General features: G+C 43.8%; 98 protein-coding genes (1 of these 98 cut by a window edge). 64 read left to right on the forward strand and 34 right to left on the reverse strand.

Translation table 11 applies throughout. The features are described 5' to 3' along the window. Nucleotides 1-49 precede the first annotated feature (49 nt). Nucleotides 50-454 carry a DNA polymerase III subunit psi gene (locus HUO09_RS00495; RefSeq protein WP_167413832.1) on the forward strand — a complete coding sequence of 135 codons (405 nt, stop codon included), beginning with the start codon at nucleotides 50-52 and terminating at the stop codon, nucleotides 452-454. Nucleotides 455-458: 4 nt separating this feature from the next. Further along, nucleotides 459-908, forward strand: a complete 450-nt coding sequence (gene rimI, locus HUO09_RS00500) for a ribosomal protein S18-alanine N-acetyltransferase (RefSeq protein ID WP_188232688.1) — start codon at nucleotides 459-461, stop codon at nucleotides 906-908. A 23-nt stretch (nucleotides 909-931) separates the two neighbouring features. Here the strand turns inward: rimI and HUO09_RS00505 are convergent, their stop codons facing one another. Then, entirely contained in the window at nucleotides 932-2,989 is a 2,058-nt protein-coding gene (locus HUO09_RS00505; RefSeq protein WP_188232689.1) for a bifunctional diguanylate cyclase/phosphodiesterase, read from the reverse strand. A gap of 477 nt (nucleotides 2,990-3,466) precedes the next feature. On the opposite strand from HUO09_RS00505, the gene prfC reads away from it, so the two are divergent. Beyond that, complete coding sequence (prfC, locus tag HUO09_RS00510) at nucleotides 3,467-5,056, forward strand: peptide chain release factor 3 (RefSeq protein ID WP_188232690.1); 1,590 nt, start codon at nucleotides 3,467-3,469, stop codon at nucleotides 5,054-5,056. A 196-nt stretch (nucleotides 5,057-5,252) separates the two neighbouring features. Here the strand turns inward: prfC and srmB are convergent, their stop codons facing one another. Both srmB and HUO09_RS00520 read right to left on the reverse strand, forming a co-directional pair. Then, on the reverse strand, nucleotides 5,253-6,506 hold the full coding sequence (gene srmB, locus HUO09_RS00515; protein ID WP_188232691.1) for an ATP-dependent RNA helicase SrmB: 1,254 nt from the start codon (nucleotides 6,504-6,506) through the stop codon (nucleotides 5,253-5,255). A 117-nt stretch (nucleotides 6,507-6,623) separates the two neighbouring features. Further along, nucleotides 6,624-7,358: a tRNA1(Val) (adenine(37)-N6)-methyltransferase gene (locus HUO09_RS00520; protein ID WP_188232692.1), complete on the reverse strand. Its 735-nt coding sequence runs from the start codon at nucleotides 7,356-7,358 to the stop codon at nucleotides 6,624-6,626. A 305-nt stretch (nucleotides 7,359-7,663) separates the two neighbouring features. Here HUO09_RS00520 and brnQ point away from each other — a divergent pair, with 305 nt between their 5' ends. From brnQ to HUO09_RS00545, 6 genes are all read left to right on the forward strand, one after another. Beyond that, on the forward strand, nucleotides 7,664-8,968 hold the full coding sequence (gene brnQ, locus HUO09_RS00525) for a branched-chain amino acid transport system II carrier protein (protein WP_188232693.1): 1,305 nt from the start codon (nucleotides 7,664-7,666) through the stop codon (nucleotides 8,966-8,968). Nucleotides 8,969-9,169: 201 nt separating this feature from the next. Then, a protein-coding gene (prfB, locus tag HUO09_RS00530; RefSeq protein WP_167413280.1) for a peptide chain release factor 2 occupies nucleotides 9,170-10,268 on the forward strand; the annotation gives its coding sequence in 2 pieces (ribosomal slippage) (nucleotides 9,170-9,244 and nucleotides 9,246-10,268; 1,098 coding nt in all). 32 nt (nucleotides 10,269-10,300) lie between these two features. After that, complete coding sequence (gene lysS / locus HUO09_RS00535; RefSeq protein WP_188232694.1) at nucleotides 10,301-11,833, forward strand: lysine--tRNA ligase; 1,533 nt, start codon at nucleotides 10,301-10,303, stop codon at nucleotides 11,831-11,833. 295 nt (nucleotides 11,834-12,128) lie between these two features. After that, nucleotides 12,129-13,460: a cyclic-di-GMP-binding transcriptional regulator VpsR gene (vpsR, locus tag HUO09_RS00540; RefSeq protein ID WP_167413278.1), complete on the forward strand. Its 1,332-nt coding sequence runs from the start codon at nucleotides 12,129-12,131 to the stop codon at nucleotides 13,458-13,460. A gap of 324 nt (nucleotides 13,461-13,784) precedes the next feature. After that, nucleotides 13,785-13,910, forward strand: coding sequence for a hypothetical protein (locus HUO09_RS22460; RefSeq protein ID WP_262926937.1), 126 nt, complete (start codon nucleotides 13,785-13,787; stop codon nucleotides 13,908-13,910). Nucleotides 13,911-14,063: 153 nt separating this feature from the next. Then, entirely contained in the window at nucleotides 14,064-14,315 is a 252-nt protein-coding gene (locus HUO09_RS00545; RefSeq protein ID WP_167413277.1) for a DUF1127 domain-containing protein, read from the forward strand. Between the two features lie 40 nt (nucleotides 14,316-14,355). Here HUO09_RS00545 and HUO09_RS00550 read toward each other — a convergent pair whose 3' ends face one another. Together HUO09_RS00550 and mutH are read right to left on the reverse strand one after the other, a co-directional pair. Continuing rightward, nucleotides 14,356-15,390 (reverse strand): NADP(H)-dependent aldo-keto reductase, encoded by a 1,035-nt coding sequence (locus HUO09_RS00550; protein WP_188232695.1) that lies wholly within the window; start codon nucleotides 15,388-15,390, stop codon nucleotides 14,356-14,358. A 269-nt stretch (nucleotides 15,391-15,659) separates the two neighbouring features. After that, nucleotides 15,660-16,325 (reverse strand): DNA mismatch repair endonuclease MutH, encoded by a 666-nt coding sequence (gene mutH, locus HUO09_RS00555; RefSeq protein WP_167413275.1) that lies wholly within the window; start codon nucleotides 16,323-16,325, stop codon nucleotides 15,660-15,662. Between the two features lie 634 nt (nucleotides 16,326-16,959). Here mutH and rppH point away from each other — a divergent pair. The 5 genes from rppH to HUO09_RS00580 are packed head-to-tail and all read left to right on the forward strand — an operon-like array spanning nucleotide 16,960 to nucleotide 22,267. Continuing rightward, complete coding sequence (gene rppH, locus HUO09_RS00560; RefSeq protein WP_042480286.1) at nucleotides 16,960-17,478, forward strand: RNA pyrophosphohydrolase; 519 nt, start codon at nucleotides 16,960-16,962, stop codon at nucleotides 17,476-17,478. A gap of 2 nt (nucleotides 17,479-17,480) precedes the next feature. Further along, nucleotides 17,481-19,730 (forward strand): phosphoenolpyruvate--protein phosphotransferase, encoded by a 2,250-nt coding sequence (gene ptsP, locus HUO09_RS00565; protein ID WP_167413274.1) that lies wholly within the window; start codon nucleotides 17,481-17,483, stop codon nucleotides 19,728-19,730. A 9-nt stretch (nucleotides 19,731-19,739) separates the two neighbouring features. Beyond that, nucleotides 19,740-20,534 (forward strand): sulfite exporter TauE/SafE family protein, encoded by a 795-nt coding sequence (locus HUO09_RS00570; RefSeq protein WP_188232696.1) that lies wholly within the window; start codon nucleotides 19,740-19,742, stop codon nucleotides 20,532-20,534. 35 nt (nucleotides 20,535-20,569) lie between these two features. Then, entirely contained in the window at nucleotides 20,570-21,388 is an 819-nt protein-coding gene (gene lgt, locus HUO09_RS00575) for a prolipoprotein diacylglyceryl transferase (protein ID WP_167413785.1), read from the forward strand. A 27-nt stretch (nucleotides 21,389-21,415) separates the two neighbouring features. Next, a complete protein-coding gene (locus HUO09_RS00580; protein WP_167413784.1) occupies nucleotides 21,416-22,267 on the forward strand; it encodes a thymidylate synthase in 852 nt (283 codons plus the stop codon). Between the two features lie 177 nt (nucleotides 22,268-22,444). Here the strand turns inward: HUO09_RS00580 and dapD are convergent, their stop codons facing one another. The 3 genes from dapD to HUO09_RS00595 form a co-directional block, all read right to left on the reverse strand. Next, entirely contained in the window at nucleotides 22,445-23,476 is a 1,032-nt protein-coding gene (dapD, locus tag HUO09_RS00585) for a 2,3,4,5-tetrahydropyridine-2,6-dicarboxylate N-succinyltransferase (protein ID WP_188232697.1), read from the reverse strand. A 237-nt stretch (nucleotides 23,477-23,713) separates the two neighbouring features. Then, complete coding sequence (locus HUO09_RS00590; protein ID WP_167413782.1) at nucleotides 23,714-24,010, reverse strand: YebG family protein; 297 nt, start codon at nucleotides 24,008-24,010, stop codon at nucleotides 23,714-23,716. Nucleotides 24,011-24,118: 108 nt separating this feature from the next. Further along, complete coding sequence (locus HUO09_RS00595) at nucleotides 24,119-25,030, reverse strand: LysR family transcriptional regulator (RefSeq protein WP_188233169.1); 912 nt, start codon at nucleotides 25,028-25,030, stop codon at nucleotides 24,119-24,121. Nucleotides 25,031-25,221: 191 nt separating this feature from the next. On the opposite strand from HUO09_RS00595, the gene recC reads away from it, so the two are divergent. The 3 genes from recC (at nucleotide 25,222) to recD (ending at nucleotide 34,799) form a co-directional block, all read left to right on the forward strand. Further along, a complete protein-coding gene (gene recC, locus HUO09_RS00600) occupies nucleotides 25,222-28,698 on the forward strand; it encodes an exodeoxyribonuclease V subunit gamma (RefSeq protein WP_188232698.1) in 3,477 nt (1,158 codons plus the stop codon). A 327-nt stretch (nucleotides 28,699-29,025) separates the two neighbouring features. Continuing rightward, on the forward strand, nucleotides 29,026-32,646 hold the full coding sequence (gene recB / locus HUO09_RS00605; protein ID WP_188232699.1) for an exodeoxyribonuclease V subunit beta: 3,621 nt from the start codon (nucleotides 29,026-29,028) through the stop codon (nucleotides 32,644-32,646). Continuing rightward, on the forward strand, nucleotides 32,643-34,799 hold the full coding sequence (gene recD / locus HUO09_RS00610) for an exodeoxyribonuclease V subunit alpha (protein ID WP_188232700.1): 2,157 nt from the start codon (nucleotides 32,643-32,645) through the stop codon (nucleotides 34,797-34,799). The genes recB and recD overlap by 4 nt, the downstream gene beginning before the upstream one ends. Before the next feature lie 93 nt (nucleotides 34,800-34,892). Here recD and HUO09_RS00615 read toward each other — a convergent pair whose 3' ends face one another. Continuing rightward, nucleotides 34,893-35,072 (reverse strand): hypothetical protein, encoded by a 180-nt coding sequence (locus tag HUO09_RS00615; RefSeq protein ID WP_167412214.1) that lies wholly within the window; start codon nucleotides 35,070-35,072, stop codon nucleotides 34,893-34,895. A 256-nt stretch (nucleotides 35,073-35,328) separates the two neighbouring features. Beyond that, complete coding sequence (gene argA / locus HUO09_RS00620; RefSeq protein WP_167412213.1) at nucleotides 35,329-36,666, reverse strand: amino-acid N-acetyltransferase; 1,338 nt, start codon at nucleotides 36,664-36,666, stop codon at nucleotides 35,329-35,331. A gap of 155 nt (nucleotides 36,667-36,821) precedes the next feature. Between argA and HUO09_RS00625 the strand changes: the two genes are divergently transcribed. The 4 genes from HUO09_RS00625 to csdE all read left to right on the forward strand — a co-directional run bounded on the left by HUO09_RS00625 (nucleotide 36,822) and on the right by csdE (nucleotide 39,851). Next, entirely contained in the window at nucleotides 36,822-37,274 is a 453-nt protein-coding gene (locus HUO09_RS00625; protein ID WP_188232701.1) for a DUF2850 domain-containing protein, read from the forward strand. A 75-nt stretch (nucleotides 37,275-37,349) separates the two neighbouring features. After that, complete coding sequence (mltA, locus tag HUO09_RS00630; RefSeq protein WP_188232702.1) at nucleotides 37,350-38,453, forward strand: murein transglycosylase A; 1,104 nt, start codon at nucleotides 37,350-37,352, stop codon at nucleotides 38,451-38,453. A gap of 142 nt (nucleotides 38,454-38,595) precedes the next feature. Beyond that, the gene (gene tcdA / locus HUO09_RS00635; RefSeq protein WP_188232703.1) at nucleotides 38,596-39,405 is read left to right on the forward strand and encodes a tRNA cyclic N6-threonylcarbamoyladenosine(37) synthase TcdA; all 810 of its coding nucleotides are present in this window, start codon (nucleotides 38,596-38,598) and stop codon (nucleotides 39,403-39,405) included. A gap of 17 nt (nucleotides 39,406-39,422) precedes the next feature. Further along, entirely contained in the window at nucleotides 39,423-39,851 is a 429-nt protein-coding gene (csdE, locus tag HUO09_RS00640) for a cysteine desulfurase sulfur acceptor subunit CsdE (protein ID WP_167412209.1), read from the forward strand. A gap of 245 nt (nucleotides 39,852-40,096) precedes the next feature. On the opposite strand, the gene csdA is transcribed toward csdE, so the two are convergent. The 4 genes from csdA to HUO09_RS00660 all read right to left on the reverse strand — a co-directional run bounded on the left by csdA (nucleotide 40,097) and on the right by HUO09_RS00660 (nucleotide 43,710). Then, nucleotides 40,097-41,308, reverse strand: a complete 1,212-nt coding sequence (gene csdA, locus HUO09_RS00645; RefSeq protein ID WP_188232704.1) for a cysteine desulfurase CsdA — start codon at nucleotides 41,306-41,308, stop codon at nucleotides 40,097-40,099. Continuing rightward, nucleotides 41,309-41,908: a DJ-1 family glyoxalase III gene (locus HUO09_RS00650; RefSeq protein ID WP_167412207.1), complete on the reverse strand. Its 600-nt coding sequence runs from the start codon at nucleotides 41,906-41,908 to the stop codon at nucleotides 41,309-41,311. Next, a complete protein-coding gene (gene panE / locus HUO09_RS00655) occupies nucleotides 41,905-42,813 on the reverse strand; it encodes a 2-dehydropantoate 2-reductase (protein ID WP_188232705.1) in 909 nt (302 codons plus the stop codon). The genes HUO09_RS00650 and panE overlap by 4 nt, the downstream gene beginning before the upstream one ends. A gap of 114 nt (nucleotides 42,814-42,927) precedes the next feature. Further along, the gene (locus tag HUO09_RS00660) at nucleotides 42,928-43,710 is read right to left on the reverse strand and encodes an outer membrane protein OmpK (RefSeq protein ID WP_188232706.1); all 783 of its coding nucleotides are present in this window, start codon (nucleotides 43,708-43,710) and stop codon (nucleotides 42,928-42,930) included. 608 nt (nucleotides 43,711-44,318) lie between these two features. On the opposite strand from HUO09_RS00660, the gene HUO09_RS00665 reads away from it, so the two are divergent. Beyond that, a complete protein-coding gene (locus HUO09_RS00665) occupies nucleotides 44,319-45,740 on the forward strand; it encodes an MDR family MFS transporter (protein WP_167412204.1) in 1,422 nt (473 codons plus the stop codon). Nucleotides 45,741-45,849: 109 nt separating this feature from the next. On the opposite strand, the gene pyk is transcribed toward HUO09_RS00665, so the two are convergent. Together pyk and HUO09_RS00675 are read right to left on the reverse strand one after the other, a co-directional pair. Continuing rightward, nucleotides 45,850-47,313: a pyruvate kinase gene (pyk, locus tag HUO09_RS00670; RefSeq protein ID WP_188232707.1), complete on the reverse strand. Its 1,464-nt coding sequence runs from the start codon at nucleotides 47,311-47,313 to the stop codon at nucleotides 45,850-45,852. Nucleotides 47,314-47,395: 82 nt separating this feature from the next. Next, nucleotides 47,396-48,775, reverse strand: a complete 1,380-nt coding sequence (locus HUO09_RS00675; protein ID WP_188232708.1) for an MFS transporter — start codon at nucleotides 48,773-48,775, stop codon at nucleotides 47,396-47,398. Between the two features lie 303 nt (nucleotides 48,776-49,078). On the opposite strand from HUO09_RS00675, the gene HUO09_RS00680 reads away from it, so the two are divergent. The 3 genes from HUO09_RS00680 to HUO09_RS00690 are packed head-to-tail and all read left to right on the forward strand — an operon-like array spanning nucleotide 49,079 to nucleotide 53,956. Further along, the gene (locus tag HUO09_RS00680) at nucleotides 49,079-50,356 is read left to right on the forward strand and encodes an ABC transporter substrate-binding protein (RefSeq protein ID WP_188232709.1); all 1,278 of its coding nucleotides are present in this window, start codon (nucleotides 49,079-49,081) and stop codon (nucleotides 50,354-50,356) included. Further along, a complete protein-coding gene (locus tag HUO09_RS00685) occupies nucleotides 50,353-52,698 on the forward strand; it encodes an ATP-binding protein (protein WP_188232710.1) in 2,346 nt (781 codons plus the stop codon). The genes HUO09_RS00680 and HUO09_RS00685 overlap by 4 nt, the downstream gene beginning before the upstream one ends. Next, entirely contained in the window at nucleotides 52,691-53,956 is a 1,266-nt protein-coding gene (locus HUO09_RS00690) for a sigma-54 dependent transcriptional regulator (protein WP_188232711.1), read from the forward strand. Before HUO09_RS00685 ends, HUO09_RS00690 begins: the two co-directional genes overlap by 8 nt. Before the next feature lie 96 nt (nucleotides 53,957-54,052). Here HUO09_RS00690 and HUO09_RS00695 read toward each other — a convergent pair whose 3' ends face one another. The 4 genes from HUO09_RS00695 to HUO09_RS00710 are packed head-to-tail and all read right to left on the reverse strand — an operon-like array spanning nucleotide 54,053 to nucleotide 57,830. After that, complete coding sequence (locus HUO09_RS00695; protein WP_188232712.1) at nucleotides 54,053-55,438, reverse strand: MFS transporter; 1,386 nt, start codon at nucleotides 55,436-55,438, stop codon at nucleotides 54,053-54,055. 51 nt (nucleotides 55,439-55,489) lie between these two features. Next, nucleotides 55,490-56,038, reverse strand: a complete 549-nt coding sequence (locus HUO09_RS00700; protein ID WP_188233170.1) for a peptidylprolyl isomerase — start codon at nucleotides 56,036-56,038, stop codon at nucleotides 55,490-55,492. A gap of 28 nt (nucleotides 56,039-56,066) precedes the next feature. Then, complete coding sequence (locus tag HUO09_RS00705; protein WP_188232713.1) at nucleotides 56,067-56,642, reverse strand: YajG family lipoprotein; 576 nt, start codon at nucleotides 56,640-56,642, stop codon at nucleotides 56,067-56,069. A gap of 57 nt (nucleotides 56,643-56,699) precedes the next feature. Further along, nucleotides 56,700-57,830: a methyltransferase gene (locus tag HUO09_RS00710; RefSeq protein ID WP_188233171.1), complete on the reverse strand. Its 1,131-nt coding sequence runs from the start codon at nucleotides 57,828-57,830 to the stop codon at nucleotides 56,700-56,702. A 183-nt stretch (nucleotides 57,831-58,013) separates the two neighbouring features. Here HUO09_RS00710 and HUO09_RS00715 point away from each other — a divergent pair, with 183 nt between their 5' ends. The 9 genes from HUO09_RS00715 (at nucleotide 58,014) to nqrM (ending at nucleotide 66,044) form a co-directional block, all read left to right on the forward strand. Next, entirely contained in the window at nucleotides 58,014-58,316 is a 303-nt protein-coding gene (locus HUO09_RS00715; protein WP_188232714.1) for a BolA/IbaG family iron-sulfur metabolism protein, read from the forward strand. A 483-nt stretch (nucleotides 58,317-58,799) separates the two neighbouring features. Next, nucleotides 58,800-60,140, forward strand: coding sequence for a Na(+)-translocating NADH-quinone reductase subunit A (locus HUO09_RS00720; protein WP_167412200.1), 1,341 nt, complete (start codon nucleotides 58,800-58,802; stop codon nucleotides 60,138-60,140). Nucleotides 60,141-60,145: 5 nt separating this feature from the next. Next, complete coding sequence (locus tag HUO09_RS00725) at nucleotides 60,146-61,390, forward strand: NADH:ubiquinone reductase (Na(+)-transporting) subunit B (RefSeq protein WP_167412199.1); 1,245 nt, start codon at nucleotides 60,146-60,148, stop codon at nucleotides 61,388-61,390. Then, nucleotides 61,380-62,147, forward strand: coding sequence for a Na(+)-translocating NADH-quinone reductase subunit C (locus HUO09_RS00730; RefSeq protein ID WP_167412198.1), 768 nt, complete (start codon nucleotides 61,380-61,382; stop codon nucleotides 62,145-62,147). The genes HUO09_RS00725 and HUO09_RS00730 overlap by 11 nt, the downstream gene beginning before the upstream one ends. After that, nucleotides 62,147-62,779, forward strand: a complete 633-nt coding sequence (locus tag HUO09_RS00735; protein WP_167412197.1) for an NADH:ubiquinone reductase (Na(+)-transporting) subunit D — start codon at nucleotides 62,147-62,149, stop codon at nucleotides 62,777-62,779. The genes HUO09_RS00730 and HUO09_RS00735 overlap by 1 nt, the downstream gene beginning before the upstream one ends. Before the next feature lie 7 nt (nucleotides 62,780-62,786). Continuing rightward, nucleotides 62,787-63,383: an NADH:ubiquinone reductase (Na(+)-transporting) subunit E gene (gene nqrE / locus HUO09_RS00740; RefSeq protein WP_042480213.1), complete on the forward strand. Its 597-nt coding sequence runs from the start codon at nucleotides 62,787-62,789 to the stop codon at nucleotides 63,381-63,383. 33 nt (nucleotides 63,384-63,416) lie between these two features. Then, nucleotides 63,417-64,640, forward strand: coding sequence for an NADH:ubiquinone reductase (Na(+)-transporting) subunit F (nqrF, locus tag HUO09_RS00745; RefSeq protein WP_167412196.1), 1,224 nt, complete (start codon nucleotides 63,417-63,419; stop codon nucleotides 64,638-64,640). 143 nt (nucleotides 64,641-64,783) lie between these two features. Further along, on the forward strand, nucleotides 64,784-65,791 hold the full coding sequence (locus tag HUO09_RS00750; RefSeq protein WP_167412195.1) for an FAD:protein FMN transferase: 1,008 nt from the start codon (nucleotides 64,784-64,786) through the stop codon (nucleotides 65,789-65,791). A gap of 19 nt (nucleotides 65,792-65,810) precedes the next feature. Next, nucleotides 65,811-66,044 (forward strand): (Na+)-NQR maturation NqrM, encoded by a 234-nt coding sequence (gene nqrM, locus HUO09_RS00755; RefSeq protein ID WP_075652712.1) that lies wholly within the window; start codon nucleotides 65,811-65,813, stop codon nucleotides 66,042-66,044. An 82-nt stretch (nucleotides 66,045-66,126) separates the two neighbouring features. Here nqrM and HUO09_RS00760 read toward each other — a convergent pair whose 3' ends face one another. After that, nucleotides 66,127-67,416, reverse strand: coding sequence for a response regulator (locus tag HUO09_RS00760; RefSeq protein WP_223159268.1), 1,290 nt, complete (start codon nucleotides 67,414-67,416; stop codon nucleotides 66,127-66,129). A gap of 141 nt (nucleotides 67,417-67,557) precedes the next feature. Between HUO09_RS00760 and dinB the strand changes: the two genes are divergently transcribed. From dinB to HUO09_RS00780, 4 genes are all read left to right on the forward strand, one after another. Continuing rightward, nucleotides 67,558-68,625 (forward strand): DNA polymerase IV, encoded by a 1,068-nt coding sequence (dinB, locus tag HUO09_RS00765; protein WP_368484427.1) that lies wholly within the window; start codon nucleotides 67,558-67,560, stop codon nucleotides 68,623-68,625. 183 nt (nucleotides 68,626-68,808) lie between these two features. After that, complete coding sequence (locus tag HUO09_RS00770; protein WP_188232715.1) at nucleotides 68,809-69,552, forward strand: YggN family protein; 744 nt, start codon at nucleotides 68,809-68,811, stop codon at nucleotides 69,550-69,552. 53 nt (nucleotides 69,553-69,605) lie between these two features. Beyond that, complete coding sequence (locus HUO09_RS00775) at nucleotides 69,606-71,159, forward strand: diguanylate cyclase (RefSeq protein WP_167412191.1); 1,554 nt, start codon at nucleotides 69,606-69,608, stop codon at nucleotides 71,157-71,159. A 125-nt stretch (nucleotides 71,160-71,284) separates the two neighbouring features. Then, nucleotides 71,285-72,640: a sodium-dependent transporter gene (locus HUO09_RS00780; RefSeq protein ID WP_167412190.1), complete on the forward strand. Its 1,356-nt coding sequence runs from the start codon at nucleotides 71,285-71,287 to the stop codon at nucleotides 72,638-72,640. A 77-nt stretch (nucleotides 72,641-72,717) separates the two neighbouring features. Here HUO09_RS00780 and HUO09_RS00785 read toward each other — a convergent pair whose 3' ends face one another. The 10 genes from HUO09_RS00785 to HUO09_RS00830 all read right to left on the reverse strand — a co-directional run bounded on the left by HUO09_RS00785 (nucleotide 72,718) and on the right by HUO09_RS00830 (nucleotide 86,820). Beyond that, nucleotides 72,718-73,824 carry a succinylglutamate desuccinylase/aspartoacylase family protein gene (locus tag HUO09_RS00785; protein ID WP_188232716.1) on the reverse strand — a complete coding sequence of 369 codons (1,107 nt, stop codon included), beginning with the start codon at nucleotides 73,822-73,824 and terminating at the stop codon, nucleotides 72,718-72,720. Next, nucleotides 73,784-74,689, reverse strand: a complete 906-nt coding sequence (rimK, locus tag HUO09_RS00790) for a 30S ribosomal protein S6--L-glutamate ligase (protein ID WP_167412189.1) — start codon at nucleotides 74,687-74,689, stop codon at nucleotides 73,784-73,786. The genes HUO09_RS00785 and rimK overlap by 41 nt, the downstream gene beginning before the upstream one ends. Beyond that, complete coding sequence (locus HUO09_RS00795) at nucleotides 74,686-75,129, reverse strand: ATP-dependent zinc protease (RefSeq protein WP_167412188.1); 444 nt, start codon at nucleotides 75,127-75,129, stop codon at nucleotides 74,686-74,688. The genes rimK and HUO09_RS00795 overlap by 4 nt, the downstream gene beginning before the upstream one ends. A gap of 258 nt (nucleotides 75,130-75,387) precedes the next feature. After that, nucleotides 75,388-76,860, reverse strand: a complete 1,473-nt coding sequence (locus tag HUO09_RS00800) for an aminoacyl-histidine dipeptidase (RefSeq protein ID WP_188232717.1) — start codon at nucleotides 76,858-76,860, stop codon at nucleotides 75,388-75,390. Nucleotides 76,861-77,469: 609 nt separating this feature from the next. Continuing rightward, nucleotides 77,470-79,248 carry a PLP-dependent aminotransferase family protein gene (locus HUO09_RS00805; protein WP_188232718.1) on the reverse strand — a complete coding sequence of 593 codons (1,779 nt, stop codon included), beginning with the start codon at nucleotides 79,246-79,248 and terminating at the stop codon, nucleotides 77,470-77,472. Nucleotides 79,249-79,329: 81 nt separating this feature from the next. Further along, nucleotides 79,330-80,601 carry a 4-aminobutyrate--2-oxoglutarate transaminase gene (gabT, locus tag HUO09_RS00810; RefSeq protein ID WP_167413800.1) on the reverse strand — a complete coding sequence of 424 codons (1,272 nt, stop codon included), beginning with the start codon at nucleotides 80,599-80,601 and terminating at the stop codon, nucleotides 79,330-79,332. A gap of 47 nt (nucleotides 80,602-80,648) precedes the next feature. Further along, on the reverse strand, nucleotides 80,649-82,076 hold the full coding sequence (locus tag HUO09_RS00815; RefSeq protein ID WP_188232719.1) for an NAD-dependent succinate-semialdehyde dehydrogenase: 1,428 nt from the start codon (nucleotides 82,074-82,076) through the stop codon (nucleotides 80,649-80,651). A gap of 184 nt (nucleotides 82,077-82,260) precedes the next feature. Further along, the gene (locus HUO09_RS00820; protein WP_188232720.1) at nucleotides 82,261-83,694 is read right to left on the reverse strand and encodes an aminobutyraldehyde dehydrogenase; all 1,434 of its coding nucleotides are present in this window, start codon (nucleotides 83,692-83,694) and stop codon (nucleotides 82,261-82,263) included. 89 nt (nucleotides 83,695-83,783) lie between these two features. Continuing rightward, on the reverse strand, nucleotides 83,784-85,325 hold the full coding sequence (locus HUO09_RS00825) for a Na+/H+ antiporter NhaC family protein (protein WP_188232721.1): 1,542 nt from the start codon (nucleotides 85,323-85,325) through the stop codon (nucleotides 83,784-83,786). A 139-nt stretch (nucleotides 85,326-85,464) separates the two neighbouring features. Beyond that, the gene (locus HUO09_RS00830) at nucleotides 85,465-86,820 is read right to left on the reverse strand and encodes a putrescine aminotransferase (protein WP_223159269.1); all 1,356 of its coding nucleotides are present in this window, start codon (nucleotides 86,818-86,820) and stop codon (nucleotides 85,465-85,467) included. A 150-nt stretch (nucleotides 86,821-86,970) separates the two neighbouring features. Between HUO09_RS00830 and HUO09_RS00835 the strand changes: the two genes are divergently transcribed. From HUO09_RS00835 to pgpA, 18 genes are all read left to right on the forward strand, one after another. Further along, nucleotides 86,971-87,864 (forward strand): LysR family transcriptional regulator, encoded by an 894-nt coding sequence (locus tag HUO09_RS00835; protein WP_188232722.1) that lies wholly within the window; start codon nucleotides 86,971-86,973, stop codon nucleotides 87,862-87,864. 228 nt (nucleotides 87,865-88,092) lie between these two features. Then, nucleotides 88,093-89,109 carry a TRAP transporter substrate-binding protein gene (locus tag HUO09_RS00840; protein WP_188232723.1) on the forward strand — a complete coding sequence of 339 codons (1,017 nt, stop codon included), beginning with the start codon at nucleotides 88,093-88,095 and terminating at the stop codon, nucleotides 89,107-89,109. A gap of 58 nt (nucleotides 89,110-89,167) precedes the next feature. Beyond that, entirely contained in the window at nucleotides 89,168-89,785 is a 618-nt protein-coding gene (locus HUO09_RS00845; protein ID WP_188232724.1) for a TRAP transporter small permease subunit, read from the forward strand. After that, nucleotides 89,775-91,094, forward strand: a complete 1,320-nt coding sequence (locus tag HUO09_RS00850) for a TRAP transporter large permease subunit (protein ID WP_188232725.1) — start codon at nucleotides 89,775-89,777, stop codon at nucleotides 91,092-91,094. Before HUO09_RS00845 ends, HUO09_RS00850 begins: the two co-directional genes overlap by 11 nt. Before the next feature lie 266 nt (nucleotides 91,095-91,360). Then, nucleotides 91,361-92,650 carry an NCS2 family permease gene (locus HUO09_RS00855; protein ID WP_188232726.1) on the forward strand — a complete coding sequence of 430 codons (1,290 nt, stop codon included), beginning with the start codon at nucleotides 91,361-91,363 and terminating at the stop codon, nucleotides 92,648-92,650. Nucleotides 92,651-92,711: 61 nt separating this feature from the next. Then, on the forward strand, nucleotides 92,712-93,176 hold the full coding sequence (gene gpt, locus HUO09_RS00860; RefSeq protein WP_167413077.1) for a xanthine phosphoribosyltransferase: 465 nt from the start codon (nucleotides 92,712-92,714) through the stop codon (nucleotides 93,174-93,176). A 131-nt stretch (nucleotides 93,177-93,307) separates the two neighbouring features. Beyond that, the gene (frsA, locus tag HUO09_RS00865; RefSeq protein ID WP_167413076.1) at nucleotides 93,308-94,558 is read left to right on the forward strand and encodes an esterase FrsA; all 1,251 of its coding nucleotides are present in this window, start codon (nucleotides 93,308-93,310) and stop codon (nucleotides 94,556-94,558) included. A gap of 106 nt (nucleotides 94,559-94,664) precedes the next feature. After that, nucleotides 94,665-95,054, forward strand: coding sequence for a sigma factor-binding protein Crl (crl, locus tag HUO09_RS00870; protein WP_167413075.1), 390 nt, complete (start codon nucleotides 94,665-94,667; stop codon nucleotides 95,052-95,054). Between the two features lie 123 nt (nucleotides 95,055-95,177). Next, nucleotides 95,178-96,311, forward strand: coding sequence for a glutamate 5-kinase (gene proB, locus HUO09_RS00875; protein ID WP_188232727.1), 1,134 nt, complete (start codon nucleotides 95,178-95,180; stop codon nucleotides 96,309-96,311). A gap of 13 nt (nucleotides 96,312-96,324) precedes the next feature. Beyond that, nucleotides 96,325-97,575 carry a glutamate-5-semialdehyde dehydrogenase gene (locus HUO09_RS00880; RefSeq protein ID WP_188232728.1) on the forward strand — a complete coding sequence of 417 codons (1,251 nt, stop codon included), beginning with the start codon at nucleotides 96,325-96,327 and terminating at the stop codon, nucleotides 97,573-97,575. Between the two features lie 164 nt (nucleotides 97,576-97,739). Further along, nucleotides 97,740-98,189, forward strand: coding sequence for a transcriptional regulator NrdR (nrdR, locus tag HUO09_RS00885; RefSeq protein WP_167413072.1), 450 nt, complete (start codon nucleotides 97,740-97,742; stop codon nucleotides 98,187-98,189). Between the two features lie 37 nt (nucleotides 98,190-98,226). Then, nucleotides 98,227-99,348 (forward strand): bifunctional diaminohydroxyphosphoribosylaminopyrimidine deaminase/5-amino-6-(5-phosphoribosylamino)uracil reductase RibD, encoded by a 1,122-nt coding sequence (gene ribD, locus HUO09_RS00890; RefSeq protein WP_188232729.1) that lies wholly within the window; start codon nucleotides 98,227-98,229, stop codon nucleotides 99,346-99,348. Between the two features lie 4 nt (nucleotides 99,349-99,352). Further along, nucleotides 99,353-100,009, forward strand: a complete 657-nt coding sequence (locus HUO09_RS00895; protein WP_188232730.1) for a riboflavin synthase — start codon at nucleotides 99,353-99,355, stop codon at nucleotides 100,007-100,009. Nucleotides 100,010-100,077: 68 nt separating this feature from the next. Beyond that, entirely contained in the window at nucleotides 100,078-101,187 is a 1,110-nt protein-coding gene (ribBA, locus tag HUO09_RS00900; protein ID WP_167413069.1) for a bifunctional 3,4-dihydroxy-2-butanone-4-phosphate synthase/GTP cyclohydrolase II, read from the forward strand. 193 nt (nucleotides 101,188-101,380) lie between these two features. Then, nucleotides 101,381-101,851, forward strand: coding sequence for a 6,7-dimethyl-8-ribityllumazine synthase (ribE, locus tag HUO09_RS00905; protein ID WP_042480155.1), 471 nt, complete (start codon nucleotides 101,381-101,383; stop codon nucleotides 101,849-101,851). Beyond that, a complete protein-coding gene (gene nusB, locus HUO09_RS00910; RefSeq protein WP_042480152.1) occupies nucleotides 101,851-102,321 on the forward strand; it encodes a transcription antitermination factor NusB in 471 nt (156 codons plus the stop codon). The genes ribE and nusB overlap by 1 nt, the downstream gene beginning before the upstream one ends. 88 nt (nucleotides 102,322-102,409) lie before the next feature. Next, on the forward strand, nucleotides 102,410-103,384 hold the full coding sequence (gene thiL, locus HUO09_RS00915) for a thiamine-phosphate kinase (protein WP_188233174.1): 975 nt from the start codon (nucleotides 102,410-102,412) through the stop codon (nucleotides 103,382-103,384). Nucleotides 103,385-103,393: 9 nt separating this feature from the next. Continuing rightward, the gene (pgpA, locus tag HUO09_RS00920; RefSeq protein ID WP_188232731.1) at nucleotides 103,394-103,900 is read left to right on the forward strand and encodes a phosphatidylglycerophosphatase A; all 507 of its coding nucleotides are present in this window, start codon (nucleotides 103,394-103,396) and stop codon (nucleotides 103,898-103,900) included. 70 nt (nucleotides 103,901-103,970) lie between these two features. Here pgpA and HUO09_RS00925 read toward each other — a convergent pair whose 3' ends face one another. The 3 genes from HUO09_RS00925 to map all read right to left on the reverse strand — a co-directional run bounded on the left by HUO09_RS00925 (nucleotide 103,971) and on the right by map (nucleotide 108,118). Beyond that, nucleotides 103,971-104,351 carry a DUF3461 family protein gene (locus tag HUO09_RS00925; RefSeq protein WP_167413067.1) on the reverse strand — a complete coding sequence of 127 codons (381 nt, stop codon included), beginning with the start codon at nucleotides 104,349-104,351 and terminating at the stop codon, nucleotides 103,971-103,973. 161 nt (nucleotides 104,352-104,512) lie between these two features. Further along, the gene (gene glnD / locus HUO09_RS00930; RefSeq protein ID WP_373563679.1) at nucleotides 104,513-107,137 is read right to left on the reverse strand and encodes a bifunctional uridylyltransferase/uridylyl-removing protein GlnD; all 2,625 of its coding nucleotides are present in this window, start codon (nucleotides 107,135-107,137) and stop codon (nucleotides 104,513-104,515) included. 138 nt (nucleotides 107,138-107,275) lie between these two features. Further along, nucleotides 107,276-108,118: a type I methionyl aminopeptidase gene (gene map, locus HUO09_RS00935; protein WP_188232733.1), complete on the reverse strand. Its 843-nt coding sequence runs from the start codon at nucleotides 108,116-108,118 to the stop codon at nucleotides 107,276-107,278. A gap of 402 nt (nucleotides 108,119-108,520) precedes the next feature. Between map and rpsB the strand changes: the two genes are divergently transcribed. The 8 genes from rpsB to rseP form a co-directional block, all read left to right on the forward strand. After that, the gene (gene rpsB / locus HUO09_RS00940) at nucleotides 108,521-109,249 is read left to right on the forward strand and encodes a 30S ribosomal protein S2 (protein ID WP_188232734.1); all 729 of its coding nucleotides are present in this window, start codon (nucleotides 108,521-108,523) and stop codon (nucleotides 109,247-109,249) included. Between the two features lie 131 nt (nucleotides 109,250-109,380). Further along, nucleotides 109,381-110,223 carry a translation elongation factor Ts gene (gene tsf, locus HUO09_RS00945; protein WP_167413878.1) on the forward strand — a complete coding sequence of 281 codons (843 nt, stop codon included), beginning with the start codon at nucleotides 109,381-109,383 and terminating at the stop codon, nucleotides 110,221-110,223. A gap of 196 nt (nucleotides 110,224-110,419) precedes the next feature. Next, a complete protein-coding gene (gene pyrH / locus HUO09_RS00950; RefSeq protein WP_188232735.1) occupies nucleotides 110,420-111,145 on the forward strand; it encodes a UMP kinase in 726 nt (241 codons plus the stop codon). 42 nt (nucleotides 111,146-111,187) lie between these two features. After that, complete coding sequence (gene frr, locus HUO09_RS00955) at nucleotides 111,188-111,745, forward strand: ribosome recycling factor (protein WP_167411553.1); 558 nt, start codon at nucleotides 111,188-111,190, stop codon at nucleotides 111,743-111,745. A 94-nt stretch (nucleotides 111,746-111,839) separates the two neighbouring features. After that, the gene (uppS, locus tag HUO09_RS00960) at nucleotides 111,840-112,592 is read left to right on the forward strand and encodes a polyprenyl diphosphate synthase (protein ID WP_167411552.1); all 753 of its coding nucleotides are present in this window, start codon (nucleotides 111,840-111,842) and stop codon (nucleotides 112,590-112,592) included. 16 nt (nucleotides 112,593-112,608) lie between these two features. Then, the gene (locus HUO09_RS00965; protein WP_188232736.1) at nucleotides 112,609-113,451 is read left to right on the forward strand and encodes a phosphatidate cytidylyltransferase; all 843 of its coding nucleotides are present in this window, start codon (nucleotides 112,609-112,611) and stop codon (nucleotides 113,449-113,451) included. A 51-nt stretch (nucleotides 113,452-113,502) separates the two neighbouring features. Next, entirely contained in the window at nucleotides 113,503-114,711 is a 1,209-nt protein-coding gene (ispC, locus tag HUO09_RS00970) for a 1-deoxy-D-xylulose-5-phosphate reductoisomerase (RefSeq protein WP_188232737.1), read from the forward strand. Next, nucleotides 114,708-115,343: the 5' end (the start) of a sigma E protease regulator RseP gene (gene rseP, locus HUO09_RS00975; RefSeq protein ID WP_188232738.1), read on the forward strand. The gene runs 723 nt beyond the window's last position; 636 of the gene's 1,359 nt are visible here — the first part of the coding sequence; it begins with the start codon at nucleotides 114,708-114,710; its stop codon lies off the right edge, out of view. Before ispC ends, rseP begins: the two co-directional genes overlap by 4 nt.

Raw genomic sequence — 115,343 nt, forward strand, 5'->3', positions numbered from 1 at the left:
CTTTAATCATCTGCATTACTTCGCCAACTGGCCCTAACTGATTATTACTATGCCTAATCAAGAGCAACAATACTTACAAGCGATGGGAATTCAAAGCTGGGAATTGATTCATCCTGAGCGTTTGCAAGGGTATCAATCATCGAAAGTAGCCTTAGCTAAAGGCTGTAAATTGTTGTTGGTCAGTGAAACTTATCCGACCCCAAGCGAAGTTACGTTATTTGAAAGAGTGTTGAAGAGCTTCAATGTTGAATTGCAGCAAGCTCAGCATGTTCATTTGCATAATTTGGCGAGTGTAGACCTCTCAAATCTTGAGTGGATTTGGTTTGCTGGTTGTGATGATGCAACTGTTTCAGGCATTAAAAAACTCCAAACCCCGCTTTTATCTGACGTTGATGGTAATACCCAACATCGACGCGATTTATGGCAACAAATATGTTCTTACGAGGCGAATTAATCTTATGTCGATTCAGTTTTTACCTTTAGAAGAACAACATCTGAATGAAGTGTGGCAAATAGAGCAGCAGGCGCATACTCATCCTTGGAAAGAGTCGATTATTCGTCAGTTAGATAGCCGAGGTGCTTGTCACTTTTGTATGTTGCTAGACGATAAAGTGATTGGTTATTTCTACGCGCAAAACATTGTTGGTGAAGTCTCCTTGCTTAATATCGCGATTGATCCTGCGATGCAGGGGAAGGGCTATGGCAAGCAACTGGCGGAGTTTTTCTTAACTCATTGTGAAGTACTTAAATCGGAGAGTGCTTGGCTTGAGGTTCGAGAAAGTAATACTCGTGCATTTGAGTTATATCAGAATCTGGGATTCAATGAGATAGACCGCCGTGTGAACTATTATCCGACAGAAAAAGGCAAAGAAGACGCCATTATCATGAGCTACTACTTCTTCTTGTAACGATTAGTCGCTGCGGCTGGTGGCTATTTGTTACCAAGGCGAATGACGTGGCTGTGGTTGGCTATATCTTTATAGTGGTTGTTTTGAAAACGTTGCTCAATGTCATTCACTGGCAGTGGTTTATCAAATAGATACCCTTGAAATTGTTCACATCCGAGCTCTTTCAGTGCATTGAGCTCATTAATATCTTCAACGCCTTCTGCGATTACTTCCAAATTGAGCCTTCGAGCCATCATCAGAATTGTATCGACAATCGCTTGATCACTTTCATCTAAATGAAGTTGAGTCACAAAAGAACGATCAATTTTTAACATGTCGACCGAGAGATGTTTTAAGTAGCGTAGCGACGAATAACCTGTACCAAAATCATCAATAGAGATATTGATGTGATTCTCTTTGAGCTTTGCCATTTTCTCCATAGAGCTTTCGACATTCTCTAGCAGCAGACCTTCTGTTATCTCAAGTTCTATATGTTCACCTGATATTTCCACTTGTTGTAAAGTGTCATTGATAAACTCAACAAAGCTCTCCTGAGCAAACTGTAATGGGCTGATATTGATGGCTAACCGGCGGAAATGCGGCGGAAGCACTCCAGCTTTTTTCCACTGCGCATACTGGTAACACGCTTGTTCAATAATCCAGTTGCCAATTTGTAATATCTGACCAGTCTCTTCTGCGATAGGCATAAATAAGCCCGGAGGTAGCAATCCTTTTTGAGGATGATTCCAGCGAATTAATGCTTCCACACCGATTATATTATGGTGAATGTCCACTTGAGTTTGGTAATAGAGTTCAAGTTGATTGTTTGAAAGCGCCTCGTGTAACCCTTTTTCAATGGTTAAGAACGATTCGATTTGCGCCTGCATTTCAGGTTTATAAAACACATAATTATTTCGCCCACCCACTTTCGCTCGATATAACGCGGTATCAGCCTGACGCAGAAGATCAATGTTTGTGGTGATGTTTTCTGGGAAGGTGGTAATGCCAAGACTCACGGTACAGTAGAGCTGGTGGTCATCGATGGAGTAGGGATTTGAAATCAACGCAAGCAGTTGCTTGGCCGCGCTCTCTATGTCTCTATGCGCGACATCTGGATTGAGAATAGCAAACTCATCACCACCGATTCTTGCCGGAAGGTAACCCTGTTTAGCCCAAGCTTCCATCCGTAGAGCGACTGCTTTGAGCAGTTTGTCACCTATAGTGTGGCCTAAAGAATCATTGATGGTTTTAAAACGGTCAATGTCAATATAAAAAAGAACGCCAGTGGTTTTGAGAAGTTTTGCTTTATCAATGGCTTCTGACAGGTTTTGTAGTAGTAAGCTTCGGTTTGCTAATCCAGTTAAGGTATCGTAATAGGCCAGTTGATTAAGTTTGGCTTCAGCGTCTTCTCTTTCCTTCCACAGTGTATGAAAAGTAAAAGCCAGTTCGCTAATTTCATCTTTATGTTCTCGAACTGGAGGCTGTGAGATGTGCTGCTTATCTTTTAGTGAACGGACCCATTTATTTAAATTTATGATGGGCAAGGAGAGCTTGCGATAAAAGAACAGTAGCAAAATGCTGGTCAGCAGAACATTTCGCAATAGGTCAAACAGCAGTACTTGTGTGGTTTTGTTTATAAATTCTGTAGCAAGTGAAGTGCCGTCCACTGAGAAGCTTAAGTTACCAACCAATACGTTCGACTCAGGTTTATGAAGATCTGTTGTGAAGGTTGGAATCTCTGGTGTGAAGTAATGGGAAAGCAGTTTGACAAACTCATTCATATCCGGAATAGGACGTTGCATGATGATTAAGGTATCTCCGAAATCATCAATAATTTCCACACGATAAATCGCGGGATCAGCCATTAAACTATTGGCGACTTGCCCGGCAAGAAGGTTGTTTAAATGATAGGCGGCTAGGCTGGCATTGGCATAGCTTTGCATGAGCTTGAAATGGTAGTTTGCTTCTACTTTTTTCTGCTCTTGATGAAGATCGATGAGAATGTGATAAAAACTAAAACATATCCCTAGTATCACTGATACTAGAAAAACGGTTTTGGCTTGTTTAAATGCCAATGAATTTAGCTGTTTTGTTTTAGCCATCGCGCCCAAAAGTCCTTTTATTCTTCTATAGTTATAGCCCATATTGGCTGATAAATTAATGACCAATAATGAGTGTTGCTTTAACTATTGAATGATGACTTACCTGAAAGTGTTCATGACTCGTCATTGCTGTGCTATCCCTGCGTTGGCAAATAAGGCTAGAAATCACAGTAGTTTAAATAATTAATCTTCTCAATAGAAATGGTGTGATCAACTAACAAAAATGTTTTTAGTGATTTCCATTATTCAGTTTAGCTTTTAATTTTTGTTTTAATTATTTGAAATAAAAGTTTTTTTTACATTCCATTCAACTTTATATCTACCGCTGATGTCACTTTATATAAGCTTTGATTGTTTATAGAGGAAGAATCAGCGAAAATACCCGCCAATCACGATTAACCAACGGATTTGTGCGAGTAACACCTTGCAGGTGGCTTTTTGTACCCAATTCCGTGCTCAAACGAAAAGAATGATCAAATGGCAGACCCGATTTTTCTAAGCGAAGTCAATAAACGTAGGACTTTCGCGATTATCTCTCACCCGGATGCTGGTAAAACAACCATCACTGAAAAGGTGTTGTTATTCGGACGTGCAATCCAAACCGCAGGTTCTGTAAAAGGACGTGGCTCATCTCAGCACGCGAAATCTGACTGGATGGAGATGGAGAAAGAGCGTGGTATCTCGGTAACAACCTCTGTGATGCAGTTCCCTTACCGTGACGCGCTAGTGAACCTTCTCGATACTCCGGGGCATGAAGATTTCTCGGAAGATACTTACCGTACGCTGACGGCTGTTGACTCATGTTTGATGGTAATCGATGCGGCAAAAGGTGTTGAAGATCGTACACGTAAGCTGATGGAAGTTACTCGTCTGAGAGACACACCAATCGTTACCTTCATGAACAAATTGGACCGCGATATCCGTGATCCAATGGAGCTGTTGGATGAAGTCGAGAACGAATTGAGCATCGCTTGTGCGCCAGTGACTTGGCCGATCGGTTGTGGTAAAGAATTCAAAGGTGTTTACCATATTCACCGTGACGAAACGATCTTGTACTCCACTGGTCAGGGCTACACCATTCAAGAAGAGCGCATCATTAAAGGTATCGACAACTCTGAGTTGGATGCTGAAATTGGTGAAGATCTTGCGATGCAGCTGCGTGAAGAACTTGAACTTGTGCTTGGTGCTTCTCACGAGTTTGATTCTGAGCTGTTCCTTAAAGGTGAATTAACACCAGTATTCTTCGGTACAGCTCTAGGTAACTTTGGTGTTGACCATATGCTTGATGGTCTGACGCAGTGGGCTCCTGACCCACAACCTCGCCAATCAAACGAGCGTATCGTGGAAGCTACAGAGGATTCATTCACTGGTTTCGTATTTAAGATCCAAGCGAACATGGACCCTAAACACCGTGACCGTATCGCGTTTATGCGTATCGTATCTGGTACCTATAAACAAGGTATGAAGATGAACCATGTACGTATCGGTAAGCAGGTAAGTATCTCTGATGCCGTGACGTTCATGGCTGGTGACCGTTCTCGTGCTGAAGAAGCTTACGCTGGCGATATTATCGGTCTTCACAACCACGGTACGATCCAAATTGGTGATACTTTCACTCAAGGTGAACAGCTGAAGTTCTCTGGTATTCCAAACTTTGCTCCGGAATTGTTCCGCCGTATTCGTTTGAGAGATCCACTTAAGCAGAAACAGCTGCTTAAAGGTCTGGTTCAGCTGTCTGAAGAAGGTGCTGTTCAGGTATTCCGTCCATTACAGAACAACGATCTTATCGTTGGTGCGGTTGGTGTACTTCAGTTTGATGTGGTTGTTGCTCGTCTGAAATCTGAATATAACGTTGAAGCGATTTACGAAGGCGTGAACGTCGCAACGGCTCGTTGGGTTGATTGTTCAGATGTTAAGAAGTTTGAAGAATTCAAACGTAAGAACCAAAGTAACCTAGCGCTGGATGGTGGTGACAACTTAACTTACATCGCGCCTACTATGGTTAACCTGAACTTGGCTCAAGAGCGTTCACCAGAAGTTGAGTTCCGCGCAACACGCGAACATTAATGTTCAGCTAGTCGTGTCTAATTGGGTATGATTCCGCAAACCGCTCAAGACATCCTGTTTGCTTAGACAAGGGCATCCATGCCCTTGTATGTTTGCTCCATCACACCCAATGAGCATTGATTCTGCCAGACGTAAAAAAGCCGATGCATTGCATCGGCTTTCTACTATTTAATAGTTAAGAAATCATCGCACAGAATTATTTGCTTTTCTTAGCCGTAGTTTTCTTTTTAGCAGTGTCTTTCTTCTTAGTTGTGTCTTTTTTCTTTTTCACAGTAGAAGGTTTCTTCTTCTTAAACACTGGTTTTTTGTGTTTAGGACGCATGCCTTCAATGTAGCGTTCTTTAATCTCTTCTTTGATGTAACGTGCAACGCGTTCAATCATTGGTTGATCGTGTGCTTCAACCAGAGAAATTGCGTTACCTTTTTTACCCGCACGAGCAGTACGGCCGATACGGTGAAGGTAGACATCTGCCGTACGTGGCATATCAAAGTTGATTACGTGGCTCACATCTGGGATGTCGATACCACGAGCAGCCACGTCAGTGGCCAGAAGAATGTTGACTGAACCGTCACGGAAGCGTGCAATCGCATTGTTACGGCGATCTTGTGGCATTTCACCTTGGATCCAAACACATGGGATCTGCGCGCGCTCTAATTCCGTACGAAGCTCCGCTAAGCGTTCACGAGTTTTTAAGAATACGATCGCGCGTTCTGATTGCTCGGTTAGGATGTTTTTCAGCAGTTCAAGCTTGTGTTCCATGTCGTCTGCACGGTGATACCACTGAGTGATCTTCTTACGTTCACGGCGTGGTGGCTCGGCATTCACAATTGCAGGTTCATTTAGCAAGTCTGCGGTAAATCCATCAACACCTTTGCCTTCAAGTGTTGCAGAGAACAGAAGGGTCTGCTTACGCCAGCGACATTCTGCCGATAGACGGTCAACTACAGGACCGAAGCCCATATCGAGCATGCGGTCAGCTTCATCGAGAATCAGCCACTCAATTGCGCGACAGTCAAAACGTTCTGCGTCAATGTATTCCAATAAACGACCTGGTGTTGCAACCACGATATCTTGAGTGGTTGCTAAAACGTTAGCGTGTTCTTGGTACTGAACACCACCAGTGATACTGAAGATACTCATACGAGTGTATTTCGCCAGAGCTTTCGCTTGCTCAGTGATTTGTAGTGCCAGTTCACGAGTGGGCGTCAGAATCAGCACGCGAGCAGGCCCCGCTTTCTTACGAGGAAAATCTTGTAGGTATTGCAGCGCTGGAATAACAAACGCCGCTGTTTTGCCTGTCCCTGTTGGAGCCGATGCAAACACATCTTTTCCGTCGAGGGCTTGAGGAATTGCTTCAGCTTGAACTTGAGTAGGGCGTTCAAAACCCATCTCTTCAATGGCCTCAACGAGGTTTGGATCCAGTTCTAAGTCAGCAAAAGATTTGATCACTGTTATTACTCCGCAAGCGCTCGGACTGAGCAGTCAAAGCCGATCAGCAACCGCTGATCAGTAAAAATTAGGGGCGCACATTATAGATGGATCGTCACTCAGATCACATCTTTAATTCTACATCTTTAAATAAAAAGATCGTGTTAGCTCTGTGAAGGCTTGAGTGTAGCCTAATTCATCGCGAATGATCAGCTCAGAATGCTCTGTGCTCGTTTCTTGTTTCCGCACTTCAAATAGAAGGCGGTTGATCGGTTTATTTGTAGTCGGCTTAATTTTACATACTCGTGCGAGGTAAAATCCCGCGTCTTTCGCTAACGCTATAAACTGTTCACCTTCTGTTGTGGGAAGAATAAAGCTCGCTGTTCCCTGTTCAGTGAGTAACTGATAGCTGATGTGAATCAACTGGTTATGCTCCAAGGTTTTAGTGTGTCTTGCGGTTGCTCGCTGGACGTGCTGTGAGTGCTCTCCGTCGTTAAAATAAGGGGGATTGCAGATAATTGCATCGAAAGTCTTGCTTAGTGATGCGTCCAAAATATTTGCTTGTTCAACAACAATACGTTCTGCCCATGGAGAATGACTGACATTGATTTTCGCAGCATGGTAAGCATGCTGATCGATATCAATCGCATATATTTGGGCGTTTGGGAATCGTTGTGCACACATCAACGCCAGCAACCCAGTGCCGGTTCCGATATCAAGGATGCTTGTAGGGGGATTACCAGATAGAGATTCTTGGAAAGCCCATGCACCAAGAAGTACTCCGTCTGTGCTGACAGGCATTCCACTTTGTCCGCCTTCAATCGAAAATTGCTTAAATTTAAAGCCTTTAGTTTTTAATGTGCTACTTTTCATGAAAATATCGATATTTGTTGAAATTTGAGTGACTAACGCTGTTGTTGCACGAATGTATAGATTTTTGTTCTATTTTATGTTGAATTTATACTTGAAATTTATAGTTTATTGTTCCGGTTTTTATTTTTAATCCAGTGTTATTGACTGGTTTTTTGTGTTGAGTGTGGTTTTATGTGGTGTTTTTGGCTCGCAGCTTGATAAGTGATGATAGTTTCGTCATTATTCGCCACCTCTCTAGAGCTTTGGAAAGCCGTTTTTCAAGCGAAGGATGTATTACATTAACGAATAATTATTAAGGGGTATCTGTGAAACAGACTCTAAAATTAACAGATATTATAGCTTTAGGCTTTATGCTTTTTGCGTTCTTTTTGGGCGCTGGTAACATCATTTTCCCTCCTTTGGCAGGTCAACTAGCCGGTGACCACCTATTGCCTGCAATGACTGGTTTCCTATTAACTGCGGTAGGTCTACCGTTAGTGACAATTATTGCAATTGCAATTTCGGGTGGTAGCTGGGAACACTTAACCAAACATCTACCTGCGAAAGCATCTTTGGTGATGGCAGCTCTTATTTTTATTATTATTGGCCCTGCATTTGCGGCACCTCGTACAGGTCTCGTTGCTTATGAAATGGCGATAAAACCACTATTTGCTGATCTCAACCTGACGCTCTTTTCAATTTTGTTCTTTGCTGTGGCGATGTTCTTCTCATGGTCGCAAGGCAAATTGATTGACGTGATCGGCAAAGTGCTGACTCCTGCGTTATTCATCGGTCTGATTGTGCTGGCTTTGGGTGTATTCATCGATCCTCAGGGACAAATGCTTGCAGCGCAAGGCGAATACGCAACACAACCGCTAACAAAAGGTTTCCTCGAAGGCTATAACACAATGGACACTTTTGGTGCTCTGATGTTCGGAATCCTTATCGTCGATGCGCTACGCGCAAAAGGTATCACTGAAGACAAAGCGACAACTAAGTATCTAATCAGCGCTGCTGTTATTGCCGCTACAGGCTTGGCGTTCGTTTACATTTCACTGTTCTATCTGGGTGCAACCAGTGCATCTGTTGCTGTTGGTGCTGACAACGGTGGTGTGGTGTTAAGCCAGTACGTTATTGCACTGTTTGGCGACAAAGGTCAGCTAGTATTGTCAGTGATCGTACTGCTTGCATGTTTAACCACTGCTATCGGTCTTGTCTCTGCTTGTTCTGATTTCTTCAGCACACATACACCAATCTCATATAAAGCATGGGTTGTTATCAATGGTGTTGCGTGTGCAGTCGTGGCAAATGTAGGTCTGGCACAACTGATTGCTCTTTCAGTACCAGTACTGTTCGCGCTATACCCAGTAGCGATTGCGTTGGTTGCGTTGACTTTCATCCGTTCGAAATTGGCTAATCCTCAAGCGGCATACCGTTTGGTGATTCTAGTGTCACTGCTGTTTGCTCTGATTGACGCGGCAAAAGTGTCTGGTTTAGACGTTTCGTTCTTCAATTTCTTACCTCTGTTTGAAATCGGTATGGGTTGGTTGCTACCTACAGTTGCTGCGATGATCGTGATGACTTTTGTCGGTGGTTCAGCGAAAGCAGAGTTAGACCAAAAAACGGCATAACTTTAATTTCGATGTGGAGAGGCGCTTGAGGCTGTTTTTTAACAGACGTCAGCGCCTCTTTTTTATGAGCATTGAATGCTCGACGCAACTTAGATTTCTCGCTCATCCTCTAATCAAAATATCCCCAATTTTTCCTGTATCTTCATCACATTTTTAAGTAGAATTCTCCGGTTAAATTCTACTCATAAAGCTTAAGCAAAAATGTTTGAAATCAATCCAATTAAAAACCGTATTCAGGATGTGTCAGAGCGCACTAATATCCTGAGGGGGTACCTTTGACTACGACGCTAAGAAAGAGCGTCTAGAAGAAGTAAACGCAGAACTTGAACAACCAGATGTATGGAACGAACCTGAGCGCGCACAAGCATTAGGTAAAGAACGTTCAGGATTAGAACTGGTTGTTGAAACCATCAATCAGCTTGATCAAGGTGTCGACGATGTTGAAGGACTTCTTGAGCTTGCTGTAGAAGCTGAAGACCAAGAAACATTTGATGAAATTGAGCCAGAATTGGCTGAGTTGGAAGCAAAGTTAGAACAACTTGAGTTTCGTCGTATGTTCTCTGGTGACCACGATTCATCTGACTGTTACATCGACCTTCAATCAGGCTCAGGTGGTACAGAAGCACAAGACTGGACTTCAATGATGCTACGCATGTACTTGCGCTGGGCTGAAGCTAAAGGCTTCAAAACAGAAGTGATTGAAGTGTCTGAAGGTGAAGTCGCAGGGCTTAAGTCAGCAACGGTTCGTATCATCGGTGACTACGCCTACGGTTGGTTACGTACAGAAACGGGCGTTCACCGTTTAGTTCGTAAATCACCATTTGATTCAGGCGGTCGTCGTCATACTTCGTTTGCTTCTGCGTTTATCTATCCAGAAGTGGATGAAAACATTGCGATTGATATTAACCCAGCAGATCTACGTATTGACGTATATCGTGCATCGGGTGCTGGTGGTCAGCACGTTAACACCACTGAATCTGCGGTACGTATTACTCACATTCCAACCAACACAGTTGTGCAATGTCAGAATGACCGTTCTCAGCATAAGAACAAAGATCAGGCGATGAAACAGCTTCGTGCGAAACTGTTCGAGCTTGAACTGCAGAAGCAAAACGCTGAGAAGCAAGCGAATGAAGATGCGAAATCTGACATCGGCTGGGGTAGCCAAATTCGCTCATACGTACTAGATGATTCTAGAATTAAAGATTTACGCACCGGCGTAGAAAACCGCAATACTCAAGCGGTTCTAGACGGTGACTTAGACAAATTTATTGAAGCTAGCCTGAAATCTGGCCTTTAAGCTTTTTACCGACAATACAGGGTACATGCAAAATGACTGATGCTGTTCAAAATGAAATGAATCAAGAACAAATCGCGCAAGAAGAAAACAAGCTGATTGCAGAGCGTCGTAGCAAGTTAGAGCACATCCGTAAGAGCTGCAAAGCGAATGGTCATCCAAATGATTTCCGTCGTGACAGCCTAGCTGGTGATCTACAAGCTGAGTTCGGTGAAAAGACGAAAGAAGAACTAGAAGAGTTGAACCATATCGTTGCTATTGCTGGTCGTGTAATGGCTAAACGTGGTCCTTTCCTTGTGATTCAAGAAACTTCAGGTCGCATTCAAGCTTATGCATCTAAAGATGTACAAAAAGAGCTGAAAGAAAAATACCAAGGCTTAGATATCGGTGACATCATCGGTGTTAAAGGTGCACTACACAAATCAGGTAAAGGCGATCTTTACGTGAATATGGATGAGTACGAGTTGCTAACGAAAGCACTTCGTCCACTTCCAGAAAAATTCCACGGTCTGACTGACCAAGAGATGCGTTACCGTCAGCGTTACGTTGACCTTATCGTTAACGAAGATTCACGTAAGACGTTCATCATCCGTTCTAAGCTAGTAAGTGCAATTCGTGCTTTCATGACTTCTAAAGGTTACTTAGAAGTTGAAACGCCAATGATGCACGTGATCCCTGGTGGTGCGACTGCTCGTCCATTCATTACGCACCACAATGCGTTAGATATCGATATGTATCTGCGTATTGCTCCTGAGCTATACCTAAAACGCCTAGTGGTAGGTGGCTTTGATCGTGTGTTTGAGATCAACCGTAACTTCCGTAACGAAGGTCTTTCTCCTCGTCACAACCCAGAATTCACTATGATGGAATTCTACCAAGCGTACTCTGACTACAAAGATCTGATGGATCTAACTGAAGAGATGTTAAGCACTGTAGCAATCAATGTTCTTGGTGCGACAGCAATGCCTTATGGTGACGAAATGGTTGAGTTTGGTGGCAAATATGCGCGTATGAGCATGTTCGAAGCAATCAAACACTACAACCCAGATCACACTCAAATCCAAGCGTTGACAGAAGAAGATCTACAAAACCGTGATCTAATGATTTCTATCGCGAAATCTGTTCATGTTGAAGTTGAAGAGTTCTGGACTTGTGGTCAGCTACTTGAAGAGATCTTTGGTGAAACGGCTGAACCAAAACTTATCCAGCCTACATTCATCACTGGCTACCCAGCGGATATCTCTCCACTTGCACGTCGCAGCGATAGCAACCCATTCTTCACAGACCGCTTTGAATTCTTCATCGGTGGTCGTGAGGTCGCGAATGGCTTCTCAGAGCTTAACGATGCAGAAGATCAAGACGCTCGCTTTAAAGCTCAGGTTGATGCGAAAGAGTCTGGTGACGATGAAGCAATGTTCTACGATGCAGACTACATTACTGCTCTTGAGCATGGCTTGCCGCCAACAGCAGGTCAAGGTATCGGTATTGACCGCCTAGCAATGCTGTTTGCAAATGCGCATACAATTCGTGACGTAATTCTGTTCCCAGCAATGCGTCCACAACAGTAATCGAGCGTTTCGAAATTTGTTGAAGTGAAAAAACCGCCTACGGGCGGTTTTTTTTATGTCATGAATATTCAATAACGAAAAATAAGCTTCTTTTGAGAAAGCTAAATTGTTTAATGATCAAGTTCTTAATTGAGTTTTTGGATCCATATAAAGGTTTTTATTAGAAATATTTTCATTTCCTTACTAGTCTTACATATGAGACAGACTAATGTCTTAAGTCTAGTTACTGTATCGTCAGTTGCCTGAGCATAAATAGCAGTGGCACACCAAGAATTTAAATAATAAGGATAAGTTCATGGCTAATCAGTTCCGTATGGACTCGGTTCCGGGGTCGTTGATAGTTGTTGGTGGCACATACGAACCATGGCTTTCTGTTTTAGAACAAGTTGGCTGGAAGTGCACGCAGTGTGCAGATCTTCGTCAGGCTGATACTCTGTTTGCTGAAACTGGGCCTTGTATTGGTATTGTTGACTTGTGTCACGATGAGTTCAGTTTAAATGGCATCGCAAATTTAGTGAGTAATCATAAGCAAGTTCGTTGGTTGGCATTTATTCGAGAGTCTCAACTTAGCTCTGATACTATCTGCCAGTTTATTGTGAACTTCTGCATCGACTTTTTTACCGCTCCAATTCCTGATACACAGCTGTTAAGTACTATTGGTCACCAGCTTGGTATGTTGAAGTTGGAAAAAAAAGTATGGCCTTATTATGGCTCAAATAGTGATATGGGCTTAATTGGCGATTCTATTCCAGTTAAACGTCTACGAGATCAAATTAAGCGTATTGGTCCTACCGATGTCAGCATTCTGATTTATGGTGAAAGCGGAACGGGTAAAGAGACGGTGGCGAGAGCTGTGCATAAAACGTCGGCACGCGCGCAAAAACCATTTTTGTCAGTAAACTGCCGCGCTATGCCTGAAAGCCGAATTGAAAGCGAGCTGTTTGGTATTGGCAATGATGGTAGCGAACCACCCATATTGTTACAGGCTGACGGTGGAACCGTACTGCTTAATGACATTCTGACACTACCGAAAAGTCAGCAATTGAATCTATTGCGCTTTTTGCAAGAGGGTACAGTAGAAACGCCAGATGGAGTGAAAGAAGTGGATGTTCGTATTCTTTCTGCAAACTCTTCTGACATTGAGAAAGCACTGATAGATGGCAACTTTAATGAGGAGCTCTATCACTATATTAATGTTCTGCGTATCAACGTTCCTAGCTTGAAAGAGCGGGCAGGGGATATTGCCATCTTAGCTCGTCATTTCTTACAACAGTATTCGAAAGAGTATAACGCGCAAGCCAGAAGCTTCTCAGAAGACGCGACACGTGCTTTAACTCGCTATCATTGGCCGGGTAATGTTCGTGAACTGATGAACCAGATTAAACGCGTGGTATTGATGTCGGATACGGTAGTGCTCGAAGAGTCTCATCTTGAGCTTCCTAAGCGTAGTGACGGAAAACGTAGTCTGAAGAGTATTCGAGAGCGTTCAGAGCGCGATGCTCTGTTACTTGTGTTGGAATCGTATTCTGGACAAGTGTCTGTTGCCGCGAAGGAGCTGGGAGTGTCACGAGCCACTATGTATCGCCTGCTCAATAAACACAACTTAATCACGGACAGCACTTATTGATCGGCTTTTCCTGCTTATTGGCAAGAAATACCAGTATTCAGCATCTTAATCGCAGGATCATAGGGCTGTAATTGATGAATAAAGAAGAGGTCACCAGTCGGTGGTCTCTTTTTTTGGTTAATAATTCTTCACATTAGCCCAATGTTATTGAAATGTTTCATTCTTCTTGTCGCATTTGTATCGTGAATAGATGAATGGTTTTATTTTGTGTTTTTTTAATGTTTCGGGGTTGAATTATTATCTGAGTTGCATACTATTTAACCGTAAGCCTAGCTTACTGAAATTACTAACTTTTGGATTAACTACTTTGCTTGGAGGCGCATCATGAAACATTTCGTATCTGTTCATACTGTTTGCGCCCTTAATGCGTCCAATACCGCCATCATTGGTGCGGATATGGCTGCGTTCATCGCTGACCGAAAAATCAGCAAACAAGGCAAAGATATTTAGTTAATCCGTAACCTCTAAATCAGGCTGCGGAAATAGCAGCGAAGTTTAGAGGTAGTCCTGCCTTTATTGCGTCTCAACGATGCTTTCTAACTTAGTCGCTATTTCTCTCAGTCTACTTGTTAATCAAGTACTTTAACCAACTGGAGAAATACCATGAGTCACTCATTTTATATAAAACTAGCAACACTTTTAGTTCGCGCTGATTTACGTCGAGAAGAAAGAGAGTGGAAGCGAAAAATACGCCGTAGCCGCTATGACTTACCTTGGCATAATGTTCATCTTTTGAAAGATATTGGTTTGCAATCTGACGGTCGTCCGATTGGTGTGAGTGTCCCTATTGAAGCCAAAGCTGAGCGCCACGTACGTCATATTCGTCGTGTTTTAAGTTTGCGAATACCGACGTGATACAAGGGGGCTAGTTACTGCTCTAGCCCCCGATGACTTGTTAAGGACATGGATTGGAATAGGTAGTACCAATCTCTTGAATTTTAAGCAGCAGTTCTTCGCTTAGTTCAATATCCAAACTATCAATATTTGCTTTTAATTGTTCCAAGTTTGTCGCTCCGAGAATGGTCGAAGCGACAAATGGCCGCTGATTAACAAACGCCAGGGCCATTTGTGCCGGATCTAGGCCGAACTCTCTAGCCAAGTTCACGTAAGCTTCTGTCGCTTTGACACCTTGCGGTGTGAAGTAGCGTTGGAAACGCTCAAACAGGCTGCAACGAGCGCCTTTTGGTCGAGCATCATTCAAATATTTTCCACTTAGTGCGCCAAAAGCTAATGGTGAATAAGCCAGCAGCTTAACACCTTCAAAGTGGCTGATTTCAGAAAGACCCACTTCAAACGAACGGTTTAATAGGCTGTATGGGTTTTGGATGGTGACCATACGAGGCAAATCGTGTTTTTCTGCTAAGCGCAGGTAGGTCATCAGTCCCCATGGTGTTTCATTAGATACACCGATATAACGTACTTTCCCCATGCGAACTAAGTCATTCAAAGCTTCTAAGCTTTCAATTAAGGTCACTTCTTCCTGACTGTCTGGATAAGGGTAGTTGAGTTGTCCAAACATATTGGTTTGGCGTTGAGGCCAATGCAGTTGGTATAAATCGATGTAATCGGTTTTTAGGCGAGAAAGGCTGTCATTAATGGCTTGATGAATGTTGCGATGATCGAGCGCCATATTCTCACGAATCGGTGCATTTCTATTTGGACCAGACACTTTTGAGGCGAGTACTATTTTCTCTCGCTTGCCTGATTTTTCAATCCAGTTGCCAATGAACTCTTCGGTTTTCCCCTGAGTTTCCAGCGTTGCTGGTACAGGGTACATTTCAGCGGTATCGATAAAGTTAATACCACGTTCTAGAGCATAATCTAGTTGGCTAAACGCTTCTGATTGAGTGTTCTGTTCGCCAAATGTCATTGTACCTAAACAGAGTTTACTCACTTCTAAGGTTGAGTGTGGCAGTTTGGTATATTGCATAGCACTTCCTTGTCTAACTCGAAATTCGCTGTTTTTTCACTCTCGGTTAAGCCAATTTGTTGGCTAGAGAACTGAATTTAAAACAGCTTTTTATATGATGATTTTTACTATAAGCGAATAATGAGTCGAAACGGAAATGAATTTTATTTATCACTTACCTAAATAAGGAATAAATAGGCCGAAGAGATTATTTGTTCACGAAAGAGAATGGCAGCTGTAAGTGGGTATACCTGCAGACATTCGAAATATAGAGCCTGATTGATCTAACATCATGCGTAGTAGTTTTGTAGGATTTCAGCAGTAAATTGGGTTCGAAGATAAAACCCTCTTGGAAGAGTACGAATTGGCTTGCCATTCGCTCCGTAAGCTTCGGTTAATACTCGGCCGTTGGCAGCCTTTGGGCGAAGTTGCAGTACTTCTCCGTGCTTAGCTGTGATTTGCGAAACATTACCCAACACAATATATTCCATTAACTCTTCCCAATCGGCTTTAAGTTGGGCTTCTTCTTCCGCTGATGGACTCCAAATGAGCGGAGAACCTACTCGCCTTTGTGCCAATGGAATTTCACGCTCTCCTTCGACAGGAATCCAAAGCACGCGAGACAGTTTGTTTCTCACGTGACTGTTTTCCCAAGTGAGTCCGTGAACTCCGGTTAGGGGAGCAACGCAAACGAAGGTTGTTTCTAATGGTTTGCCGCTATAACTGATAGGGATACTTTTCAGTTCAATACCAAGATCTTCAAAGTCTTGTTGCGGCTTACTCCCTGCACTTGCGCCTAAATGCCACTCCAGCAATTGCCCAACCCAGCCTTTATCCTTTTTAAGATCAGGGGGAACAACCATGTTCGCTTCATCTGCTAACTGCTGAAAGTTCATTCCTGCTATTTGCCAAGCTCTTTCTAATAGCTCTTGTTCGCTTTTTGGTTCTGGTTTCATAGCCCGAGTTTGAATAATCTGATTTTGATGATGAAAACGGCGATTGTAGCAAAAATATGGTGATAAAGGATCTTGGTGGAAGAATGAACATAGTGAGTAAATTATGATCTTTTCTCAAGTTATCCACAAAAAATACATTTGAAACGGTGAAATAATACGTTCATGTATGAATAAACAGGGGTTTGTACAGTCATTTACCACTATTCTGGCGTTATTTTCAGCTATTTTTTTTTGGCTGTGTGGATAACAGTGAGATTGGTTGATCTTTAACCTGCTTAAGTGATCAAAAAATAGAATGATTACTATTTTTAGCTGGTTATCTGAATTTTTAATTTAACTTTATGTTTATTAAGAATTAATTTGGTTTTTATGCATTGTTTCTTTGCAAGGTATTTATCGTGTTTATGTTTTTTTTACACAGTTCCTTGTCTTCTTCACATGGTTATTCACAGAAATCGTGAATAAATGTGGTCTAGCTCCCATTCTTTTGTTGATAACTTGTTTTTTGACTAAAAACCATCCTATTGAGGGGTTGTCGGCGATAAATCTCGTGTGAATCACACTAGTAAGTTTGCTCATATTGGGGATATGTGGAAAAATCAGAACAATTACAGATTTTACTAGAGGTTTGCCAGTGATAGATGGCGATGGTTACCGACTCAATGTAGGTATTGTGATTTGTAACAACCATGGTCAGGTATTCTGGGCGAAACGATACGGACAGCATTCATGGCAGTTTCCTCAAGGGGGAATCGATGAAGGTGAGACTCCTGAACAAGCTTTGTTCAGAGAGCTTTACGAAGAGGTTGGGTTAACAAAGAAAGATGTGAAAATCATTGCGACAAGCCGTCATTGGTTAAGATACAAACTACCAAAGCGCCTAGTTCGTTGGGATTCTCAACCTGTCTGTATTGGACAAAAACAGAAATGGTTCTTGCTACGTTTGGAAAGTGATGAATCGAAGATTAACATGCAACGTGGCAGTTCCCCTGAATTTGATGGTTGGCGCTGGGTGAGTTACTGGTACCCAGTGAGACAAGTGGTGTCTTTTAAGCGTGATGTATATCGTCGTGCAATGAAGGAATTTGCTTCATTAGCGATGCCGTTTAGAGAACGGAAAGTTAAAGGTAAACGCAAAAATCGAAGAGGATAGACATGCTTTCTCAGCTAAGGGAGATAGTTGAACAAGTTTCAAAGGTAGAGAATGTCAATCAGGCGTTAGATATCTTTGTAAAGCAAACGTGCAGCGCTATGGCAACAGAGTGCTGCACTGTCTATCTTGCTAATGAGGAAATGCAACGTTTAGAACTGATGGCGACTCAAGGCTTGAAGTTCAAAGGCGATAAAATTCATATCGGCTTCGAAGAAGGTCTGGTGGGTTTAGTCAAACGTTCAGCGGAACCGATTAACTTAGCAGAAGCGTCTAAGCACCCAAATTTCAAATACTTCAAACAACTGGGGGAAGAGGTTTACCACTCTTTCCTTGGCACTCCAATTATTTACCGCAAACAAGTACTTGGTGTACTGGTTGTTCAGCAAAAGTCTCCTCGCTCTTTTAGCGAGATGGAAGTTTCTTTCCTTGTTACATTGGCTGCTCAGCTTGCGGTCATTATTGCTCATGCTCAAACTCAAGGGCAGTGGTTGCTGTCAAAGAAGAAGCAACATTCGATCTCTGGTGTTGCGGCCTCTTCAGGGGTTGCGATTGGCGAGTTTTGGTGGGATGACACACAACCTCAACTTTCCGAAGTGTATCCTGCATCGACACTAGATATCGATCGTGAACAAGAGTGGTTAGCGCTAGCGATAGAGAGTGCGTTAGGCGATTTTCGCAAAATGCGTAAAAAGCTCGATAGTGATATCAACAAAGAAGCGCTAGCGATCTTCGATCTGTTTACTCACCTTTTGAATGACCCTATGTTGCGCAAGGATCTGAAAACTCAGATTCAAAAGGGTGATCGTGCTGACTGGGCGTTACGGCAAGTGGTGGAAAGTTATTCCAACCGATTTGCTCGCATGTCAGATGTGTATCTTCGTGAACGAGCGCAAGACATTCGTGAGTTGGGGCAACGTCTATTATTCTTCTTGCACAACACTGAGCAGGAACAACATCAGTTAGAACAACCCATCATTTTGGTGGTGCGAGAGCTAACAGCAACCATTCTGGCTGCGCTACCTAAAGACAAATTATTAGCGGTTGTCTCTATTGAGGGCGCGGCTAACTCTCATGCTGCTATTTTGTCTCGGGCGTTAGGCATTCCTGCGGTTATGGGCGTGTCTGTAAACCTGAAAGACATCAACGGTAAAACGGGTATTGTTGATGGTTACAGTGGCAAAGTCTTTATTTCACCAGCGAAGTCGATTCTCTCTGAATATCGAGCGTTGGCGAATGAAGAGACTGAACTGTCGAAAATGGTCAATGACGTCATTGATCAACCTGCGATCACTCAAGATGGTTCCCACATCGAGTTGATGTTGAACTCAGGCCTCAGTGCCGATACTAATATTGCGATCAACAAAGGGGTTGATGGCGTCGGGTTATACCGAACTGAATTTTCATTCTTGCTGCAACATCGCTTCCCTTCAGAAGAGGAGCAAATCCAGCAGTACGGCAGTGTACTTAATGCTTATCCTGATAAACGGGTAGTGATGCGTACATTAGATGTCGGAGGTGATAAACCGCTTCCTTATTTACCTATTGAGGAAGACAACCCGTTTCTCGGCTGGCGAGGTATTCGCTTCACCTTAGATCACCCTGATATTTTCCTTATTCAATTGAGAGCAATGATGCGCGCCAGTAAAGCGCACAATAACCTCAGTATTTTGCTGCCGATGATTTCTAGCACCACTGAGTTAGATGATTCACTCGAGTTGATTCATCAAGCATATAGTGAAGCGGTGAAGTTAGATCCGGGCATAGTGATGCCTGAAATCGGCATCATGGTGGAAGTACCATCAATGCTGTATTTACTTCCTCTGATTGCGGATAAAATTGATTTTGTTTCAGTTGGTACCAACGATTTGACTCAATATTTATTGGCAGTCGACCGGAACAATTCGCGCGTTGCTGATGTCTATGAATCAATGCATCCGGCTGTTGTAATGGCGCTTAAGCAAATTCAGCAAATCTGTACCACATATAATATTCCTGTGTGTGTTTGTGGTGAATTAGCAGGTGACCCGATAGGTTCTATGCTGCTTATCGGTTTAGGCTACACCACACTGAGTATGAACACCTCTAACGTTGCCAAGGTCAAATACCTTGTACGAAATGCAAAAATGTCACAATTAGTCGAACTTGCTGACAAAGCGTTGATGCAGCCTTACGGCAAAGATATTTATAATATGATGCTAAGTTATATTGAAGAACAAGGGCTTGCAGGTTTTATCCGCGCTGGCAAGAAATAGGAATTAAATGTGAATTTCGAATTACTGGCTCTATTACTGGTGTTAGGGTCTGTTGTTGGCGTGCTTGCTGGTCTACTGGGAATTGGCGGCGGTTTAGTTGTTGTTCCTGCATTGGTTTTTCTCTTACCCAAGGCCGGTATTTCTTCCGATTTATTGATGCATATGGCATTAGCCACCTCATTGGCCACCATTATTCTAACCTCTTTCTCTTCGGCGCTGAGTCACCTTAAACTTGGCAACGTAGATATGTTCGCTGTCAAATGGTTAATGCCAGGTGTCCTGTTTGGTGGCTATTTTGGGGCGACCGTCGCTGATTGGATTCCAAATCAATATCTTCCTAAAGTATTCAGCATCATTGTGATGATGTTGGCTTGGCAAATGTTTCGGTCGATCAAAGTCCTTTCCCATCATCCTATGCCGAATGCGGTGATAACAGCGTTGTGTGGTGGTGGCATTGGTATTGTTTCTAGCCTCGTTGGTGTGGGTGGCGGTTCGCTTTCAGTACCATTCTTGAATCGTCACGGGGTGGAAATGCGAAAAGCGGTCGGTTCATCCGCCGTGTGCGGTTTTGGCATTGCGGTATCCGGTATGCTCGGTTTTGTTGTCAACGGATATCAAGTAGCTGACTTACCTGACTACAGCTGGGGTTATGTCTATTTACCTGCCTTGGTTGCCATAGCGGCAACTTCAATGATGACTACTCGAATTGGTGCGAAACTATCAACCCAACTCCCAACGGCGTCGTTGAAACGAATTTTTGCTGTATTTCTTATGTTTGTTGCTGTAACCATGCTGGTTCAGTAATTCCTTTTTTCATTAAGTAGAAGAGAACGTATTTTATGTCTCAGGGTTATCTTCAGTTCCCAAATATTGACCCCGTTCTGGTCGCCATCGGCCCTATTTCTATACGCTGGTATGGAATGATGTATCTGGTCGGTTTCTTGTTCGCAATGTGGCTTGCCAACCGTCGTGCAGATCGCTCTGACGGTGTTTGGAATCGTGAACAAGTATCCGATTTGTTGTTTGCAGGATTCTTAGGGGTCATTATCGGTGGCCGTGTGGGCTACGTTGTGTTCTACAACTTTGACATGTTCTTAGCTGACCCACTTTACCTATTTAAAGTCTGGACGGGCGGTATGTCTTTCCATGGCGGCTTGCTCGGTGTCATTTCTGCCATGGTTTGGTATGCGAGAAAAAATGGTCGTACTTTCTTTGGTGTAGCCGACTTTGTTGCTCCTCTTGTTCCTTTTGGATTGGGTATGGGACGCTTAGGTAACTTCATGAACAGCGAACTTTGGGGGCGTGTGACCGATGTGCCTTGGGCGTTTGTCTTCCCTAATGGTGGTCCGCTACCTCGACATCCTTCTCAGCTTTATGAGATGGCTCTTGAAGGTGTAGTACTGTTCTTTATTCTTAACTGGTTTATCAAGAAACCACGTCCGCTTGGTTCAGTTTCAGGGCTATTCTTAGCTGGATATGGTACATTCCGTTTCCTCGTTGAGTATGTGCGTGAGCCTGATGCTCAGCTTGGCCTTCTACTCGGTGGCGTAATATCAATGGGTCAGTTGCTATCACTTCCTATGGTGATTTTGGGCGTACTGATGATGGTGTGGGCGTACAAGCGTGGCCTATACAAAGACAGCGTTGTGAATAAGTAAGTTAAAAAATCAAAGTAAGGGTATTTTGTGAAACAGTATTTGGATCTCTGCCAGAGAATCGTTGATGAAGGCGTTTGGATTGAAAATGAACGCACTGGTAAACGTTGTCTTACCGTTATTAATGCTGATTTAACTTACGATGTTGCCAATAATCAGTTCCCACTGGTCACTACTCGTAAGAGTTTCTGGAAAGCCGCAGTTGCTGAACTGCTTGGCTATATCCGCGGTTATGATAACGCGGAAGATTTCCGCAAGTTAGGCACCAAAACTTGGGATGCTAATGCAAACCTGAATGAAGCTTGGCTCAACAATCCTTACCGTAAAGGTGAAGATGACATGGGACGAGTTTATGGCGTTCAAGGTCGTGCGTGGGCAAAACCTGAGGGCGGTCATATCGACCAACTTAAGAAAATCGTAGATGACTTAACTCGTGGTGTGGATGATCGCGGTGAGATTCTGAATTTCTACAACCCGGGTGAGTTCCATATGGGCTGCTTGCGCCCTTGTATGTACAGCCATCACTTCTCTTTGCTAGGTGACACTCTGTATCTGAATAGCACGCAACGTTCATGCGATGTCCCGCTTGGTTTGAACTTCAACATGGTTCAGGTTTATGTCTTCCTCGCTGTGATGGCGCAGATTACGGGTAAGAAACCGGGGCAGGCGTTCCATAAGATTGTGAATGCGCACATCTATGAAGACCAATTAGCCTTGATGAGAGATGTCCAGTTAAAGCGTGAGCCTCTGGCTGCACCTAAATTCCATATCAACCCAGAGATTAAGTCACTGGAAGATTTGGAAACGTGGGTAACTTTGGATGATTTTGAAGTGACGGGTTACGAGTTCCACGACCCAATCCAGTATCCGTTTTCGGTTTAAATAACGATCCCTTCCTACTTAAAGCTGCAGCGGTGTTGGCTACGTTCGTTCACCCCAATCACGCATGGTAATTTGTGGTCATGGGGATTCATTCACTTGCCGCCTACCTGCAACTTCAAGTAGTTTGGGTATTAAAAAAGGCGCTTAATGCGCCTTTTTCGATCTCAGAGCAACGGATTAGTTGTTGCTGTGAAGTTCGCTGTTCAGTTCAACTGCAGACTTGTTAGCCAGACACTCAACCTGCCCCGTTTGCGAGTTACGACGGAAGAGAAGGTCTGATACGCCAGCTAGATCACGTGCTTTCACGATTTCTACTTTGTTACCTTCTTTATCCAGCATCTGTACTTTTGTACCTGCTGTTACGTAAAGACCTGACTCAACAGTACAACGGTCACCTAGAGGGAAACCTAAACCTGAGTTTGCGCCTAGAAGTGAGTTTTCACCGATAGAAACTACTACTGTACCGCCACCAGAAAGCGTACCCATGATAGATGCGCCGCCGCCGATGTCAGAACCGTTACCGACTAGAACACCCGCAGAGATACGGCCTTCAACCATGCTTACGCCAGTAGTACCCGCGTTGAAGTTGATGAAGCCTTCGTGCATAACCGTTGTGCCTTCACCCACGTGTGCGCCAAGACGTACACGAGAAGTATCAGCAATACGGATGCCCGCAGGAACAACGTAGTCGACCATTTTAGGGAACTTATCGACGCAATCGACAGTAAGAGCGCGGCCTGCTAGACGAGCTTCGATTTGGCGCTCAGTCAGTTCTGGCAGATCAATCGGACCTTCGTTGGTCCATGCGATGTTGTGCAGCAGACCAAAAATACCGTCGAGAACTGTGCCGTGTGGCAGTACTAGGCGGTTTGAAATCAATTGCAGTTTAAGGAAGCCTTCAGATACAGATTGAGGTTTTTCATCTGCGGCTAGTACGACAAGTACTAGAGGTTGTGCTGAGTTAGCCGCTTTTTCTGCAAATGAAGCGTTAACTGCTTGGTCGTTGTCAGCAAATGTTTTCGCTAGCTGCGCGCTTTGTTCAGCAGAAATTTCAATTGCTTGGTTACCGTCTGTGTAACCCGCGATAGCTGCTACGCCAGCCACTAATGCATCGCTAGGGTTTAGAATCGGTGCAGGGAAGTATGCTTCGATAATTTTTCCATCACGGTTTTTTGTTGCCGTACCAAAGCCAAGTGCAAAATACGCCATGTTTGCTCTCCGTATTATTTTCAATGAGGTGTATACAGACAACCTGTTGAGCTAAGTCTCTGCATTAATAATCTGTTGATGGTCATCATAAAGAGAGTTTTTCAGTGATAAAAGAGTAAAAAAGCAATACGTCCGTAGAACGATACCTTTTGTCTTTTTGGAGATATATCTCTCTAAATGGAATAAAAAACCGCTGACTAGGCAGCGGTTCTCAAAACAAACTTAATCAAACGAAGCTTAGGCAGCGTCGTCAACGGCATCTTCCGTTTTCACCGCTTTTGGTTTTTTTGCTGCTGGTGTTGGTTTGCGTTTTGCGCCTAAAGCGATAAGAACGTCTTCTTTGTTCTGAGCTAAGAACATTGCCAGTTCTTCGGTTTTCGCTTCATCTTCAATCAGTTCACTTTTACCGATTAGTTCGAACAGCTCGTCCGCCATATCCAGCATTTTGTCATAAGCGTCAGCTTCGGCTTTCGAGGTAAAAGTCATTTTCTCTTCTCCGTTGCGTTCCACCACGTACTTAACGATGACAGCCATGGTCCTTCCTCTAAATTGGTGTTTGAATTACTGTCTGTTTATACAGTTTTAATAATGAAATGTCCAGACGAGGACAACAAAGCTGATACTTCAATCAAGCGGTTTCTCTTAGTTATTTTCTTTGCCTGAACTCGTGTGCCACTGATGACAGAACTCGATGAAGTGTTTGAGCAGTGGGCTTTGGTATTTCTCTTTGTGTACCAGTAGCCAGAAACGTCTTTTCATATCCAAAGGCACATTGAGTATCTTGATTCGACCATCATTTACCGCGGTTTGCGCCGCCAGTTTGGATAAACAGCCAAAGCCTAATCCCGCCGAAACACAGTTAATAATCGCTTCGGTGGTGTTTAGCTGAAAGGCTTCCTGCCAATGTTCAATACGAGGCGCAACGGCTCTTAAAAAGAACTCTCTTGAGCCCGAACCCGCCTCTCGTAACATCCATTCACTTTGTTCAAAATCTCGTAAGGTGACTTTTTCTTGCTCTGCTAAAGGGTGAGAAGGTGAGCAAACTATGCACATTTCATCTTGGCTAAATTGAGTGGAGATCAGTTGTGGATGCAGTGTTTTACCTTCGATCAGAGCAATATCCAATTCGTAGTCGACCAGTTTTTCGCAAATGAGTGCAGAGTTAGAAATAAAGAGACTCTGTTGCTGGTGTTGATATGTTTGACGAAATTGGCTGAGCAGATAGGGAGCGACTTGGTTGCCTATGGTGTCACTGGCGCCAATACGCAGTTGTCCTGATAAAGAATTATCACCATCGAAAAGCTGATCGATAGCGTTAGAACGGCTGAGCAACTCATCGGCAAGTGGTAAGAGCTTTTGCCCTTCTTGGTTAAGCACCAGCCGGTTATTCACTCGGTCAAACAGAGCATGACCAATATGTTTCTCCAGTTCTGACAGCGCCATACTAACCGCTGCCTTGGACAAAAACAGTGCTTCAGCCGCCGTGGTCAAGGTTTTGTGCTGAGTGATAGTGGTAAACACTTTGAGTTGCTTAAGAGAAATATTGCTCATGATTTTGTTTAACTAAACTGAACGCTACTGAATAAACTTAACTTACTGCTAAACACTGATTAAGTAAAAACCTTATTGATGAAGTAAAAAGCGAGAGTGAGGAATAGTTAACCTTTTGAATATTGGCTTAGATAAATGTTCAGGTAGTTATGCTAATCTCAACGGCTATTAGGTGAGAACTGCATGAGTGAATTGTGTTTACTGTTTACCATTCCAATAAAGTCGATACGTTAAAAATCTTGTTGGTGCATTTAATCAAAGCTGCACCTCTGGAAAACCCATTTGAGAAAGAACAAATCTTGGTTCAAAGTCCGGGGATGTCGCAGTGGCTGAAAATGGCTTTGGCACAGGAACTCGGAGTTGCGGCAAACATTGATTTTCCGCTGCCAGCGACCTTTATTTGGGAGATGTTCACCCATGTTTTACCTGATGTTCCCAAGCGCAGTGCTTTTAACAAAGAGGCAATGACCTGGAAACTGATGGAGTTGTTACCAACGCAGTTGGAGTTGGACGCTTTCTCACCACTGAAAAGTTATCTCAAAGACGATGCTGACCAGTCTAAGCTCTATCAACTGGCTGAAAAAATTGCTGATATTTTTGATGGTTATCTGGTGTACCGACCAGATTGGATTGAAGCTTGGGAGAAGGGCGAAACGGTTGATGAAATTGGTGAAGAGCACCCGTGGCAACCGATATTGTGGAAACAGCTTTACGACTACACTGTCATTCATCAGCAGCAATCGCACTATCACCGCGCAAACTTATATCAACGCTTTATTGAAGCTCTCGCGAGCGGTCATGTCCCTGTAGAGAAATTGCCCAAACGGCTGTTTATCTTTGGTATCTCCTCTTTGCCTCCACGTTATATGGATGCATTAAAAGCGTTAGGCGAGCACATCGATGTGCACCTTATGTTTACCAACCCTTGCCAGCATTACTGGGGAGATATTCGAGATCGCAAGTATCTGGCTCGAATCGAAAACCAGCGCCGAAAACAGTTAGCGCTGAATGAACATACACTCTCAGTGACGGGCGAAATATCGCCGCTTAAAGGGGATATTGAAAGCAATGTTGCTGAAGATGAGCTGCATATCAACAGCGCGGTAGGCAATAGCTTGTTGGCTTCAATGGGAAAATTGGGGCGTGATAACCTTTACTTGCTGGCTCAAGATGATAATGAAGAGCATGAGCTGTTTATCGATATTCCACGCGAGACGTTACTGCAACAGCTGCAAGCCGACATTTTGCATCTGGAAGAGCATCAAGATGATCACATTCTTGACAGCAGCACTCACAAACCGACCATCAACAGCCAAGATCGTTCTCTAACCATTCATGCTTGCCATAGCCCTATGCGTGAAGTGGAAGTATTGCATGATGAGCTGCTAGCCATGTTTGACCGCGATCCAACGCTTAAACCGCGTGATGTCATTGTGATGGTGGCGGACATCAACGCTTACAGTCCCTATATTCAAGCGGTGTTTGGTAATGCGCCCGGTGAACGTTTTATTCCGTATTCGATTTCTGACCGAACTGCCAATCAAGAGAGCCCAATCTTAAATGCATTTATCCAGTTGGTGAATTTGCCGCACTCACGTTGTTTGGCGTCTGAGCTGCTAGAACTACTGGAAACGCCAGCCATGATGAGCCGATTTGAGCTGGATAACAGCGAATTTGAACTGGCGAAACGCTGGGTGGAAGAGTCTGGTATTCGCTGGGGCCTGAATGGCACTACCGCTCAAGAGTTTGAACTGCCAGAGACAGAGCAGAACACTTGGCAATTTGGTCTTTCTCGCATGCTATTGGGTTATGCGATGCCTGCTTCGACTGCATTGTTTGAACATGGCGAACAGGCTTACGCACCTTATAACGAGGTGCAAGGGATGAACGCTGAGTTGGCCGGTAAACTGGCGCACTTTATTGAAACGGTCAGCCGTTACCGAACGTTGCTGGCTCAAACCCAAGCGATTGATGAGTGGCGAGAAGTACTCAGCAACCTGCTTGATGATTTCTTCGCTGTCGATCTGGATGGTGAAATGGCGCTGAAATCCATTCGCGACACTTTGGTTTCCCTTAAAGAGCAACTGGCCGATGCGGGTTATCATGAAGCCATCGCGCCAGCGATCATCAGTGAATACCTCACTAACAAGCTATCGGGTACACGCGTGAGTCAGCGTTTCCTCGCCGGACAAGTGAACTTTTGTACCTTGATGCCAATGCGTTCGATTCCTTTCAAAGCAGTGTGCTTGTTGGGAATGAACGACGGCGTATATCCGCGTTCTATGCCGCCTGAAGGTTTCGATTTGATGAATGGTCGGACTCGACGAGGCGACCGTTCACGCCGTGATGACGACAGATACCTGTTTCTGGAAGCTATGCTTTCTGCGCAGCAAAGTCTGTATATCAGCTATGTTGGCCGCTCAATTCAAGACAACACTGAGCGCGTACCGTCAGTGCTGGTGAGTGAGTTATTGGAATACTGCCAGCAAAACTATTGTTTAGCGGGTGATGAAGCGCTGCCAAGTGATGATTCCGGCAAAAAGCTGGTGGATAAGATATCCACTGTTCACACTATGGTGCCTTTTAGTCCACAAACTTTCTTAAGTGAAGCGGGCAGCTACGCCAAAGAATGGCTGCCAGCAGCGTTGCGTCAGGGTACGCCAAGTGGTGAATTTAATTTACCGCTGGATGATTATTTGCTGGATGTGAGTTATCCGTTAGAACTTGATTTGGTTGAGTTACAACGCTTTTGGCGGCTTCCGGTGCAGTATTTTTTCAATCGTCGCTTAAAAGTTGTTTTTGAACCGCCATTAGCGGTGATGGAAGATGATGAACCTTTTGCGCTGGATGGTTTGAACAGCTACCAGCTGCGCGATAGTTTGCTTGATGTGCTGCTCAGTGTTGATGTTCAAGCGGATAAGGAAGCAAGGTTACAGCAGTTTATTCAACAGCAACGTGCTCAGGGCAAATTGCCTGTTGGCGCTTTTGGTGAACTGGAGTTTGAAGTAAACCGTGTTCAAACCGAAGAGGTGTTAGAGAAAATTCACTTCTTATGTCAGTCACCGCTGGATGATTTTGAAATCAATATCACCAGCCTAGTACTGGGAGAGTCTAAGCCAGTTCAGTTGACAGGATGGTTAACCAAGCGCTTCCAATCCGGTTTAGTTCGTTATCGCAGCGGTTCCATTCGGTCACAAGATTTGTTGGCAGCTTGGATAGATCACCTGTGTCATGCAGCTATGGGCGTGGTCAGCAAAACTCACCTAGTTGGTTATGATCGCAAAGAAGGTGTTGTGCATCAGATTCTGCCTCCGGTTGAAAGCAGCGAGCTGGCCAAACAGTTGCTGGATGAGCTTATCCGTCTGTTTTATCAGGGAATGACATCACCCATCGCCTATTTCCCGAAAACGGCATTAGCCTGTGTTGAAGCCGGATTCAGCCGTGGCAAATGGGTAGAAGATGAAGAGAAATCTTTGAAAAAAATGTCCGAATGTTTTAACGACGGATACGCCACAATTGGCGAAGGTAATAACGCGTATATCGCACGAATTTGGCCAAGTTGGAATGACGAACTCGCGCAGCAGGCACGGCTGCTTTCCTGCTTAGTGCTACAAGCACCTAGGTTGCAGTTAGTGGATAGTGCTGATGCGGTGGGCAGTGCAAATGAGTAACAGAAGTACAGGAATAAGTGGCCGCCAGAAAATCATTATTGGTGTAGGGCGTTCGCTGTACGGCCACAGGTCAGAGGGACCATAATTCGGTGTTAATGCAGGCAGCGTTTTAAAACGGATAGTTTGTATAACCTATAAGTGGTTCTTTTATAAACTAAGTTTGCATTAAGTGGGTGCAGTGTAATGTTCCAAGTTGGTGCGTTCTGTGAAGCTACTCGCATAACTATCTGAGCGTTGACGCTTGCATTCACCAACATATAAATTCTTAAACAAGATCACATAAATTTTGCGACACAATTATTGGTTTAACGAAAGGCATAATAACGAATGAATCTTCCTTCCAGTATCGTAGCAACGCCACTAGAGACCATGACTTTTCCACTACATGGCGCGCGTTTGATAGAAGCTTCTGCGGGTACCGGTAAAACCTTTACCATTGCGGGGCTCTATTTGCGCCTGCTGCTGGGACATGGAAGTGAAGAAAGCCGCCATCAAGTGCCTTTAACCGTTGAGCAAATCTTAGTGGTGACCTTTACTGAAGCGGCGACCGCTGAACTACGCGATCGTATCCGAGCGCGCATTCATGATGCCCGCTTAGCCTTCTCTCGAGGGCACAGCGATGACCCCGTGATTGAACCTTTACTCAACGACTATGCGGATCACGCTTACGCAGCCAAGCTTCTGCTGGATGCTGAACGTCAGATGGATGAAGCGACGGTTTATACCATTCATGGTTTCTGTCAAAGAATGCTGACGCAAAATGCTTTTGAATCAGGCAGCCGCTTTAACAACGAATTTGTCACCGATGAAAGTCATTTGAAAGCGCAAGTCGTCGCCGACTACTGGCGTCGTCAGTTCTATCCTTTGCCATTAAATTTGGCGGCCGAAGTTCGACGCTTGTGGTCGTCTCCCGCTGTACTGTTAGAAAAAATTGGTGGTTATTTATCGGGTATTCCTTTGTCACTGACCACACCTATGATGGACGGCGATCTGGCTGAATTGCATAAAAACAATCTGCTGAAAATTGATGTTATCAAGACGCAATGGCTTGCTGCTCTGGAGGATATTGAGCCAAGTATTGCCGGCTCCGATCTGCATAAGAACTCTCAAAATGCACTATTAAGACGGATCGAAAGTCTGACTCAGTGGGCGAGTTCTGCTACACACGATTTGCTGGTGCCTGAAGCGTTATCGGAGTTTGCTCAAAGCAAACTGACGGAGAAATCTAAGAAAGGTAATCCGCCTCAACTTGAGATTTTTAATGTTATTGAACAGTTCTTAGCTGAGCCAATAACAATTGAAGCGCCTTTAGTTGCTCACGCTATTCATCATTGCCGCGCTATGTTGGCGAAAGCCAAAGCGAGCAAACAGTGGTTGTCGTTTGATGATCTATTGAGTCAACTGTCTGCGTCTATCGACGGCGATGAACAGGGGTTATTAGCTGAGCGCATACGCCATCTTTATCCGGTGGCAATGATCGATGAATTCCAAGATACCGACCCGCTGCAATACAGTATTTTCAGCCGCATTTATCTGAACAATCCTGAGTGTGGTTTGTTTATGATCGGTGACCCTAAGCAGGCGATTTACGCTTTCCGCGGTGCGGATATTTTTACCTACATTAAAGCGCGTAATCAGGTTGCGGCCCATTACACCTTGGGAACCAACTGGCGTTCAAGCGCCGATATGGTCGAGGCGGTTAACCAAGTATTTAAGCTGGCTGACAGCCCGTTTATTTATGATGCCGATATTCCTTTCTTACCCGTCAATCCAAACCCGTACGCCGCTAAAAAAGAGTGGTTGTTAAATGGTGAGAAGCAACCCGCATTGACTTATTGGCTGCAAGAAACGGAAAGTGCGCCAGTAACCAAAGGCAGTTATTTGGATGTTATGGCTCAGGCTACCGCTAGTCAGATTCAAACTATTTTAACGGCGGCGCAGCAAGGTCTGGCACACTTTAGTTGTGGGAAAGACAAAGCGATTCAAGCGGGTGACATTGCCGTATTGGTTCGAACAGGTAATGAAGGTCGAATGATTAAAGAAGCACTGGCGAAACAAGGTATTGCCAGTGTGTATCTGTCTAACCGTGATAGCGTGTTTACCAGTGCAATTGCTCAAGATATTCAACGTTTACTGCAAGCCGTGCTTACTCCCGAAAATGACAGAGCGCTACGCGCGGCTTTAGCCTCGCCACTGTTTGCGCTGAATTCGAAGCAGCTTGATGCACTCAATAACGATGAAAACGAGTGGGAAAAAGCCGTTAACGAGTTTAAGCAGTACCGACAGCTTTGGCTTGAGCGTGGCGTGCTGCCAATGCTTCGATCTGTTTTAAGTCTTCGTCATATTGCAGAACGCTGGTTAGAAGAGACGGATGGAGAGCGAAACCTTACCGATTTCATGCACATTAGCGAGCTGTTACAACAAGCCACTCAAGATATTGATAGTGACCACGGCTTATTGCGTTGGTTGGCTCAAACGATCACCGATGCCGAGCAAGGGATGGGTGGCAATGATGAAGCGATTCAACGTTTAGAGTCAGAAAGAAATCTGGTGCAGATCGTTACCATCCACAAATCCAAAGGTTTGGAATATGATTTGGTGTTTTTGCCGTTTGTGGTCAGCTATCGAGAAGCGAGCGAAGGTAAGTTTTACGACACTGCCAGCGGTGAAACCCTGCTGGATATCACTGGTGATAAACAGGCTCTGCAACAGGCGGACAAAGAACGTTTAGCGGAAGATTTGCGTTTGATTTATGTGGCATTAACCCGTTCGGTTTATGGCTGTTTTATCGGTGTTGCCCCTCTGCGTAATGGTCGCTCAACCAAAGAGCCAACAGGTGTTCATCACAGCGCTATCGGCTATCTGTTGCAAAACGGGCAGGAGGGGGGGATCGATCTCCTGACTCAGTCCGTTCAATCCCATGCAAAACACTTATCTTCTGTCTGTGTTACTTCGCCTCCAGAAGCACATGACACAGTGTTTACTCCGTCAGAACAAACACTGCCAGCTCTTATAGCCAAGGAGCTGCAAAGCGAGATTGACCGTTTTTGGCGTATTACCAGTTATTCGGGTTTGGTGAAACAGGGCAGTCATCAAAAAGAACATGACGCGACAATAGAAATTGCAGGTTTCGATGTAGATTCTGCAGACGAACATGATGACCTGACCGAGACGGAAATAGAACGAACCATTTTCACTTTTCCGCGAGGTGCGCGCCCCGGTACTTTCTTGCACACAGTGTTTGAAGAGGTTGAGTTCACTGAATCTGCAAACAGCGAACACAACACGCAAATCATCAGTCATCTGCTGGAACTAGAACAGTTAGAGATGGAATGGTTACCTGTGATCCAAAAGCTGGTGAACGATGTGTTGGCGACTCCGCTAGATGGTAAAAAGTTACTGCTTAACCAAAAACAACCTCATCAGAGATTGGTTGAGATGGAATTTTTGTTGCCAATTGAAGTTCTTACCGCACCAGCGTTAAACCGTGTAGTTCAACGCCATGATCCTCTTTCTGCCAAGGCGGGTGATCTGGGGTTCTACACCGTTCAGGGGATGCTGAAAGGCTTTATCGACTTAGTGTTTGAGCATGAAGGCAAATACTATGTTCTGGATTGGAAATCGAATCATTTAGGCAATGAAGTCGAGGCTTACCACGGTGAACGCTTGGCTTCAGCAATGGCAGAACACAGATACGATCTGCAATATCAGTTGTATGCATTAGCGCTGCACCGCTTTTTACAAAGTCGTTTAGCGGATTATGACTACAACAAACACTTCGGTGGTGTTTACTATCTGTTCCTGCGCGGTATGGATGGCAAAGCGCAGCACGGTATTTTCAATGCAAAACCAAGCCAAACAATGTTAGAAGAACTGGATTTACTGATACAAGGTAAAGAGCTAGATGAACGCACAACGTCAACAGGGCAAATGGAGCTAGGATTATGAGCACACAAGCTTTGGATGTGTTAGCGCGTTTGGCTAAGCAGGGCAGTATTCGCCAGCTTGATTATCAATTTGCTCGTTTTGTCGCTTCTCTTTTGTCTGGAGACGAACTGAGTACGCAGGAAAAAAATGCCTTTCTCTTATTGGTCGCAGCCGTCAGCGCGGAACTGGGTAAAGGCAATATTTGTCTAGCACTGTGGGATAGTCACGGCAGCAGCGTTGATCTGTCCGCCAAACTGGGTCTGTATGGTGAAGCGGCTTTAGCGGTGAATCCGCTTTGGGTGAATGCGGATTGGAATCGAATTTTACCAAGCTCAAAGTTGGTTGGCTTGCAAGGGGAGGCGGTTCCGCTGATGTTTGATGGGCAGAGGCTCTATTTGCATCGGTACTGGCATTATGAAGTCACTCTAGCACACAGATTACAGAGCTTTGGGTCACCGATGATCTTAAAGCCTACAGATGTACAAAAACTAAAAGAGCTGCTCGATGTGTTATTTGAACGCGACTACCGATTTCTTTTTAAAGCCTTGAAAAGCAGTGAGACTTCTCAGGTCAGTCGTCAGCGAATGGTGTGTGATTACCTTGATGTGATCGACGATGGCCAACTGAACTGGACTGCAATCGATGCCGTGCTCACTAGTGTTCAGCGAATGGAAGATCTTCAACCGCTTGATGCCCTTGTTCCTGCTAACTGCTGTTTAAACTGGCAGAAAGTGGCAGCAGCAGTGGCTTTGACTCGTCGCTTTGCGGTCATTTCCGGAGGACCGGGAACCGGTAAAACTACGACGGTCACCAAATTACTCGCAGCTTTAATTCGCCAATCGCAGCAGCAAGGTCATACACCGAATATTAAGTTGGTCGCGCCAACCGGTAAGGCGGCGGCTCGTTTGACTGAATCTATCGGTAAAGCGGTAGAAAGTTTAGCTGTAGAACCGGAGTTAAAATCTGCTATTCCAACCACATCCAGTACCATTCATCGCCTGCTTGGCGCCATTCCGGGCAGTGCTGAGTTTCGTCATCACAACAAAAACCTGCTGCACTTAGATGTGCTGGTGGTGGATGAAGCTTCCATGGTGGATCTGTCCATGATGGTAAAACTGGTCGATGCACTGCCTAGCCATGCACGTTTGATTTTACTTGGTGATAAAGACCAGCTTGCTTCCGTTGAAGCGGGGGCGGTGTTGGGTGATATCTGCTCATTTATTGATAACGGATACAGCGCCGCGCAAGGCAAGTTGCTCTCTGAACTGACTGGTTTCAACTCCTTGGGCAATCCAGTTTCATCTACCAATCTCAAGATTTCACACAGCAGCGTTGCAGATAGCTTGTGTATGCTGCAAAAGAGTTATCGCTTTGATGCCCGATCCGGTATTGGACAATTGGCTAAAGCGATAAACAGCGGCAGAGCAGCGAAGGTAGATGAAGTCTGGAATCAAGATTTCTCGGATATCCATCATTACCCGTTAAGCAGTGACAACTATAACCAGATGATTAAATCTCTGGTGGACGCGTATTCTGTTTATCTTCAACGAGCAGGCGAGCGCAACAAAGCTGATATAACAACAGAGTCTCTTGAAAGCTTGCAACTTGAAACGATGGCAAGTAAAGCCAAAGCGGTGTTAAAAGCTTTCAGTCAAAGCCGTTTGTTGTGTGCTGTGCGTGAAGGTGACTTTGGTGTGGTAGGACTTAATCATCGAATTGAGCGTGCTTTGGCGGCTCGCAATTTGATTAAAACTCAGCAGGAGCTTTGGTATCACGGTCGCCCTGTGATGGTAACGCTAAACGATCATGCTCTTGGTTTGTATAACGGCGATATCGGTATTTGCATGAGAGATGAAGAGGACGCAGAACAAAGACTCAAAGTCTATTTTGAGCTTCCTGATGGCAGCGTAAAAGCCGTATTGCCAAGCCGAGTTCCTCAGCATGAAACCGCGTTTGCCATGACGATTCATAAATCACAGGGTAGTGAGTTTGAGTTTACTGCGATGATTTTGCCGCCGGAGTACAGCCCGATAGTGACACGAGAACTCATCTACACAGGTATTACCCGAGCGAAAGAGCGTCTGGCTTTGTATTGTGATATCGGTGTGCTGAAACGAGGTATTCAGTTTAAGACAGAACGAGCGAGTGGACTGGTTGAACGCTTAAAAGGGTAACTCCACTGTTTTCGTTGAGAAAATGTGTAGTTTTAGTAACAGGCTGAGATTCTAGCAACCTTCCTTGGCTGCCTAGCAAATTCACAAAAGGTGTTAGCAAACAGCTTTTGAAAAAGTGATGTTACGAATCTTATAGCGCGTTTGTGAGCCTAAGATAAAGCTTTTTAGGTAGTCACTGACGGGAAACACGCAATGTACGTCTAGGCCTTCAAGGAAGTCATGATCTGCCATATCCCAGAAGCTTTGTAGCGAATTACAAATTACGGTTTTCATATAAATTAGTTTGCTCTTCAATAAGTTATTTATCGTTGAAGCAATCCGTGCTCTCCCTAAGTTAAGCGATTAGGTAGAATTCCAACTCAATGCAATAAGGTGATCTATGTCACGAGTGGCGAGATTTTACACAGCTCTGTGTTGTATGAAAAGTGATTAATTAATGAACATCTAAAATACAAATTAATATACTGATTATTCAATTAACAGTAGATATAAATATTACATCTGCTATTAATTGAATATATTTATGTGACTAAAGTTTAAGAATGAGTATTTTTGAGCGACGTTGATAGTTGTAAAGCTGACGTTTTGACATTGGCAGTGCATCGACACCATATTCGATGAAGCCCTGTTCTCTAAACCAGTGCAAGCTATGCGTAGTTAATACAAATAATTTATTTATATTCATTAGCTTAGATTGTTGTTTCATGTGACGTAGCAGTAATGCGCCACGATCTCCATCTCGGTATTCGGTGTGAATTGCCACACACGCCATCTCCGCCATATCTTCTTCTGGATAAGGGTAAAGAGCCGCACAACCAATGATCAGCCCATCTTTTTCAATGATGGTGAATTTGTGAACCTCTTGCTCTAATTGCTCACGTGAACGACGTACCAATATGCCTTGTTCTTCCAATGGACGAATCAGATCAAAAATACCGCCGATATCATCGATCTGTGCTTGGCGAATTTGCTCTGTACTCGCTTTTACTATTTGCGTACCGATACCATCAAAAGAAAACAGCTCTTGAATTAACGCTCCGTCTTCTTTGTAACTGACCAAATGGCTGCGAGGAACGCCAGCTCGGCAAGCGGCCACCGCTGCTTTCAAGAAACGCAGTGTGCCCGATCTTTCCTCTCCGTTGGAATCGTCTCCAGCTTCCATTTTCTCAATTAGGTTATTCACTTCAGCAGGGTAAAGTTCTGCAATCGAATTGCCTTCGCTATCCATGATGCCTTGTTCGGAACAGAAGCCGATCAGCTTTTCAGCTTTTAATCTTATCGCAACTTGTGTCGCCACTTCTTCTGAGAGCAAGTTAAAACATTCGCCAGTGACTGAACTCGCAATTGGGCCTAGCAGGACAATAGAACCTTGGTCGAGCATACGATTAATGCCATCGATATCGATACGGCGAATTTTTCCGCTGTGGCAATAGTCGACGCCATCATCTATACCTAGTGGTTGAGAGATCACAAAATTTCCGCTGACCACATTGAGCTGAGTACCGGCCATTGGCGTGTTGTTTAAGCTCATTGAAAGGCGCGCGGTAATCGCGTGTTGAAGTTGACCAGCGGCTTGCATAACCAAGCCTAAGGCTTCTTCATCAGTGATTCGAATGCCTTTGTGATACGGAGTGGTGCGGTTATTTGTCTCTAAAATCTGATTTATCTGTGGGCGCGCGCCGTGAACAAGCACTACTTTGACACCAAGACTATGTAGCAGAGCCAAATCACTAATAATATTCGCGAAATTTTTATCGGCAATTGCTTCACCGCCCACCATCACAACCATGGTTTTTCCACGGTGAGCGTTAACATAGGGAGCTGACTGTCTAAAGCCTTTAACAAGAGCGGTACTACGAATTTTCACTGATGACACTCTTTATGGTTATGGTTGTTTAAATATGTCTGAATAATGACTTTTTATTCAATTGTGAGCAAGCGGTTTTTAGTAGGTTAACGCGACTATTTTTTCAATTCTGTACTGGCAGTGTTGAATTAATTTAGTTCTAAGTAAGAGATACGATGCCTAAAGCAGAAAAATTAAATCGAGACCAAATGTTTAATAATTCACAAACAGACTCTGCGACGAATGGCAGTAGTGTGAAAAACAGAAAACGGTTGGAACTCTTCCTAATCTTGCTCTTTATTTTGGGAAGTATTGTAGCGGCAATTCTTTACGGAAATGTGATTGAGAGAATAAAAAGCACCCTATCGCCAAAACAAGAGATATACGGTGTCTGGGTGGAGCAAGACGTAGCTTACTACTCAACGCGAAGGCTGGAAATTGGCTCTGACGGCATCATGATGGAAGGGCGTGTTTATACCACTCGGTATGATTTCGATGGACACTATTTAACTTTCAAGGTGGCGGGGCAGGAATACAAGTTTCAAATGACGAATCCTGAAAATACGGAAATGAAGCAGCTAACCAGCGCTCATTACAAACCTATTTTCCGAATGTCAGGAAAAAACTAATTTAACAATTTCGCAATTGCGCTTCGGTAGTTAGTTTGTCATCCTTTCGGTCGAATTCAATATGGGATGCCTTCAGTGAACAAACGCCTTCTTTCTCTTGCCAGCTTAGCGCTTCTGTTTGGTTGTGCTCAACCGACCGACAGAGCGCAACAATACTTAGACGAACCTTTTGCCAGAACACTGAATAAAGTGGATGTGGTGGAATCCAATAAACCGCGCGACTTTACCGAATTTGCGAAGCAAAGTGAGCAAGTGGTTGTCAATTCTCCTTCTATGGCCAAAACCTTTGGTCCTCTCTATGAGAAGCTCAACGAGTGGGTAATAGAAAGTGGTGATACTACTCAGCTCTCTCAGTTTGGTATCCAGTCTGCTCAGTTAGGCGGCGGTGATAGTAAAGGCAATGTCTTGTTCACAGGGTATTTTTCTCCGGTGATAGAGCTGCGTCATACTCCTGACGAAACCTTTAAGTATCCCGTTCACAGCATGCCTAAGTGTGAGATTGAGTGTCCGACACGAGCGCAAATCTATGATGGCGCACTTGATGGACAAGGGCTTGAACTAGGGTATGCGGCAAACCGAATTGATCCTTTTATTATGGAAGTGCAGGGCAGTGGCTTTGTGCACTTTGGTGACGATGACACTTTAGAATACTTTGCTTATGCAGGTAAAAATAACAAGGCTTACATCAGCATTGGCAAAGTGCTGATTGAGCGAGGATTGGTTGAACGTGAAAAGATGTCGCTCAAAGCCATCAATGAGTGGGCGCATTCGAATGATGAAGCAGCAGTGAAAGAGCTTCTGGAACAGAATCCTTCTTATGTCTTTTTCCAACCAAGAGCGGCTGCACCAGTAACGGGGACGGCAGGTATTCCTTTATTACCAATGGCATCGGTAGCGGGCGATCGCACTCTGTTTCCGATGGGAACGCCAATTTTGGCGGAAGTGCCTTTGTTGAATGCGGATGGCACTTGGTCTGGCGCTCACCAATTACGTTTGTTGATAGTGTTAGATACAGGTGGCGCGGTAAAACAGAACCATCTCGATCTTTATCATGGTATGGGACCAAGAGCGGGTACTGAAGCTGGGCACTACAAACACTTTGGTCGTGTTTGGAAGTTAGGGCTTGAGAACTCGCCATTGCAGGCACCTTGGGCATTACCACCCGAGAAGTTGGAATAACTTTTCAGTCTGCTACTTATTGTCTACCTACAACGCCAATAAGTTTGGCGGAGTTTGGATGTGATGGTCTGGACATTTATATTAAGAGTGCGTATAAATCGCACTCTTTCTTTTTCAACCCTTTTAAATTTGGATTGTTGTCATGCGTGAACTCGATACTCCAGCCTCAGATTGCTATAACCAACGATTCGGCGGTACTCGTCGACTGTATGGTAATAGCGAAGTCGATATCCTACGTGCAGCGCATGTATGTGTCATTGGCATTGGCGGTGTCGGTTCATGGGCTGTTGAAGCGCTGGCAAGAACAGGTATTGGTGAGTTGACGCTGATTGATATGGATGATGTTTGTGTGACCAACATTAACCGTCAAATTCATGCTATGTCTGGTACTGTTGGTCAGAGCAAAATTGAAGTGATGGCAGAACGCGTTAAGCTAATTAACCCTGAGTGCAAAGTTAATTTGATTGATGATTTCATCACACCCGACAATCAGCATGAGTATCTGACCAAAGATTATGACTATGTGTTGGATGCGATTGACAGTGTGAAAGCAAAAGCCTCTTTGCTTGCTTATTGCCGTAGCAACAAGATCAAAGTGATTACGATTGGCGGCGCTGGTGGTCAAACCGATCCTACGCAAATCAAAGTGGCTGATCTGACCAAAACTATTCAAGATCCTCTGGCGAAGAAGATCAAAGATCGTCTGCGTCAGCACCATAATTTCCCGACCAATCCGGCACGCAAGTTTGGTATCGACTGTGTTTTCTCAACAGAACATCTCAAGTACCCACAAGCGGATGGTTCAGTATGTGCGACTAAATCGACTGCAGAAGGTCCTAAACGAATGGATTGTGCGTCTGGTTTTGGTGCTGCTACCGTCGTTACCGCAACATTCGGTTTTGTTGCCGTTGCGCGTATCGTTGAAAAAATCATTCAGAAACACAGTAAGTAATCTCTGGAGTATTGTTCATGACTGCTTTTCCAGCCTCACCTTTTGGCATCGAAATCACCAGCGAAGACATAGTGCAGACCATGCAACAGTTTAACGGCTGGGAAGACCGCTACCGTCAGGTGATTCAGTGGGGCAAAAAGCTACCTGTGATGCCAGAAGAACTGAAAAGTGAACAAGTTACTGTTTCGGGATGTGAAAGCTTAGTCTGGTTGGTTAGCCAGCAAGAAGAGGGGATCTGGCATTTCTGCGCTGATTCTGATGCACGTATCGTACGTGGATTGATTGCCCTAGTGATGGCTGCTTTTGAAGGCAAAACGTCTCAACAGATCCAAGATTTTGATGTCGATGGATACTTCGAACAGCTCGGACTTATTACGCACTTGAGCCCTTCTCGTGGAAATGGCTTGAAGGCTATCATCGATAAAGTAAAAGAGATCGCTGTTTAATTTTCATTTATTGATAGCCACTGTCGTGGCTATGTAACTTTTTTCTGCAGGCAAAAAAGTCACCAAAAAGCCCGTTTGCCGATATTCCTCTCTTTCATCCAATTTCCACTCTGTTTCGAGCTACCGTGTTGTAGGCCACATCCTGTGTCCGTCAACACTTTGCCAGACGTCCTGTCTGGCAATAGCTGAACATAGTTCCAATTGAATGGAGGAATAAGGCAAAGAAAAAGCTAAAAGCGGTGGAATTACAGCATGTCGACAGCTTTTTCGATGGCTGCAATTAAGCGTTCGACATCTTCATCCGTATTGTAGATACCAAACGAAATTCTCACAGTTCCTTTGACACCAAACGCTTCCATCAGAGGATGGGCGCAATGATGTCCTGCGCGAACCGCGATTCCTTGTTGATCAAGCAAAGTCGCTAAATCTTGATGATGAACACCATCCATAACAATACTTAAGATGCTGGCGTTACTTTGGTAGCCCAATACACGAATGTCATCAATCGCACTTAACGCCTGATAAGTTTTGTGTTGGAGCTGATGAATATGATCTTCGATGGCATTTCTATCAAAGCTCTCATACCAGTCAATCGCACAGCTTAAAGCAATCGCACCGGCTACGTTTGGAGTACCCGCTTCGAATTTGCCTGGTAAGCCAGAGAAGGTGGTGCCAGAGAACGACACTTTCTCGACCATTTTTCCGCCGCCGTGCCAAGGTGGCATCGCCTCTAGCAGATCTAACTTTCCGTAAAGAACCCCAATACCCGCAGGAGCATAGAGTTTGTGGCCAGAGAATACATAGAAATCAGCGTCTAATGCAGAGACATCCACTTTTTCATGCACTATGCCCTGAGCACCATCGACAACGACAATAGCCCCTTTATTATGAGCGGCTTGAATCACGTCCTCAATTGGTTGACGGCAGCCCGTCACGTTAGTGATGTGAGCTAATGCGACGATTTTGGTGTTAGTGGTCAGCAATTGATGGAATGCCGCTAAATCGAACTCGCCATTTTTCGTCATCGGGACTTTTACGATCGTCGCATCCGTTTGCTGTGCAACGATTTGCCAAGGCACAATATTCGCGTGATGTTCCATCTCACTAATCAGTATTTCATCACCGACCTTAAGCGTGTTTCTCGCATAGGTTTGAGCTATGAGATTCAGCGCTTCCGTCGCACCGCGAGTCCAGATAATACTCTTACTGCTCTTGGCACCAATAAATTGAGCGACCTTGTCTCTTGCTGCTTCAAATTGGCTGGTAGCGTGCGCGGTTAAACTGTGACTGCCACGGTGCACATTGGCATTTTGTGCGCTGTAGTAGTGAGTAATCGCATCAATAACGACTTGAGGCTTCTGAGTGGTTGCTGCGCTATCGAGATACACCAAGGGTTCATTATTGATGTTCTGAGACAGGGCTGGAAATTGTGCACGAATACCGTTGATATCCAGCATTTATGCCTCACCGTATTTTTCATAGTTCAGTTGTGGCACAGGCACCATAGGTAGTGCAATTTCACGAGCCAACTTTTTACCAGAGAGTAAGGCTATGATCTCAATAGAAAACTCTAAGGCTGATCCTGGACCTTGGCTGGTGAGAAGGTTGTTGTTCACATCGTAAGTGACGCGACGGTTACGCCATAAATCTTCAGGAATATGGTCTTTAAAGTTCGGGTGACCTGTCATCAAGGCACCTGGGAACAGGTCATGATGAACCAGAACGACGGCAGGCGCTGCGCAGATAGCGGCAACTAGGCGTCCGTCGTACTTTTGTTGTTTGATGATTTCAACCAAAACGGTGCTGTCACGGAAATTCTCTGAGCCTTGTACACCCCCTGGTAGAACAACAGCGTCGAACTCTTCATCTGCGATATCAACCAACTTGCAATCAGCTGTTAAGGTTACGCCACGAGACGCCTTCATGGTGAGTTTGCCTTCAAAATCGGCACTCGCAACCACAACTTGATAGTCAGCACGTACCAGAATATCAATGATGGTTACCGCTTCCATTTCCTCCGTACCCGGAGCGATAGGAACGAGTATGCGTTTAGTCATGATGTTTTCCGTTGTTGTTCTAATAATTTGATTTGCTTGTACAACTCAGTATTGGCAGGCACTTCTATGCCATGTTGTTGAGCTTTACGTACAAGGTAGCCTGTAATGAAGTCTATCTCGGTTTGACGACGATAGAAAATATCTTGATGCATTGAAGATTTATTAGCTGCTGTGGCGCGAATGACATTGTCGATGGTGGTTGTCAGTTGGTTCCTGTCGACGGGAATCTTTTCTGCTTGCATCACCGACACTAACTCATCAATCACAGCGTTTAGTGTTGGACGAAATTTCCCTTCTGCTAATTCACCATTCAGGCATTGATGAATGGCTGTCAGGGGATTGATTGCGCAGTTGATGGCTAATTTATTCCACAGAGCAAGCTGTATATTTGAGTTCCACGATACAGCCGGTAAAGCGTGGTTCAACACGTCAACCAAAAAGGTACATTGCTCGCCTTTTTTATTTGGTTTATCAGAGAAATTGAATGCGCCAAGCTGAGTTTGGCCAACTCCCGTGTGTTTTACATGATGAGCATCGGTTTTAAGTGCGCCGTGGGTTGTGGTGGCGATGACGACCGGATAGTCGGATATCAGCTCTGCGATGTCATCTACAGCACCCATACCATTATGCATAAAAAACAGAATGGTATCTTTATTCACATGGGGTAGGAGTGGCGTTATGGCGGCTTCAACCTGCCATGCTTTTACTGTGATCAGTAAAAGATCCGCATCGATAAGAGTCTGTGGTTGGTTATAGTTAAATAGAATTTCAGGGGAATCATCCGCTGCCAACATCCATTGCTGGGTTTGCTTGGTGCCCCACAAGGAAACCTTGTGTCCAGCCTGATGCAGTTTGTACGCCCATAGGCTGCCAATTGCACCCGGGCCAACAATGACGATATTCATATTTCCCAAAAATCACCGTTAAATAATCTCTGCGGCTAAGGATAATGAGCAAGACTGGGAAAGCAATAAAAAAGGCGCCAATCGGCGCCTTTCGAGCAATTTAGACTTCAAATATTAGAATTTGTAAGTTGCTGAGATGTAGTGACCAAAGCCAGTTGACTTGAAGCCATCAGTATCTTTAATACCGTAGATATCTTTGTAACCTTTAAGACCGTAACCTAGAGCGAAGCGGTCTGAGTGCCAGTAGATACCGTTGAACATTGCACCACCGTTGCTAGCTGAAGAGTATTTGTCTTCCATTGCAAATTGGTAATCAATGTAACCTTGGTAAGAAATGAATGAACCGTTCTCGAAGAAGTAGAAAGGTTTGAACCAGTTCATAGAGAATTGGTAACCGTTCCAGTCCTTCTTGTTAGAGTCGTAAGTACCGTACAGGTTCATACCTACTTTACCTAACCAAGGAACCATAACATCAGAGCCTAGACCAACTTTTTGAGAGTTAACGCCAGAGTTACCACCCCATTCCATAAGAGTTGATAGGTATAGCTCTTGTACTGGACCAAAAGATAGATCTTTGCCAGTCAGCGCGTCTAGAGACATACGAGGCGCGAACTTCATAAAGATTTTTTCTTTGCCGTTTTTGTCGCTACCTGGATCGCTTGTTAGGTTGAAAACGTCAACGTAGCCGTAAAGATCAAAGATTCCTGAGCGGCCGCCAAATTCCATCTCTAGGTAATCATGGCTAGATTTACCAGGAAGCTCATCAAAAGCACCCATCAGGTTGAATTGCATCCACTTGTAATCGTTTTTGTGGATGTCGCCATCTGAGTAATCAGCAGCCATAACTGGAGCAGAAGTTGCTGCTAACAGGCCAAGAGTAAGAAGTGATTTACGCATAAGGGTAACTCTCTATGTTTTGTATCAATTCAGGATCGGCTTGATTACCGCCTGTCCAATTTGGGAGCATGATAGCGATTTAAATCTCAATTAAAAGTGAGAAAAGTTGCAAAAGTGGATAAACATTGTGATGTAGATCTAATTAATTTAAATAAAAAATGAACTATTTTGTTATTTCATTTTATTGCACTTTAATTGTGATTTTAATCACTTAAGTTTGAGTGGCTTTTGTTTTTGAAGCATATCGATTAACCAACATGTTTTGTTAATAAAGCTTGGGAAATACTGGGTTATTAAATATTCATTGGAAATATCATTGGTATTCAATCTGTTTTGTAAGCCTTGTTTTGTATGGGGTGGTGTTAGGTTTGTTTGACTTTTCTGCTGATTGGATTACGTATCTCTATAGCAAATTTAAGTATTGAATGAGTTAATTTTCTTTGCTCATTTAATTGATATATTGGCAATGCTTTTTTGTTGAAAATGATGTTTTAATCTTTTTATACAATAACTTGTACCAAATGAAAGTGAAGCTCTTGTAGCCGTAAGATTAATAAAACGCTATTTCAGTGTATGATATTGGCACTTGTCATCAATGAAGGAATACCATGTCGGAGCCGATAGATAAGAAAACCTTTCTTACCATCTTTACCACAGTCTTTTTACCCATGTTTCTGGCGGCTATCGATCAAACACTGTTAGCAACTGCAACACCTGTCATGGTCAGAGATTTGGGTAATATTCAGCTTTCATCGTGGATTGCTATTGGTTACATGCTTGCAGGTGCAGCTTCTGTACCAGTATATGGTTGGCTTGGCGATCAGTATGGTCGTAAAAAAATGCTGATGATTGCGCTTTGCATTTTTGCGTTGGGGTCAGTGCTTTGTGCGTTAGCCGTGAGTATGCACGGTTTAGTATTTGGACGGATTGTTCAGGGGCTAGGCAGTGGCGGTTTAATGAGCCTGTCTCAAGCGTTAATTAGTGAATATGTTCCGCCCAGACAAAGAGCTAAGTTCCAAGGTTATTTTGCCTCATTGTTTGCTTTATCCAGTATCTGTGGCCCTGTGCTCGGCGGCGTTGTGGTGACCTATTTAACTTGGCATTGGTTGTTTTGGTTCAATTTGCCATTAATTGTGTTTGCACTGTATCGTTTAACAAAGCTTGAACAAGTCAGCCGTATACCTGAGAAAAAATCGATAGATTTCTTTGGATTACTTCTGTTTCCAAGCATGATGACCACGATTATTTATTGGTTGTCTGCTGGTGGTCATTACTTCCCGTGGAATTCGTCTACCAGCTTGGCTTTATTGGTGACTTTCGCTGTTCTTTTGTTTGCGTTTGTTTTGCAACAAAAAAGAGTTACTCATTCATTTCTACCTTTAAGTTTGTTGGTTCAAAAAGAAATTTATATTCCACTGACTTCCACATTTCTGTTTGCAGCATGCTTGTTTTCATTAGTGTTTTTCTTGCCCATTTTTCTTCAGGTTGGCTTAAATACGTCTGCAGCTAGTGCTGGACTATTGTTGATGCCATTGTCGGCAGGGATGATTAGTGGCTCTTATATTACAGGGAAGGTGATCGCTAAAACTGGTGTGCCGAAATGGTTGCCTGTAATCGGTATGTCGCTAAGCAGTTTGGCGTTTTTCTCGTTGGCGATGTTTGATTTTGGACCTTATATGGTCAGTGCATTTGGGTGCTTATGCGGTCTGGGATTCGGAACGGTTATGCCATCAACTCAATTACAAATTCAGACCATTGCAGGTAAAGAAAACTTAGGTCGAATCACATCAATGGGCTCGTTAAGCCGATCTGTTGGTGCCTCTGCTGGTACTGCGGTGTTTGGCACTTTGATTTATTCATTAATCCCCAACTTCAGTGCAGAAGGGTCATTGAGTGAATTACTTAATACGCCCCAACCTGTAATTTTTAACGCTTTTCAAACCGGATTTTTACTCGCAGGCTCGCTTGCTCTTATGTGTGCGTTAAATGCCGCAAGAGCGCCTCGCATTCATTTGGACGATTATACGTAAGACGGATCAATAAAAAGGGCCTGCTTATAGAGGCAGGCCAAGAAACCCTGTGGAGCAGGGGAGGGGTCGGTCTCGGGGGGGACGGACCTAAAGCAACTAAGCCCTACACTTAAGCTGCCAAATCTTCATGTGCGGTAAGGTGTAATAGACGACAAACATTCACGCTGCCGACACCTTCAACGGATTCTAATTGAGTCACTAAAAGAGAGGTAATTTCCTTTTCACTCGCCTGTGTTGAGAGATGCCCAACCAGTTGTTTAGATAATGCTTCCGCGTTCGTATCAATGTTCGTCATGTATATAGGTGTCACACCGCGCAAAATAGTTAATTTGCTCAACAACTCTGGCTTATCAGAGACTGCCCAAATGGTAGCTTTACTCTGGCATCTTGACATAAGAAGTGGTGTTTCACCATGTTGAGTAATAATGGCAACGCCAAGATCTTTATGTACTTTAGAAGCTGAAATCATCGATGAGAGCGCAAAGCTTTTGCCTGCATCATTGCAAAGGTGTTGCAGTTTATCCCAGCAACCTTGAGCACATGTACTTTGTTCTTCTGCGCCTGTTGCAATTCTTACCATCGCCTCAACCGCCTCAACCGGATATAAACCAGCTGCAGATTCCGCTGATAACATAATTGCATCCGTACCATCAATTACGGCATTGGCTACATCTAGCACTTCAGCACGCGTTGGTAGTGGGTTTTCAATCATGGATTCCATCATTTGCGTGGCGGTAATTACTGGTTTACCCAAGTATTTGGCACGAGTAATCAGAGCTTTTTGCACATTTGGTAGACGGGCATCACCAATCTCTACACCAAGGTCTCCGCGAGCGACCATGATCACATCTGATGCATGGATGATGTCGTCCATTGATTCAATACTACTTACCACTTCAGCACGTTCCACTTTGGCAACGATTTGAGCATGACAACCGGCTTTTAGTGCCAGTTCACGAGCATAATCAATGTCTGCACCGTTTCTCGGGAATGAAATCGCAAGGAAATCGGCTCGAAGTTGAGCGGCAGTAAGTATGTCTTGTTTGTCTTTATCAGTCAGAGCCGGCGCTGAAAGTCCGCCCCCCAATAGGTTGATACCTTTACGATTAGATAGCTTGCCATTGTTTATTACTTGAGTCGTAACTTGCTCACTCTCTTTGTTTACGTCAGTCACTTTAAGTTGAATGCGTCCGTCGTCCAGCAGGAGAATATCACCACAATTAAGGTCTTGAATGAGTTGTGGGTAATCTAAACCAACGCGCTCTTGGTTTCCGGCGTTTGGTTGTAACTGGCCGTCCAGAATGAATGTATCACCAGCGGTCAGTTGAATGCTGCCTTGTTCAAAACAAGCAATGCGAATTTTGGGACCTTGTAAATCAACCAATACACCAACCGTAGTATTGAGTTCTTCAGCGATAGTGCGAACAAGCTTGGCGCGTTCAATATGTTCTTCAGCACTGCCATGGGAAAAGTTGAGTCGGACAACGTTCACTCCAGCGCGGATAAGTTGAGTCAGTTTTTCTCTCGTTTGGCTAGCAGGGCCAAGAGTGGCGACAATTTTGGTCTTACACATAAAAAATTCCTATAAAAGGCTACTAAAGATAGGGAATAAAGAAGGGAAGAAGGAGCTGAAAACAGCTCCTTCTTAGTCGCGTTTAAACGCTTGGTGACGCTTGATATTTTTTGTTTTCTACTTCGTCAATATCGACGATTTTCTTCGCATTCCAGACTGTCAGGGCAAGCAGTACAGAGACGACGCCTGAAGCTAACCAGAAGTACTGAGCGTTGCCGAAATCGTAGCTCTTCACACCATCAATTTCAGTGATAGTGATGAGTGAGGCTGAAATCAGTTCCTGTGCTGAAACGGCGATGTAAGAACATAGACCGATCAAACCTTTAACAGCACCAACAGCGTTCTTAGGCATTAAGTCACAAGCGATCAGACCCGCTAGGAATACCACTAGACCACCGATAGAGAAGCCAATCATACTTAGTGCAACAGCATCGATAATGCGGTTATCTGGGCCAAAGAACATCAGGCACATACCAGCGATGTTTAACAATCCGTACATTAGGTTTGGAATGTTACGGTTCCCTTTGAACACTTTGTCAGAAACAACCCCTGATAGAATTGCACCAGCCAGACCCGCAGTTGGGTACATAGACATTGCAAAACCAGCATCGATCAGTGAGTAACCTTTTGACTCTTGTAGGAACAGTACTGCCCAAGAAGACATTGCGTAACGTGCAATGTACATAGATGCACATGCTGCTGCGATTAGCCATAGAACAGGTTGTTTCAAAACAAACATCTGTGCACGACGTGTTTCTTTTGGATCAGAAGCTTTCTTAATTTCAGTACCTTCGCCAAAAGCAGTACCTGGATCAGGCAGACCATAAGTTTGTGGACGGTCTTTCAGTAGTTTCATCATGATTAAACAAGCAACGATTGCTGCAATACCTGCACCAATGAAACCTGCACGCCAACCAAAGTAGCTCACTAGAGAGGCTGTTAGAATCCAAGTAATACCTTCACCGATGTTACGTGAACCACCCCAAATAGAGTAGCGACTACCACGTTGTTTTGGTGAGAACCATTGGTAAATAGATACACAAGATGGTGCTGAACCAACAGACTGGAACCAACCGTTTAAACCCCAAAGCAGGACGAAGAAAAACGCTGTGCTGTTCATCCCCATGAAGATTGCGGCAATACCCGAAAGTAATAGTGAGACCGACATGAATCGGCCAATGTTGGCGTAGTCCGATAAGAATCCATTGAGGAATTTACCGAAGGCATAAGTGAAGAAGAAGGCTGAACCCATGATGCCGAGTTCTGCCAAAGACAATATGCCAGCATCAAGCAGAGGCTTTTTAACAACGCCAAGGCTCATGCGAACTACGTAAAATACTGCGTAACCAAAAATTAGGCCTGAAAAGACCTGCCACTGATAACTCTTGTAGAGTTTTTGCATTTTCTCTTTGGGTAAATCCAAGAGTTGTGCGTCAGGGCGAGATTTAAAAAAATTGAACATAAAAGTGCTCTCCGTTATTCACGACAACCAAACAGGGGTGTTCGTTGGAGTCATCATTCATCAAGTGAGTAAAAGCCTCAAAAGCGGCGATTTGAGGCAAAACTGACACAAATGAGTGGTTAAGGTGGGTCAAAAATGGGAAATTGAAGCGGGGAAAACAGACAATTATTGATAAAATTCAAATCAAGTTGCGTCATAGTTGACCCAACCCTCAATGTAACTATTTTTTACCAATTAGCAGAGATTTGAGTGAACGCACATTTTTTAAGGTTTTTCACATCCACAAGCTATTTGCTTTCAGCAATGAGTCGAATAGTACTGCTTGGAGTTGCACTTCTTCCAGCTGCAATGACACATGCGGAAGATAAAGAATTGGTGATTCTCACTACGTTTTCTCGAGAGCCTTTGCTGCCTTTAATTGATGAGTTTTCAAAACAATATCAAGACGTAAATGTACAAGTGGTTCACCGTCGTGCTCAATCGAGTGTTCAGATGCTCAGTAAAAGCTACATCCAAAATATTGATATCGTATTGAGCTCTTCGCCTTATCTGATGCAGCATTTAGCGGAAAACGGGCGGTTAACCAAATTGCCAGAACGATTTCAGGTACCCGAGTGGTTGAGGCCATATATGTTGCCTCCTGCCGGTCAGGTTGTAACGATTGGTTATTCTGGCGCAGGGATTGTTTGGAATCGAGATTACTTGCAAACCCATCAGCTACCTAAACCGCAACAGTTTTCGGATCTGACATCCCCAGTTTATTTCGGACACTTGACCATGAGTACCCCTGCTCGTTCCGGTACTACGCAACTCATGGTAGAAAGCATCTTAGCCAAGTATGGCTGGCAAGAGGGCTGGCGTTTGCTGACTAATATTGGCGCTAATATGGCAACCATTTCTTCGCGTAGTTTTGGTGTGAGCGACTATGTTGCCAAAGGTCAGTTTGGCATTGGTCCAACGATTGACAGCTATGCTTTTATTCTTGAGCGTAAATTCGACCATGTAGAGTTTGCCTATGATGAGAGTTTTACGCTTATGCCGACCTACGTAGCGTTGGTTCAGCAACAACATAATGATGTATATGCGCAAGCGTTTATTGATTTGCTTATGTCAAAAGCCGTTCAGACCAATATGGAGATGAATGACTTTGCAAAACATGGTCTTAGCGATAAATCATTGTTTAACGAACGATTCACAAGGTTGTCAGCCGCCACTTTGATTCAGCGTGAAGACTGTATGAATATACTGTTTGATTTGATGATTTCAAAACGCCTTCCAGCACTAAAAGATACTTGGTTAGCCATCATAAATGTACGCAAGCAGTACCGCGACAATAAGCAAGTTTTGGCTCAAATTGAGTTGATTGAACAATTGGTTTTTTCTGTGCCAATCAGTGAGAAAGAGTTGGGTGCTGTGGTGAATCAAATATCGCCTTTAGCGGATGCAAATGATGAATCACAGCAGGCTTCGAAAACAATGTTGTTAACTGAACTAAGCCATTCTTGGAAGAAACAAATCGACGCTAATCTCGAACAGGCAAATGCTCAGCTCAAGTCGCTTATACGAGTTGTTACACCATGAGTTTGTCGAAATATCACACCATAGGATCCAAATTGCTGCTGGCATTTGGTTGCAGCACGTTATTAGTAACACTCGTCAGTTTGGTCAGTTGGTTTACTTGGAGCCGACTTGATGATCAGGTGACCGAAGTCTTGGATCAGAGTGTGCCAAAATATAATGCCAGCTATGTGTTAGAAACTCGCAGTTCTGAAATTCGTCGCAGAATCCAGCAAATAGGCAATGCGAGCAATAAAGTCATGCTTGGAGAACAGATAGAAAAGCTCAATCAAGATCTGATGATTATGGACAACGTGTTGAATGCGTTAGAGACGAATTCAGTACAAGTGAATCTTCATACAGGTTACTTGAAACTGAAGAATATGAGCGGCCAATATGGCTCTCTTGTTTCTCAACGGATAGATGTTACACGCCAAATTGACTTGCTTGGGGAGCAACTACAATGGCTCTACCAAGATATGGAGATGGAGCTGGTACCACTTCGTCAGGAAATGCAGTGGCAGTTAGAACGAAAAAATAATGTCGAACGCTCGGAAGCCTTATTTAAGAAGATCAATCAGATCCAATCGTTAATTGATAGCGGCAGTCAGATGTACAACTTTGCCCGTGAGTTGGTGAATGCCACTCACCAGATTCAGGTTGATAACGGCATGAAGGTGCTGCAATACCGACTGGAGGAGCTACAAAGTTCCAGCAAGCCCATTTTCCAGCTTCCAGCCTCTATTGCGTATCAGCAGTTATTGGGAGAGTGGAATGAGCTTTTGTCACTCAACGGGCCTTATCACCAGAACTTAAGCTTAGGTGTGGAGTTGCATCAAGGATTAGAGGAGTTAGGCCGCCAGATTCAAGAACAGCTAAATAAACAACATTCGGATATCGCTATCTTGGTATCTAACGCAAGCGAACTGTTTGTCTCGACACAGAAAGAGACGACTCAGCTAATTCAGCATGGGCACCGAGTCTTGCTAGCATTGTTTGGCATATCGATCTCAATGAGTTTGTTGCTCACTTATTATTTTGTGAATCGACGGATTGTCGCGCGCCTAACCAATTTAAGTAACAGCTTAGATGCCATCATCAACAACGATCTGAGTCATCCAATTGAAGTGGATGGAAAAGACGAGATTGGTAATCTTAGTGCGCAGTTGATTCAGTACGGGCAAAAAGTGGAAGAAATGGAGCGAACAAATGCTCTGAGTCTTATCAATAACACTCAAGCCAGCTTAATCACTTGCAACCTACAGGGGCAAATTGAGTCTGCTAACCCAAGTGCTCAAGCCAGCCTACAATTGGAATCAGGCAAGGTGAAAAAAACATTGTGGCGTTGTTTTCCTGAACATCTGCAACCAAGGTTAGAGGCGCTGTTTAATCCCGAGAATCAACTTATTAAAAAAGGCGCTGATAGCGTAACGCTTTCATTGGGAAATGAGAACAAACCTTATTACTTAAGGCTTTATCTGAGAAAGTTTAACCAAGGGCTTCACGACAAAGTGATCGTCACCATTACCGATGTGACCGATCAGGAACATGCTAATCGTCTGCTTGAAGAGCGAGTTAGAGAAAAAACACAGTCATTATTGGAAAACAATGAGCAGTTACAGGCGGAGATTGAAGAGCGGCAGCGAGCGGAAGCCTATTTGAAGCAAACTCAGAATGATCTGATTCAGGCTGCAAAAATGGCTGTTGTTGGGCAAACGATGACAAGTCTTGCCCATGAATTGAATCAACCCTTGAGTGCTATGTCGACCTACCTGTATACCGCAAGGCTGGCGTTGGAACAGGCTGAAACGGGACAAATTACACAGTCGCTCAGTCAGATTGAAAATTTGACTGAGCGTATGGGGAAAATCGTCAACAGTTTGCGGCATTTTGCGCGTAAAACCAGTAGTGATGAACCGATGAAATCCCTGAGTCTCAATTCGGTGGTCGAGCAAGCAATATTGTTGGTTCAAACCAAAGCTAAGCGTCAACAAGTTGAATTGCACAATGAGCTTCCGGAAACTCTTTTTGTAATCGGAGAGACTCTGAGCCTCGAACAAATTTTGATTAATCTGTTGGTCAATGCCTGTGAAGCGGCAAGTAGCCATCCACATAAATCAGTCTCGTTAGTGCTACTTTCTAGCGACGATAAGGTTCACCGCATTGCTATTATTGATAGTGGTTCTGGGTTTGAGCATGGAGTGGTTGGAAAACTGTTTACCCCATTTACAACCACAAAAGAGGTTGGTCTAGGGTTAGGTCTGAACATCTGCCAATCATTGATCGAACGAATGAATGGTCAAATTTATCTCGCCTCCAATTTAGATAAAGGGGCGATGGTTGTCTTGGAGTTACTTCATGAGTAAAAGTACGGTTTTACTGATCGATGACGATCAAGATGTGCTGGATTCCTACACTCATCTTATGTCCATTGCTGGAATTGCATCAAAAGCATTGTTAAATCCTGAACTGGCACTGAGTTTGATTACACCCGATTGGAATGGTGTGGTGGTGTTAGACATGTACATGCCACAAATGCACGGTATGGACGTGTTAAGAGCCATAAAATCAGTAGATGATCGCATACCTGTTATTGTCATCACTGGGCATGGTGATATCCCAATGGCGGTGGAAGCGGTGAAACTCGGAGCCTGTGACTTTTTGGAAAAACCGATTAATCCTCCGCAGCTACTGGGGTTAATTAAGCAACATATCGACCAGCGCCGTTATTTTATTGAACAGAAGTTGTCGTTAACTCGCAGCGTGAAAAAGGAGCTGGTCGGTAAATCTGCCCAAATTGAGCGTATTCGTTCGCATATCGCCCAATATGCGATGTTGAGCAACCATGTGGTGATCTGTGGTGAATCGGGAGTGGGGCGTCACACTATCGCTTATTTAATTCATCAATTGTCTAGCTCTGCCAATACAAAACCTATTGCCGAGCTGGCGATCAGCAACAACACCGATATTGAAACGCTTGATAACAAACTCAAACAGAGTACCGGAGGGTGCTTGTTGCTGGACAATATTGAACTGATGAGTGATGAAGTACAGCGTCACTTAATTCAGGTTTTGCTCAATCAAGAGCGATTAAACATTCCGCGCTCACGTATCATTGCTATTTTGGGTGCTGAATCAGAACAACTGATCGCTAATACTCATTTGCTTCCAGAGCTTTACTACCTCTTAAATCAAGGTGTGATTGAGGTGCCTTTGCTTAGGCAGCGACCAGATGACATTGCTTCCTTATTTCATTACTTCCTTAAGCAAAGCTGCAACAAGTTGGGCAAGCCGTTACCTGTGGTGGAGTCGAGCTATTTATCATTACTCAGAGCCCATGACTGGCCGGGCAATGTTCGTGAACTTCGTAATGTGGCCGAGTTGTATGCGATTGGCATAGTCAAGCTAACCGGGAAAGATCGGGTTTATAATCAGGCCGAGATGACGTCACCTCTAGATGAGCTTGTGGATGATTTTGAAAAACAGATCATTGAAGATGCGCTTTTCCTTTACTCAGGACGAGTCGCCGAAGCGGCAAACTATCTGCAAATTCCGCGAAAGAAGCTTTATCTGAGAATGAAGAAGCATGGCATTGAGAAAGATGAGTACAAATCTCGTGGCTAGTAGTCTTGTTCCTGTAGAAAGTGACGAGCAATTGGTAGACTGAGAAAATATAAGCCATAGGATGCAAAAGAGGGAACCTTAGGTTCCCTCTTGTTTTTATTTCACGATTTTTTCTTCTACCAGCTCTTCTTTGTGATCTCTTGCTTTGTTTAGCATGTCTGTGAAGTAATGGCGCAACGTATACAACATGATCAAACTTGGAATGACCATCAAAGCGGTCAGAACAAAGAACAGCGACCAATCATTTAAGTAGTCAGCCAGCTCACCACTGAAGGAGGCCAGCGTGGTGCGGCCGAAGTTGCCTAATGAGGCTAGTAAGGCGTACTGAGTTGCCGAGAAAGCCTGTCCTGTCATCACCGTTAAGAAAGAGACGAAAGCGACAGTAGAAAATGCCGTCGTAAAATTATCGACAATGATGGTGGCAAGGAACAGATGTTCATTTGGACCAACCTGAGCAATCCAAGAGAACATTAAGTTACTTGCTGACATGGCGATACCACCAATCATCAAACCACGAACAATGCCGAAACGCACGTTGACCATACTGCCAAGCAGGGTAAACAGCATCGTAATACCCCAGCCAATCAGTTTGGAGTAGTAACCAATTTGTTCATTACTGAAGCCGATTTCTTTGTAGAACGCGATAGACATTCTGCCAAGAAACGCTTCCCCAATTTTAAATAGAAACACGAACAACAACAGTGTGATAGCCACTGAAGTACCGTTGCGGCGGAAGAAATCAATAAATGGTTCAAGTACGGTTACACTCAACCAAGCCATAGTTTTAGAGTGAACAACTTTGTTGTGTCGTTGCTCTGCTTGTTGCTGCAGTGCCTCACGGTTGGTGTTAGGTTCACCAACCAGCAGAGTGAACAGAATCAACACACCGACAATTGCGGCCATGCCGTAATACACACCATTCCAGCCCATAGCGTCAGCATTAATAAATGCCAGATAACCGGGAACAGAATAGCCGGTCCACCAACCAATCACCGCCATAGCAGAAGCTTGTGGCAGTTTGCTGGATTCCGATTTGGGAAAGGTATCGATACGAAACGCATCAACCGCAATGTCCTGAGTTGCAGAAGCAATCGCAATACCTAAGGCGAGCATAGATGTCAGCATCAAGTTTGTCGCTGGATTGACGCCAGCAATAAACAGAGTACAGATTAAAATCAGAACCTGACAAAGGAGTATCCAGCTACGACGCTGCCCAAGCAGTGAGTGCAGAACGGGTAAGCGAACTCGGTCAACCGCAGGTGCCCACAAAAAGTTAATCGCATAGACCGCAAACACACTGCCAAAATAACCAATGGCACTACGAGTCAGCCCGGCATCTTTTAACCAGCCAGACATGTTTGAGCCAATCAATACCCAAGGGAAACCGCTGGAGCATCCGAGCATCAATACCCAAAGCAGACGTTTATCGAAGTAGCTGCGGATAGTTTCAACCCAAGTAAGAGATTGATTTTCTTGTTGCATGGACATTTCCTTGTCGGAAAAAGAGCTCCGAACAAATCGGAGCTTTAGGTGTTATTTAATCAGAGTGGCGTTGGTGATGATGATAGGTGTTACGGGAACATCCTTCATGTAGCCAATTGATCGAGTAGGTTGTTGAGCCATTTTTTGAATGATCTCAAAACCTTTAGTCACTTGACCAAACACGGCATAGCCCGGTGGGCGCTGACCGTAATTCAGAAAATCATTATCAACGAGGTTAATGTAGAACTGACGAGTGGCTGAGTTTGGATCATTGGTACGAGCCATTGCAATCGTCGCCGTGTCATTGCGTAAACCGTTGCTTGCTTCGTTTTGAATTGGCGCATAGGTACTGACTTGCTTCATATCGGTATCAAAACCACCACCTTGTGCCATAAAGCCTGGAATGATGCGGTGGAAGATAGTACCGACATAACTGCCGTCTTCAACGTAGCGAAGAAAGTTAGCAACACTGATTGGCGCTTGTTCTTCGTTCAGTTCAATGGTGAACGTTCCTAGAGTGGTTTCTACTTCAACTTGAGGCCCTGCCCAAACGCTGCTGCTCGCCGCAATAGCGAGCGCTGCCAAAGAGCCTTTCACCATGGACATTCTTTTCACCATGGATAGTTTTTTAACCATGGAAACGCTCCTTCATATAGTTTTGCAGTTCTGTGTCTGAGGCAATTTCTTTAAGAACAAGATTCACCACATCATTGAGAACTTGTTCAATATCTTCATTTGAAGCACTTAGAGCACCTGTACGTTTTGCCGTACCGGTATAGCTTTTCACTAATTTTCCTTTTGGTGTTTCTGCTGTCAGTTGTAGCAGAACCTTACCGTTCATCTCATTTTCCATGATGGTATGAGTCACAGTCACCAAGGCTTCTTGGATTTCAAGCGTCAACATGTTTTCGCTGTTTACTGTGATAGTGAAACCTTGAGAATCAAACTGGCTTGAAAGAGCATTTTCTAAAGCGATACGAACGTTTTGTCGTGCATGAACAGGTTCTATGTTGTTGCGGCCGCTATCGACTAAAGCCACATATTGCGCAGAGCGAACGTCTTTACTAACAAAAGTGAACTTGCTGTTTGTCACGATATCACTGTTACTTAAAACAGCGGTAGGATTAAAGCTTACCTGCTGTTGCTGAGGTGCAGAGCAAGCGGCCAATAAAGCAATAGAAGCTGCGAGAACCAGTTTTTTCATGGTCAATTCCTTTCGTTTGTTTTGGCATGTCAGGAACATGCTTAAGGTCACCAGACCCTAATACTTAGTAGCTTGTAAGATAACAAATTTATTGTTGCTAGCGACAGTCTTTACTTGTGTGTGACCGAAAAGGCGAGCAAGTTTTATATCGTATCCGAGGTGGCGATTGCCGATAACCAATAATTTGCCCCCATTTTTAAGAACTTGCTTTGAATCACAGAACATCTGCCATGCGATATGGTCTGTGATTGCCTGCTGTTGATGGAATGGGGGATTACATACGATAAACGAAGCGCTCTCAGTTTCAAACTCATCTAAGCAATTGTTAGCAACACAGGTTATCTCACGTTGCGTGTGTAAATTGTTATTCAAGTTGCGTCTGGCGGCTTCAACCGCCATAAAGCTCTCGTCAACACAGGTAATTGAGGCATTAGGATTTAACCGCGCCAGTTTTATCGACAACACACCATTGCCGCAGCCTAGGTCGATGAAGTCTGTTAAATCTTCACTCGGTAAATGTTCAAGCAGCAAGCGCGCGCCTTGGTCCAGACTCTCACCAGAATACACGTTGGGAAGATTCACCAAACTCATCTGTTCGTTTTCAACTTCCCATTGAACTTCTTCATCTACATTTGCTATTGGTGCGCAATTGGCAGAAGAAAACACTAAACGGTGTTTTTTCCACGCTAGAGATGTCTTTGTCTCTCCCAAATACTTCTCAAATAATTGTAGAGTCGAAGAGTGAATTTCTTTCGCTTTGTTGACTGAAATAATGGGGCACTTTTCGTCTATTGATTGGCGAAGTTGGTTCAAAATCCACACCAGATGACGGTTATTTCTAGGGATTTGCATCAACACCAGATCGATATCGCTAGGTATCTCATCCATGGTGTTGAGAAATATCACGTCAGTGCAAGAGTTACGTTTTAAGTTTTCTTGTGTTGCTTTCTGAGCAATGAAGGAATCACTCATCATGAACACTTGATGCTGTGCTGAAAACCAACAACTGAGTGCGCCGAATGAATCATTTAAAATCAAAATGCGTTTTGATGAGGTTAGCGCTAGCTCTTCAATATGCGAGATCAGATACTCATCACCCGCATCCCAAGCCTGTAGAAGCTCATTATTACGAATCGGGAAGCGATGAAGGGTTAGCGTACGTTCAAATAGCGAAAGCTCAGTTTTCATATTCGGTTTAATTGATAGTTTTAAAGACACTATTATTGTCTCAGATGCTCGACGATCAAGAAACATAAACCTTTGACTACTGTTTGTCGGTCAAACGTAAGGTTTGTGTTTGTCAAAACAAAGCTTGCCAAAGTAAACTGTTTGTTGGTTTTGTTATATCAGTGTGTGAAAGAAGGGAGCATTATGATTCAACAAGTCATTGAGACTAAGCTACAAGATACATTTCAACCTCATCATTTACAGGTTGTTAATGAAAGCTATATGCATAATGTGGCACCGGGATCAGAGAGTCACTTTAAAGTGGTGATTGTTACTTCGAGCTTTGAAGGGCAACGTTTGATTATGCGTCACCGTCAAGTCAATCAGACTTTGTCGGATGAGTTAGACAACCATATTCATGCTCTGGCTATACATACTTACACCCCACAAGAGTGGGATGAGTTGCAGAAAAAAGCACCAGATAGCCCGATGTGTTTGGGTGGATAGTGATGAGCTAAGTGCTCATAAATTGCTCTTGATTTGGATGATTGTTTAACAATTTTAATACAGTTACCATTCTGTAAAGCGGCGGATAAACATTTTTTTCAAAAAAAATCGCAAAAAATAACCCTGATATTCAGGTGGTGAAAATAATTGTGCGACATATCAAAATAATGATTATTAATGCGCCTTTTAAACGAATTTGTGCCCAAATAAAATCACGAATCTAGAGATCTTGAATGGCATCGTATTCGTAAAAGGTGCTAAACTACCGCCCTTGATAAATCTCATCTCAAATCTGTAATGTGATTTTTAAAAGTATGTTGCGCTTTTGGTGATTAAATAACCAAGGCGGACAGATATAATAATGTCGTGTCTAGAGACGGTTTAGTTTTGTCATTACACACTTCCAGTCGAAGTACGGATGACCACCGCCTCGAATTTGCGCAATGAATGAATCTTTTTCCCGATAAAGTAGTGCAAGTGCGTATGATTACAATAAAAAAGGGTTTGGACCTTCCTATCGCAGGAACTCCTTCCCAGGTGATTAATGATGGCAAAGCCATCAACAAAGTCGCCTTGCTTGGCGAAGAGTACGTCGGCATGCGTCCTACTATGCATGTTCGCGTAGGTGATGAAGTAAAGAAAGCTCAAGTTCTTTTTGAAGATAAGAAGAATCCGGGTGTGAAATTTACTTCACCAGTCAGCGGTAAAGTTGTTGAAATTAATCGTGGTGCAAAACGTGTACTTCAGTCTGTAGTGATTGAAGTTGCAGGTGATGACCAAGTGACGTTCGACAAGTTTGAAGCGAATCAATTAGCAAGTCTTGACCGCGAAGCGGTGAAAACTCAACTTGTTGATTCTGGTCTTTGGACATCGCTGCGTACTCGTCCGTTCAGCAAGGTTCCTGCAGTTGATTCGACGACTAAGGCTATTTTTGTTACTGCCATGGATACTAATCCATTAGCAGCAGAGCCGACGGTTATCATCAACGACAATTCGGAAGCCTTCGTTGCTGGTCTTGATGTACTTTCAGCTTTGACTGACGGTAAAGTGTACGTTTGTAAAAAAGGTACTAGCTTACCACGCTCAACTCAGTCTAATGTTGAAGAACATGTCTTTGACGGCCCTCACCCAGCAGGTTTAGCTGGTACACACATGCATTTCCTGCACCCTGTTAATGCAGAAAATGTGGCATGGTACATTAACTACCAGGACGTTATCGCTGTCGGTAAATTGTTCCTAACTGGTGAGTTATACAGCGAGCGTGTTATTTCTCTTGCTGGCCCTGTCGTAAATAATCCTCGATTAATCCGTACGTTAGTAGGCGCAAGCCTAGAGCAATTGACGGATAGCGAAATGATGCCTGGCGAAGTTCGCGTGATCTCTGGCTCAGTACTGACTGGTACTAAAGCTTCAGGTCCACACGCTTACTTAGGTCGTTACCACTTACAGGTTTCTGTTCTTCGCGAAGGTCGTGAGAAAGAGCTGTTTGGTTGGGCAATGCCTGGTAAGAACAAGTTCTCTGTTACTCGCTCATTCTTGGGTCACCTGTTTAAAGGTCAGTTGTTCAACATGACAACAACGACTAACGGTAGTGACCGCGCAATGGTGCCAATTGGTAACTATGAAAAAGTTATGCCGCTAGATATGGAGCCAACTCTGTTGCTTCGTGATCTGTGTGCTGGTGACACTGATAGTGCAGTACGCCTCGGCGCATTGGAACTTGATGAAGAAGATCTAGCACTGTGTACCTTTGTATGTCCTGGTAAATACGAGTACGGTCCGTTACTTCGTGAATGCCTCGATAAGATTGAGAAAGAAGGGTAATTTTCATGGGCCTTAAAAAGTTTCTTGAAGACATCGAGCATCACTTTGAACCAGGTGGTAAACACGAGAAATGGTTTGCTTTATATGAAGCAGCTGCAACTCTGTTTTACACGCCGGGTCTTGTGACAAAGAAAGGCGCTCATGTCCGTGATAGCGTTGACTTAAAACGTATCATGATCATGGTTTGGTTAGCTGTGTTCCCAGCAATGTTCTGGGGTATGTATAACGCAGGTGGTCAGGCTATCTCTGCACTTCATCACTTGTACGCAAGTGACCAACTTGCAACCATCATTGATGGTAACTGGCATTACTGGCTGACTGAAATGCTGGGCGGTACTATGTCGTCTGATGCAGGTTGGGGCAGTAAAATGCTGTTGGGTGCAACTTATTTCCTTCCAATCTACGCAACAGTATTTATTGTTGGTGGTTTCTGGGAAGTATTGTTCTGTATGGTGCGTAAGCACGAAGTTAACGAAGGTTTCTTTGTAACTTCGATTCTTTTCGCATTGATCGTTCCACCAACGCTACCTCTATGGCAAGCAGCGCTAGGTATTACCTTCGGTGTTGTTGTTGCGAAAGAAGTATTTGGTGGTACTGGTCGTAACTTCCTAAACCCAGCGCTAGCGGGTCGTGCATTCCTATTCTTTGCATACCCAGCTCAAATCTCTGGTGATTTAGTTTGGACTGCTGCGGACGGTTTCTCAGGCGCAACTGCTCTTAGTCAATGGACTCAAGGTGGTAGCGGTGCTCTGATGAATGCTGCAACAGGTCAAGCAATCACTTGGATGGATGCATTCATTGGTAATATCCCAGGTTCAATTGGTGAAGTGTCTACGCTTGCTCTAGCAATCGGTGCGGCATTCATCGTTTACATGGGTATTGCTTCATGGCGCATTATCGCTGGTGTGATGATCGGTATGATCGCTCTTTCTACGTTGTTCAACGTGATTGGTTCTGACACCAATATGATGTTCAACATGCCTTGGCATTGGCACCTAGTTCTAGGTGGCTTCGCATTCGGTATGTTCTTCATGGCAACGGACCCAGTATCAGCGTCGTTTACAGATAAAGGTAAGTGGGCATACGGTATTTTGATTGGTGCTATGTGTGTACTAATCCGTGTGGTTAACCCTGCATACCCAGAAGGCATGATGCTAGCGATTCTATTCGCTAACCTGTTTGCGCCTCTGTTCGACCATATTGTGGTAGAGAAAAACATCAAGCGGAGATTATCGCGCTATGGCAAGTAATAACGATAGCATTAAGAAAACGCTGTTTGTTGTTATCGCATTGAGCCTAGTGTGCTCAATCATCGTATCGACAGCGGCTGTTGGCCTGCGAGACAAGCAAAAAGCGAATGCTGTGCTTGATAAGCAAAGCAAGATCGTTCAAGTAGCAGGTATCACTGAACAAGGTAAGGTTCCAGAGCTGTACTCTAAGTACATCGAACCTCGTCTTGTTGACCTAAATACTGGTGACTTTGTTGAAGGTAACGCAGCGACTTTTGATCAGCGTAAAGCGGCAAAAAATCCTGCTGAATCAGTGAAGCTTTCACCAGAACAAGACTTAGCGAAGATTATTCGTCGCTCAAACACAGGTATCGTTTATCTTGTTAAAGATGGCGACCAAGTGTCAAAAGTAATCTTACCAATTCACGGTAATGGCCTATGGTCTATGATGTACGCATTCGTTGCGGTTGAAACTGATGGTAATACAGTTTCTGGCATCACTTACTATGAGCAAGGCGAAACTCCTGGATTGGGTGGTGAAGTTGAAAACCCTAACTGGCGTGCTCAATTTGTAGGTAAGAAACTGTTCGATGAGAACCACAAACCTGCAATTAAAGTTGTAAAAGGTGGCGCACCACAAGGCTCTGAGCACGGTGTTGACGCCCTTTCAGGTGCAACGCTAACCAGTAATGGTGTTCAACATACCTTTGACTTCTGGTTAGGTGATATGGGCTTTGGTCCTTTCCTAGCAAAAGTTCGTGACGGAGGTCTTAACTAATGTCTAGCGCAAAAGATCTTAAAAAGAGCATTCTGGCGCCGGTATTGGATAACAACCCAATCGCGCTACAAGTTCTTGGTGTATGTTCTGCTCTAGCAGTGACTACTAAACTAGAGACGGCGTTTGTAATGACTCTGGCAGTAACGTTTGTAACTGCATTGTCGAACTTCTTCGTTTCATTAATCCGTAACCACATTCCTAGCAGCGTACGTATCATCGTTCAGATGGCGGTAATCGCTTCTTTGGTAATCGTGGTAGACCAAATTCTGAAAGCCTATCTTTACGATATTTCTAAACAGCTTTCAGTATTCGTTGGCCTTATCATTACCAACTGTATCGTAATGGGTCGTGCAGAAGCATTTGCAATGAAGTCTGCACCAATTCCATCATTTATCGATGGTATTGGTAATGGTCTAGGTTACGGTTTTGTACTTATCACTGTTGGTTTCTTCCGTGAGCTTCTAGGTTCTGGCAAGCTATTCGGTATGGAAGTTCTACCTCTGTTGAAAGACGGCGGTTGGTACCAGCCAAACGGTTTGATGCTATTAGCACCTTCTGCATTCTTCCTGATCGGATTTATGATTTGGGCGATTCGTACCTTCAAGCCTGAACAAGTAGAAGCGAAGGAGTAAGGTTGTCATGGAACATTATATTAGTTTGATGGTGAAATCGATTTTCATCGAGAACATGGCACTGTCTTTCTTCTTAGGTATGTGTACCTTCTTGGCTGTATCGAAGAAAGTTAAGACATCATTTGGTCTAGGTATTGCGGTAACAGTGGTATTAACCATCTCTGTTCCTGTGAACAACCTAGTTTACAACCTAGTTCTTAAACCAGATGCGCTTGCTGAAGGTGTGGATTTAAGTTTCCTTAACTTCATTACCTTCATCGGTGTAATCGCTGCATTAGTACAGATTCTAGAAATGATCTTAGACCGTTTCTTCCCACCTCTGTACAACGCGTTAGGTATCTTCCTTCCATTGATTACAGTTAACTGTGCAATCTTTGGTGGTGTATCTTTCATGGTTCAGCGTGATTACAACTTCGCAGAGTCTGTAGTTTACGGTTTCGGTTCAGGTTTGGGCTGGATGCTAGCTATCGTCGCTCTTGCAGGTATCCGTGAGAAAATGAAGTATTCAGACGTGCCTCCAGGTCTACGTGGTCTTGGTATTACCTTTATCACTGCTGGTCTAATGGCGCTTGGCTTTATGTCATTCTCTGGTGTTCAACTGTAAGACGGGTAAACCGCAACAATTAAGGAATAGTCAATGGACATTATTCTTGGTGTAGTGATGTTTACTCTGATTGTTCTAGCGCTAGTTCTAGTGATTTTATTCGCTAAATCTAAGCTAGTACCAACAGGTGACATTACAATCTCAATCAATGGCGATGCAGACAAATCGATCATTACTTCTCCAGGCAGCAAGCTTCTTGGCGCACTGGCGAATTCTGGTATTTTCGTGTCATCGGCATGTGGTGGCGGTGGCTCTTGTGGTCAGTGTCGCGTAAAAATTAAATCTGGCGGTGGTGATATTCTACCGACTGAGCTTGACCACATTACTAAAGGTGAAGCTCGTGAAGGTGAACGTCTAGCGTGTCAGGTTGCAGTGAAAACTGACATGGAGATCGAGCTTCCAGAAGAGATCTTCGGTGTTAAGAAGTGGGAATGTACGGTTATCTCTAATGATAACAAAGCGACATTCATCAAAGAGCTTAAGCTACAAATTCCAGATGGCGAATCAGTACCTTTCCGTGCTGGTGGTTACATCCAGATTGAAGCGCCAGCTCACCATGTTAAATACGCGGATTACGATGTACCTGAAGAGTACCGTGGCGACTGGGACAAGTTTAACCTGTTCCGCTACGAGTCTAAGGTAGATGAAGATATCATTCGTGCATACTCTATGGCGAACTACCCTGAAGAGTTCGGCATTATTATGCTAAACGTACGTATCGCGACTCCGCCACCAAATAATCCAAACGTACCACCGGGTCAAATGTCTTCGTACATTTGGTCTCTGAAACCAGGTGATAAATGTACGATTTCTGGTCCATTTGGTGAGTTCTTCGCGAAAGATACAGATGCTGAAATGGTGTTTGTGGGTGGTGGTGCTGGTATGGCTCCAATGCGTTCACACATCTTCGATCAGCTGAAACGTCTGAAATCTAAGCGTAAGATGTCTTACTGGTACGGTGCTCGTTCTAAGCGTGAAATGTTCTACGTGGAAGACTTTGACGGCCTAGCGGCTGAAAATGACAACTTCGTATGGCACTGTGCGCTATCTGACCCGCAACCAGAAGATAACTGGGATGGTTACACAGGCTTCATCCACAACGTATTGTATGAAAACTATCTGAAGGATCACGAAGCTCCTGAAGACTGTGAATACTACATGTGTGGTCCACCAATGATGAACGCTGCTGTTATCGGCATGCTGAAAGATCTTGGTGTAGAAGATGAAAACATCTTGTTGGATGACTTTGGTGGTTAATCTCCGCTAAGTGTCTGATCGAATGGCTGACTCAATTGAGTCAGCCATAATTTTTTGAAGTTTGTATAGAGAATCTCGTAAGGTTTATGTGCTAAATAACACATGGATTCTCTATATCTACTTATCTCAATAGGAGTAAACAAGTGAAAACTTGGCTTGTTGCATTAGCTTCTTTATTGCTTTTAGCTGGTTGTGAAAAATCGGTAGAGCAAGTTCATTTAAGCGGCCCAACAATGGGTACCACATACAACATTAAGTATCTTCAACAAGATGGTATTCCGTCTTCTGAAGATCTTCATAAAGAGATCGATCGCTTACTTGAAGAAGTAAACGACCAGATGTCAACGTACCGTAAAACGTCAGAGCTTAGCCGTTTTAACCAGTTTCAAGGCACAACTCCGTTTGAAGTTTCACCTCAGACGGCAACTGTGGTACGTGAAGCGATTCGTCTTAACTCAGTGACTTTAGGCGCTCTTGATGTCACTGTTGGCCCGTTGGTTAACTTGTGGGGGTTTGGCCCAGAAGCGCGTCCAGAAGTGGTACCTACCGATGAAGAGCTGGCTGAACGTAAAGCGAATATTGGTATCGAACATTTGAGTGTTGAAGGCAATAAGCTGAGCAAAGATCTCCCTCATCTATACGTTGATTTGTCGACCATTGCTAAAGGTTGGGGAGTGGATGTGGTTGCTGACTACATCGAGTCTCAAGGCATTACTAACTACATGGTAGAAGTCGGCGGAGAAATCCGTTTGAAAGGCTTGAATCACGAAGGTGTCGGCTGGCGTATAGCGGTTGAAAAACCAACAGTAGATGAGCGCACGATTCAAGAAGTCATCGAACCCGGTGACTACGCCATTGCGACTTCTGGGGACTATAGAAACTACTTTGAGCGTGATGGTGTGCGTTACTCGCATATTATTAATCCTCAAACAGGACGCCCAATTAACAACCGTGTTGTATCGGTAACAGTGTTAGATAAATCGTGTATGACAGCGGATGGTCTGGCAACGGGGATAATGGTGTTAGGTGAAGTCAAAGGTATTGAAATTGCCGAGAAAAATAACATCCCTGTGTTTATGATTGTGAAAACGGATGACGGTTTTGAAGAAGTCTTCTCTAGCGCATTCAAACCATTCTTAAACCGCAAATAACAGAAGTGAGTTTGTCATTATGAGTACGTTTCTGATTACTTTCGGCGTCTTTATGGCGGTTATCGCAGCAATGGCTGTCGGCTATATCTTCCAGAAAAAAGTGGTGAAAGGCAGTTGTGGTGGATTAGGCGCTGTTGGCATTGAGAAAGTGTGTAACTGCCCTGAGCCTTGTGACGCACGTAAAAAGCGAGAAGCACGAGAAGCGGCAAGAGCTGAAAAATTGGCTGCTTGGGAAAAAGACCGCATCGCGTAAACTCGCCAGCAGTTTCAAGTAAAAAGGGTTCTATCGTTAGATAGAACCCTTTTTGTTTGAGTATGGCTTTAAGGTACTAGATTTAGGCGTTAACCAGTTGGTTTCGTCCACTTTCTTTAGCATAGTACAGGCGCATATCGGCGACTTTTATTTGCTCATCAAGGGTACCTTTCATCGATGTGGCACCGATACTGATGGTGTATTTGATCACTTGTCCTTGATGCTCTACCTGATCAGCCTCAATACATCGACGCATGCGTTCAAGTTGCTTACAGAATTTTTTAAACTCACCATCGTAATGGATACAAAATTCCTCACCACCAAATCGAGCAACCGTTTGATCACCAAAAAAGGCTTTGAGAATAGCAGAGATGTGAGTCAAAGCGGCGTCGCCACCATCATGGCCATAGTTATCATTGACCTTCTTAAAGAAGTCGATATCTAGCATCGCAATGCAGCGTTCAGCTTCATTTTTGCCTACAGTGTCGAACAAATAACGGCGGTTCCACAGGCCTGTCAGGGCATCTTGGTTGGCAAGCTTGAACAGTTCTTTCGTCGCTTCTTGCATATTGAGTAGTTGGTTTACACGACAAAACAGCTCTTCCTGATTAAATGGCTTATGCAAAAAATCGTTGGCGCCAGCTTTTAAATACTGAGCAGTGATGGTTTTGTCATTCGAACCAGATAAACCAAGAATTGAAACATCATCGTGGGCAGAGTGACGTCGAATTTCCCTAATCATCTCAAGCCCTGTCATTTCTGGCATATAGTTGTCGCTGATAATCAGCGTAATATTTGGGTTTTGAGCCAACTCTTGCAGCGCTTCTTCACCATTACTAGCTTGAGTTGTACGAATGTACTGCGATTCTAGGAGCTGACAAATAGTACGACGAATCATGACGCTGTCATCCACGACTAACGCATGGTGGAACTGGTTGTTCTTGATTCGTTTAGCAAACGGAATGACATATTGCACTGAGCTGAGGCTGTCTTTGAGAATGTAATCTAGGACCCCTTTTTTCAGAAATTTCTGCCGAGTTTCCTGCTCAAATTTTGCTGTAAGCACGACAACTTTGAGTTGTTGGTTTAATAAGAGATCGATCACCTCTCCATCTTCGGCATCGATAAGGTGGTAACACGATACGACAAAGGCAAAGTCAGTTCGCGATTCAAGTACTTGCTTGGTTTGTCCTAGATCCTTGCACACAGTAACCTCAAACCCTAGCTCTGAAAGTTGAGTGCTAAGGTAGTTACGAAAGGTACGACTTCCATCTATAACGAGTACAGAGTTGCTTGAACGATTCACGATAGCTTTGCCTTGATTGAAATCGATGTCGATTGAGGGTTTTATAACAGGGTGCATTTTATACATGAGAACTGAGTTATCAGATGTAGGAATAAGATGATTAATTGACGGACTATGTCGATATTTTGTCATGTTAAGAAAGTTGTTTTCGTTTTGCTTAATTTGGTTCTACAATAGCTGTGTTTATGTACAGTTATTCGGTGGCGTGTGGAACAAGAATCGACGAGAAAAATTATCCATATCGATATGGATTGTTTTTATGCAGCAGTTGAGATGCGCGATAACCCACAGTATCGAGGTAGACCTTTAGCTGTCGGTGGGCATGAGAAGCAAAGAGGGGTACTGAGTACCTGCAATTATGAGGCGCGAAAATTTGGTGTCCGCTCTGCTATGCCTACTGCTCAAGCGTTGAAGTTGTGTCCTCAACTCTTGGTGGTACCCGGAAGAATGTCTGTATATAAAGATGTATCACGTAAAATTCATGCGATTTTCCAGCGCTATACCTCAATCATTGAGCCGTTATCCTTAGATGAAGCTTTTCTGGATGTTACCGATGTCGAACTCTGTCATGGAAGCGCCACTCTTATTGCACAAGCAATTCGCCGAGATATTTGGAATGAGCTTGAATTGACGGCCTCAGCGGGTGTTGCCCCGATAAAGTTCTTGGCAAAAGTGGCTTCAGATATTAACAAACCTAACGGCCAGTTTGTGGTTACGCCGGAAGAGGTGCAAATTACGGTTGATAAGTTGCCGTTGGAAAAAATTCCTGGAGTAGGGAAGGTGAGTTTAGAAAAGCTACACCAAGCCGGTTTTTATCTTTGTGAAGACATCAAAAACAGTGATTACCGCGAGCTACTAAGAACGTTTGGCCGTTTAGGTGCATCGTTATGGAAAAAGAGCCACGGTATTGATAATCGCGAAGTGGTAGTAGAAAGAGAGCGAAAGTCTGTTGGCGTTGAAAGAACCTTTAGTCAGAATATTTCTACTTATGACGAGTGTTGGCAAATCATCGAGGGTAAACTGTTTCCTGAACTGGATATTCGGTTAGCAAAAGCAAGTCCGGATAAAGCGATCATCAAGCAGGGTATTAAGGTGAAATTTGCAGATTTTCAGCTGACGACCATTGAACATATCCATCCACAGTTGGAACTGGATGATTTTAGACAACTGCTCAGTGATGTACTCAAACGTCAAAAAGGGAGAGAGATTCGTCTGCTGGGGTTGTCGGTGATGTTAAAACCTGAAGAACAATCCAAGCAGCTCAGCTTCTTTTGAGTCGTTTTCTACCGTTTGCTTTGGTTTGAGAGGCATTGCATAAAGCGCTTTATTTGCTCGATATCTGCATCTCTTAGTGCTTTGAGTATAATAACTGACATTCCATTAACGAATCTCAAATCAACATTCGATATCGTTATTCAAATTTTAATTTCTAAAGGGCGACTGACCCGAGAGATAGATATGAAAAAGACAATTTTTTTCGCTTCGTTGTTGTGTAGCTCTTCTGTTTGGGCTTCTCAATGTAACGTTGATGTGCAAAATGAAGTACATCTCAGTGGTTCCAATGTTGAAATTCATACAACCAGTGGCGATACCGCTGTAATGGATGAGAGTAATCATCTCTATCTGCATGGTGAACAAATTGAGTTGGACAATTCTCAACAGCAAGCGATTCAATCCTACCGAGAGAGCGTCACTTCGGCCGTTCCGCGAGTTAAAGAGTTCGCACAGAAGGGAATGGATGTCGCCAGTGACTTACTTGATGATGTTGCAACAAGCCTTGATTCACCCAATGCATTTGAAGATGTTAAGCAATCGATGAAAACGTTTTTTGCGGATATCGAAAGCCGTTATTATCAAGGTGATGATTTCGTTTTACCTGCCAATACTTTTGAGTCTATGACCCAGCAATGGCAACAGGATTTTGAAAAAGCAAAAGCGATGTTTAGTCAGGAGTTCTTTTCTAGTGCGTTTGATGCTGTATCTGAAAAGATGAAGCAGGACGGTGGTATTAATCTGACCGAGCTGGGGAACACCATGAGTGAACTGACCGCTAAGTTTGAAGCCCGATTGCGAGAGCATGAGGCCTCGGTGGAGAAAGAAGGTAAAGAACTGTGTGAATCCCTTGATGATATTGTTGAACAGGAGCAAGAATTGCACAAAAAGATACCTGAACTAAAGAATTACCAGGTATTTACGATCTAAACTAAAGGAGCGCATCAAGCGCTCTTTTTTACTTTGGTACATTTGAAGGTGAGATGATATTTAATAATGTTAGTGTTCGTTGGATAACGGTTATAACTGCTGTATCTGTGGTGATTTGTTTTGTTACCTGCTACTTAGCATTTAAGTATTTATGGGCCTATGATCGCCAAGTCGCACAAGCTGAGGAATTACAGAGAGAAGAGATTGAACGGGTTGAAACCGTTATTGATATTGCCAAGCTTAAACTGGGTGATTCGATCGTGGATTATGCTGCTTGGGACGATATGGTTGAGTTTATCCGTTCTCCAAATGAAGAATTTATCGAAAGCGGTATTGGTGCACACTCATATACATCACAACTCATTAATGGTTTTTTTGTCTTTGCAGCAGATAAAACCTTAGTATGGGGAAAGGCTCTTGATGCCGAGAATAACCATCTCGTTGATGACCAACGTTATACTCAATATTTCTCAACAATTCTTGACCAAGCAGAGCAACGGGATACTAGCTTTGTACAAGCAATCGTTCACTTCATTGTCATTGATAATGAGCCCTATTTTGCTGCAGCCTCTCGTGTATGTAATAGCGACGCGTCAGGCTGTGATAAAGGTTACATTATCTTTTTCAAGAAACTCTCTGAACAGTTCTCTAAGCAGGTAAATAAAGCCACTGGGATTCAAATCGATATCCTTGTCAACGGAAGCAACATTCAAACGTTAGAGCCTTCTGAGAATATTTCCTACATTACCAAGCTAGATTACAACGCTGGTTCCAGTGTGATTATCAAGATTTATCACCATGTGAAAATTCCAAGCTTTATTGTTTGGCAGGAAGTGTTTGCGTTGATGGCATTCTCTATCATGTTCTATTTCATTAATCTTCTGCTAGCTAAGTCTTTAGTCAAGCCAATTACTAACGCCAATCTGGTATTGGATAAGTTTCAAGCACAAGGCGGGGTCATTCCCGATGAGTCTTATTTCATTTCAAAAGAGATGAAAGGATTTGCTCGAACGATCAATAAGATCATGAATGATTTAGAGGCAAGCCGACGAGAGCTACGTTGGCAGTCTGAGCATGACCCGCTGACAGAGCTTTCCAACCGCCGTCATTTAAAAAGTCGTTTGACAGCTTTGATTAATGACAACCACTTTAGCCATATTGCACTCTATTTGGTGGATGTCGATTTCTTCAAATTGTACAACGATAACCTGAGCCATATGGATGGTGACAATGCCTTAAAGGCCGTTGCTAAGGTACTAGAAGCTGTTGAGTACAAGGGGGAGAAGATCGTTGCTCGCTTTGGCGGTGAAGAGTTCTGTGTGGTATTTGCCAGTGATGTGCCGATCAACCTAAATGAATATGCACAGATACTGAAAGATGCGGTTTCCAGTTTAAAGATATCTCACCCATTTATCCCTGTAGAAGGGCGTGAATACCTATCGATTAGTATTGGTGGCATTCAAATAGATAAACCGAGCATTGCTTATTATCAGGAAATGTTTCATCAAGCTGATCAAGCGCTGTATTCAGCAAAGAGAAAAGGTAGAGATCAGTACGTTGTACAACAATTCAACAAACATTCTGATCGATTAGTCGGTGTAAATTAATTATTACGTAATAAATACTAAATATTTGTCTACTAAGGCAGCAAACTGTACTGGTGTTTATTGTGTCACTAGTCAATTTCATTTAATGTACTAGCCAACTAGTTTGGTGATATGTGTGAGTAGTAATGGCATCGAGTAATACCCGCGAAACTTTTGGTTCGCGCCTTGGATTTGTTTTGGCCGCAGCAGGTGCTGCAGTTGGTCTTGGAAATATTTGGGGTTTCCCCACTCAAGCAGCCAGTAATGGTGGTGGCGCATTCCTGTTAGTCTATTTAGTTCTCATTTTAGTGGTTGCGTTCCCTATGCTGGTGGTTGAAATGGCGATTGGCCGTTCAGGACAAGCAAACCCTGTTGATAGTATGCGTTCACTGACTCCTAACCCTACAGCTAAGAAAGCAGGAGCATTGGTCGGTTGGTTAGGTCTAAGTGTTCCAAGCGCAGTATTGGCGTTTTATAGCATTGTAGGTGGGTGGATAATCTGCTTTATGCTTGGCGCTATGACTGATTTGTTAGGAATGGAAAGTGCCACCGCTTGGTTTAAAGGCTTTAGCGTTGAACGTAACCTTTTCGGTACTTTGGTGTTTTATGTTCTCACTATCTTGATTGTTCAAGGTGGTGTTAAACAAGGTATTGAAAAGTGGTCCACCCGATTGATGCCAGCATTGTTCGTTTTATTTGGTGTATTGTTTATCTACATCATGATGCAACCGGGTGCTATGGAGGGTTTACAGCATTACCTAGTACCGGATTTCACAAAGATTTTTGATCGCAAAATGATCTTGGCTGCTATGGGGCAAGGATTCTTCTCTTTGACCATTGGTGGCTGTTCCATGTTGATTTACGGGTCTTACCTAAGTAAGAAAGAGAATCTGCCGAAAATGGCAATGAATGTGACGTTAGTGGATACCGGTGTAGCTTTTATTGCGGGTCTCGTTGTTCTTCCTGCTATGTTTGTAGCAATGAATAAAGGCGTTCAGATATACGCAGAAGACGGTTCGTTACTGAGTTCTGATACCTTGGTCTTTACGGTTTTACCTTTAATGTTTGATAGCCTAGGTGTATTAGGTCAGCTATTTGCAATTGTATTCTTCTTGCTATTGACGATTGCAGCACTGACTTCATCAATTTCTATGTTGGAATGTCCTGTCTCTCTGGTTTCAGAACGTTTTAACACTAAACGTACGCCAACCAGTTGGGTTTTAGGTGGACTGATTGCTCTGTTCAGTGTGGTGATTGTTTATAACTTTGGCGAGTTGTTTGGCTTAGTGGCAACGACAGCAACACAATATTTGCAACCGACCGCTGCATTAATGTTCTGCTTGTTCGGTGGCTGGGTATGGAATCGTAATGCGAAACTAAAAGAACTGGAGCACGGTTTCCCTGAATTCCGTCAAAGCACTTTTGGAAAGATCTGGCCTTGGTATGTGAAATTTGTTTGCCCAATTTTAGTGGCAACGGTTATCTGGGCTTCGTTTGGTTAATTCAGATAGATACTAAAAAACCTTGGGAGTGATACCAAGGTTTTTTTATGTTTGAAAACCAGAGACGACTTTTCTTGTTATTCCGAAGGAGATGGTGGCATGATTTGACCAGTGGTCAGTGGTTCTAAATCCACTTCGATAAACTCTTCAATGAAATCCCCCACCAGTTGTTCAACCATGTCGTCATTTTGCGTGAAGTAAGCAAGGTGGAATACCGCATCACCTTCATTCACTAGAGGTAGTGTCTGTTGACCGATAACAATACCGCCTTTGTTGGCTTTGACTTCGACCTCGACGTTACCTAAAGGTGAGTTGATGTAAGCCAATATTTGGCCTTTCTCTACACGATCGCCAAGTGACACTACCGTACGTAAGATTCCGTCTGCTTCTGCCCGTAGCCAACTGGTTGATTTTGCGATGACTGAAATTGGCAGTTTTTTGCGGCTGGCGCGTAGCATACCAATCGCTTGCATCACTCGTTTTACACCAACGACACCCGCACTGATCGCAATAGGCTCAAAACGAAGCGCTTCACCAGCTTCATAAGTCAGTACTGTGATACCGGATTTTTCTGCTTCGCTACGTAGAGAACCCATTCTAAGAGGGGAATCCAGAATTACTGGTGTTGCGAAAGCCTGAGCAATACGCAGTGTTTCGGGATTGCTTAAGTCTGCTCGAATCTGAGGGAGGTTTGTTCTATGAATCGCACCAGTATGCAGGTCTATGATGTAATCACATTTCAACGCGACTTGAGAAAAGAAGATGTGTGCCATTCTTGACGCTAGTGATCCGCTCTCACTACCGGGGAAGCATCGGTTTAAGTCTCGTCTGTCTGGTAAGTAACGTGATTTATGAATAAAGCCGAAAACGTTCACTATGGGTACGGTAATAAGCGTACCTTTGAGCTTAGTAGGATCGATGGAGTTGATAAGCTGTCTTACGATCTCAACACCATTAAGTTCGTCACCATGAATGGCGGCGTTAACCATAAGTACCGGACCCGGTGAAGCGCCATGAATGATTTCAATAGGAATCGAAAGGGGCGAATGGGTATAGAGTTTCGCACCTTCCAGTTCGATGACTTGTTTGGTTGCTGGGGGAATTTTATCCCCCAGAAATTCGTATGCTGTATTCTTATATTTTCTAGCCTTTACCACGAGTTCTTGTCCTTTTACTTGCCGCATTTTTTTCTAGAAATTCGACAATCATACCGGCGATATCTTTGCCAGTTGCAGATTCAATGCCTTCTAAACCTGGTGACGAGTTTACTTCCATGACCAAAGGGCCTCTTGCAGAGCGAAGTAAATCAACACCAGCAACGTTAAGCCCCATGATTTTAGCGGCATCAATAGCTGTTTTACGTTCTTGTGGCGTGATCTTAATCAGTGATGCAGAACCACCACGGTGAAGGTTTGAACGGAACTCGCCCTCAGCCCCTTGGCGCTTCATTGCTGCGATCACTTTATCACCAATGACGAAACAGCGAATATCCGCACCGCCAGCTTCTTTTATGTACTCTTGAACCATGATGTTCGCTTTCAGACCCATAAAGGCTTCGATAACACTTTCTGCTGCTTTGCGAGTTTCGGCAAGAACAACGCCGATACCCTGAGTACCTTCAAGCAGCTTAATGACTACAGGTGCTCCACCAACCATGTCTAATAAATCTTTAACATCGTCTGGCTTACTAGCAAAACCTGTAATTGGCATACCAATTCCTTTGCGAGAAAGCAGCTGCATTGAGCGTAATTTATCTCTTGAGCGACTGATAGCGACAGATTCGTTGGCTGGGTATACGCCCATCATTTCAAATTGACGTAATACCGCCGTACCATAAAAGGTGACTGACGCGCCAATTCGCGGAATTACCGCATCAAATCCAGACAGCTCTTCACCCTTAAAATGGATTTCAGGTTTGTCTGAATTGATATTCATGTAACAACGCAAAGCATCAATCACTTTGACTTCGTGTCCACGCTGCTTACAAGCTTCGATTAGTCGCTTGGTTGAATATAGCGAAGAGTTGCGTGACAGAATACCAATTTTCATAACTTGGGTGCCTCAAAAGGAATTAAAAACGATGCGGTTGGATCAACAACAATCTTATGGTGCATCGCGGTGCGACCTAAAAGCATGCGGAATGCCATATTTTCTCTATTGGTTAATGTAATTTCCGCAGGCCATGTTTGTCCGCCTAAACTGATGTCGGACTTAATAACGTAACGAGTTTCTTCATGACCACCTGAGTCTCGTACTGTTCTCTCTTCTACTACTTCTGCCTCACAAACTACCACTGTTTCCACATCGTGTTGATTTGGGTGGATCCAGAAGCGAACCCAAAGTTTATCTTCTTTAGTAAAGCACTCTAATTTAAATGCGTGTAAGCAAGATGTGCGGGCTCCGGTATCAATCTTCGCTTTAATTTTCTCAATACCTAACCCAGGAAGGCTGAGTCTTTCGCGCCATCCGACAGTCATTTTTTCTTTCATCGCAGTATCTTTGTGTTTTGTTTGGAATTTATTTAAGGCTGAAATGGAGAACAGCCCGCATGTGCGTCGCGAAGACGTAATGCCCTGAATAGAGTGTGGTGAACTTCTCTGGGAACTTCAAGGACGCGAACTCTAACAGCAGAGATTATTCTCTCGCTAATGAAAAAAAATAGTCGTATCGACAAAAATATTTGTTCATAAAATAAAAAAGCCGAAGCAGTCTGCTTCGGCTTAGTGTCAGGGGCTTCTGTTAAATAATTAAGATTTAGCTGGGATATTTTCCAGTAGTGCAATCATTTGTTCCCAGAATAACCCGACAGTATCGATTTTCACTTTTTCATCTGGAGAGTGCGGGAACTTAATGGTTGGACCAAAAGAAACCATGTCCATATTTGGATAAGGTTTCTTAAATAGGCCACATTCTAGACCTGCGTGAATCACCATGATGTTTGGTTTATTGCCGTAAATGCCTTCATACATGTCACGGAAGATGTGCATGATTTCTGAATCCGCATCCGGTTTCCAGCCAGGGTACGCCCCCGAGAATTGAATGGATGCTCCTGCAAGTTCAGCGACTGATGCTAGCATTCCTTCAACTTGACTACGACCTGAGTCGATCAATGAACGAATTAGGCAAAGCACCGTTACTTGGTTTTCTTCTGTGGTAATCACACCAACGTTAAGAGATGTTTCTACCACGCCTTCAATTTCGTCACTCATACGAATTACGCCGTTAGGGCAAGCGTTTAATGCGGCAATAAAACGTTGTTGAGTTTCTGCGGTAAACATGTCTACAGCAGTGTGCTGAGCTTCGTTAAACGTTACGATATTTGTTTCAACTTTACCTAGCTCTGTTTTCAGCAAGTCAGTGTAGAAGTCATACAGTTCAATCAACTTAGCTTCGTTTTCAGAAGGTAATGCAACAGTAACAAATGCTTCACGAGGAATTGCGTTACGTAAACTACCACCACGGAATTCAACGAGGTGTAAATCAAGCTCTTGAGCGTGACCCGCTAAAAAACGAGCCAATAGTTTGTTTGCATTACCACGGCCAGTGTGAATATCACAACCAGAGTGACCGCCTTTTAGACCTTTAAGTACAAGTTGACGAGTTACAAAATGGTCTGGGATCGTTTCACGTTTGATGTCGAACTTCATTGAAGCATCCACACCACCAGCACAGCCCATGTACACTTCGCCTTCTTGCTCTGAATCTGTGTTTAGAAGAATTTCACCTTCTAACCAACCCGCTTCAAGACCGAATGCGCCAGTCATTCCTGCTTCTTCATCAATAGTCAGTAGTACTTCTAGTGGACCATGTTTGATGTCAGTAGAAGCCAGCACAGCTAAACATGCCGCCATGCCCATACCGTTATCTGCACCTAAAGTAGTGCCTTTTGCTGTTACCCATTCACCATCAATATAAGGCTGGATTGGATCTTTGGTGAAGTCATGGTCTGTATCTTCGTTCTTCTGTGGAACCATATCGATATGTGCTTGAAGCACGACAGCTTTTTTATTTTCCATTCCCGGAGTCGCTGGCTTTTTGATAAACAGGTTACCCGTTGTATCGCGGCGAACGTCCAAGCCAAGCTCAGTTACCCAGCCAATAATGGCTTGTGCCAGAGCTTCTTCATGTTTTGAAGGGTGTGGAATTGAGCAGATTTTATCGAAAAATTGCCAAACTGGAGCTGGTGATAGGGTGCTAATTTCAGAATGGAACTCAGGCATAGATGACTCCTTTATTTAACTAGACCCCGATTAAATAATGAAGAAAGGTTGAAAGTGTAGAGAAATAACCTGTCTGACGGGGCAATATTTGTGTGACAGCATACCATTGAGTCGTTGAATCGAGTAGTAGCATGGAAGGGGATTTTTCGATGAAGGCATATTCATAAATGAGGAGTAACTCGTAAGCTATCATTGACTTACTCAATAAGTTGCATCTGTTTTGCTATGCACATCAAAAATAAAACGCAATTTATGTAATTTTATTACCAATAATTCTGAGTCTTTTGTAGGTTTTATAAGATTTATGTGATTTCACTCACTATAAATTTGTAATATTTTTTCTATGTGGTATATTAATAACCAATTCGGAAGCGATGCTTTTGAAGTCAGTTTACCCGTGTAATATTAATGAAAGATGTTATTTCTATCGGCAATGTTACCCCCACACGCTTTGGTGAGTGAGACCAAATGCATGTGATTTGAACAGTAATGTTCACCCCTATATATTGGAATTTGTTTTTAGCCACTACTCGGTCAACCAAGTGTGGTTTATATGATTCACCGCCACCTGTATCTCAGGTGGCGTTTTTTTTTGCCTGCCGTTTTGTATTACTCATCAATAATACTGACTTCGCCAATAAAGTAGCCTTCTTCATCAAAACGTTTAAGTTCATTGTTTTCATAAACGATCGTAAGGTGTCGGATATCTGAAAACTGCCAGTTTCGCCATTGATAAACAAATTTGTCATTTTCAACCCACCAGTAGCCTTCATCAATATCATTAGGGCGATCGGATATCCCGATCATTTTACCATCCGCTTGAAGCGTGATCCGGTAGGGGATATTGAAGCAATCTTTAGATAGCAGCGTTTTGTTAGTAACCATCGCTCTTATCTGTTGCCCAGTTAATGGCGACTCGGAGCATTCGTCCAAGCTAATATTGGGTAATACTTCTTTCGCTATGCGCGCCAGTTGAGCAATACCTTCACGTATATTCTCGGTACGAATCGATTGGAAACTTAGTCTAAAGCTGTTGTTTTTGTGGTTGCAGCAGTAATACTTCTGTCCGTTATTAATCAAAATGCCATTCTCTTCGGCGAGCCGCTCAAAACGAGTGGCATCAAAACCTTCCTTATAATCAACCCAAAAAGCCGTTCCAGCGAGTGAGGGAGTAACACCGGATTGGGGAAAGTAATAGTTCATTGCCTTCTCCATCGTTAACCATTTCTCTCTATATCGTTTAAGTAACTTCTGAGTGAGCATGTCGTAGTATCCGAGACTGAGAAATAAAGCTAAGGTTTGGCAGTTACTTTTGGGTGGCAGACTGTGAGTTCGGACTTGCAGAGCTTTGATTTGATCGATTAGTGGCGATGCTGCAACGATAAATCCAATACGTAGCCCAGGAGCAATGGTCGAGGTGAAACTGGATATATAGATGATTCGTTCTGTTGGATGTTCACACCTTAGAGGAGGGCAGCTATCTTCAATGAAGTTAACATCGTGTTCGAAATCATCTTCAATAATCAAAAAATCATGTTCATTCGCGGATTCAATCAGTGCCTTGCGCCTTTCTGGTGACATACGAACGGTGGTTGGGAACTGATTACTGGGCGTTGTATAAACCAAATTGCAATTGTTGAGGCGAGAATCGATGACTAACCCTTTTGAATCGACATCGATGGGAACCACATTTGCTCGACGAGCTTGAAACTGAAGAAGGGCTTCTGGATAGCCAGGGTTTTCCATTCCTACTGACGTTTGTTTCGAAACCAGTAACCGAGTGAGGTAGTAAAGGCTATTTTGGCAACCCAGGGTAATGGCGATATTTTCTTTGTTAACGAATATTCCACGTTTAGTCAGAACACGAGTTCGTATCTGCTCAATTAATTCTTCATAGTCATTGTGGTTTGATGTCCAACTACGATGATTACTTTTATTTAAAGATTGAATACTGCACTTACGCCACTCACTCACAGGAAAGAGATCTTCATCGACCATGCCATTAACGAACAAATAAGGGTAGTTGGAAAGATCTTTTACTGAGGCATCAGAGAGAGATTGTTCACTGTTTAAGTAATCATCCCAATTGAGTGTTGAGACTGGTTGTGCGCTCTGCTGATCGGGTGATGTATTCAGTTCAAGCTGAGGATTAACGTAGTAGCCTTTTCTTTCTATGGGTATAAGTACCCCTTCCTCGGCTAACTGTTCGTAAACGCGTAAAATCGTATTGCGGGAAACTTTGAGTTTTTCGGCTAATTGGCGTGAGGAAGTGATGCTGGTTTGTTTTGGAACAAAACCTGCGAATATGGCTTTAGCGATGTCGCTTTTGATTTGATCTTGCAGTGTTCTCGAATCTTGCGAGTCGATATGAATAAATTGATACAGCATAGCTTCCCCGCTTATGTGACCGCCGCATCTAAAGTCCAAAAAGGAGAGAAAGTGAATTTAGGCTCACTTTCTCTATACATTTTATATAAGCGACTGTAGTTGCGTTTTTACTATTTCCAGCCCTTTTGACACTAATTCTGGCTCAATTGTTAACGGTGGAAGGAAGCGAATAACGTTACCTTTTACGCCACAAGAAAGAAGAATGAGACCTTGCTGGTTACTCTTTAATACCAGTTGTTTAGTCAGATCTGCAAGCGGTTGTCCGGTGGTTGGATCATTAAGCTCAATCGCGATCATAGCGCCAACCTGACGAATATCACCGATATGAGGGATTTCTTTTTGCAGTACAGTCAGTATTTCTTTGAATTGCTGACCAACATGTTGAGCACGTTCGCATAAGTTATCTTCTTTAATGATGCTGATAACTTCTAATGCAGCGCGACATGCCAGCGGCGAGCCTGCGTAAGTACCGCCGATACCGCCAGGGTTTGCTGAATCCATAATTTCAGCTTTACCCACAACCCCTGATAGAGGGAAACCGCCAGCAATGCCTTTTGCCATAGTGATTAAATCTGGTTTTGCATCGAAATATTCACACGCAAAAAGTTTACCTGTGCGTGCAAAGCCAGTTTGAATTTCATCACAGATAAGTACTATTCCGTGTTGGTCACAGATATTACGCAATTCACTGACCCATGCGTTTGGCGCTTGATAGAAACCACCTTCGCCCTGAATTGGCTCAAAAATGATCGCAGCAACACGAGATGGTTCAATATCACAGGCAAATAAATCCGCTAACGCAGACAAGCTTTGTTGTTCGCTAACACCGTGGTATTGGTTTGGATAAGGCAGGTGGTAAATTTCATTTGGAAAAGGCCCGAAGCCCGCTTTGTATGGCGCTACTTTACCTGTTAGTCCCATACATAAGTTGGTACGACCGTGAAATCCACCTTTAAAAGCAATGACGCCACTGCGTCCCGTGTGTGCACGAGCAAATTTTATGGCATTTTCAACTGCTTCAGCTCCCGTTGTAAGAAATGCCGCTTTTTTATCAAAGTCGCCCGGTGCGATTTCTACCACTTTCTCGGCCAGTTCGACAAAGCTGGTGTATGGGGTAACCATTGAACAGGTATGACTGAACAACTCTAGTTGCTCTTTTACTGCTGCCACTATTCGTGGGTTTGAGTGACCTGTGTTGTTAACTGCAATACCAGCCGCGAAGTCAATATACTCTTTACCTTCAATATCAGTAATTAGAGCGTTTTCAGCTTTTGCCGCATAAATCGGTGCAAGGTTTGCCATTCCCTTTGCGACAACTTTTTCCTTGCGGCTTTGCCATTCCATATTGGTCATATTTGATTGTCCTTATTCAGTGGTTATCGGTCAGTTGCTAACGAGGATTAAAAGCCGCCGAAACAGAGATACTTAACGTTTAAATATTCATCGATGCCTTGTTTGGCACCTTCACGGCCAAAGCCCGATTGTTTTACGCCGCCAAAAGGAGCTACTTCATTTGAAATTAGCCCTTCATTGATGCCAACCATGCCATATTCAAGTTTTTCCGCGATGTTGAAGGCACGTTTGATATTTTCGGTATAGAAGTAACTTGCCAGACCGTAGATAGTGTCATTGGCTTTTTCGACCAGTTCCTGGTCATGAGAGAAGCGAATGATCGGAGCGACAGGGCCAAAAAGTTCGGTTTGGGTAATATCCATGTCTTGAGTTACTTCAGTCAGAACGGTTGGCTGAACAAACAGCCCTTGCTCTGATTTACCACCCAGAACGATTTTTGCACCTTGTTTAACGGCATTATCGATATAGCCAAGAACACTCTTCTTCGCTTTGATATCCACTAGCGGTCCAATGTTAACGCCCGGTTCAAGGCCGTTGCCCATTTTTAACTCAGCAACCGCAGCGGTGAATTTTTCGACGAACTGCTCGTAAATACCATCTTGTACATAGAAGCGGTTAGCACACACACAGGTTTGTCCTGCGTTGCGGAATTTAGAAGCAATTGCTCCTTTTACTGCCTGCTCAACATTGGCATCGTCAAAGACGATGAATGGTGCATTACCACCCAATTCCATTGATGTACGTTTAATGGTATCCGCACATTGATTGATCAGATTTCGACCCACTTCGGTTGAGCCTGTAAATGACAGCTTTTTGATATCTTCATGAGTACAAAGAATTTCACCCACAGCCACAGAAGAGTGGTTGTTCACTATGATCAGCAAGTCTTTTGGCAAACCAGCCTGATAGGCGAGTTCTGCTGCTGCGTAGGCAGAAAGTGGCGTCTGATTTGCTGGTTTCACAATGAAACTACAACCTGCAGCTAAAGCAGGGGCGGCTTTACGGGTAATCATTGCAATTGGGAAATTCCAAGGTGTAATGGCTGCCGCGATACCAATAGGTTGTTTTATCGTCATCAGGCGTTTATCGCCGGTAGGTGAAGGAATGGTCTCGCCGTAAACGCGTTTACCTTCTTCTGCAAACCACTGAATAAATGATGCGCCGTACATCACTTCCCCTTTTGCCTCTGCTAAAGGTTTGCCTTGTTCAAGAGTCATGATACGAGCCAAATCATCAGCATTCTGTACCATCAAATCGTACCAACGCTTCAGAATCACTGAACGCTCAGCAGCCGTTTTTTGCTGCCAGAGGATTTGAGCTTGTTTCGAATCTTGTATTAACGAGTGAATGGTTTGTGTATCTACTGACGGGATATAAGCAAGAACTTCATCAGTCGCTGGGTTAATGACAGCAATCGCTTCGTCACTCTCAGGACAAGTCGCATTAAGGAGTGATTTGTTAATGATTTGGTCCATGTTTGTGTCTCTTTTGTAGTCTGTTGTATGCATAGTAGTCTCAAAACTCAGCGTCATCTAAGTACCAGTTGTGTCAAAACTGTGGTACCAGACGTTGAGTTTGCTTGTGCTTTGATACTAGTGATGCTTAAAAAAGTTCGCAGCCCTCTGGAAGAGATAGGAAAGGGCTGCGAACAATTGGAAGTTAGAGTGCGATCATGACGTGTTTGGTAACCAGATAGTCAGAGATAGCTTCTGCTGACAGGTCCTTACCAAAACCAGATTGTTTAAAGCCGCCATGTGGGGTTTCAGAGGTTAAAGGTAGATGATCATTAACCCATACGGTGCCAAAAGTTAAATCACGGGTGAAACGCATCGCTCTGTGAACGTCTTTTGTAAAGACTGAAGAGGCGAGACCATATTTCACATCGTTTGCCATCTTCAGCGCTTCGTCATCGGTTGAGAATTTTTGAATCGTTAGTACGGGACCAAAGATTTCTTCCTGAACAATTTCGGAATCCTGATCAACATCGGCAATCAGTGTCGGGCAGAAATAATGTCCCGGTTGTTTCAGTGAAATGCCACCGACTAGGATGGTTGCACCGGCTTGTTTAGCTCGCTCAACAAACCCTTCAACAGTTTGTTTGTGCGCTTCAGAGATCATTGAACCAATCATGGTGTCACTGGCAAATGGGTCGCCAATTTTGAAATTTTTGGTTGCTTTAACCAAAGCTTCTACCGTTTGGTTATAGATAGATTCGTGGATTAGAACTCGTGTTGCTGCCGTGCAATCCTGACCAGAATTCAGAAACCCACCCACAGTGGCTTTTTCCGCAACCAAATCGATATCGGCATCTTCAAATACGATTAAAGGTGCTTTGCCACCTAGTTCCAGATGAACACGTTTTAAGGTATCTGCGGCAGATTTCATTACCGCTTTACCAGTTCGGCTTGAACCTGTCAGGCTGACCATTTGTACATCAGGGTGTGATGTCAGAGCTTCGCCCGGAAGGCTGCCGCCACTTAGGATATTAAGCACGCCATCCGGAAGACCTGCTTGTTTTGATATTTCCCCCAGAAGAAGTGAAGTTCTTGGCGTGATTGGAGCTGGTTTTAAAATGGAAGTACAACCTGCCGCTAAAGCTGGGCCGATTTTCCAGATGGCCATTAGTAACGGGTAGTTCCATGGTGCAATTCCTACCGTGACTCCGCAAGGTTCTCTTCTTAATATAGAAGTATAACCTTCAGCATATTCGCCAGCGGCTGCGCCATGTAAATCACGAGCCGCGGCTGCAAAGAAGCGTAAGTTGTCGATCGCAAAAGGTACATCACCGCCCGCGCTGACAAACTCATAAGGTTTGCCGGTATCTTCTGATTCAATACGAGCAAACTCTTCACTACGAGCTTCAATTAAATCTGCCATCTTAGCCAGTACCGCTGAGCGTTGTGCTGGCGTTTTCTTAGACCAGCGACCATCTTCGAATGCCGTTTTCGCCGCTGCTACCGCTAGATTGACATCTTCTAGGCCTGCATTGGGGACAGTATCAATAATTTCCCCTGTTGCGGGGTTCTCAACATCTAACACTGCTCCACTAATTGCGTCGCAAGCTTGTCCGTTAATCCATAGTTTGTAAGTCATCTTAAAATCCTTTTTGGCTGGTTTGTTGCGGTGAGCTCTTCTTTAACAGCTTGTGCAACAGCCCCGGATATCATCCGGGGCGCTAGTAATTAAGCGTAAGCAAAGCCCAAAGCTAGGAAGGCGCATACCGCTAATACGGCACCTAGTAAGGCGTATGGGAACTGCGTGAAGGCATGAGACATTGGTGAGCAACCTGAACCTTGAGCTGCCAATATTGACGAGTCACTGAAGAAACATGAGTGGCTACCAAATGATGACGCGGATAATAGTGCTCCAATAACGAGCGGCATATGAACATCAAGGTGCTGTGCGATTGGCACTACGATTGGAATAGCGATAACAAACACGCCCCAACTTGAAGCTGTACCGAATACAATCAGTGCCAGAAGAACAAATACGATAGCAGGGTAAGTTGCCTGATTAAGATAAGGTGTCACCGATTCTATGATGTATTGAGTCATCCCCAGAGAATCATTGATCTCTTTAAGTAAGAAGCCACCGATTACTGTAGAAAGAGGGTAGAGCATGGTGTTGAAGCCTTCGAAAAGGGCGTCAACTTGCTGCTCAAGAGATAAAAGACCTTGCATGTAGTAAAGAAGAATAGTGATAGCACTAGTAATGATTATGCCTTTTAAAAGGTCTATATCGTAGTAAACCGTAGACGCTACCAGCAAAGCCACAGGGAAAAAGAAATTAAATAGCTGAACATTCATGCTTAAGTTCTTTTTCGCTTTTGATTTGCTCTTTAGCTCTTCACCCTGGAAATCAGGTGGTACAGGCTGGCCGTTTTTAGCGCGTTGTTCTGCTTTTTTCATTGGACCGAAATCACCAATGATGCCAGCAGCAACAAGTAATGCGATGATAAGTGCAATCCAAGCGTATGCCATAAAAGGAATTGACGATACGTACAGGCTCATACCTTGAGATTCTTCTGCAACATTACTTTCTTCCAGTAAGCCAGCGAAGAATACTGCCCAAGTTGAAATTGGCACGATAACGCACATCGGAGCCGCTGCTGAGTCAATCAGGTATGCCACTTTTTCTCGTGAAACTTGGTAGAAATCGGTGAGTTTTTTCACTGACGATGAAACTGCAAGACAGCTTAAGTAATCATCAATAAATATCACCCCACCAAGTACAACAGTGGCGATAGTTGATTGACGGCGGGATTTGATTTTGGTTTTTAACCACTCAGTAAACCCATCTAAACAGTTGCTGATTTCAAGTATTCGAATGAACCCACCCATCAATCCACAGACCAGAACGATCCATACAATGGTTTCGTCGCCCATGACGTTAGAAATATTTTCAGCAAGCGGAGAAATAAGATTGTCTGGGCTAAGCATGATGAGGCCAGCAACAGCGCCAGCGAGCATAGATTCAAATGGTCGGCGAGACCAAATAGCGATAGCCAGAACAGAAAGTGTTGGGAGGATGGATTTCCAGCCCCAAGGCGTTCCTTCTTCATGGGTGTTGGATAGTAACCAGAATACGGCAAATAGAGCGACAGTCATTACCACCGTCATAAATGGTTTACTGGAGTACATGTCTTTGATCGACGTATTGAGGTCGGTTTCGCTACTTATTTTGTCGACGGGGACGTCTTTTATTGTATCGCTGATATCTGTCATAAATATTTCCCTATATTTAGAAACGCTCATTTTTATTGGATTACTCGGACAAAAGAAGGGCTTCCAATACCAAACTTTTGCTGGCCGTTATTCATGTGAATTTGCAAAAGCGGGCATGTATATATGCCCGCTAGCTTGATTAGAATGATTTCATTACGTCTTCGAGTTCGACTAAGAATTTGTCGATGAGGTCGTAAGAGATGTTTAGAGCTGGTTCTATACGAACGACTTCTGAATTGTTCAGGGTACCTGCAATCAGAATTCCGCGTTTAAATAATCCGGAAACGACTTTAAAACCCACTTTGTCATCGGCGAACACCATACCCAGCAGAAGCCCTTTACCCGTTACGTCTTTAAGCACTTCCGGATATTGCTTTTGCAGTTCACCAAGTTTACGTTTTATGTATTCGCCTTTATCTGCAGCTTGACCTGCGAGGTCTTCTTCAAGCAGTACAGATATTTGTGCCAGAGCCGCTGCACAAGCAATAGGGTTTCCACCTGTAGTGGTTGTGTGCATGAATGGGTTTGGCTCAAGTACTTTCCACACTTTTGCACTGGCAAAGAAGCCAGACATTGCAATCACACCGCCACCTAGGGCTTTACCAAAGCACATGATGTCAGGAGTTACGTTCCAGTGGTCAACACCGAATAGTTTACCGGTACGGCCAAAGCCAGTCTGAACTTCGTCAGCGATAAGCAGAACTTCATATTTATCACAGATTTCACGTAGACGTGGCCAGTAATCATCAGGTGGAACAATGGCGCCAGCTTCACCTTGAATCGGTTCTGCAATCACAGCAGCAATGCCATCACCCACTTCAAGCGCGGCTTGTAATTGTGCCTCTACTGCATCTGCGTCTCCGTAAGGAACGTGTCTCACTCCGTCTAAAAGACGACCAACAGGTTCGCGATACACTGATTTACCAAGCAGTGACAGAGCACCAAGAGATTTACCGTGGAATGCTTTCAATGTTGAAATAAAGCCTTTTTTGCCGGTATACATTTTGGCAAGCTTCATTGCACCATCGACTGCTTCTGTACCTGAGTTGGCAAAGAATCCATATTGAATATCGCCCGGTGTTAATTTCGCGATAACTTTCGCCAGATGCGCACGCAATGGATCGAGCATTTCCTGGCTGTACTGAGGGCTACGATCTAACTGTGCTTTTGCTGCAGCAACAATTTTCGGGTGACGGATACCTGGTGAGTACAAACCAAATCCACCTAACATGTCGATGAATTCGCGTCCCAGTACATCTTTAAGAATGGAACCTTGTCCTGACCAGTCTGTTAACGCAATGCCTTCGGTTTCAGTTACTGACTTGCGATATTCTAAAAATCCTTTATTGATATGGTTTTTGAAGTTGTCATACGTGCTTTCAGCAATCCACGTTCGTTCTTCATTATTGATGTCTTGTTCGTTTTTAGAAAGCAGATTAATCATTTTGCTTGCTTCTAAAAACGCATCATCGATGTTGCGTTTTGACATGTCCATTTTGTCTACCTTTTACTTTCTATTGAGTTAACTTTTGCATTCTTATGCAGTAATTCCGTGTCTTTTTTTAACTTAGCCAGTAAATTAGATGATGAAAAATGGGTTATTATCATATTTCTATGAATAATATTCATAACATGGAAGGTTGCTGTGAATCTGGACTTAAATCAGCTAAGGATACTCATCGCGTTAGATGATGAACGGAATATGACTAAAGCTGCCAAACGCCTTTATGTCAGTCAGTCGGCTGCAAGTCATAACTTGGCAAAGCTGCGGGATAGATTTAATGATCCGCTTTTCGTACGAACCAGTCGAGGTATGGAGCCAACACCATTCACAGTAAATATGTTGCCGTTACTGAGAATGGGGGTTACAAACATAGAACGTGCAGCAGATATGCAGTCAACGTTTGATCCTCTGGCTGATGCACATACTTTTTACATCGGTGCTTGTGACTATTTTGAATTTGTTGCCATGCCTTTGCTTGCTGAGGCGTTTGTAGAAAAAGCACCGAATATTCGATTGTCCATCGATATTAATTCTGAGCACGTAAAAATGGACAGGGTGGAAAGCGGGCGCTTAGACATGCACGTTGGAGTGGATGATTTACCCGTTGCTGTGTCCCACAATTTTAATCGTTGGGACTGGATTTCAGACCGTTATGTCGCTGTGGTACCGAAGTGGCGTAATATTCCAGATAAACTCTCAACAATAGAGTTTGCTAGTGAGAGTCAACTTCACTTGCCTATTACTTCTAATGCGTCAGATGTGATTGATAATTGGCTTCATGATCAAAGTCTTTATCGCAATATACATATGGTCACACAGAGTTATGTTATCGGTGGGATGATAAGCGCCAGAACTGGTATGTTATTCCCTGTCCCTGTTAGGGTTGCTCATTTACTGACTGAGATGATACCGCTGAAGGTGATAGAGCTTCCGGAAGATATTCCACCGTTGGAGCTAAGTATCATTACTCACAAACTATACGATTACCAAGAATCTATACAGTGGATGATTTCTCAAGTATTAGCGATTCGGTGATGCTTGTATTTCACTGAAATATTCATTTTGAGTAGCATAAAAGCTTGTAGATGGTTAGGTAATTAACTTTTCTCTCCCTAGAACTCTATTGGTACCAGCGAAGAAGTTGGCGCTGGTACCATAACAACTTCACCTCTGGCACTGTCCCATTCCAAATCCGTTCTTCATATTTAGCTAAGACATAATTCGCTAACAAAAGTGTAACAATGTGAGAAAGAGGGATTTCTTATGCTAGGAATGAAAGGAAACAAATTTACTAAAGCAGTATTGGCAGCAGCCATTGGTGTCAGTGCTTTGGTTACTTCAACAGCTAGCATGGCTGCTGAATATAACTGGCGTTTTGCTAACCTTTATGGCCGTGGTACTGCATTTGGTGAGGTTTATGAAGACTTGGCTAAAAACATTGAAACCATGTCAAATGGTCGAATTGCAGTACAGGTACTTTATTCTGGAGAGGGTGTGGGAACCAGCGGCATTCTAAGCGCCGTGAAGTCGGGGCTTATTACTATGGGGGCACCATTTCAACCCATGCATGCCGGTGAATTTCCTGCGGGCGTTGTAGAAGTTGGCTTACCAGGTGGTACTTCTGATGTGGCAGAGCTGACAACACTGTTCCACGATAAAGGCTTCGGTAAAGTGATGGAAGAAGCATACGCTTCACAAGGTTTAACATGGTTAGATCCTTACATTCAGCCTCCTGTTTATATCATTACTAAAGAACCTATCAATTCAGTTGAAGATTTTAAGGGTTTAAAAATCCGAGCGCCGGGCGCGTACGGCAAATTCTTACGTAATCTTGGCGCATCCCCTGTGTCCCTAGCATGGAGTGAAATTTACACTTCACTAGCTACGGGTGTTATCGATGGATCTATCGGCTCAAACATGATTGATCATCGTGACGGTAACCACGTAGAAGTTGCGAAATATATGTACCCAGTACCGCTTGCTGGTGCTCAGGTTCTGCCTATTGTCGTCAATCAAAAAGAGTGGAAGAAACTTCCTGTTGATTTACAAGCCATTGTAAAAGCGGCAACGGCTGTACATGCTCAAGAGCAAATGTCGAAATCTAAGTTGTGGGAGTCTCAAGCGGTTGCTGAAATGGAAGCAAAAGGTTTGAAGTGGAGTCCTCAGCCATCTGAAGAAGATATTACAGCGTGGAAAAATGCAGGTCTGACATTGGCAAAAGAGTACGCGGGTGAAGACAAATACTCGAAACAACTTGTTGAGATTTTAGAACAAGAATAATGGATTTAATCAGGTGGGCTTCGTAAGGGGTTCACCTGTTTTTTTAGGGAAAATAGTTATGATGGAAGCCCTTCTACTGAAGTATTGCCGGTTCATAAAGTACATTGTCGGCTTAATTGGACGTTCGGTCTCTTATCTACTTCCGGTGTTGGCGGCGATTGTTTTTTACGAAGTATTTGCACGTTACATCTTAGGTAAACCGACAATCTGGAGTTACGACACATCATTGTTCTTATTTGGCTACATTTCTGCGTTAGGCGGTGCATACGCCCAGCAAAAAGAAGCGCATATCAATGTGGATATTCTTTACGCTAAAGTTTCTGAAAAAACGCGTCGTGTTTTTGATCTATTTACCGGGATGATTGCTATCGGTTTTCTGGCAGTTATGGCTAAAGTTTGTGGTGAAATGTTTCTGGAAAGCCTCAAGTTTGGTTACAAAACGCAAAGTGAGTGGGCGCCTTCAATGCATCACTTCTGGTTAATGATTACCGTGTCTTCAGTGATTTTTATCCTTCAATATTCAACAGAGTTAATTTCTAACTTGTTCTTTTTGATCAAAGGCCGCGAACTGAATGGAGATATTCACCAACATATAGCGTTGGAAGAGCAGCCGTTTAAGGTTGATAGCGACCAATTAAATTCCGTTTTTGACAAGGAGAGCACAAATGGGAATTGAGATGTTAACCCTAGTCCTTTTGGGCTGCATTTTAGCTTCATTTGCTCTTGGTGCCCAAGTCGGCCTCGCACTGGGTGGAATCGCTATGGGGGTTGGCTATTTAGTTTGGGGGGAGGCGTTATTTAATATTATCCCGACGACTGTTGAGAGCACCTTTTTTAACTTCATACTTCTAGCTATCCCTCTCTATATCTATATGGGACAGATCCTTACTCGTTCTGGTATCGGTGATGCGATGTTTAATGCCAGTCAACTGATGATTGGCCGTGTGCGAGGTTCTCTGGCAATTAGTGTTATCGGTGTATGTTCCATGATTGGCGCTATGGTTGGAATTATTGGCGCGGGCATTATGACGTCCAGCAGTATTGCATTAAAACCTATGCTTGACCGTGGCTATGATAAGAAACTGGCTCTAGGCGTGATTATGGCTGGTGGATCTTTGGGGATTTTGATTCCACCAAGCATTCCCATGATAATGTTTGCCTCGGCGACTCAAAACTCAGTAGGTAAAATGTTCCTTGGTGCTATGGTGCCGGCATTAATTACGATTGTTTTATTGATCAGTTATGTAGTCATTAGCTGCAAAATTAAGCCAGAACGTGCACCATTTGATTCTGATTGTGACATTGAAATCCCCAAAGGGTACCAGTTGTTCAAAACGATTCGTGATGGAGTCTCTTCATTTGCTCTGATTGTTGTGGTGCTGGGAAGTATTATCGCTGGTATTGCGACACCAACTGAATCCGGTGCTCTAGGCGTGGCTGGCGCCATTCTGTTATCTATTCTATTTAAGCGGTTTAAACCTGAAATCCTAATGAAGTCAGGTATGCAAACGGCGATGCTAGTCAGTGTTGCTATGTGGATAATATTAGGTGCTTCTGTGTTCAGTAATTTTCATTTGCTGATGGGGATACAGGGAATGGTGTCAGGATTTACTCGTGATCTTGATTTACCGCCTATCGTTATCATTATGATGTTTCAGGTTATCATGCTGCTTTTGGGATTCATTATCGATGAATTCATCATTGTATTGATGTGCGCTCCCATTTTCACACCAGTAGCGGTGGCTCTTGGCTATGACCCTATTTGGTTTGGCGTATTGATGATTTTGAATATTGTTATTGCTGTACAAACGCCACCTTATGGCTTTGCCCTATTTTATTTAAAAGGAATAGCGCCAAAAGGTGTGACGATGATGGATCTGTATAAGTCAGTTACTCCGTTTATATTGGTTCAATTGCTAGTGCTTATCATCTGTATGTTATTTCCAGATATTGTCACTTGGCTACCTAATAAAGTGATGGCTTGATTCCCCCCACATTCATAGAGTGCTCATGCTCTGCCTAAGATGAAAGTTCGTAGGTAGAGCATTTTTATAAACACTACATTGTATTAGTGGAAACGGTGTTTATAAGCAAAATTATCCACCTGCCTATGATTTCCCTTGCATAATCTTTCATCAGTTGTTTTGAAATCAAAATGAATTCGGTCTGGAATTTGTGATCTGATGTCTTTATAATCTGCGCCCAATCGTTTACGCAACCGTTTACTTTTTACCTTTATTAGGACTCGATCATGCTGGAAAGGCTATTTAAACTCAGTGAAAACCGCACAAACGTGCGTACTGAGATCATTGCAGGGGTAACTACGTTCCTGACAATGGCTTACATTATTTTTGTGAACCCTGCCATTTTATCTGCAACAGGCATGGATCAGGGCGCAGTATTTGTGGCGACCTGTTTGGCTGCGGCTATTGGCTGTTTCATTATGGGCTTCGTCGCTAATTACCCAATCGCGCAAGCTCCAGGAATGGGGTTGAACGCATTCTTTACCTATTCTGTTGTTTTAGGTATGGGTTATACATGGCAAGTGGCTCTAGCAGCAGTATTCTGCTCTGGTGTGCTTTTCATCATATTGAGCTTATTTAAGATTCGTGAATGGATCATTAACTCAATTCCAATGTCTTTAAGAACAGGTATCTCTGCAGGTATCGGTTTGTTCTTAGCATTTATTGCACTGCAAAACGCGAAAATCGTTGTAGATAACCCTGCGACACTGGTTTCTGTTGGCGATTTTACCAGTCTTTCTCCAGTACTAGCTGCAGTAAGCTTCTTCCTGACAATTGGTTTGGTTAACCGTGGCGTAAAAGGCGCGGTAATGATTGCAATTCTATTAACTACTGGCCTAGGACTAATTTTCGGTGATGTTCAATGGCATGGTGTTATGTCTGCGCCACCAAGTATTGCTCCTACTTTCCTACAACTGGATTTCTCTGGTGTATTTGAAATCGGCATGATTTCAGTTATTTTTGCTTTCCTATTCGTTGACCTTTTCGACACTGCCGGCACACTTGTTGGTGTTGCAACTAAAGCAAATCTAATTGGTAAAGATGGCAAGATTCCACGCCTGAATAAAGCGCTGCTTGCAGACTCTACTGCAACTTCAATTGGTGCACTGCTTGGTACTTCAAACACGACTTCTTATGTAGAGAGTACAGCTGGTGTGGCTGCGGGTGGACGTACAGGTTTAACTGCAGTTGTCGTTGGCATTTTGTTCCTTCTTGCATTATTCTTCTCGCCATTAGCGGGGATGATTCCTGCTTATGCGACAGCGGGTGCTTTGTTCTACGTAGCGATTCTTATGATGTCTGGTCTTGTCAGTGTTGATTGGCGAGATCTCACAGAAGCAGCTCCAGTAGTGGTAACGTGCTTGCTTATGCCTCTGACTTACTCTATCGCCGAAGGTATTGTATTAGGTTTCATCTCTTATACGGCTATCAAAGTATTGAGCGGTAAAGGTCGTGAAATTTCAGTTAGCGTGTGGTTTATGACTGCAATCTTCCTGGCTAAGCTGATTTTCGCGTAACATTTTAATGGGCGTTGTGAGGTTCACCACGCATCACATGTATTAAATTAGGTTTATTACAATGAGCAAAAAATTCGTTATCACTTGGGACAATATGCAGAACTATTGTCGTGAACTCGCTGAGCTTCAAATGCCTGCAGAACAATGGAAAGGTATCCTAGGTGTTAGCCGCGGTGGTTTAGTACCAGCAGCTATTCTTGCTCGTGAACTGGGCATTCGCTATGTAGATACAGTATGTATTTCTAGCTATGACCATGATCACCAGCGCGATATGAGTGTACTAAAAGCTCCTGAGCATGACGGAGAAGGCTTCCTGATCGTTGATGATCTAGTAGATAGCGGCGATACAGCACGTAAGATCCGTGAAATGTATCCAAAAGCTAAGTTCGTGACTGTATGTGCTAAACCAGCAGGTAAAGATTTGGTTGATGAGTACATCGTAGATATCGAACAAGACACTTGGATTGAGCAACCTTGGGATATGCAACTGTCTTTTGTTGAGCCAGTGAATCGCAAGCGCAAATAAACCTAGATTGTTATTGTTTAAAAATAGCTTTTGCTTAAAAAATAGCATTTACTCAAAGATGACCCTTTCATGGGTCATTTTTTTTATTACTATATGAATCCAATAGATGGTTCGTTGAGCGAGACTGGGTTATGTCTGAAGAAGATAAAAATATTAATTTGTCAGAGACGTTGTTTGTAAAGCGTAAGCAAGCGAAAGAAACATCAGCACTGACTCAATACATGCCTAGTAACATGGAGTTTTTACAGCAGAAGAAGCAGCAAGAAGGATACTCTTGGTATCGTAATGTGCGCCGTCTGCAATGGGTGTGGCAAGGTTTGAATCCTATTGAACAAGAGGAAGTACTATCTCGTATAGCTTCGTCTACACACTCACGTACCGATGATGATTGGCTCGATACGGTGATGGGTTACCACAATGGTAACTGGACATTTGAGTGGACACGCCTTGGTATGCAACATCAGAAAACCGCTGCAGCATTAGAAGGTGATGTTGCAGCGGAAGAGCTCTTTAAAGCATCTCTTTGCTTTAGTATTGCTGGCTATCCGCACCTGAAAAATGACAATTTGGCGTTGCAGGCCCAAGTATTAGCCAATAAGGCTTATTCTGATGCGGCTAAGTTAACCAAATACATCGTTAAGCAACTGGATTTCACCTATCAAAATAAGAAGTTCTCTGGTTACTTACATCTAACTAATACTGATAAACCTCACCCAGTAGTGATAGTGAGTGCAGGATTGGATAGCTTACAAACCGATATGTGGCGTTTGTTCCGTGATTATCTGGCAAAGCACGATATCGCGATGTTGACCATCGATATGCCCTCTATCGGTCACAGTTCTCAGTGGCCACTAACCGAAGATACTTCCTGTCTGCACCAAGCAGTGATCAACCAACTGGGAGACATCCCTTGGGTTGACCATTTCTGTATTGGTTTAATTGGTTTCCGTTTTGGCGGCAACGCTATGGTACGTTTGTCGTTCTTAGAGCAAGAAAAAGTCAAAGCCTGTGTCGCTATTGGTGCCCCTCTCCATGATGTGTGGACATCACCGACCAAACTTAAACAGATGCCTAAAATGTATCTTGATGTATTGTCATCAAGACTAGGCAAGGATGTGGTGGATATTGATAGTTTATCTGGACAATTGAAGGCTTGGTCGCTGAAAACACAAGGCTTCCTAAGCAGTCGACGTACGAAAGTACCAATTCTAGCTCTAGGGTTAGAAGGAGATCCTGTCTCGCCACATTCAGACAACCAACTTGCGGCGATTTTTAGTCAAGGTGGCAAAGCTAAACAGATAAAAAGCAAAACAATTTCACAAGGATATGAGCAATCCCTCGATTTGGCGATAAAGTGGCTTCAAGAAGAACTCTGTAGGTGACATTTATCCTAAATTAGTTAAGAGTAATATTTGTACTAAATATATGCTTTCTAAGGCATATAAATAGTAGTGATATTTATTCTTATCGATGGAAATGGAGAATCCTATGCCGGAAGGGACGAAAAATCCAACGCACTACCGATTATTATCCGCATTTAAAGCAATTGGCCCTTATTTACGTGAAGGAAAATGTAAAGAAGGCAGCTATTTGTTTGACTGTCTCGCAGCCTGTGTGGATGACAAAAAGTCGCCAGAAAAACGTGAATTCTGGGGGTGGTGGATGGAACTAGACCAGACAGACACCGGATATGAGGCAAAATATCAATCGGGACGTTATAACTTAGCCGGGGATTGGGAATTGAAAACTATTCCTGCATCTGTGTTATCTGACGTTATCCAAAACCAAGAAGAGTTTCATAAGAAGCTAGAACAAACATTAGATGAGAGTTTCGGTTTAACGCTTTCTATGCATGAAGAATCAGCAGAATTTGTGTGATTTTAGCTATTTGAATGTTACTGAACGTAAAAGGTGCTATTTAGCACCTTTTTCTTCTTGTGCTCAGCGCGGTTGATTGCTAAAACATCTTCTCTTAACTGTTTTCAATTTGAAGAAGAAGGCATGAAAACGAATCAGCAAAGCGGAACTACAGCGCAAACAGTTGTTGTAAAACTAGGAACCAGTGTTCTTACCGGTGGCACTCTTGCACTTGATCGAGCTCATATGGTTGAGCTTGCTCGCCAGTGTGCAGAACTGAAAAAACAAGGCCACTCTGTGGTGATGGTATCTTCGGGTGCAATTGCAGCAGGCCGTGAACATTTAGGTTACCCCGCACTGCCCAACGCAATGTCGAGCAAACAGTTGCTTGCTGCGGTTGGACAAAGTCAGCTGATTCAAGTTTGGGAGTCACTGTTCGCTATCTACGGCATTAAGATTGGTCAAATGCTGTTAACTCGTGCCGACCTTGAAGATCGTGAACGTTTCTTAAACGCACGAGATACCATTAATGCATTAGTTGAACACGACATTATTCCTGTGGTTAACGAAAACGATGCGGTAGCGACCAGCGAAATCAAAGTAGGGGACAATGACAACTTGTCTGCTCTTGTCGGGATTTTGTGTGGCGCGGACAAACTTCTGTTACTGACTGATCAGAAAGGTCTGTTTACCGCCGACCCTCGCAACGATCCGAATGCGGAACTGATTAAAGAGGTTAAGACCATTGATGATACCTTGCGTAAAATCGCGGGTGGCAGTGGTACCACGTTAGGTACTGGTGGTATGGCAACCAAACTGCAAGCGGCTGATATTGCCCGCCGTGCAGGTATTGAAGTGATTATTGCCGCAGGTCGTGCTGAAAACGTAATCTTTGACTCTTTAAGTGAAGAACCTCAAGGAACTCGCTTCTTACCTTTAGAAGAGTCATTGGAAAATCGCAAACGCTGGATACTGGCGGGACCATCAGCTTCAGGCGATATCGTGATTGACGATGGCGCGGTGAAAGCGGTCAACGAAAAAGGCAGCAGCCTGCTTGCAAAAGGTGTTGTCAGTGTTCACGGTCAGTTTTCACGTGGCGAAGTGGTTCGAGTGACCAATAAGGCTGGAAAGCTTGTCGCGCGAGGTATCGCAGCATATTCAAATTCAGACCTGGCAAAAATTGCAGGCAAACACAGTAAAATGATTATCGACATCCTTGGTTATGATTACGGCTCAGAAGTCGTTCACCGAGATGATATGGTCGTGATCCAAGAATAAACCGAGGATAGGCATGGACTTAACTATTATGGGAAAAGCGGCGAAAGACGCGGCTTTTCAACTAGCAACAGCGACAACTGCACAGAAAAACCAAGCATTATCTATTATCGCAGATGAGCTTGAAGCTAATGCGGATGTGATTTTAAGTGCCAATGCGAAAGACATTGAGCTAGGCCGCGAAGCTGGGTTATCGGATGCACTATTAGATCGCCTGTTACTGAATAAAGAACGATTAACTGGCATTGCAAACGATGTGCGTAATGTTATTAGCCTCAATGACCCCGTTGGTAGTGAAATTGACAGCAAAGTGCTGGAGAACGGCATGTCTCTGTCTCGACGTCGTGTTCCGCTTGGTGTGGTTGGCGTTATTTACGAAGCACGACCAAATGTGACCATCGACATCGCCGCTTTATGTTTGAAAACGGGTAATGCATCTATTCTGCGTGGCGGAAAAGAAACCTTTTTCTCAAACATGGAGTTGGTCAAGGTTATTCAATCCGCACTAGAAAAAGCACAGTTACCCGCTGCCTCGGTTCAGTACATTGAAAAACCGGATCGTGAATTGGTTTCTCAGCTACTTAAACTGGATGATTACGTGGATATGATCATTCCTCGTGGTGGTGCTGGCTTGCATAAAATGTGTAAAGAAAACAGCACTATTCCAGTGATTATTGGTGGGTTTGGTATCAGCCATATTTACGTTGACCAAAGTGCTGACTTAGACAAAACCGTGGATGTAATTGAAAACGCGAAAGTGCAACGTCCATCGGCGTGTAACGCGTTAGATACACTATTAGTTCATCAGGATATCGCTCAATTACTGCTTGAGAAATTGATTGTGAAACTGAACGATAAAGTGACCTTTGTGGCAGAGCCGAAAGCGAAAGCTTTGATGCAATCGGCAGAAAAAATTCGCGATGCTCAAGACGGTGATTTTGATACTGAGTGGTTAAGTTACACCTTGGGTGTAAAAGTGGTTCAGAATGTGGATGAAGCCATTGACCATATGCGTGAGCATAATGCGAGCCACTCCGATGCCATTATGACCAATGATCTGTTCAACGCTGAAAAATTCATTAACTCAGCGGGCTCTGCGGCAGTGTATGTTAACGCTTCAACGCGTTTCACTGATGGTGCTCAGTTTGGTTTGGGCGCAGAAGTTGCTGTGTCGACGCAAAAACTGCATGCACGCGGACCAATGGGCTTGGAAGAGCTAACCAGTTACAAGTGGGTCGGTAAGGCGAATTACTTATCTCGTGCTTAATGACTCTTTTCGAACTGCAGTTATATTCTGTAATTTAAGCAATTAATCCATTGAAATGGGGCGTATAACGCCCCTTTTTGTTTTCTTAATATTAGTGATTCCTGTAAACTAGCCGAGGTTCCGTTTCGCTCGAAAAGTCAACGGAACCTTACTATGGAGGTGGTATGCATTGTCCTTTTTGTTCTGAAAACGATACGAAAGTCATCGATTCCCGTCTTGTGGCTGATGGACACCAAGTCCGTCGTCGTCGCCAATGTCTTGCATGTAGCGAACGTTTCACTACTTTTGAAACGGCAGAATTAGTGATGCCAAGAGTCATTAAGTCTAATGGTAATCGCGAACCTTTTGATGAAGAAAAAATGATTGGCGGCTTGCAACGAGCATTAGAAAAACGCCCTGTGAGCGCAGATTCTATTGAACTTGCGATAAGCACTATTAAATCCAAACTAAGAGCCACTGGTGAGCGAGAAGTGCCTAGCCAGCTAATCGGTAACCTTGTTATGGATGCACTGAAAGAATTAGATAAAGTTGCCTACATTCGTTTTGCTTCGGTTTATCGTAGCTTCGAAGATGTACGTGAATTTGGCGAAGAAATTGCCAAGTTAGAAGACTGATTTTCAGCGCTCGAAATTTCCTGAATAAGAATAGATGATGCCGAAGTTTACCCCTTTTGATCACCAAATGATGACGCGAGCGATTAAGCTCGCTCAAAAAGGTCGCTTTACGACTGCACCCAACCCCAATGTCGGTTGCGTGATTACCCAAGGCGAATCCATCGTTGGTGAAGGTTTCCATTACCGTGCAGGTGAACCTCATGCCGAAGTTCATGCTTTACGTATGGCAGGCGAATCCTCTCCCGGTGCAACAGCTTATGTCACTTTAGAGCCATGTTCTCATTACGGACGCACACCTCCATGTGCTGAAGGTTTGATTAACGCCGGCGTATCTAAAGTTATTTGTGCGATGCAAGATCCTAACCCTCAAGTGTCTGGTCGTGGTATTCAAATGCTACGTGATGCTGGTATTGAAGTGGAAGTTGGTTTGCTTGAAGCGGATGCGAAAGCGTTGAACCCTGCATTCATCAAACGTATGCAAACAGGCATGCCGTTTGTTCAACTAAAAATGGCCGCCAGCATGGATGGTCAAACCGCACTTGCTAACGGCAAGAGCCAGTGGATTACATCGAAACAGGCTCGTCAAAACGTTCAGAGTTATCGAGCTCAAGCTGGAGCAATACTGTCTACAAGTCAAACGGTTATAGATGACAATGCATCATTAACCGTGCGTTGGAATGAGCTGCCTGAAAGCGTAAAAGAACACTATCCTGAAGCAGAGTTGCGTCAACCCGCTCGCGTTATTTTAGACAGACAGAGTAAATTACACCCGCAGTTAGCGCTGTATGCTTCTCACTCACCGGTATTGCGAGTGAGCGAAGAAAATGCTGAAGTCACCGTTGATGTGAACCAATCTGGTCAGTTAGATTTGCGCCAAACATTTGCGACATTAGCCAAGACGCACAATATCAACCATATTTGGGTAGAAGCTGGAGCGACGCTTGCCAAATCTTTGCTTGAAGAGCAATTGGTTGACGAGCTTGTTTTGTATTTGGCACCTAAAATAATGGGTAGTGATGGTCGTGGTTTATTCGGCGCGTTTGGCTTAACGGATATGCAGCAAGTGCTGGATCTTGATATTACAGATTGCCGGCTGGTGGGCTCGGACGTTCGACTTGTCGCCGTACCTAAGCCAATAGAATCAAAAAGAAAAGATTAATCATATGTTTACTGGAATTGTCGAAGCGGTCGGCCAACTTACCGCAATCACACCAAAAGGCGAAGACGTCACCATTACTGTCAATGTTGGCAAACTGGATATGTCTGATGTTAAGTTAGGTGACAGTATTGCAACTAACGGTGTGTGTTTAACTGTCGTGGACTTTAATGACACGAGCTACAGCGCGGACCTATCGCTGGAAACACTGAAAAAGTCAGGCTTTGCCGATTACAAAGCGGGCGACAAGGTAAACTTGGAGAAAGCAATGTTACCAACCACGCGATTTGGTGGACACATTGTATCGGGTCACGTTGATGGTGTTGGTGAGATCGTCGAGCGCAATATCGTAGGCCGAGCTATCGAATTCTGGGTTGAATTACCTGAAGAACTGAATAAATACGTTGCAGAGAAAGGTTCAATTACCGTTGATGGTATTAGTCTGACCGTCAATGATTTACGCAAGAACGCATTTAAACTGACCATTGTTCCTCACACCACTCAGGAAACCACGATTGATTCGTTCCAAGTCGGACGAAAAGTGAATTTGGAAGTGGACGTATTAGCGCGGTACCTAGAGCGTTTACTGCTAGGAAGAGAGCAGGCAAAACAACCTGAATCTCGCTTGACGATGGAATTTCTGCAACAGAACGGTTTTGCTTAACTCTGTTCTACTTTAACCCGATTGACTTAACGGAAGTCGCGCAAGCGGCTAACAATAGGATAAGAATAATGCCAATCAGCACGCCACAAGAAATTATTGAAGATATCCGCCTTGGTAAAATGGTTATCCTGATGGATGACGAAGACCGTGAGAACGAAGGTGACTTAATTGTTGCAGCGGAACACATCACGCCTGACATCATTAACTTTATGGCGACCCATGGCCGTGGTTTGATCTGTCTAACTATGACCAAAGAGCGTTGTGAGAAATTAGGCTTGCCACCGATGGTGCAAGACAACAACGCTCAGTACAGCACTGCTTTCACTGTATCGATTGAAGCGGCAGAAGGTGTAACTACCGGTATTTCAGCAGCAGACCGCGCTCGTACCGTTCAAGCGGCCGTGGCGAAAGATGCGAAAGCGTCAGATCTTGTGCAGCCGGGACATATATTCCCGCTGACAGCTCAAGATGGTGGTGTTTTAATTCGTGCTGGTCACACTGAAGCAGGCTGCGATTTGGCGCGCCTTGCTGGATTAGAGCCATCTTCTGTGATTGTCGAAATTCTTAATGATGACGGCAGCATGGCTCGTCGCCCTGATTTAGAAATCTTTGCAGAGAAACATGACATCAAGCTCGGTACTATCGCTGCACTGATTGAACACCGCAATAACACAGAAACGACGATTGAACGTGTAGCCAAGTGCAAACTGCCAACAGAATACGGTGAGTTTGAACTGATTACCTACCGTGACATCATCGATAACCAAGTTCATTTTGCGATGCAAAAAGGCGACGTAACGGAAAACGCTCCGCTGGTTCGTGTGCATCTACAAGATACCTTCACCGACATTCTTCACAGCAACAGAAGTGCTGACCGCAGTTGGACTCTGCAAAGTGCGATGAAACGCATTGCTGAAGAAGGCGGTGTGTTGGTCATTTTGGGTAATGAAGAATCGAGTGAGCTATTGGTTCACCGCATCAAAATGTTTGAACAGCAAGACAGCGGTGATGCTCCAGCCATGGCTAAGAAGCAGGGCACCTCACGTCGCGTAGGGGTGGGCTCGCAAATTCTTGCTGATTTGGGTGTTCGTGATATGCGCTTGCTCTCTTCACCAAACAAAAAATACCACGCGCTAGGTGGCTTTGGTCTGAACGTTGTTGAGTACGTTTGCGAGTAATCCAAAGCTAGGCGTTAAAATGAACCCGTAATAGATTTCTATTGCGGGTTAAATTTCATCATGATTTTTAAATCAAGTGATTGAATGTTGGTTATTCATAACCAAGCGAGCCAATTTCCATTAGATATAGCTCACAAACTTGTGCTAGAATCCGGCGATTCTCACTTGATGAACCAGAGTTAAAGGAAAGCTTATGAAAGTGATAGAAGGTGGTTTCCCAGCACCCAATGCAAAAGTAGCGATTGTGATTTCTCGTTTCAACAGTTTTATTAACGAAAGTCTATTGTCTGGTGCCATCGACACTTTGAAGCGTCACGGTCAGGTGAGCGACGATAACATCACAGTGGTTCGCTGCCCAGGTGCAGTAGAACTTCCTCTTACTGCACAACGTGTTGCAAAAACAGGTAAATTTGACGCTATCGTTTCTCTAGGCTCAGTGATCCGTGGTGGTACACCACACTTTGACTATGTTTGTAGTGAAATGAATAAAGGTTTGGCACAAGTGTCTATGGAGTTCAGCATTCCAGTGGCATTTGGTGTACTAACTGTTGATACAATCGATCAAGCTATTGAACGCGCAGGAACCAAGGCTGGTAATAAAGGTGCAGAAGCTGCACTAAGCGCACTTGAGATGATTAACGTTCTTTCTGAAATTGATTCCTAATGGGGGCCAGTGTGAAACCAGCCGCACGTCGTAATGCACGTCAATTTGCGCTACAAGCTATTTATTCGTGGCAAATTACTAAAGATAATGTTGCAACAATTGAAGAGCAATTTTTATCAAATGGTAAGTATGATGAAGAAGAGCATCACGCATCTGAACCAGCTTTAGCTGCGCCAGAAACTGACGTTGTTTATTTTCGCGACCTTTTAGCGGGTGTCGTGCTTAACCACATGGAACTTGATAGCAAGCTAAGACCTTTTGTGTCTCGCCCAATGCAAGATCTAGATATGATGGAGCTAGCATTGCTTCGCCTTGCAATGTACGAGATGACTCGTCGTGATGATGTACCTTATAAAGTTGTTATCAACGAAGCGATTGAGCTAGCGAAAGTATTCGCAGCAGAAGATAGCCATAAGTTTGTTAACGGTGTGCTTGATAAAGCAGCGCCGCACGTACGTAAAAAATCGTAATTCGATTTAGCATATAAAGGTCAGCAATTGCTGACCTTTTTTATATCGTAATTATCTGATGTCTATTCGACAGGATTGGAATGACCGAATGTTTGGTGAATTTAACCTAATCGATAAATATTTTTCTGCTCGTCAAACTCAGCGTAAAGATGTCCACCTTGCGCTTGGGGATGATTGTGCGATAGTAAAAGCGCCAGAAGGCGTACGTATAGCTATCAGTACAGATACCTTAGTCGCAGGTACTCACTTCTTAGCCGATGCAAATCCTGCTTGGGTTGCGCACAAAGCATTAGCTTCAAACATCAGTGATTTAGCGGCAATGGGAGCTACGCCTGCTTGGGTCTCAATGGCGTTAACTTTACCTTCTATTGATGAAGCTTGGCTCAAGCCATTTTGTGACGCTTTTTTCGAACTCGCGAATTACTACAATATCCAGCTTATTGGTGGAGATACCACTAAAGGCCCTCTCAGTATCAGTTTAACTGTGCAAGGGTTTGTTCCGGATAACCGGGCTTTGACCCGCTCGGGCGCAAAAGTGGGTGACTGGATTTATGTCACTGGTGAATTAGGTGACAGTCAGGCTGGGCTAAGTGTCATACTTGACGCTAAAAAAAGGCATGAACCTTTCGCTTTGGAACTGGAAAAAAGTCATTATATTTCTCATCCGAGAGTCTTGGCGGGGCAAGCTTTATTGAACGTCGCTTCGTCCGCGATTGATATTTCCGATGGTCTTATTGCAGATTTAAAGCATATTTTGAACCGTTCACAAGTTGGCGCCTCTATTGATACCAGTTTGCTGCCGATTTCCAAAGAGCTCATCCAATTCCTTGGTGATATCTCCGCAGCTCAAAAATGTGCTTTAACCAGTGGCGAAGAGTACGAGTTATGTTTTACGGTGCCAGAGCAGAATAAAGGTTCGCTTGAAAGTGTGCTCGCGCATACGGGAACCAAGGTAACCTGTATCGGTCAAATTCGACCTCATGGCACATTTGAGCTACACCACAAAGGTAACAAGCTGAATTGGTCATTGAAAGGATACGACCACTTTAAGGCTGATGTATAAGGTAGAAGTATGACGAACCCTAAATCACTTATTTCATTAAGTAATCCTTGGCATTTGCTGGCTACAGGTTTTGGAAGCGGCTTATCGCCAATCGTTCCTGGTACCATGGGAACACTGGCTTCAGTGCCATTTTACCTGCTGCTTGTGCAGTTACCTTTGTGGCTGTATGTATCCGTGGTAATTGTCGCCAGTATCGTCGGAGTTAAAATTTGCCAAATCACTTCCGATGACATGAAAGTGCATGACCATGGCTCGATTGTCTGGGATGAGTTCGCAGGCTTTTGGATCACTATGTTGGTAGTGCCTCTGTTTAACCTGCCTGTTTTCGATTGGAAATGGCTTGTGACAGGCTTTGTCTTGTTCCGCTTTTTCGACATGGTAAAACCTTGGCCAATTGGTTGGTTAGACAAGCGTATTCATGGCGGACTGGGTATTATGGTTGATGATTTAGTGGCGGGAGTGATGTCCGCCATCAGCCTTGGACTGATTGGCTATTGGGCGGGTTGGATGGTCTAATCTCTCGGTATTCTTGCTAGAAAAAATTAAGGTTCCCAATGGGAACCTTTTCTGCATTAAACCGCTGAGTTTACAGTTTTTCGAGGTCTGCTTCGATTTCCGCTATCTTGCTTGCTACCACTTTTTCCAAATGGCGAAGATCTTTCAATATCTTCTGTTTAACATCGATTTCTTCTGGTGTCTCATGTCGGGTTATCTTGTTGAGTTCATCAATAATCAACGTTAAGTTGCGGTTGATTTCTGTGATCTCTTTATATTGATGACTTCCACTGTCAACCAAAACGCTTTTTTTCTGCCTTGGGTATTTGAATTTTACACTTTTGGCGAATAATTCACCTTTTTGCTTCTTAAAGTAGATTTTTAACACATCTTTTTGCGCCTCTTGGCGTAAAGAGTAGCGTTCAATCTGGCTAGGATCATGAATTCCTAAGCCATTGAGGTGTGGAAACATAAGCGACCTCTAGGTTTGTGTTTTACATCAATTTTATAGGGTCTGAACAGTGTGAAATTTAGACAGACCCTGAGGTAAATGTAGCAGTCCCTAAGTGTGTTAGATAGCTGATTTTGCTTAAATCGATCAAGTTGTGGACAAGATCGCTATTTATCACAGTTTCAATCTGGTGCGAGCTCTAAAACATTTTCGATTAGTCGTTCACGTAATAGGGCTTCTTCTTCTTCGCTCAGCTTGTTTCCTTGTGGGCTGGTTAAGATAAATAAGTCTTCTGCCCGTTCGCCCATGGTCGTGATCTTCGCGGCATGGAGATCCAAATTCAGCTCTGAGAAGGTAGCACCGACAGTCGCTAACAGCCCCGGAGTATCAAGAGCGACGAATTCCATCAGCGTGCGCTTTTTACTTCGAGTAGGCAGAAAGTCGATAGTAGTTTTTACTGTAAAATGCTTCAGTTGACGCGGCAGACGACGAGTTTTTATCTCAAGAGCACTTTCGCTTTTTAGCACGTTGATAATGTGCTTGCTTAATGCCTGATGGCGGGACTCTTCAATCACCTCACCATTTTGGTCGAGCACCATAAAGGTATCGAGAACATAACCGTCTTTACTCGTCATGATCTGTGCGTCATGGACGTTAAGGTTGCGTCTGTCCAACTCACCCACCACTTTGGCAAAGAGGGAAGGTTGGTCTTTGGTGTAGACAAATATCTCTGTACCGCCACGAGGCGCTCGTTTACTCAATATCACTAATGGTTGCGTTGGATCTTTGTGGCGCAGCAAATGAGTGCAGTGCCAAGCAATTTGTTTGTGAGTGTGACGTAAGAAGTAGTCTGCTTTAAAGCGTTGCCAGAGCAATTCAATCTCTCTGCTACTAAAGCCTTCTTTACGTAACAAAGCTGACGCGAGCTGTTGGTTGTGGCGTATGCGGTCACGCACATCAACAGGATTTTCTAATCCGCGGCGTAGGGCACGTTGAGTGGAGTAGAAAAGCTCAGCAAGCAGCGTTCTTTTCCAGCTATTCCATAGATCTGGATTGGTTGCACAGATATCGGCAACCGTCAAACAAACCAAATATTCCAAGTATTCTTCGTCACGGACTTTTTTCGCAAATTCGATGATGACTTCAGGATCGTAAATATCTCGGCGCTGCGCAGTGACAGACATCAGCAGGTGATTGAGTACTAACCAAGAGACGAGCTTGGCTTCCGGTTTTGATAGCCCGTGCTCAATACAGAAATCGTAAGCTTCTTCAGCACCAATCTCTGAGTGATCGCCACCTCGTCCTTTACCAATGTCATGGAAAATAGCTGCCAGAATGAGCAACTCTTTTTTCTGCAATTTCGGATAGATTTCGCAACAGATGGGGTGTCTGTCGTGATTGGCAGGATCACCAAAGGTATTGATGTGTTTAAGAAGGCGGATACTGTGTTCATCAACGGTGTAAGCATGGAACAGGTCGAATTGCATCTGACCTACGATTTGGCTCCATTGGGGTAAATATGCCGCCAAAACCCCCAGTTTGTGCATTAAGCTGAAGGCTTTGTGCAACGCATTCGGGTGGCGAACCAGTTCCATAAATTTCTCACGAGCTTCAGGAATGGTATGCAAGAATTTGTTCAAACGACGGCGTGCAGTGCGTAGCTGGCGCATGGTTGCCGGAGCCACTCCATCAATAGTTGAGTCGTTGGCGATATGGAGAAACATATCCAAAATCGTTTCTGGTCTTGCTTGGAACAGTGCTGGTTTTCTTGCTTCTATCAAGCTACCACGACGTTGGAAATCTTCATCAAGAACGACAGGATCGCATTCTTCACCATTGTTTAAGATGGCTTGATCGAACAGTTTTAACAGCATTTTGTTGAGTTCTGCAACTCGGCGAACCGTGCGGTAGAACTCTTTCATCATCATTTCAACAGCTCGGTTACCTTCCCCAGTAAAACCTAAGTGTTCTGCAACTTGTGCTTGTAAGCCAAACGTCAAGCGGTTGTCGTAGCGTTTGAGTTCCATGTGAAGTGCAAAGCGCACTCGCCAGAGAAAGTCTTGGCATTCAACCAGCTCGCGATATTCAGCATCGGTCAAAAATCCGTAACGGCTCATTTCATAAAGCGAGGTTGCACCAAAGTGGCGGCGGGCAACCCAACTGAGAGTGTGAATATCACGCAGACCACCGGGAGTGGACTTAATATCTGGTTCAAGGTTGTAGGTTGTATCGTGATAACGTGCATGGCGTTCACGCTGTTCTTGAATTTTGGCTTTATAAAAGGTTTCGCTTGGCCAGAAAGATTCAGAATGAATCAGCATTTTTAAGCGGTGGAAGGTATCTTCGCTGCCTGCTAATAATCGTGCTTCTTGTAAGTTTGTTGCCACAGTCAGATCTGCGCGACCAATTTCTGAACATTCATCAACGGTGCGAACGGCGTGTCCCACTTCTAAGCGTAAATCCCAAAGCAGAGTAATAAATTCGCTGACTTTGCGTTCTGTCTCTTCGGAAATTTTGTTGTTCGAGATGATTAAAATATCGATGTCAGAAAGCGGATGAAGTTCACCTCGTCCATAGCCGCCTACCGCGACTAAGCCAAGCTCTGGGATATCCATAAAACCGAAATATTTCCATAAACGATGCAGGAGTAAATCCATATACTCTGAACGTCCTAGAACAAGATCAGTCACAGGGTGATGATTCAAAAATTCTTGCTTTTGATATTGGGCAAAATGTTCAAGTTGTTGTTTTAACTCACTGACGTTTAGTTGTTCATCAGTAAAAGTTAAAGGAGACTGAAAAGGCATAGTTAAAGCATCCATGCTGGTATCTCGTTTTGAGATAACAATTAAGTATGTGTTGAAATGAATCTAACAGATAAGAACAGATAAAAAAATATCCCTGAGAGCAGGGATATTTATATAAGTATGCAATTTTACTAACGCTTAAGCGTTAACGAGGATGCGTGGAAGTGATTCTTCTTCGCGTAAGGTTAGAATCTCACAACCGTCAGCTGTGACTAAAATCGTGTGCTCCCATTGAGCTGATTTTTTACCGTCAGCTGTGTAAACCGTCCAATCATCTTCATCATCTAAACGACAGCCAAACTTACCTGCGTTAATCATTGGTTCGATGGTAAACGTCATTCCTTCACGAAGGATAGTGCGATCACTGTTCTTGTAGTGCACCACTTGTGGCTCTTCGTGGAACTCAGTACCAATGCCATGACCACAGTAGTCACGAACGATTGAAAATTTAGTACTAGGGTTGTTCTTATTGTTCGTTTTGATGTATTTCTCGATAGTTGTACCAATTTCACCAAGCTGAATACCCGGCTTCACTTTTTTTAGTGATAAGTACAAGCTTTCTTGTGCAACCATACATAGGCGTTTATCCGCAGGAGATACTTCACCCACCAAGAACATTTTCGAAGTGTCACCGTGATAACCGTCTTTGATAACGGTGATATCGATATTGATGATGTCACCATCTTTCAGTACTGCTGGGCGAACCAATTGACCAAAAGTTGTGTCTTGAGTTGCGGGAATACCATGGCACACGATGTGGTTGATCGATGTACAGATTGATTTAGGGTAGCCGTGGTAATTGAGAGGTGCTGGGATTGCGCCTTGAACTTCGGTGATATGCTTATGGCAGATTTGATCAAGTTCTTCTGTTGTCACTCCTGGTTTTACAAAAGGTTCAATCATTTCCAGAACTTCTGCGGCCAAGCGACCAGCAACACGCATTTTTTCTATTTCTTCAGCATTCTTAATTTTTACAGACATCGGCTTTACTCTATATATTCGATTTTGCACTTAGTGTGTGCTAATGGCGTTATTGTATCAGTGGAAAGTGGAAGCGCAAGAAAACACTCAAATAAGAATTGTTATGATCGCCTACAATTACTTCTAAGCGTAGAGCATTTATTCGTAGAATTTCACCAGCACGGGCATGAATCACTGACAAGTGAAAGGCATTTTTTTCTAGCCATAAAGGTGAAAAATATGGTATAAAGCGCGCCGGAATCAGGGTCTGTTTTCTTCTTTATTGGCGAATCAGATTTTGCTCCACTAACTTTTATCTTAAATCACACACATTCCGACACGTGTTCCGGGGTGCTCCAAGTATTAGCTTAGGAGTCGGATGCATGGGGGATGTGGAGGCCTAACCCCATAGAGGATTTTATAATGGCAACTGTATCAATGCGCGACATGCTGAAAGCTGGTGTTCACTTCGGTCACCAAACTCGTTACTGGAACCCAAAAATGAAGCCATTCATTTTCGGTGCTCGTAACCGCGTTCACATCATCAACCTTGAAAAAACTGTACCAATGTTCAACGAAGCTCTAGCTGAGCTAGTTAAAGTTGGCGAGAAAAAAGGTAAAGTTCTTTTCGTAGGTACTAAGCGCGCTGCATCTGAAGCTGTTAAAGAAGCTGCTATTGCAAGCAACCAATACTACGTAAACAACCGTTGGTTAGGTGGTATGCTAACTAACTGGAAAACTGTTCGTCAATCAATCAAGCGTCTAAAAGATCTTGAAGCACAGTCTACAGACGGTACTTTCGACAAGCTAACTAAGAAAGAAGCTCTAATGCGTACTCGTGAAATGGAGAAGCTAGAGAAATCTCTTGGTGGTATTAAAGACATGGGCGGTCTACCTGACGCTCTATTCGTAATCGACGCTGATCACGAGCACATCGCAGTTAAAGAAGCAAACAACCTAGGTATTCCAGTATTCGCGGTTGTTGATACTAACTCTAACCCAGACGGCGTTGACTACGTTATCCCTGGTAACGACGACGCAATCCGTGCAGTTCAACTATACCTAAACGCAGCGGCTGAATCAGTAAATGAAGGCCGTAACAAAGACGTAGCTGTAGTTGCTGAAAAAGACGGTTTCGTAGAAGCTGAATAATAACGGCTCCGAGTCTCACTTAGCGTATGCGTCAAAAACTGAAACATATGCTAGGTTATAGTTAGTATTGGGGGCCGATAATGTAGGCCCTCAATTTTTACCTTATCCAGAATTTAACTGAGGAATAGAGAATGGCTGTTACTGCTGCTCTAGTAAAAGAACTGCGCGAACGTACTGGCGCAGGTATGATGGAATGTAAAAAAGCGCTTGTTGAAACAAACGGTGACATCGAGCTAGCGATTGAAAACATGCGTAAGTCTGGCGCTGCTAAAGCTGCTAAAAAAGCAGGTAATGTAGCTGCTGAAGGTACTATCGCAATCAAAGAAGCAAACGGTGTAGCTGTTCTTCTTGAAGTTAACTGTCAAACAGACTTCGTTGCAAAAGATGCTAACTTTACTGCGTTCGTAAACCAAGTTGCTGAAGATGCACTAGCGTCTAAAGCTTCTGTTGAAGAACTACAAGCTAAATTCGAAGAAACTCGAGTTGCTCTAGTAGCTAAAATCGGCGAAAACGTAAACATCCGTCGCGTACAATACGTTGAGGGTGCTGCACTAGCTACTTACCGTCACGGTGAGAAGATCGGTGTTGTTGTTGCTGGTGAAGGCGACGCTGAAACTCTAAAACACGTTGCTATGCACGTAGCTGCTTCTCGTCCTGAGTTCGTAAACCCAGAAGACGTACCTGCAGACGTAGTTGAAAAAGAGAAAGCAGTTCAAGTTGAAATCGCAATGAACGAAGGCAAACCAGCGGAAATCGCAGAGAAAATGGTTGTCGGTCGTATGAAGAAATTCACTGGCGAGATTTCTCTAACAGGTCAGCCATTTGTAATGGAACCTAAGAAATCAGTTGGCGAAATTCTTAAAGAGCGTGGCGCTTCTGTTGTTACTTTCGTTCGCCTAGAAGTAGGTGAAGGTATCGAGAAAGCTGAAGGCCTAAGCTTCGCTGAAGAAGTAGCATTGGCTCAAAAAGGTTAATCCTTAGCGAATTGCTTATAAAAAGACCGTAGCCAAGGCTGCGGTCTTTTTACGAATAAGCCGGTGAATAACCGCTCATTTGTATAACGCTCGAACTTATATAAATTGGCAAGCTGTTTAGCCGTGACGAATGTGCTTACTTGAGTAAGCTTATTCATGACTGTTAATCAACAACTCTCTTTGGAAGGTAAAGTCCATGACAACGAACCCTAAACCAGTATATCAACGTATTCTGTTAAAACTTAGCGGTGAAGCGCTTCAAGGTGAAGAAGGTTTTGGTATTGATCCAGCCGTTCTTGACCGTATGGCTCAAGAAGTGAAAGAACTGGTGGAGCTTGGTGTCCAAGTGGGTGTTGTTATCGGTGGTGGTAACTTATTCCGTGGCGCTGGTCTAGCGAAAGCAGGCATGAACCGTGTAGTGGGCGACCACATGGGTATGTTAGCTACCGTAATGAATGGTTTAGCAATGCGTGATGCTCTTCACCGTGCTTATGTGAATGCTCGTGTAATGTCGGCAATTCCATTAAATGGTGTGTGTGACGATTATAACTGGGCTGACGCTATCAGCCAGCTACGTGGTGGTCGTGTAGTCATTTTCTCGGCAGGTACTGGTAACCCATTCTTTACAACGGATTCAGCAGCATGTCTGCGTGGTATTGAAATTGAAGCGGATATCGTTCTAAAAGCGACGAAAGTTGATGGTGTGTTCTCTGCTGACCCTGTAGCTAACCCAGAAGCTCAGTTGTATGATAAACTTTCTTACAACGATGTTCTTGAGAAAGAATTGAAAGTAATGGATTTAGCGGCATTTACTTTGGCTCGTGACCACGGCATGCCAATCCGCGTATTCAATATGAACAAACCTGGCGCTCTACGCCGTGTGGTTATGGGTGAAGCGGAAGGTACGCTAATCAGCGCCTAAGTATAATCACTCTCTAGATGAAACAAGAATTAAGGTGAAATTGTGATTAATGAGATTAAAAAAGACGCTCAAGAGCGTATGGATAAAAGTGTTGAAGCATTAAAAAACACCCTTTCTAAGGTTCGTACTGGTCGTGCGCACCCAAGCCTACTTTCTGGTATCTCTGTGGAGTATTACGGTGCGCCAACTCCTCTAACTCAAGTTGCAAACGTTGTAGCAGAAGATGCCCGTACACTAGCAATCACTGTATTTGATAGAGAGCTAACGGCAAAAGTTGAAAAAGCAATTATGGCATCAGACCTAGGTCTGAACCCTATGTCTGCTGGCACTGTTATCCGCGTACCGCTTCCTCCGCTAACGGAAGAGCGTCGCCGTGATCTCGTTAAGATCGTACGTGGTGAAGCTGAAGGTGGTCGCGTCGCAGTACGTAACATTCGCCGTGATGCAAACGGCGATCTTAAAGGTCTGCTTAAAGATAAAGAAATCTCTGAAGACGAAGATCGTAAAGCTCAAGATGAGATCCAAAAACTGACTGACCTAGCTGTGAAGAAGATCGATGAAGTTCTTGCAGCAAAAGAAAAAGAGCTAATGGAAGTTTAATCTCTCATAACTTTCAATGATATAAACGCTGTGCTCGCAGCACAGCGTTTAACTATGCTACCCTTCACCATCTTTTTATCGTCAAAACTTCCTTATGCAAAATTCGCAACTCTCTCCAGAAGCTTTACCACAACACATCGCTGTCATCATGGATGGCAATGGCCGTTGGGCTAAAGAGCAGGGGAAACCTCGAGTCTTCGGCCACAAGAATGGTGTGGTATCCGTTCGTAAGACAATCTCAACTGCCGCTCGTTTGGGAATCAAAGCTGTCACTTTATTCGCATTTAGCAGTGAGAATTGGCGTCGCCCTGAAGAAGAAGTGGGTGTGCTGATGGAGTTGTTTATGACGGTTTTGACGACGGAAGTTAAGAAGCTGCATAAGAATCAATTACGTCTGCGTGTAATTGGTGATAAGAGTCGTTTTAGTGAGCGTCTGCAAAAGAAAATTGCTCAAGCAGAAGAGTTGACGAAAGATAATACAGGCATGTTGATCAACATCGCGGCAAATTATGGTGGCCAATGGGATATTACTCAAGCAACCAAAACTATTGCTGAGAAGGTTGCAAGAGGTGAGTTGGTTGCTTCTGATATCACAGAGGAAACCATTCGTGCACATTTGACCATGTCAGATATTCCCGAAGTTGATTTAATGATTCGTACTGGCGGTGAATGTCGTATCAGTAACTTTATGCTGTGGCAGCTGGCTTATGCAGAGCTGTATTTCACTCCAACTTACTGGCCAGAATTTGGTGAGGAAAGCTTGGTTGAAGCAGTGACTTGGTTTGTTAATCGTGAGCGTCGTTTTGGCTGCACAGGTGAACAAATCAAGGCATTGATGGATAAATAAAATAGGATTTTAAAGTTTGAAGCAAAGAATAATTACAGCGCTCATACTTGCACCTTTGGTGATTTTAGCCATTTTTTACCTCTCTCTTCCTTGGTTTATGGTTGCATTGGCAACGGTGACTTTTATTGGTTCATGGGAATGGACTCAGTTTGTAAATACTTCTTCTCGTTACCTAGCATTAGTCCCCGCCGTTATCGTTGGGGTAGGAAGTTATTTCTGGTTAGCCCCAGACGATGTTTGGTTTCGTTCTCTCAGTGATTCTCATCTTGTGTTACTTATTGTGGGTAGCATGTGGTGGGTGTTCTCTAGCTTCCTAGCTATTAGTTATCCTAAGTCTCGCCCATGGTGGGAAAACTCCAACGTTTTACGCCATCTTTTTGGTCTTCTTACTCTGGTTCCGTTTTTCTGGAGTGTGATATTTCTTCGTGCAGAAAATATCGATGTTGATTCTTATCACGGTGCACGTTTAGTGCTATTCGTTTGCTTTATCGTATGGTCTGCCGATAGTGGCGCGTATTTCGCAGGGAAAAGTTTCGGCAAGCACAAGATGGCACCAGCGGTTAGCCCGAACAAAACCATCGAAGGTTTATTCGGTGGTGTGGTTGCGGCAATGTTGGTTGGTTGGATATTTGCCGATTTGTTTAGCATTCAGTTCACATCTCTATCCATCATGTTGTTCACTATTCTATTAACAGTGGTTATTTCGGTGCTTGGTGATCTAGTTGAGAGTATGTTCAAACGGGTTTCCGGTATCAAAGACAGCAGCAATATTATTCCAGGGCATGGCGGTATACTTGATCGTATAGACAGCCTGACGGCTGCTTTCCCTGTTTTCGCTTTTCTTTACTTCATGCTTTAACAGATAGGCAAGCACGTCTTGCCTATTCCTATTATTAACAACGGTTTTGCTATGCGTAAGTTAACGATTCTTGGTGCAACAGGCTCTATTGGTGCTAGCACACTTAAAGTAGTTAAAGAAAATCCAGAACAATTCCAAGTTGTCGCTTTGGCAGCAGGTGTTAACGTAGAGAAAATGCGTGAGCTATGCCTGATTTGGAAGCCACAATACGCTGTTATGGCGACGGCTAAAGCTGCGCAAGAACTGTCTATATTGCTCTCTGGGCTCAATCTCCGTACCGAAGTGTCATATGGCGTTGATGCTATGTGTCATGTCGCGGCTATGGATGAAGTCGATACTGTGATGGCCGCTATCGTTGGCGCAGCGGGTCTAGTACCAACAATGGCTGCGGTTAAAGCGGGTAAACGAGTGTTACTTGCCAACAAAGAAGCCCTTGTGATGTCTGGACAGTTGTTTATTGACGCTGTTGAACAATATGGCGCAGAACTTTTACCTGTCGATAGTGAACATAATGCTATTTTCCAGTGTCTACCTAGAGAGGTGCAGTCTCAGTTAGGTCGTTGCGAACTTGCCTCTAATGGTGTGTCCCATATTTTGCTGACGGGTTCTGGTGGACCATTCCGTTATAGTGATATCAGCACGTTAGCGAGTGTCACTCCTGAGCAAGCAATCGCGCATCCCAATTGGTCTATGGGGCCTAAGATTTCCGTTGATTCGGCCACCATGATGAACAAAGGTTTAGAGTACATTGAAGCAAAGTGGTTGTTTAACGCCTCAAGAGAGCAGCTCAAAGTTTTGATTCACCCACAGTCGGTGATCCATTCCATGGTGCAGTTTAAAGACGGCTCAGTGATCGCCCAGATGGGTGAACCAGACATGGCAACCCCGATCGCGTACACTATGGCTTATCCGAATCGCGTGAGCGCGAATGTGAATTCTTTGGACTTCACTCGATTGAGCGAGTTGACATTCATGGATGTCGATTACCAACGATACCCTTGTTTGAAATTGGCTATCGATGCTTGTTATGAAGGGCAACATGCAACGACATCGCTTAATGCTGCAAATGAAGTTGCAGTGGATGCGTTCTTGAAAGGACAAATCCGTTTTACCGATATTGCAGTGATTAATGAAAGAGTGTTGACACAAGCATGTGGCACTAATAACCAGTTACATTCCTACGACTTGGAAAGCCTGTTAGAGCTCGATACAATGGCTCGCAAGCTAGCCAACCAAGCACTTAAAGAGCGTATATTATGAGTGGCATTTTGTGGAACTTTGTCTCCTTTATCGTTGCCCTTGGCATTTTAGTCGCGGTGCATGAATTTGGGCACTTCTGGGTTGCCAGAAAGTGTGGCGTCAAAGTCGAAAAGTTTTCTATTGGTTTCGGTAAATCCATCTGGAGCAAAATCGGTAAAGATGGTACGGAATACAGTATCTCAATGATTCCACTTGGTGGTTTCGTTAAAATGCTTGATGGGCGCGTTGACGATGTGCCCGCAGATCAACAGTGCTTTGCATTTGATAAAAAGCCTCTCTGGAAACGTTCTGCTATCGTTGCTGCCGGTCCGGCATTTAACTTTTTCTTCGCTATTTTTGCTTACTGGCTGGTTTTCCTGGTCGGTGTTCCATCCGTGAAGCCAGTTATCGGCGAAGTGGCTCCTCATTCTATTTCAGCTCAGGCCGGTCTTGAATCTGGCATGCAAATTAAATCCGTAGCGGGTGTTGAAACGCTGAACTGGGAATCGGTCAACATGGGGTTGGTCGATCATATCGGCGATAAACAGCTCGTAATGACGGTGACCTCTCAAGAAGGTGTCGGACTCGACGAAATTAAAACTTTAGATCTGTCTACATGGAACTTTGACCCAGAATCAGAGTCTGCTATGGAG

The organism is Vibrio sp. Y2-5, from assembly GCF_014596725.1.
GTDB lineage: Bacteria > Pseudomonadota > Gammaproteobacteria > Enterobacterales > Vibrionaceae > Vibrio.

Excerpts from the sequence above, each read along its gene's own strand:
- nqrM (WP_075652712.1), top strand. The coding sequence starts at position 65,811 with ATGAGTACGTTTCTGATTACTTTCGGCGTCTTTATGGCGGTTATCGCA.
- HUO09_RS00795 (WP_167412188.1), bottom strand. The coding sequence starts at position 75,129 with ATGAAAGAAAAAATGACTGTCGGATGGCGCGAAAGACTCAGCCTTCCT.
- HUO09_RS00830 (WP_223159269.1), bottom strand. The coding sequence starts at position 86,820 with ATGGACATGTCAAAACGCAACATCGATGATGCGTTTTTAGAAGCAAGC.
- HUO09_RS00550 (WP_188232695.1), bottom strand. The coding sequence starts at position 15,390 with ATGCAATATACCAAACTGCCACACTCAACCTTAGAAGTGAGTAAACTC.
- HUO09_RS00845 (WP_188232724.1), top strand. The coding sequence starts at position 89,168 with ATGATGGAAGCCCTTCTACTGAAGTATTGCCGGTTCATAAAGTACATT.
- HUO09_RS00780 (WP_167412190.1), top strand. The coding sequence starts at position 71,285 with ATGGCATCGAGTAATACCCGCGAAACTTTTGGTTCGCGCCTTGGATTT.
- mutH (WP_167413275.1), bottom strand. The coding sequence starts at position 16,325 with ATGAAACCAGAACCAAAAAGCGAACAAGAGCTATTAGAAAGAGCTTGG.
- nqrE (WP_042480213.1), top strand. The coding sequence starts at position 62,787 with ATGGAACATTATATTAGTTTGATGGTGAAATCGATTTTCATCGAGAAC.
- frsA (WP_167413076.1), top strand. The coding sequence starts at position 93,308 with ATGTCTGAAGAAGATAAAAATATTAATTTGTCAGAGACGTTGTTTGTA.
- tcdA (WP_188232703.1), top strand. The coding sequence starts at position 38,596 with ATGCGTGAACTCGATACTCCAGCCTCAGATTGCTATAACCAACGATTC.
- HUO09_RS00785 (WP_188232716.1), bottom strand. The coding sequence starts at position 73,824 with ATGCGGCAAGTAAAAGGACAAGAACTCGTGGTAAAGGCTAGAAAATAT.
- HUO09_RS00615 (WP_167412214.1), bottom strand. The coding sequence starts at position 35,072 with ATGAAAACCGTAATTTGTAATTCGCTACAAAGCTTCTGGGATATGGCA.
- gpt (WP_167413077.1), top strand. The coding sequence starts at position 92,712 with ATGAGCAAAAAATTCGTTATCACTTGGGACAATATGCAGAACTATTGT.
- HUO09_RS00625 (WP_188232701.1), top strand. The coding sequence starts at position 36,822 with ATGCCTAAAGCAGAAAAATTAAATCGAGACCAAATGTTTAATAATTCA.
- recD (WP_188232700.1), top strand. The coding sequence starts at position 32,643 with ATGAGCACACAAGCTTTGGATGTGTTAGCGCGTTTGGCTAAGCAGGGC.
- nqrF (WP_167412196.1), top strand. The coding sequence starts at position 63,417 with ATGGACATTATTCTTGGTGTAGTGATGTTTACTCTGATTGTTCTAGCG.
- HUO09_RS00650 (WP_167412207.1), bottom strand. The coding sequence starts at position 41,908 with ATGACTAAACGCATACTCGTTCCTATCGCTCCGGGTACGGAGGAAATG.
- pyrH (WP_188232735.1), top strand. The coding sequence starts at position 110,420 with ATGACAACGAACCCTAAACCAGTATATCAACGTATTCTGTTAAAACTT.
- HUO09_RS00800 (WP_188232717.1), bottom strand. The coding sequence starts at position 76,860 with ATGCCTGAGTTCCATTCTGAAATTAGCACCCTATCACCAGCTCCAGTT.
- rimI (WP_188232688.1), top strand. The coding sequence starts at position 459 with ATGTCGATTCAGTTTTTACCTTTAGAAGAACAACATCTGAATGAAGTG.
- HUO09_RS00730 (WP_167412198.1), top strand. The coding sequence starts at position 61,380 with ATGGCAAGTAATAACGATAGCATTAAGAAAACGCTGTTTGTTGTTATC.
- HUO09_RS00880 (WP_188232728.1), top strand. The coding sequence starts at position 96,325 with ATGGACTTAACTATTATGGGAAAAGCGGCGAAAGACGCGGCTTTTCAA.
- proB (WP_188232727.1), top strand. The coding sequence starts at position 95,178 with ATGAAAACGAATCAGCAAAGCGGAACTACAGCGCAAACAGTTGTTGTA.
- HUO09_RS00710 (WP_188233171.1), bottom strand. The coding sequence starts at position 57,830 with ATGAAAACTGAGCTTTCGCTATTTGAACGTACGCTAACCCTTCATCGC.
- HUO09_RS00855 (WP_188232726.1), top strand. The coding sequence starts at position 91,361 with ATGCTGGAAAGGCTATTTAAACTCAGTGAAAACCGCACAAACGTGCGT.
- HUO09_RS00520 (WP_188232692.1), bottom strand. The coding sequence starts at position 7,358 with ATGAAAAGTAGCACATTAAAAACTAAAGGCTTTAAATTTAAGCAATTT.
- nusB (WP_042480152.1), top strand. The coding sequence starts at position 101,851 with ATGGGGGCCAGTGTGAAACCAGCCGCACGTCGTAATGCACGTCAATTT.
- HUO09_RS00720 (WP_167412200.1), top strand. The coding sequence starts at position 58,800 with ATGATTACAATAAAAAAGGGTTTGGACCTTCCTATCGCAGGAACTCCT.
- recB (WP_188232699.1), top strand. The coding sequence starts at position 29,026 with ATGAATCTTCCTTCCAGTATCGTAGCAACGCCACTAGAGACCATGACT.
- dapD (WP_188232697.1), bottom strand. The coding sequence starts at position 23,476 with ATGGCGTATTTTGCACTTGGCTTTGGTACGGCAACAAAAAACCGTGAT.
- HUO09_RS00715 (WP_188232714.1), top strand. The coding sequence starts at position 58,014 with ATGATTCAACAAGTCATTGAGACTAAGCTACAAGATACATTTCAACCT.
- HUO09_RS00685 (WP_188232710.1), top strand. The coding sequence starts at position 50,353 with ATGAGTTTGTCGAAATATCACACCATAGGATCCAAATTGCTGCTGGCA.
- HUO09_RS00815 (WP_188232719.1), bottom strand. The coding sequence starts at position 82,076 with ATGGACCAAATCATTAACAAATCACTCCTTAATGCGACTTGTCCTGAG.
- csdE (WP_167412209.1), top strand. The coding sequence starts at position 39,423 with ATGACTGCTTTTCCAGCCTCACCTTTTGGCATCGAAATCACCAGCGAA.
- panE (WP_188232705.1), bottom strand. The coding sequence starts at position 42,813 with ATGAATATCGTCATTGTTGGCCCGGGTGCAATTGGCAGCCTATGGGCG.
- HUO09_RS00705 (WP_188232713.1), bottom strand. The coding sequence starts at position 56,642 with ATGAAAAAACTGGTTCTCGCAGCTTCTATTGCTTTATTGGCCGCTTGC.
- HUO09_RS00850 (WP_188232725.1), top strand. The coding sequence starts at position 89,775 with ATGGGAATTGAGATGTTAACCCTAGTCCTTTTGGGCTGCATTTTAGCT.
- rimK (WP_167412189.1), bottom strand. The coding sequence starts at position 74,689 with ATGAAAATTGGTATTCTGTCACGCAACTCTTCGCTATATTCAACCAAG.
- thiL (WP_188233174.1), top strand. The coding sequence starts at position 102,410 with ATGTTTGGTGAATTTAACCTAATCGATAAATATTTTTCTGCTCGTCAA.
- HUO09_RS00735 (WP_167412197.1), top strand. The coding sequence starts at position 62,147 with ATGTCTAGCGCAAAAGATCTTAAAAAGAGCATTCTGGCGCCGGTATTG.
- glnD (WP_373563679.1), bottom strand. The coding sequence starts at position 107,137 with ATGCCTTTTCAGTCTCCTTTAACTTTTACTGATGAACAACTAAACGTC.
- HUO09_RS00590 (WP_167413782.1), bottom strand. The coding sequence starts at position 24,010 with ATGGCTGTCATCGTTAAGTACGTGGTGGAACGCAACGGAGAAGAGAAA.
- HUO09_RS00895 (WP_188232730.1), top strand. The coding sequence starts at position 99,353 with ATGTTTACTGGAATTGTCGAAGCGGTCGGCCAACTTACCGCAATCACA.
- HUO09_RS00680 (WP_188232709.1), top strand. The coding sequence starts at position 49,079 with ATGAGTCGAATAGTACTGCTTGGAGTTGCACTTCTTCCAGCTGCAATG.
- ribD (WP_188232729.1), top strand. The coding sequence starts at position 98,227 with ATGCCGAAGTTTACCCCTTTTGATCACCAAATGATGACGCGAGCGATT.
- HUO09_RS00725 (WP_167412199.1), top strand. The coding sequence starts at position 60,146 with ATGGGCCTTAAAAAGTTTCTTGAAGACATCGAGCATCACTTTGAACCA.
- lysS (WP_188232694.1), top strand. The coding sequence starts at position 10,301 with ATGACTGATGCTGTTCAAAATGAAATGAATCAAGAACAAATCGCGCAA.
- HUO09_RS22460 (WP_262926937.1), top strand. The coding sequence starts at position 13,785 with ATGAAACATTTCGTATCTGTTCATACTGTTTGCGCCCTTAATGCGTCC.
- uppS (WP_167411552.1), top strand. The coding sequence starts at position 111,840 with ATGCAAAATTCGCAACTCTCTCCAGAAGCTTTACCACAACACATCGCT.
- ptsP (WP_167413274.1), top strand. The coding sequence starts at position 17,481 with ATGCTTTCTCAGCTAAGGGAGATAGTTGAACAAGTTTCAAAGGTAGAG.
- lgt (WP_167413785.1), top strand. The coding sequence starts at position 20,570 with ATGTCTCAGGGTTATCTTCAGTTCCCAAATATTGACCCCGTTCTGGTC.
- HUO09_RS00770 (WP_188232715.1), top strand. The coding sequence starts at position 68,809 with ATGAAAAAGACAATTTTTTTCGCTTCGTTGTTGTGTAGCTCTTCTGTT.
- HUO09_RS00925 (WP_167413067.1), bottom strand. The coding sequence starts at position 104,351 with ATGTTTCCACACCTCAATGGCTTAGGAATTCATGATCCTAGCCAGATT.
- HUO09_RS00495 (WP_167413832.1), top strand. The coding sequence starts at position 50 with ATGCCTAATCAAGAGCAACAATACTTACAAGCGATGGGAATTCAAAGC.
- vpsR (WP_167413278.1), top strand. The coding sequence starts at position 12,129 with ATGGCTAATCAGTTCCGTATGGACTCGGTTCCGGGGTCGTTGATAGTT.
- pyk (WP_188232707.1), bottom strand. The coding sequence starts at position 47,313 with ATGTGTAAGACCAAAATTGTCGCCACTCTTGGCCCTGCTAGCCAAACG.
- ispC (WP_188232737.1), top strand. The coding sequence starts at position 113,503 with ATGCGTAAGTTAACGATTCTTGGTGCAACAGGCTCTATTGGTGCTAGC.
- HUO09_RS00805 (WP_188232718.1), bottom strand. The coding sequence starts at position 79,248 with ATGCTGTATCAATTTATTCATATCGACTCGCAAGATTCGAGAACACTG.
- crl (WP_167413075.1), top strand. The coding sequence starts at position 94,665 with ATGCCGGAAGGGACGAAAAATCCAACGCACTACCGATTATTATCCGCA.
- ribBA (WP_167413069.1), top strand. The coding sequence starts at position 100,078 with ATGCCAATCAGCACGCCACAAGAAATTATTGAAGATATCCGCCTTGGT.
- HUO09_RS00825 (WP_188232721.1), bottom strand. The coding sequence starts at position 85,325 with ATGACAGATATCAGCGATACAATAAAAGACGTCCCCGTCGACAAAATA.
- gabT (WP_167413800.1), bottom strand. The coding sequence starts at position 80,601 with ATGACCAATATGGAATGGCAAAGCCGCAAGGAAAAAGTTGTCGCAAAG.
- HUO09_RS00760 (WP_223159268.1), bottom strand. The coding sequence starts at position 67,416 with ATGTATAAAATGCACCCTGTTATAAAACCCTCAATCGACATCGATTTC.
- HUO09_RS00840 (WP_188232723.1), top strand. The coding sequence starts at position 88,093 with ATGCTAGGAATGAAAGGAAACAAATTTACTAAAGCAGTATTGGCAGCA.
- nrdR (WP_167413072.1), top strand. The coding sequence starts at position 97,740 with ATGCATTGTCCTTTTTGTTCTGAAAACGATACGAAAGTCATCGATTCC.
- HUO09_RS00660 (WP_188232706.1), bottom strand. The coding sequence starts at position 43,710 with ATGCGTAAATCACTTCTTACTCTTGGCCTGTTAGCAGCAACTTCTGCT.
- HUO09_RS00545 (WP_167413277.1), top strand. The coding sequence starts at position 14,064 with ATGAGTCACTCATTTTATATAAAACTAGCAACACTTTTAGTTCGCGCT.
- prfC (WP_188232690.1), top strand. The coding sequence starts at position 3,467 with ATGGCAGACCCGATTTTTCTAAGCGAAGTCAATAAACGTAGGACTTTC.
- HUO09_RS00695 (WP_188232712.1), bottom strand. The coding sequence starts at position 55,438 with ATGCAACAAGAAAATCAATCTCTTACTTGGGTTGAAACTATCCGCAGC.
- HUO09_RS00690 (WP_188232711.1), top strand. The coding sequence starts at position 52,691 with ATGAGTAAAAGTACGGTTTTACTGATCGATGACGATCAAGATGTGCTG.
- HUO09_RS00675 (WP_188232708.1), bottom strand. The coding sequence starts at position 48,775 with ATGTTCAATTTTTTTAAATCTCGCCCTGACGCACAACTCTTGGATTTA.
- HUO09_RS00700 (WP_188233170.1), bottom strand. The coding sequence starts at position 56,038 with ATGGTGAAAGGCTCTTTGGCAGCGCTCGCTATTGCGGCGAGCAGCAGC.
- map (WP_188232733.1), bottom strand. The coding sequence starts at position 108,118 with ATGTCTGTAAAAATTAAGAATGCTGAAGAAATAGAAAAAATGCGTGTT.
- HUO09_RS00665 (WP_167412204.1), top strand. The coding sequence starts at position 44,319 with ATGTCGGAGCCGATAGATAAGAAAACCTTTCTTACCATCTTTACCACA.
- pgpA (WP_188232731.1), top strand. The coding sequence starts at position 103,394 with ATGACGAACCCTAAATCACTTATTTCATTAAGTAATCCTTGGCATTTG.
- rpsB (WP_188232734.1), top strand. The coding sequence starts at position 108,521 with ATGGCAACTGTATCAATGCGCGACATGCTGAAAGCTGGTGTTCACTTC.
- tsf (WP_167413878.1), top strand. The coding sequence starts at position 109,381 with ATGGCTGTTACTGCTGCTCTAGTAAAAGAACTGCGCGAACGTACTGGC.
- HUO09_RS00820 (WP_188232720.1), bottom strand. The coding sequence starts at position 83,694 with ATGACTTACAAACTATGGATTAACGGACAAGCTTGCGACGCAATTAGT.
- HUO09_RS00775 (WP_167412191.1), top strand. The coding sequence starts at position 69,606 with ATGATATTTAATAATGTTAGTGTTCGTTGGATAACGGTTATAACTGCT.
- HUO09_RS00505 (WP_188232689.1), bottom strand. The coding sequence starts at position 2,989 with ATGGCTAAAACAAAACAGCTAAATTCATTGGCATTTAAACAAGCCAAA.
- ribE (WP_042480155.1), top strand. The coding sequence starts at position 101,381 with ATGAAAGTGATAGAAGGTGGTTTCCCAGCACCCAATGCAAAAGTAGCG.
- csdA (WP_188232704.1), bottom strand. The coding sequence starts at position 41,308 with ATGCTGGATATCAACGGTATTCGTGCACAATTTCCAGCCCTGTCTCAG.